97 protein-coding genes and 1 pseudogene are annotated in these 98695 nt (G+C 70.8%); 50 read left to right on the top strand and 48 right to left on the bottom strand.

Features of this window, described 5'->3' with window-relative positions; genetic code table 11:
- Together ACTOWL_RS13280 and ACTOWL_RS13285 are read left to right on the top strand one after the other, a co-directional pair.
- Positions 1–243 (top strand): annotated as a pseudogene (locus ACTOWL_RS13280) (thermonuclease family protein); the annotation flags it as partial.
- A gap of 146 nt (positions 244–389) precedes the next feature.
- The gene (locus tag ACTOWL_RS13285; RefSeq protein WP_441321710.1) at positions 390–1718 is read left to right on the top strand and encodes a M48 family metalloprotease; all 1329 of its coding nucleotides are present in this window, start codon (positions 390–392) and stop codon (positions 1716–1718) included.
- A gap of 14 nt (positions 1719–1732) precedes the next feature.
- Here the strand turns inward: ACTOWL_RS13285 and ACTOWL_RS13290 are convergent, their stop codons facing one another.
- The 7 genes from ACTOWL_RS13290 to ACTOWL_RS13320 form a co-directional block, all read right to left on the bottom strand.
- On the bottom strand, positions 1733–2620 hold the full coding sequence (locus ACTOWL_RS13290; RefSeq protein WP_441321711.1) for an RNA polymerase factor sigma-32: 888 nt from the start codon (positions 2618–2620) through the stop codon (positions 1733–1735).
- Positions 2621–2781: 161 nt separating this feature from the next.
- Entirely contained in the window at positions 2782–3600 is an 819-nt protein-coding gene (locus tag ACTOWL_RS13295; protein WP_441321712.1) for a hypothetical protein, read from the bottom strand.
- Between the two features lie 175 nt (positions 3601–3775).
- Positions 3776–4276: a CarD family transcriptional regulator gene (locus tag ACTOWL_RS13300; protein WP_441321713.1), complete on the bottom strand. Its 501-nt coding sequence runs from the start codon at positions 4274–4276 to the stop codon at positions 3776–3778.
- Positions 4277–4552: 276 nt separating this feature from the next.
- Entirely contained in the window at positions 4553–4894 is a 342-nt protein-coding gene (gene fdxA, locus ACTOWL_RS13305) for a ferredoxin FdxA (protein ID WP_441321714.1), read from the bottom strand.
- 7 nt (positions 4895–4901) lie between these two features.
- On the bottom strand, positions 4902–5378 hold the full coding sequence (locus ACTOWL_RS13310; RefSeq protein ID WP_441321715.1) for a TerB family tellurite resistance protein: 477 nt from the start codon (positions 5376–5378) through the stop codon (positions 4902–4904).
- A gap of 9 nt (positions 5379–5387) precedes the next feature.
- Positions 5388–5756 carry an RNA-binding S4 domain-containing protein gene (locus ACTOWL_RS13315; protein ID WP_441321716.1) on the bottom strand — a complete coding sequence of 123 codons (369 nt, stop codon included), beginning with the start codon at positions 5754–5756 and terminating at the stop codon, positions 5388–5390.
- On the bottom strand, positions 5749–8256 hold the full coding sequence (locus tag ACTOWL_RS13320; RefSeq protein WP_441321803.1) for a helicase-related protein: 2508 nt from the start codon (positions 8254–8256) through the stop codon (positions 5749–5751). Before ACTOWL_RS13320 ends, ACTOWL_RS13315 begins: the two co-directional genes overlap by 8 nt.
- A gap of 121 nt (positions 8257–8377) precedes the next feature.
- On the opposite strand from ACTOWL_RS13320, the gene ACTOWL_RS13325 reads away from it, so the two are divergent.
- The 5 genes from ACTOWL_RS13325 to htpG all read left to right on the top strand — a co-directional run bounded on the left by ACTOWL_RS13325 (position 8378) and on the right by htpG (position 17079).
- Complete coding sequence (locus tag ACTOWL_RS13325) at positions 8378–9877, top strand: hypothetical protein (protein WP_441321717.1); 1500 nt, start codon at positions 8378–8380, stop codon at positions 9875–9877.
- 36 nt (positions 9878–9913) lie between these two features.
- Positions 9914–11458: a hypothetical protein gene (locus ACTOWL_RS13330; RefSeq protein ID WP_441321718.1), complete on the top strand. Its 1545-nt coding sequence runs from the start codon at positions 9914–9916 to the stop codon at positions 11456–11458.
- A gap of 25 nt (positions 11459–11483) precedes the next feature.
- Positions 11484–13028: a hypothetical protein gene (locus tag ACTOWL_RS13335; RefSeq protein ID WP_441321719.1), complete on the top strand. Its 1545-nt coding sequence runs from the start codon at positions 11484–11486 to the stop codon at positions 13026–13028.
- Between the two features lie 28 nt (positions 13029–13056).
- Positions 13057–15114, top strand: coding sequence for a hypothetical protein (locus ACTOWL_RS13340; protein WP_441321720.1), 2058 nt, complete (start codon positions 13057–13059; stop codon positions 15112–15114).
- A 99-nt stretch (positions 15115–15213) separates the two neighbouring features.
- On the top strand, positions 15214–17079 hold the full coding sequence (gene htpG, locus ACTOWL_RS13345; RefSeq protein ID WP_441321721.1) for a molecular chaperone HtpG: 1866 nt from the start codon (positions 15214–15216) through the stop codon (positions 17077–17079).
- Here the strand turns inward: htpG and ACTOWL_RS13350 are convergent, their stop codons facing one another.
- The 5 genes from ACTOWL_RS13350 to ACTOWL_RS13370 form a co-directional block, all read right to left on the bottom strand.
- Positions 17080–18228: an adenylate/guanylate cyclase domain-containing protein gene (locus ACTOWL_RS13350; protein ID WP_441321722.1), complete on the bottom strand. Its 1149-nt coding sequence runs from the start codon at positions 18226–18228 to the stop codon at positions 17080–17082.
- A gap of 32 nt (positions 18229–18260) precedes the next feature.
- Positions 18261–18875, bottom strand: coding sequence for an MlaC/ttg2D family ABC transporter substrate-binding protein (locus ACTOWL_RS13355; RefSeq protein ID WP_441321723.1), 615 nt, complete (start codon positions 18873–18875; stop codon positions 18261–18263).
- 144 nt (positions 18876–19019) lie between these two features.
- A complete protein-coding gene (locus ACTOWL_RS13360; protein WP_441321724.1) occupies positions 19020–19469 on the bottom strand; it encodes a hypothetical protein in 450 nt (149 codons plus the stop codon).
- Between the two features lie 7 nt (positions 19470–19476).
- A complete protein-coding gene (locus tag ACTOWL_RS13365; protein WP_441321725.1) occupies positions 19477–19788 on the bottom strand; it encodes a DUF883 family protein in 312 nt (103 codons plus the stop codon).
- 159 nt (positions 19789–19947) lie between these two features.
- A complete protein-coding gene (locus ACTOWL_RS13370; protein WP_429224101.1) occupies positions 19948–20196 on the bottom strand; it encodes a hypothetical protein in 249 nt (82 codons plus the stop codon).
- Positions 20197–20463: 267 nt separating this feature from the next.
- Between ACTOWL_RS13370 and ACTOWL_RS13375 the strand changes: the two genes are divergently transcribed.
- Positions 20464–22140: a sensor histidine kinase gene (locus tag ACTOWL_RS13375; protein WP_441321726.1), complete on the top strand. Its 1677-nt coding sequence runs from the start codon at positions 20464–20466 to the stop codon at positions 22138–22140.
- Positions 22141–22143: 3 nt separating this feature from the next.
- Here the strand turns inward: ACTOWL_RS13375 and ACTOWL_RS13380 are convergent, their stop codons facing one another.
- From ACTOWL_RS13380 to ACTOWL_RS13395, 4 genes are all read right to left on the bottom strand, one after another.
- Positions 22144–23175, bottom strand: a complete 1032-nt coding sequence (locus tag ACTOWL_RS13380; protein WP_441321727.1) for a histone deacetylase family protein — start codon at positions 23173–23175, stop codon at positions 22144–22146.
- Between the two features lie 60 nt (positions 23176–23235).
- Positions 23236–25149: a calcium-binding protein gene (locus ACTOWL_RS13385; RefSeq protein WP_441321728.1), complete on the bottom strand. Its 1914-nt coding sequence runs from the start codon at positions 25147–25149 to the stop codon at positions 23236–23238.
- Between the two features lie 171 nt (positions 25150–25320).
- The gene (locus tag ACTOWL_RS13390) at positions 25321–27216 is read right to left on the bottom strand and encodes a potassium/proton antiporter (protein WP_441321729.1); all 1896 of its coding nucleotides are present in this window, start codon (positions 27214–27216) and stop codon (positions 25321–25323) included.
- A gap of 195 nt (positions 27217–27411) precedes the next feature.
- Positions 27412–27792 carry a hypothetical protein gene (locus ACTOWL_RS13395; protein WP_441321730.1) on the bottom strand — a complete coding sequence of 127 codons (381 nt, stop codon included), beginning with the start codon at positions 27790–27792 and terminating at the stop codon, positions 27412–27414.
- 250 nt (positions 27793–28042) lie between these two features.
- Between ACTOWL_RS13395 and ACTOWL_RS13400 the strand changes: the two genes are divergently transcribed.
- The gene (locus tag ACTOWL_RS13400) at positions 28043–29056 is read left to right on the top strand and encodes an AraC family transcriptional regulator (protein WP_441321731.1); all 1014 of its coding nucleotides are present in this window, start codon (positions 28043–28045) and stop codon (positions 29054–29056) included.
- Positions 29057–29079: 23 nt separating this feature from the next.
- Here the strand turns inward: ACTOWL_RS13400 and ACTOWL_RS13405 are convergent, their stop codons facing one another.
- The 6 genes from ACTOWL_RS13405 to ACTOWL_RS13430 form a co-directional block, all read right to left on the bottom strand.
- Positions 29080–29529 carry a hypothetical protein gene (locus tag ACTOWL_RS13405; RefSeq protein ID WP_441321732.1) on the bottom strand — a complete coding sequence of 150 codons (450 nt, stop codon included), beginning with the start codon at positions 29527–29529 and terminating at the stop codon, positions 29080–29082.
- Positions 29530–29531: 2 nt separating this feature from the next.
- A complete protein-coding gene (locus tag ACTOWL_RS13410; protein WP_441321733.1) occupies positions 29532–30803 on the bottom strand; it encodes a hypothetical protein in 1272 nt (423 codons plus the stop codon).
- 3 nt (positions 30804–30806) lie between these two features.
- Positions 30807–33272 (bottom strand): TonB-dependent siderophore receptor, encoded by a 2466-nt coding sequence (locus ACTOWL_RS13415; RefSeq protein WP_441321734.1) that lies wholly within the window; start codon positions 33270–33272, stop codon positions 30807–30809.
- 127 nt (positions 33273–33399) lie between these two features.
- Positions 33400–34359, bottom strand: coding sequence for a FecR family protein (locus ACTOWL_RS13420; protein WP_441321735.1), 960 nt, complete (start codon positions 34357–34359; stop codon positions 33400–33402).
- Between the two features lie 118 nt (positions 34360–34477).
- Positions 34478–34975: an RNA polymerase sigma factor gene (locus ACTOWL_RS13425; protein WP_441321736.1), complete on the bottom strand. Its 498-nt coding sequence runs from the start codon at positions 34973–34975 to the stop codon at positions 34478–34480.
- Between the two features lie 296 nt (positions 34976–35271).
- Positions 35272–35862, bottom strand: coding sequence for a TetR/AcrR family transcriptional regulator (locus ACTOWL_RS13430; protein ID WP_441321737.1), 591 nt, complete (start codon positions 35860–35862; stop codon positions 35272–35274).
- Positions 35863–35965: 103 nt separating this feature from the next.
- On the opposite strand from ACTOWL_RS13430, the gene ACTOWL_RS13435 reads away from it, so the two are divergent.
- Positions 35966–36820 (top strand): nuclear transport factor 2 family protein, encoded by an 855-nt coding sequence (locus tag ACTOWL_RS13435; RefSeq protein ID WP_441321738.1) that lies wholly within the window; start codon positions 35966–35968, stop codon positions 36818–36820.
- Here the strand turns inward: ACTOWL_RS13435 and ACTOWL_RS13440 are convergent, their stop codons facing one another.
- Positions 36821–38008: a M20 metallopeptidase family protein gene (locus ACTOWL_RS13440; RefSeq protein WP_441321739.1), complete on the bottom strand. Its 1188-nt coding sequence runs from the start codon at positions 38006–38008 to the stop codon at positions 36821–36823.
- A 255-nt stretch (positions 38009–38263) separates the two neighbouring features.
- Here ACTOWL_RS13440 and panE point away from each other — a divergent pair, with 255 nt between their 5' ends.
- Positions 38264–39187, top strand: a complete 924-nt coding sequence (gene panE, locus ACTOWL_RS13445; protein ID WP_441321740.1) for a 2-dehydropantoate 2-reductase — start codon at positions 38264–38266, stop codon at positions 39185–39187.
- A 4-nt stretch (positions 39188–39191) separates the two neighbouring features.
- Here panE and ACTOWL_RS13450 read toward each other — a convergent pair whose 3' ends face one another.
- Entirely contained in the window at positions 39192–40016 is an 825-nt protein-coding gene (locus ACTOWL_RS13450; RefSeq protein ID WP_441321741.1) for an SDR family NAD(P)-dependent oxidoreductase, read from the bottom strand.
- Between the two features lie 135 nt (positions 40017–40151).
- Between ACTOWL_RS13450 and ACTOWL_RS13455 the strand changes: the two genes are divergently transcribed.
- Positions 40152–40757, top strand: a complete 606-nt coding sequence (locus tag ACTOWL_RS13455) for a TetR/AcrR family transcriptional regulator (protein WP_441321742.1) — start codon at positions 40152–40154, stop codon at positions 40755–40757.
- Here ACTOWL_RS13455 and ACTOWL_RS13460 read toward each other — a convergent pair.
- Positions 40754–41821 (bottom strand): quinone-dependent dihydroorotate dehydrogenase, encoded by a 1068-nt coding sequence (locus ACTOWL_RS13460; protein ID WP_441321743.1) that lies wholly within the window; start codon positions 41819–41821, stop codon positions 40754–40756. The two genes, ACTOWL_RS13455 and ACTOWL_RS13460, sit on opposite strands and share 4 nt — an antisense overlap.
- Positions 41818–42174 carry a DUF952 domain-containing protein gene (locus ACTOWL_RS13465; protein ID WP_441321744.1) on the bottom strand — a complete coding sequence of 119 codons (357 nt, stop codon included), beginning with the start codon at positions 42172–42174 and terminating at the stop codon, positions 41818–41820. The genes ACTOWL_RS13460 and ACTOWL_RS13465 overlap by 4 nt, the downstream gene beginning before the upstream one ends.
- 302 nt (positions 42175–42476) lie before the next feature.
- On the opposite strand from ACTOWL_RS13465, the gene ACTOWL_RS13470 reads away from it, so the two are divergent.
- The gene (locus ACTOWL_RS13470) at positions 42477–42695 is read left to right on the top strand and encodes a hypothetical protein (protein ID WP_441321745.1); all 219 of its coding nucleotides are present in this window, start codon (positions 42477–42479) and stop codon (positions 42693–42695) included.
- Here ACTOWL_RS13470 and ACTOWL_RS13475 read toward each other — a convergent pair.
- From ACTOWL_RS13475 to ACTOWL_RS13485, 3 genes are all read right to left on the bottom strand, one after another.
- A complete protein-coding gene (locus ACTOWL_RS13475; protein ID WP_441321746.1) occupies positions 42679–44667 on the bottom strand; it encodes a sensor histidine kinase in 1989 nt (662 codons plus the stop codon). The genes ACTOWL_RS13470 and ACTOWL_RS13475 overlap by 17 nt on opposite strands.
- Positions 44668–44743: 76 nt before the next feature.
- Positions 44744–46228, bottom strand: a complete 1485-nt coding sequence (locus tag ACTOWL_RS13480; protein ID WP_441321747.1) for an ATP-binding protein — start codon at positions 46226–46228, stop codon at positions 44744–44746.
- Positions 46215–46904, bottom strand: a complete 690-nt coding sequence (locus ACTOWL_RS13485; RefSeq protein ID WP_441321748.1) for a response regulator transcription factor — start codon at positions 46902–46904, stop codon at positions 46215–46217. Before ACTOWL_RS13485 ends, ACTOWL_RS13480 begins: the two co-directional genes overlap by 14 nt.
- A gap of 243 nt (positions 46905–47147) precedes the next feature.
- Between ACTOWL_RS13485 and ACTOWL_RS13490 the strand changes: the two genes are divergently transcribed.
- On the top strand, positions 47148–48044 hold the full coding sequence (locus tag ACTOWL_RS13490) for a LysR substrate-binding domain-containing protein (RefSeq protein WP_441321749.1): 897 nt from the start codon (positions 47148–47150) through the stop codon (positions 48042–48044).
- A 134-nt stretch (positions 48045–48178) separates the two neighbouring features.
- Complete coding sequence (locus tag ACTOWL_RS13495) at positions 48179–49258, top strand: NAD(P)H-dependent flavin oxidoreductase (protein WP_441321750.1); 1080 nt, start codon at positions 48179–48181, stop codon at positions 49256–49258.
- Here ACTOWL_RS13495 and choX read toward each other — a convergent pair.
- From choX to ACTOWL_RS13510, 3 genes are all read right to left on the bottom strand, one after another.
- Positions 49255–50199 carry a choline ABC transporter substrate-binding protein gene (gene choX, locus ACTOWL_RS13500; protein WP_441321751.1) on the bottom strand — a complete coding sequence of 315 codons (945 nt, stop codon included), beginning with the start codon at positions 50197–50199 and terminating at the stop codon, positions 49255–49257. The genes ACTOWL_RS13495 and choX overlap by 4 nt on opposite strands.
- Before the next feature lie 39 nt (positions 50200–50238).
- Positions 50239–50733, bottom strand: a complete 495-nt coding sequence (locus ACTOWL_RS13505; RefSeq protein ID WP_441321752.1) for a thioesterase family protein — start codon at positions 50731–50733, stop codon at positions 50239–50241.
- 151 nt (positions 50734–50884) lie between these two features.
- Positions 50885–52012 carry a D-alanyl-D-alanine carboxypeptidase family protein gene (locus ACTOWL_RS13510; protein ID WP_441321753.1) on the bottom strand — a complete coding sequence of 376 codons (1128 nt, stop codon included), beginning with the start codon at positions 52010–52012 and terminating at the stop codon, positions 50885–50887.
- 370 nt (positions 52013–52382) lie between these two features.
- Between ACTOWL_RS13510 and ACTOWL_RS13515 the strand changes: the two genes are divergently transcribed.
- The 6 genes from ACTOWL_RS13515 (at position 52383) to ACTOWL_RS13540 (ending at position 56998) form a co-directional block, all read left to right on the top strand.
- A complete protein-coding gene (locus ACTOWL_RS13515) occupies positions 52383–53012 on the top strand; it encodes a S24 family peptidase (RefSeq protein WP_441321754.1) in 630 nt (209 codons plus the stop codon).
- A 124-nt stretch (positions 53013–53136) separates the two neighbouring features.
- The gene (locus ACTOWL_RS13520) at positions 53137–53979 is read left to right on the top strand and encodes a branched-chain amino acid aminotransferase (RefSeq protein ID WP_441321755.1); all 843 of its coding nucleotides are present in this window, start codon (positions 53137–53139) and stop codon (positions 53977–53979) included.
- Between the two features lie 15 nt (positions 53980–53994).
- The gene (locus ACTOWL_RS13525) at positions 53995–54678 is read left to right on the top strand and encodes an FkbM family methyltransferase (protein ID WP_441321756.1); all 684 of its coding nucleotides are present in this window, start codon (positions 53995–53997) and stop codon (positions 54676–54678) included.
- A gap of 10 nt (positions 54679–54688) precedes the next feature.
- The gene (locus ACTOWL_RS13530) at positions 54689–55642 is read left to right on the top strand and encodes a DUF1624 domain-containing protein (protein ID WP_441321757.1); all 954 of its coding nucleotides are present in this window, start codon (positions 54689–54691) and stop codon (positions 55640–55642) included.
- A 94-nt stretch (positions 55643–55736) separates the two neighbouring features.
- Positions 55737–56315, top strand: coding sequence for a sigma-70 family RNA polymerase sigma factor (locus ACTOWL_RS13535; RefSeq protein ID WP_441321758.1), 579 nt, complete (start codon positions 55737–55739; stop codon positions 56313–56315).
- Positions 56312–56998 (top strand): NrsF family protein, encoded by a 687-nt coding sequence (locus ACTOWL_RS13540; protein ID WP_441321759.1) that lies wholly within the window; start codon positions 56312–56314, stop codon positions 56996–56998. The genes ACTOWL_RS13535 and ACTOWL_RS13540 overlap by 4 nt, the downstream gene beginning before the upstream one ends.
- Positions 56999–57027: 29 nt before the next feature.
- On the opposite strand, the gene ACTOWL_RS13545 is transcribed toward ACTOWL_RS13540, so the two are convergent.
- Positions 57028–57708, bottom strand: a complete 681-nt coding sequence (locus ACTOWL_RS13545) for a DUF1223 domain-containing protein (protein WP_441321760.1) — start codon at positions 57706–57708, stop codon at positions 57028–57030.
- A 160-nt stretch (positions 57709–57868) separates the two neighbouring features.
- Between ACTOWL_RS13545 and ACTOWL_RS13550 the strand changes: the two genes are divergently transcribed.
- The 4 genes from ACTOWL_RS13550 (at position 57869) to ACTOWL_RS13565 (ending at position 60409) form a co-directional block, all read left to right on the top strand.
- Entirely contained in the window at positions 57869–58366 is a 498-nt protein-coding gene (locus tag ACTOWL_RS13550; protein WP_342235435.1) for a hypothetical protein, read from the top strand.
- Positions 58363–58860, top strand: a complete 498-nt coding sequence (locus tag ACTOWL_RS13555) for a hypothetical protein (RefSeq protein WP_441321761.1) — start codon at positions 58363–58365, stop codon at positions 58858–58860. The genes ACTOWL_RS13550 and ACTOWL_RS13555 overlap by 4 nt, the downstream gene beginning before the upstream one ends.
- Before the next feature lie 83 nt (positions 58861–58943).
- Entirely contained in the window at positions 58944–59300 is a 357-nt protein-coding gene (locus ACTOWL_RS13560) for a response regulator (protein ID WP_441321762.1), read from the top strand.
- 254 nt (positions 59301–59554) lie between these two features.
- Positions 59555–60409: a CPBP family intramembrane glutamic endopeptidase gene (locus tag ACTOWL_RS13565; protein ID WP_441321763.1), complete on the top strand. Its 855-nt coding sequence runs from the start codon at positions 59555–59557 to the stop codon at positions 60407–60409.
- A gap of 14 nt (positions 60410–60423) precedes the next feature.
- On the opposite strand, the gene ACTOWL_RS13570 is transcribed toward ACTOWL_RS13565, so the two are convergent.
- Complete coding sequence (locus tag ACTOWL_RS13570) at positions 60424–60951, bottom strand: RNA methyltransferase (protein WP_441321764.1); 528 nt, start codon at positions 60949–60951, stop codon at positions 60424–60426.
- A gap of 102 nt (positions 60952–61053) precedes the next feature.
- Between ACTOWL_RS13570 and ACTOWL_RS13575 the strand changes: the two genes are divergently transcribed.
- Entirely contained in the window at positions 61054–62133 is a 1080-nt protein-coding gene (locus tag ACTOWL_RS13575) for an asparaginase (RefSeq protein WP_441321765.1), read from the top strand.
- On the opposite strand, the gene ACTOWL_RS13580 is transcribed toward ACTOWL_RS13575, so the two are convergent.
- The 6 genes from ACTOWL_RS13580 to ACTOWL_RS13605 form a co-directional block, all read right to left on the bottom strand.
- On the bottom strand, positions 62130–62756 hold the full coding sequence (locus tag ACTOWL_RS13580) for a LysE family translocator (RefSeq protein WP_441321766.1): 627 nt from the start codon (positions 62754–62756) through the stop codon (positions 62130–62132). The genes ACTOWL_RS13575 and ACTOWL_RS13580 overlap by 4 nt on opposite strands.
- 106 nt (positions 62757–62862) lie before the next feature.
- Entirely contained in the window at positions 62863–63903 is a 1041-nt protein-coding gene (locus ACTOWL_RS13585; protein ID WP_441321767.1) for a hypothetical protein, read from the bottom strand.
- Positions 63904–64064: 161 nt separating this feature from the next.
- Positions 64065–64844 (bottom strand): GNAT family N-acetyltransferase, encoded by a 780-nt coding sequence (locus ACTOWL_RS13590; protein WP_441321768.1) that lies wholly within the window; start codon positions 64842–64844, stop codon positions 64065–64067.
- 325 nt (positions 64845–65169) lie between these two features.
- A complete protein-coding gene (locus ACTOWL_RS13595) occupies positions 65170–66363 on the bottom strand; it encodes a pyridoxal phosphate-dependent aminotransferase (RefSeq protein WP_441321769.1) in 1194 nt (397 codons plus the stop codon).
- A gap of 324 nt (positions 66364–66687) precedes the next feature.
- Positions 66688–66951, bottom strand: coding sequence for an usg protein (locus ACTOWL_RS13600; protein WP_441321770.1), 264 nt, complete (start codon positions 66949–66951; stop codon positions 66688–66690).
- Positions 66952–67100: 149 nt separating this feature from the next.
- Positions 67101–67781 (bottom strand): GntR family transcriptional regulator, encoded by a 681-nt coding sequence (locus tag ACTOWL_RS13605; protein WP_441321771.1) that lies wholly within the window; start codon positions 67779–67781, stop codon positions 67101–67103.
- Positions 67782–67895: 114 nt separating this feature from the next.
- Here ACTOWL_RS13605 and ACTOWL_RS13610 point away from each other — a divergent pair, with 114 nt between their 5' ends.
- The 6 genes from ACTOWL_RS13610 to ACTOWL_RS13635 all read left to right on the top strand — a co-directional run bounded on the left by ACTOWL_RS13610 (position 67896) and on the right by ACTOWL_RS13635 (position 74392).
- Complete coding sequence (locus ACTOWL_RS13610; RefSeq protein WP_441321772.1) at positions 67896–68864, top strand: TRAP transporter substrate-binding protein; 969 nt, start codon at positions 67896–67898, stop codon at positions 68862–68864.
- A 67-nt stretch (positions 68865–68931) separates the two neighbouring features.
- Positions 68932–69456 (top strand): TRAP transporter small permease, encoded by a 525-nt coding sequence (locus ACTOWL_RS13615; RefSeq protein ID WP_441321773.1) that lies wholly within the window; start codon positions 68932–68934, stop codon positions 69454–69456.
- On the top strand, positions 69456–70736 hold the full coding sequence (locus ACTOWL_RS13620; RefSeq protein WP_441321774.1) for a TRAP transporter large permease: 1281 nt from the start codon (positions 69456–69458) through the stop codon (positions 70734–70736). The genes ACTOWL_RS13615 and ACTOWL_RS13620 overlap by 1 nt, the downstream gene beginning before the upstream one ends.
- A gap of 151 nt (positions 70737–70887) precedes the next feature.
- A complete protein-coding gene (gene groES / locus ACTOWL_RS13625; protein ID WP_034840379.1) occupies positions 70888–71199 on the top strand; it encodes a co-chaperone GroES in 312 nt (103 codons plus the stop codon).
- Positions 71200–71247: 48 nt separating this feature from the next.
- A complete protein-coding gene (groL, locus tag ACTOWL_RS13630; protein ID WP_441321775.1) occupies positions 71248–72900 on the top strand; it encodes a chaperonin GroEL in 1653 nt (550 codons plus the stop codon).
- Positions 72901–73189: 289 nt separating this feature from the next.
- A complete protein-coding gene (locus tag ACTOWL_RS13635; RefSeq protein ID WP_441321776.1) occupies positions 73190–74392 on the top strand; it encodes a L,D-transpeptidase family protein in 1203 nt (400 codons plus the stop codon).
- Between the two features lie 19 nt (positions 74393–74411).
- Here the strand turns inward: ACTOWL_RS13635 and ACTOWL_RS13640 are convergent, their stop codons facing one another.
- The gene (locus ACTOWL_RS13640; protein ID WP_441321777.1) at positions 74412–75062 is read right to left on the bottom strand and encodes a class I SAM-dependent methyltransferase; all 651 of its coding nucleotides are present in this window, start codon (positions 75060–75062) and stop codon (positions 74412–74414) included.
- Positions 75063–75187: 125 nt separating this feature from the next.
- Between ACTOWL_RS13640 and ACTOWL_RS13645 the strand changes: the two genes are divergently transcribed.
- Positions 75188–75355: a hypothetical protein gene (locus ACTOWL_RS13645; protein WP_441321778.1), complete on the top strand. Its 168-nt coding sequence runs from the start codon at positions 75188–75190 to the stop codon at positions 75353–75355.
- Positions 75352–75693 carry a DUF488 domain-containing protein gene (locus ACTOWL_RS13650; RefSeq protein WP_441321779.1) on the top strand — a complete coding sequence of 114 codons (342 nt, stop codon included), beginning with the start codon at positions 75352–75354 and terminating at the stop codon, positions 75691–75693. The genes ACTOWL_RS13645 and ACTOWL_RS13650 overlap by 4 nt, the downstream gene beginning before the upstream one ends.
- Here the strand turns inward: ACTOWL_RS13650 and ubiA are convergent, their stop codons facing one another.
- Both ubiA and ACTOWL_RS13660 read right to left on the bottom strand, forming a co-directional pair.
- Complete coding sequence (gene ubiA / locus ACTOWL_RS13655) at positions 75694–76617, bottom strand: 4-hydroxybenzoate octaprenyltransferase (protein WP_441321780.1); 924 nt, start codon at positions 76615–76617, stop codon at positions 75694–75696.
- A gap of 81 nt (positions 76618–76698) precedes the next feature.
- Positions 76699–77661 (bottom strand): GlxA family transcriptional regulator, encoded by a 963-nt coding sequence (locus tag ACTOWL_RS13660; RefSeq protein WP_441321781.1) that lies wholly within the window; start codon positions 77659–77661, stop codon positions 76699–76701.
- 84 nt (positions 77662–77745) lie between these two features.
- Here ACTOWL_RS13660 and ACTOWL_RS13665 point away from each other — a divergent pair, with 84 nt between their 5' ends.
- The gene (locus ACTOWL_RS13665) at positions 77746–78432 is read left to right on the top strand and encodes a DJ-1/PfpI family protein (RefSeq protein ID WP_441321782.1); all 687 of its coding nucleotides are present in this window, start codon (positions 77746–77748) and stop codon (positions 78430–78432) included.
- Here the strand turns inward: ACTOWL_RS13665 and ACTOWL_RS13670 are convergent.
- On the bottom strand, positions 78429–78770 hold the full coding sequence (locus ACTOWL_RS13670; RefSeq protein ID WP_441321783.1) for a hypothetical protein: 342 nt from the start codon (positions 78768–78770) through the stop codon (positions 78429–78431). The genes ACTOWL_RS13665 and ACTOWL_RS13670 overlap by 4 nt on opposite strands.
- Positions 78771–78918: 148 nt before the next feature.
- On the opposite strand from ACTOWL_RS13670, the gene ACTOWL_RS13675 reads away from it, so the two are divergent.
- The 10 genes from ACTOWL_RS13675 to ACTOWL_RS13720 all read left to right on the top strand — a co-directional run bounded on the left by ACTOWL_RS13675 (position 78919) and on the right by ACTOWL_RS13720 (position 88429).
- Positions 78919–79677 carry a 16S rRNA (uracil(1498)-N(3))-methyltransferase gene (locus ACTOWL_RS13675; RefSeq protein WP_441321784.1) on the top strand — a complete coding sequence of 253 codons (759 nt, stop codon included), beginning with the start codon at positions 78919–78921 and terminating at the stop codon, positions 79675–79677.
- A 33-nt stretch (positions 79678–79710) separates the two neighbouring features.
- On the top strand, positions 79711–81075 hold the full coding sequence (locus tag ACTOWL_RS13680; RefSeq protein ID WP_441321785.1) for a glutamate--cysteine ligase: 1365 nt from the start codon (positions 79711–79713) through the stop codon (positions 81073–81075).
- Positions 81076–81192: 117 nt separating this feature from the next.
- Positions 81193–82605 (top strand): circularly permuted type 2 ATP-grasp protein, encoded by a 1413-nt coding sequence (locus ACTOWL_RS13685; RefSeq protein WP_441321786.1) that lies wholly within the window; start codon positions 81193–81195, stop codon positions 82603–82605.
- Between the two features lie 31 nt (positions 82606–82636).
- Entirely contained in the window at positions 82637–83575 is a 939-nt protein-coding gene (locus ACTOWL_RS13690) for an alpha-E domain-containing protein (RefSeq protein ID WP_441321787.1), read from the top strand.
- 12 nt (positions 83576–83587) lie between these two features.
- Positions 83588–84412: a transglutaminase family protein gene (locus ACTOWL_RS13695; RefSeq protein ID WP_441321788.1), complete on the top strand. Its 825-nt coding sequence runs from the start codon at positions 83588–83590 to the stop codon at positions 84410–84412.
- A gap of 33 nt (positions 84413–84445) precedes the next feature.
- Complete coding sequence (locus ACTOWL_RS13700; protein WP_441321789.1) at positions 84446–85177, top strand: peptidase; 732 nt, start codon at positions 84446–84448, stop codon at positions 85175–85177.
- Positions 85178–85315: 138 nt separating this feature from the next.
- A complete protein-coding gene (locus ACTOWL_RS13705) occupies positions 85316–85588 on the top strand; it encodes a hypothetical protein (protein WP_441321790.1) in 273 nt (90 codons plus the stop codon).
- Positions 85589–85749: 161 nt separating this feature from the next.
- Positions 85750–87357, top strand: coding sequence for a carboxyl transferase domain-containing protein (locus tag ACTOWL_RS13710; protein WP_441321791.1), 1608 nt, complete (start codon positions 85750–85752; stop codon positions 87355–87357).
- A gap of 5 nt (positions 87358–87362) precedes the next feature.
- Positions 87363–87656 (top strand): hypothetical protein, encoded by a 294-nt coding sequence (locus tag ACTOWL_RS13715; RefSeq protein ID WP_441321792.1) that lies wholly within the window; start codon positions 87363–87365, stop codon positions 87654–87656.
- The gene (locus ACTOWL_RS13720; protein ID WP_441321793.1) at positions 87653–88429 is read left to right on the top strand and encodes an enoyl-CoA hydratase-related protein; all 777 of its coding nucleotides are present in this window, start codon (positions 87653–87655) and stop codon (positions 88427–88429) included. Before ACTOWL_RS13715 ends, ACTOWL_RS13720 begins: the two co-directional genes overlap by 4 nt.
- Here ACTOWL_RS13720 and ACTOWL_RS13725 read toward each other — a convergent pair whose 3' ends face one another.
- The 3 genes from ACTOWL_RS13725 to ACTOWL_RS13735 form a co-directional block, all read right to left on the bottom strand.
- Positions 88430–88804 (bottom strand): hypothetical protein, encoded by a 375-nt coding sequence (locus tag ACTOWL_RS13725; protein ID WP_441321794.1) that lies wholly within the window; start codon positions 88802–88804, stop codon positions 88430–88432.
- Between the two features lie 208 nt (positions 88805–89012).
- Positions 89013–89756, bottom strand: a complete 744-nt coding sequence (locus tag ACTOWL_RS13730) for a hypothetical protein (RefSeq protein ID WP_441321795.1) — start codon at positions 89754–89756, stop codon at positions 89013–89015.
- A gap of 73 nt (positions 89757–89829) precedes the next feature.
- The gene (locus tag ACTOWL_RS13735; RefSeq protein ID WP_441321796.1) at positions 89830–91839 is read right to left on the bottom strand and encodes a beta-N-acetylhexosaminidase; all 2010 of its coding nucleotides are present in this window, start codon (positions 91837–91839) and stop codon (positions 89830–89832) included.
- A gap of 147 nt (positions 91840–91986) precedes the next feature.
- Here ACTOWL_RS13735 and ACTOWL_RS13740 point away from each other — a divergent pair, with 147 nt between their 5' ends.
- Positions 91987–93252 carry an NAD(P)/FAD-dependent oxidoreductase gene (locus tag ACTOWL_RS13740; RefSeq protein WP_441321797.1) on the top strand — a complete coding sequence of 422 codons (1266 nt, stop codon included), beginning with the start codon at positions 91987–91989 and terminating at the stop codon, positions 93250–93252.
- On the opposite strand, the gene ACTOWL_RS13745 is transcribed toward ACTOWL_RS13740, so the two are convergent.
- Complete coding sequence (locus ACTOWL_RS13745) at positions 93242–94114, bottom strand: calcium-binding protein (protein ID WP_441321798.1); 873 nt, start codon at positions 94112–94114, stop codon at positions 93242–93244. The genes ACTOWL_RS13740 and ACTOWL_RS13745 overlap by 11 nt on opposite strands.
- A 226-nt stretch (positions 94115–94340) precedes the next feature.
- Between ACTOWL_RS13745 and ACTOWL_RS13750 the strand changes: the two genes are divergently transcribed.
- The 4 genes from ACTOWL_RS13750 to ACTOWL_RS13765 all read left to right on the top strand — a co-directional run bounded on the left by ACTOWL_RS13750 (position 94341) and on the right by ACTOWL_RS13765 (position 98393).
- Positions 94341–94976: a LysE family translocator gene (locus ACTOWL_RS13750; RefSeq protein ID WP_441321799.1), complete on the top strand. Its 636-nt coding sequence runs from the start codon at positions 94341–94343 to the stop codon at positions 94974–94976.
- A gap of 78 nt (positions 94977–95054) precedes the next feature.
- On the top strand, positions 95055–97022 hold the full coding sequence (locus ACTOWL_RS13755) for an acetyl/propionyl/methylcrotonyl-CoA carboxylase subunit alpha (RefSeq protein WP_441321800.1): 1968 nt from the start codon (positions 95055–95057) through the stop codon (positions 97020–97022).
- Between the two features lies 1 nt (position 97023).
- Positions 97024–97926 carry a hydroxymethylglutaryl-CoA lyase gene (locus ACTOWL_RS13760; protein ID WP_441321801.1) on the top strand — a complete coding sequence of 301 codons (903 nt, stop codon included), beginning with the start codon at positions 97024–97026 and terminating at the stop codon, positions 97924–97926.
- Positions 97927–97970: 44 nt separating this feature from the next.
- On the top strand, positions 97971–98393 hold the full coding sequence (locus ACTOWL_RS13765) for a DUF1489 family protein (protein ID WP_441321802.1): 423 nt from the start codon (positions 97971–97973) through the stop codon (positions 98391–98393).
- The last annotated feature ends 302 nt before the right edge of the window (positions 98394–98695 follow it).

Raw genomic sequence — 98695 nt, forward strand, 5'->3', positions numbered from 1 at the left:
GGCGCCGATCCCGCGGCGGCGCTGGCCTCGCTGCTGGCGGTGGAGGCCGAGGCCCGCGCCGCCGGCCGCGGCCTGTGGGGCGATCCCGGCCTCGCCGTGCGGCCGGCTGAGACGCTCGGCCGCGGCGACCTCGACCGGTTCCAGATCGTCGAGGGCCAGGTGCAGCGGGCGGCGCTGGTGCGCGGCCGCGCCTACCTCAATTTCGGCACGGATCCGCGGCAGGACTTCACCGTGACGGCGTAGCCGGAGCTGGTCCGCCGGCTGGAGGCGGCCGGGCAGGACCTGACGGCGCTGCAGGGCCGGCGCATCCGGGTGCGCGGCTGGCTCGACTGGTCGGGCGGGCCGCGCATCGCCCTGGTCCGGATCGAGCAGATCGAGAGGCTGGATTGATGATTCGCCGCGACCTTCTCCTGGGCCTGATGGCGACGCCGTTGCTGCCCCGTCCGGCGCATGCCGACACACCCGAGGCGCAGGAGATCCGGGCGGCCTTCGGCGGTCCCTACGCCGCGCCGGCTTTGCGCGACAATGTCGCCCGCATCGCCCGGCGGGTCGCGGATGCCGAGACCGGCGGGCGCCTGAAGGTGACGGTCGAGCTGCTCGATTCCGACCAGGTCAACGCCGCGGCGCTGCCGGATGGCCGTCTGCTGGTCAATCGCGGCCTCTTGGCCCTGGCGCGCAGCGAGGCCGAGCTGGCCTCGGTGCTGGCGCATGAGATCGGGCATGTCGTCGCCGGCCACGCCAGGTCGCGCGAAGCGCGGCCGCCGGTCGACCCGGCCATCGCCGGGCTGGCCGAGATCCAGGCCGAGGCCGCGTTCGACCGGGCGCAGGAGCAGGAGGCCGACCGGATCGGCATCGAGGCCCTGGCCCGGGCCGGCTACGACCCCGCGGCGGCGCCCGCCTTTCTGGCCCGGCTCGGCGCCGCCCAGCGCCTGGCCGCGACCCTGTCCGGCCGGCCGGAGCTGGCGACGGCGGCGATCGGCGGCGGCGACCATCCGGAGACGGCGGAGCGGATCGCCGCGGCCCGGGCGCGGGCGGCGGCGCTGCCGCGCGGCGAGACCGGAGAGGCGGCGTGGCTGGACGCCGTCGACGGCCTGCCCTGGGGCGAGGGGCCGGGCCAGATCGCGTTCCGCGGCCGGGCGGTGATCGACCCGGCCGCCCGGTTCCGCTGGGAGGCGCCGCCGGGCGTTCTGCTGAGCCGGCGGCGGCACAGCGTCCTGGGCTCGGGCCCGGACGATTCGGTCATCGTCTTCGACCATCTGATGCGGCCGGAGGCGCCGCCGGCCCGGCCCGCTCTCGAGCAGTGGGGCGAGGCGATGGGCGGCGTCCGGGGCGTCGAGGCTGGCGACCTCGGGGGCTTCGCGGCGGCCTGGGGCCTGGCCCGGCCACCCGGTGCTTCGGGACGCTGGGAGGCGGTCCTGGCGGTGATCGAGACCTCGGCCGAGCGGCGCGACCGGTTCATGGTGCTGACCCGGTCCGGCAGCCCGGTTGCGGCCCCGATGCGCCGCGCCATCGGCAGCTTCCGCCGGATCGGCGCGGCCGAGGCCGCCGCGGTTCGGCCCCGCCGGCTGGCGGTCGCGCCCGTGCGGCGCCGGGATAAAGTCGCCACGCTGGTCGGGCGGATGCGGGTGGAGGCGGCGGAGGCCTGGTTCCGGCTGCTGAACGACGTGCCGGGCGATGCGCTGCCGCCGGGGACAAGGGTCAAGCTGATCGTGGAGTGACCGCGGGCGGCCGCCTACTCCTCCAGGAACAGCTCCTCCGGCTGGGCGACGCGGCGGGAGATCGAGGCGCGGAGCTTGGTCAGCGCCCGGTGCTCGAGCTGGCGCACCCGCTCCTTGCTGACGCCGAGCTGGCGGCCCAGCTCCTCCAGCGTGGCGCCGCTGTCGCGCAGCCGGCGCTGGCGGATGATGGTCTGCTCGCGCGGGCTCAGGGCGCCGATCGCCTCGGCCAGCCAGCGCGAGCGGGTGACGTTGTCGCGCAGGCCGATCACCACCTCCTCGGGTGAGGGGCGGGTGTCGGCCAGGAGGCCCTGCCAGTCATCCTCGCCATCCTCGGAGATCGGGGCGTTGAGCGACTGGTCGGAGGCCGAGAGGCGCATCTCCATCGCCTCGACTTCGGCGACGTCGACCCGCAGCTCGCCGGCGATCCAGGCGCGGCCGGCCTGGGTCAGCCCGGACTGGCCGCCGGCATTCTCGATCTTGGCGCGCAGCCGGCGCAGGTTGAAGAACAGCGACTTCTGCGCAGCAGTGGTGCCGGTGCGGACGATCGACCAGTTGCGCAGCACATAGTCCTGCATCGCCGAGCGGATCCACCAGGCGGCGTAGGTCGAGAAGCGGACCTCGCGGTCGTGCTCGAACCGGGCGGCGGCCTGCATCAGCCCGACATTGCCCTCCTGCACCAGGTCGCCGATCGGCAAGCCGTAGTTGCGGAAGCGCGAGGCGGTGGCGATGACCAGGCGGGTATAGGCCCGGACCAGGGCGTGCAGCGACGGCTCGTCGTGATCCTGGCGCCAGCGCCGGGCGAGCTCGAACTCGGTCTCGCGCGACAGCAGCGGCTCGCTCATCGACGCCTTGATGAACTTCAGGTTGGCGCGCTGGGTCTCGGGATCGTCGAGATGCGGCATGGACGCCCCCTCTTCGGCCGGACGACGCCGCGGATCCGTCCCGCGACCTCGATAGACGAACACCCTCCCACATGGCGTCGTTCCCTCGCCGGGCGGGAGCTTGTCCCTTCGTCTAGGAATTCGCTGGAGAGGGGCAGTTTGTTACGGGGGAAGGTAGGCTCTCAAGCCTCGACGATCTCGGCCAGCGTCCCGTCCGGATCGAACAGGCCGCAGGCCAGGCGGCCGCCGCGGCCGCAGCCGGAATCGAGCGTCACCGCCATGCCCTCGAGCCGCAGCCCGCCGCCCGCCGGGTCGTGGCCGCGGATCAGGCGGCGGAAGCCGGCATAGGGCTCGCTGAGGCCGGCGAAGCCGGCGGCAGACCACCAGAAGGCATCGCCCTGGGCCGCGAGCGGCCGGCTCGGGTCGATGCCGGCGCTGACGAACAGGATGCCGTCGTCCTCGGTGAAGCGGGGCTCGGTGAAGGCGGCCCGGCGCAGCGCGGCGTAGAGCGCGTTGTGGCCGGGGGCGGCGCGGATCGATTCGCGCAGCCCGTTGGTCCAGCGGGTCAGCCGGACGGCGCCTTCGCGCGCCGCGGCCATGCCCTCCTCGGGCCGGCCGCCATAGGCGCGCAGCGACCCTTCGACGCCCTGCGCCAGCATCCAGCGCAGCACGTCCTGCGGGTTCGGCGCGAATTGCAGCTGCAGCATCTTCTGCCACATCTCTTCCTGCGCCCCGCGCAGGAAGACGACGTCCTCGGCCAGCACGAAGGGGCGGGCGATCAGGGCCCGCCGCATCGACAGCACCTCGTCGACCAGCGCGTGCAGCCGGTCGGACCGGCCGATCAGGTTGCCGAGATAGACCAGCCGGTCGCCGGGCTGGAACCGGGCGGCGACATGGTCGTGCAGCACGGACAGGCGGTCGACCTCGCCATGCACGGCGCCGACGGCCCAGATCCGCTTCGGGCGGCCCAGCCGGGCGAATTTCTCGGTGTCGCGGGTCACGCGGAGACGGAGAGTTCGGTCATCTGCACCGCAGTCTAACGGGTCGCCCCGGTGAAACCAGCCCCTTCGGCCGGCTCCGGACCCCGGACATGGAAAAGGCGGCCCGAAGGCCGCCTGTTTCATACTTTGGCCTATCGCGCTTCGCGCTACTTGAGGCCATGTGTGAAGAAGGCGCTCAGGCCGCCTTCTTCAGCACCTGTTCCAGCTTCTGGGTCGCCCTGACCTCGTCGATCTTCTCGACCGCGGCCAGCTCGCGCGCCAGGCGCTCCAGCGCCGCCTGGTAGATCTGGCGCTCGCTGTAGGACTGCTCCGGCTGGTCGGTGGCGCGGTGCAGGTCGCGCACCACCTCGGCGATCGACACCGGGTCGCCGGAATTGATCTTGGCCTCGTATTCCTGGGCCCGGCGGCTCCACATCGTCCGGCGCACGCGGCTGCGGCCGGTCAGGGTCTCCAGCGCGGTCTTGATCCGGTCCTTCGACGACAGCTTGCGCAGGCCCGACTTCTTGGCCTTGCCGACAGGAACCTTGAGCGTCATCCGCTCCTTCTCGAAGCTGATGGCATACAGCTGCACGGTCATGCCGCTGATGCTGTGCGTCTCGAGCGCCTCGATGCGGCCGACGCCGTGCGCCGGGTACACAACGTAGTCGCCGACGTCGTACTCAAGTTCCTGAGCCATGTCTGCCAATGGAGTCACCCTCTGTGGTCGGACCCAGTGGGCGGAGACCGCTACGGCCACCGCCCCGCGCGCTTCGCCGCGCCGCAACCACGTCAATATCCGCACCGAAACAGAGACGCAGAAATCGATTCCGGCCCGCATGTGGTGGGTCGGAAGTGGTCGTCAGCACCGGGAATGTGAGGCGTACTATAATACGTTGCGCTTCCGATATGAAGGCCGAGCCCGCCCTGACATGACGCTTTTTTTGCAATGCAGGCCGGCGGACTCGGCGAATCGTCAATTGCCTTCGCCCGGAGTCGCGCTGAAATGCTCGGCGAATTTGTTCTCGACCTCCTTCCAGGAGTCGGCGTCGGCGGGGGCGTCCTTCTTGCGCGTGATGTTCGGCCAGATCGTGGAGTATTCGCGGTTCAGCTCGCCCCACTTCTCCGCGGCATCGGCCTCGGTGTCCGGCTTGATCGCCTCGGCCGGGCACTCCGGCTCACACACGCCGCAGTCGATACATTCGTCCGGGTGGATGACCAGCATGTTTTCGCCCTCGTAGAAGCAATCCACGGGGCAGACTTCGACGCAATCCGTGTACTTGCACTTGATGCAAGCTTCACCCACCACATAGGCCATACTTAGTTTACTCCGGGTCTCCATTGGCGGCCGCCGCGGCGCCGTTGCGGGCAAGCACACGGCGGCGGGCAGCGCCGCTATCCGCATCCGAGACGAATAGCAGCGCTGCGACTCGCCGCATCAGATTGGCTTCAAGGTCGTCGACTTTACCATCCGCGAGGATCACATCCCACAGCATTTCCACAATGCGGATGCGCGCCGGCTCGTCGCAATGCTGGCGGATGGTGTGGGTCAGGGCGTGCCAGGACACGGCGCCGTCGCTGGTCCGCTCGGCATCGGTGCCGAGCTGCGCCGCCTCGAACGGGCCCAGCCGGAAGCGCCAGGCCAGCAGCGTCTGGATGCGCTCGCGCTCCGGCTCGTCCAGCGAATCATCGACCCGGGCGGCTTCCATCAGCAGCGCGGCGACGGCACGGCGCAGCGTGGCGTCGTCGAGGATCGGCCGGGCAGCGCCGCCGCGGGCCCAGTCGAGAATGTGGTCCAGCATCGCCAAGATCTAGTCGCTGCCGCCCTTCGGCGGAAGGGCCCGGCGGTCGCGGCCGGTCGGACGCGGGCCGCCGGACGCGGGCAGCGCCGCCTCCGGCGTCGGCGGCTGCAGGTCGCGGTACAGCGTCTGCGCCTCGCTGGCCGGGCCGCGGCGCTCGGCCAGGGACACGATCTCGATCACCCGGATGTGCCGGCCCTGGACGAAGGCCAGCACCTGGCCGGGGCGGATTGCCGCATGCGCCTTCTGGGTCGGCACGCCGTCGATGCGGATGCCGCCGCCGGCGCAGACCTTGGCCGCCAGGCTGCGGGTCTTGAAGAAGCGCGCCTGCCACAGCCACTTGTCGAGGCGCGGCCGCTCGGTCTCCTCCCGGTCAGCCATTGCGGCGGAGAAGGGCGAGCTTGGCGAAGGGGCTGTCGGCGCTGGCGGCGGCCGTGCGCGGCGCCTGCGGCCGCCGGGCCTTCACCGGAACATAGGTCACGCGTCCCTCGTCGTCCTGGGTCGGCCGATACCCGGCCGCCAGCAGGATAGCCGGGATTTCGGCGACGGTGCAGCCGACGATCGGCGCCAGCGCCGGGTCGGCGGTCAGCCCGCCCTGGCGGCGGCGTGATTCGGCGGCGTCGCGCTGCGCGTCGATGCGGTCGAGGCGGATCCGCCGCGGGCCGCAGGGCACGAAGCCGGCCAGGTCCAGCGCCGCGGCGTCCTGGCCCTCTTCGACGAGCACCGAGATCCGGGCCGGGGCGGGCAGGGCGGCCGGCAGCGGCCGTCCGGCGGCGACCGCGCCCAGCAGCACGCGCAAGCCGGTCGGCCGCGGCTTGAGCATCGACGCCAGATAGATATGGCTCGGCCCGAATCGCACGCCGAAGCCGGACAGCTGCCTGCGGTCGGCCGCGGTCAAGGCGTGGATCAGCCCGTCCAGCGCCCGCCGGGGCAGCAGCCCCAGCCCCTCGACCAGCTGGAAGGCGATGCCGCGGCCCGCTCCCTGCAGCTCACCGCCGGTCAGCGCTGCCTCGCGCAGCCGCAGCAGCGGCTGCAGCTCGCGCGCCACATGGTCGGCCAGGAACCGCGTCAGCCGGGCCGCCACCCGGTCGCGGCCGGCGCCGTCCAGGAGGTCGGTGTCGCGCACCCGGGCCGCGGGGGCCAGCGGCGACGGGCCGGCGGCGATCCGGCCGATGCCAATGCCGCGCCAGGACAGGACGCCGTCGGCGGCCAGGGCCAGGTCGTCGTCCGGCGCCGCCTCCAGCTTGCCGACGCGGCCGGCGACCTCGTCCTTCAGCGCCCGCCGCGCGGCGCTGCGGATCGCCTTCAGGTCGTCATCCTCGATGGTGGCGTCGGGATAGAAGGCGAAGCCCTCGATGCTGCCGACATGCTCGCCCTCGACCAGCACCTCGCCCTTCGCATTGACCGCGGCCAAGAGCTCGCCGCCCGCCTGCATCGACCGCACCAGCAGGGCGGTGCGGCGGTCGACGAAGCGCTGGGTCAGGCGCTCGTGCAGCGCGTCCGACAACCGGTCTTCGACCGCGCGGGTGCGCTCCTGCCAATGGCCCGGATCGGCCATCCAGGCGCCGCGATGGGCGATGTAGGTCCAGGTCCGGATATGGGAGATGCGGGCGACCAGCGCGTCGATGTCGCCCTCGGTCCGGTCCAGCCGGTCCACCTGCTCGGCCACCCAGTCGGTGTCCAGCCGCCCGGCCAGGCCGGTGGTGAGCTGGCGGAAGATCTGGCCCTGCATGCGGATATGGGCGTCGGACAGCACCTTGCGGAAGTCCGGGATCTGGCACACCTCCCACAGCAGGCGCACCGCCGCCGGGTTGCGGGCGCGGGCGATCAGCTCGGCGTCGCGCATCAAGAGGCCCAGCGACAGGTGGTCGTCGGCCTCGGACGCGCGCCGCAGCTCCGGCCGCGGCGGCCGCCGCTCCAGGCTGCGCAGCAGGCCCAAGGGGCTGCGGAAGTCGAGCTCGGCGTTGCGCCACATCAGCGTCTGCAGCGGGTCGAAGCGGTGGTTCTCGACCCGCTCGACCATCTCCTCGTCCAGCGTGCCGGCCTCGTCGGTGGTGCCGAAGGTGCCGTTGGTCATGTGCCGCCCGGCGCGGCCGGCGATCTGGGCGATCTCGGTGGCGCGCAGCCGGCGCGGGAAGCGGCCGTCGAACTTGGTCAGCCGGGCGAAGGCGACATGGTCGATGTCCAGGTTCAGCCCCATGCCGATGGCGTCGGTCGCCACCAGGTAGTCGACCTCGCCGGACTGGTACAGCCCGACCTGGGCGTTGCGGGTGCGCGGGCTCAGGGCGCCCAGCACCACCGCGGTGCCGCCGCGCTGGCGGCGCATCAGCTCGGCGATCTCGTAGACGTCGTTGGCCGAGAACACGACGATGGCGCTGCGCGGCGGCAGGCGTGTCAATTTGCGCATGCCGGTGTGGGTCAGCTCGGAGAAGCGGGGGCGGGACACGAACTCCGCCTCCGGCACCAGCTTGCGGATCAGCGGGCGGATCGTCTCCGCCCCCATCACCATGGTCTCGGCATGGCCGCGGGCATGCAGCAGCCGGTCGGTGAAGACGTGGCCGCGCTCCGGGTCGGCGCAGAGCTGGATCTCGTCGATGCCGAGGAAGGCGACCGGCCGGTCCAGCGGCATGCTCTCGACCGTGCACAGGAACCAGCGCGCGCCGGGCGGCACGATCTTTTCCTCGCCGGTCACCAAAGCGACATGCGCCCGTCCCTTGATCGCCACGATCCGGTCGTAGTTCTCGCGGGCGAGCAGCCGGAGCGGGAAGCCGATCATGCCGCTCGCATGGCCGAGCATGCGTTCGATGGCGAGATGGGTCTTTCCGGTGTTGGTCGGGCCGAGCACGGCCGTGAGGCGCGGGCGATCACCAGCGAGATACATAAGCGACAATTGAACGCTGCCGGGCGCTAATGCAAGACTGCCGCCCCGCCTGCGGTGCGGGCGGCCATTGGTCGCAACGATATTTGCCAGAGGCTCCGGTCGGATAGACGGAGGACATACGATGCGCACGCTTTCCCTGTTTGCCGCCGGCATCGCCGCCTGGGTCCTCCTGCCGGCCGCCGCCCAGGCGCAGGCGACGGCGGAGGGGGCCGACAAGATCCGCCTCGGCCTCAAGGACTGGATCGCCACCCATCTGGTCACGGCCGACAAGTCGGTGGTGTTCAACTTCCAGGGGCCGATCACGGTCGAGCCCCAGGGCAAGTTCTACAAGGCGGTGATCCCGCGGTCGGAGGTCCTGTTCACCGCCGAGGGCGACACCGCCCGCATGGCCCTCGACCCGGTCGAGCTGGTGCTGACGCCGCTGGAGAACGGCTGGCTGGACACGGTCGCGACCATCCCCTCGACCTACCGGGTGGTCCCGGACAAGGAAGACCAGGGGGTCGAGGTGACGATCGGCACGCAGGCGCTGCGCGGCGTTTTCGCCCCGCAGTACCATGCCTTCATGTCGCTGGACGGCAAGCTGGGCCAGATCACCGCCCATTCGCTGAACCCGGCCGAGGCCAAGGGCGCGCTCAGGATCGACGAGCTGGCGCTGGCCGGCGACAGCAAGGCGGTCGGCCCGGACACCTATGACAGCACCGGCAGCGTGACCCTGTCCGGCGTCTCCTTCCTCGACGAGACCGGGGCGCAGGTCCTCCGCCTCGACGGCGCCACGCTCGAAGGCAAGGCGGCGGCGGCCGACATGGCGGCGCTGCGCGTCTTCAGCGACAAGCTGACGGACCTGCAGAAGCGCTACCCGCCGCAGGCCGACGGCGAGATGCCGAAGGAGTTCCTGACCGATCTCGGCCGCGTGTTCCAGGGCACTCCGAAGCTGTTCGACGATCTGGACTTCAGCTACGGGCTGACCGGGGTGGAGGTCACGCCCGGCGAGGCCGATGTCGAGAAGGTGACGCTGGCCTCCGGCGGCTTCGGCGTCGGCCTCGCCGGCCTGGCCAAGGACGCCTCGACCTTCCGCATCACCTTCGACCTGGCCCAGCTCGGCATCGAACCGCTGCCGGAATTCGGCCAGTTCGTGCCGCACAGCGCGACCGTCGACTTGGCGCTGACCAACCTGCCGAATCAGGCGCTGCTGCAGGCGCTGACCGGCATGCTCGACAGCTCGGCCACGCTCGGCCCCGATCAGGCGGCGGAGATCGCGCTCGGGCAACTGCAGCAGGCGGTGCTGAACGGCAACGGCGCGCTAGAGATCCGGTCGTTCAAGGCCGCGTCGCCGCTGACCACCATCGACCTGACCGGCACGCTGCGGCCGAACGCGAGGGCGCCGCTGATGATGACCGGCGACGCCATGCTGGTGGTCACCGGGCTGGACGCCGCGCTGGAGGTCGCCAAGGCCACGCCGGACGGGCAGGAGATGGTGCAGGGGCTGACCGTGCTGCAGACCATGGGCGCGCAGGACACGGTCGACGGCAAGCCGGCCCGCACCTACAAGCTGGTGGTCGGCGAGAATGGCGACATCCTGCTGAACGGCACCGATCTAAAGCCGCTGCTCGGCATGCGCTGAGGCACTGGGCCACGAATTCGCATTGGGGAGCGAAGCATGACACGGTCGATCTCATTCCTGCTGGGCGCCGTCCCGCTCTGGCTCGCCGGTGGGGCCCTGGCCCAGACGACGCCGGATGCGGTGGCGCTGCGCGACGGGCTGAACGAGATGCTGAAGCCGATCCTGGCCATCCAGGTGCAGCAGCAGCCGCTGTTCACCGGCCCGGTCAGGGTCGAATCGGGCTGGGACGGCGCCACCGTGGTGTTCCCGGGCATCGACCTGACGCTGAAGGGCTCGCAGGAGCCGGGCGCGAAATCGGTGACGCTGCGCTGCGACGCCCAGACCTACCGCGCGGCCTCGACCGGCGCCGCCACCTGGCGGCTGGAGAGCAGCCAGCCGCTGAGCTGCGTCGCCGAGCCGGAGGGCGAGGCCAAGGTCACGCTGACCAGCCGGGCCCTGCGGGCGCATTTCGTCGTCGACCTCGACCAGAAGCTGTTCACCGAGAGCGAATGGCGGGCCGATGCCACCGTCATCGCCCAGGACGGCCAGCCCGGCAAGGTCACGATCGACACCCTGTCCGGCACCAGCCAGATCCGGCCGGCCGTCGACCCGGCCCGGCACGACGCCGTCCTCAAGATGGAGGCCAGCGGCCTCAGCGCCTTCGACGAGAAGGGGGTCGAGCGCTTCAGCCTCGGCCACGCCGGCTACGACATGACCATGGACGGCATGAATGTGCGGGAGATCATCGCCGCCTATGGCGACTATTTCGACGCCTATGCCGTGATGATGGAGGGGATGGTCGCAGACCTCTCGGATCCGAAGGCCGATCCGAAGCCGGCCGGGCAGATCCCCGCCGACGTCATGAAGAAGATGATGGACGTCACCAAGCGGGTCGCGACGGCGTCCGGCGACGGCGGCGCGTTCGCCGGGACGATGACCGATCTGCGGATCAAGGCGCCGGACGTCCAGGTGACGATCGACCGGGTGCGCTTCACCGAGGGCTATGACGGCGCGTTCACCCCGAACGGCACCGGCGTGCTGGAGGTGGAGATGGGCGGGCTGGCGCTGGCGCCGAAGCCGCCCTTCGCCGAGTGGATTCCGACCGACGCGATCATCCGGATGAACGCCAGCGGCATCCCCTGGGCCGATGTCGGCACGGCCTATCTGGCGATGATGGAGGCCTCGGTCGACCAGGTGGCGGACCCGGCCAAGGCGCAGCAGCAGATGGCGCAGGCGATGATGGAGATCGGCGGCATCCTGCGCCGGGCCGGCAGCCGGCTCGACCTCACCAGCTTCACCATCACCGCCCCCGAGGCGGCGATCAACCTCGGCGGCGTGGTGCAGGGCAAGGATGCGGCCGCGCATGGCGTGACCGCCGATCTCGACCTGCGCATCGTCAATCTCGACGGGCTGATCAAGTTCCTGCAGGGCATGCCGGACAGCGCCGAGGCGGCGGCCGGCCTGTCGATGGCGCAGGTGATGGGTCGCCAAGCCACCACCGATGACGGCCGCCCGGCGCGCGACTACGACATCGTCGTTGACGATGCCGGCAAGATCCTGGTCAACGGCACCGACCTGGCCGCGCTGATCCCGAAGCAGTAGCCGCCGATCCGGAGGGGGAGCCATCATGCGTCGTCTCGGGCCGATCCTGCTCGGCACCATCCCCCTCTGGCTCGCCGGCGCGGCCCTCGCCCAGGCGACGCCGGAGGGGGCGGCTGAACTGCGCGACGGGCTGAACCAGATGCTGCAACCGATCCTGGGCCTCCAGGTGCAGCGGCAGCCGCTGTTCACCGGCCCGATCACGGTCGAGCCCGCCGGCGCCGGCTACACGGTTGTGTTTCCTGGCGTCCACCTGATGCTCGACACGTCGACGAAGACCGAGTCGAGGACGCTGACCCTGCGTTGCGAGGCCCAGACCTACCGCGCGGCATCGGCCGGCGCCGCCACCTGGCGGCTGGAGAGCGACCAGCCGATCAACTGCGCCGCCGAGCCGTCCGGTGCACCCAGGGCCACAATGATCAGCCGGGCGCTGCAGGCGCATTTGATGGTCGATCTCGACCAGAAGCTGTTCACCGAGAGCGAGGTGCGGGCCGACTCCCTCGCCATCGGCCAGGACGGGCAACCGGGCAAGGTCACGATCGACCGCGTCTCCTGGTCCAGCCGGGTCGATCCGGCCGCCGATCCGGGTCGGCACGACGCCGCCTTCAGGATGGAGACCAGAGGCCTCAGCGCTCTCGATGAGAAAGGGATCGAGCGCTTCGCCGTTGGCCACTCCGTTTATGACGCGACCATGGGCGGCATGGATGTGCGGCTGGTCCTCGCCGCCTATGGCGAGATACTGGGCGCCTATGGCGGAATGATGGAGGAGACGGCAGCAGCTCTGTCCGATCAGAAGGCTGATCCGAAGCAGGTCGAGCGGCTGCCTCTCGAAACCGTAAAGAAGATGATGAGCATCACCAAGCGCATGGTGGCGGGGTTTGGCGATGCCGGCGAGTTCAGTGGCACGGTCACCGACCTTCGGGTGAAGGCGCCGGATGTGCAGGTGACGGTCGACCGGCTGCGCTTTGCCGAGGGCTATGGCGGCGCGTCCACCCCGCAGGGCACCGGCGTGCTGGAGCTCGAGATGGCCGGGCTGGGGCTGGCCCCTAAGCTGCCTTTCGCCCAGTGGATCCCGGCGGATGCGACCGTCCGGCTGAATGCCGGCGGCATTCCCTGGGTTGAGGTCGCAACGGCTTATATGGCGTTCCTCGATGCCTCGGCGAGCCAGTGGGACGTGCCGAACGAGGCGGAGCAGCGCATGGCCCAGGCCATGACGGAGCTGGGGGGCATCCTGCGTCAGGCCGGCAGCCGGCTCGCCGTCACCAGCTTCCAGATCACCGCGCCCGAGGCGGCGGTCGACCTCAGCGGCGCGGTGCAGGGCAAGGATTCAGCCGCGCATGGCGTGACCGCCGATCTCGACCTGCGCGTCACCAATCTCGACGGGCTGATCAAGTTCCTGCAGGGACTGCCGGACGGCGCCCAGGCGGCCGCCGGCCTGTCCATGGCGGAGGTGATGGGTCGCCAGGCCACGGCCGATGACGGCCGGTCGGCCCGGGACTACGACATCGTCGTCGACGAGGCCGGCAAGATCCTGGTCAACGGCACCGATCTGGCCGTGTTCGCGCCGAAGTAGCCGCGGCCGATCCTTGGGGAGAGCCATCATGCACCGCCTCGCCGCAGTCCTGCTGGGGGCCGCTCCGCTCTGGCTGGCCGGGGCCGCCCTCGCCCAGGCGACGCCCGAGGGCGCGGCCGCCCTGCAGCAGGGCTTGACCGCGATCCTGACCCCGACCCTGGCGACGGCCGGGCTTGGCGAGCCGATCTTCGAGGGCGGCTGGACGGTCGAGCCGGCCGGGGCGGGCTACCGCGTCACCGGCCCCGCCTTGTCGCTGGCGCTGCGCGACGATGCCGACGGCCGCAAGCGGGTGATCCGGATCCGCTGCGACGGCGACCGCTACACCGCCACGGCCGGGGCGGGGGCGGTCTATCGCCTCAGCGGCGAGACCCCGGTCCGCTGCGAGATCCGGCCGGGCGGCGGCGAGCCGCCGGTGCTGTTCACCAGCCGCAGCCGCCGCGCCGAGCTGACCGTCGATCTCGCCGCGTCGCTGCTGACCGCCTCGACCGACGAGTCCGAAGGCGTGACGGTGACCGAGGACGGCGAGACCCAGCTGGCCGTGCATCGGCTCAGCCTGACCAGCGCCACCACGCCGCATCCCGGACGGCCCGGCTCGGCGCGCCAGGACATCGCCCTGCAGCTCGAGGCGGAGGGCCTGTCCGCCGGCGATCCCGCGGCCGGTGAAGGCCTGACCCTCGGCCGGCTGCGCTATGGCGGGCGGCTCGAGGATGTCGACGCCGCGGCGCTGCGCGACCGGGTGTGGCGGCTGATCGCCTTCACCCTCGACGCCGCCCGGCGCGACCCCCAGGCGCCGCAGCCGCCGAATGCCGGGCGCAAGCTGGACGCGCTGCTGCGGCAGGTGCAGGGCCTGATCGGCAGCGCCTCGCAGAGCGAACTGGTCCTGACCGATCTGCGCGGCAGCGGCGACGACACCACGACCGGCTTCGAGTCGCTGACCGTCGCCGGCGGCTATCGTGGGCTCGACCGCGCCGTCCCCGGCCGCGGCCTGGGCGGCGACGTGACCCTGGACCTGCGGGGGCTCACCGTCGCGGATGGGCCGGGCAAGACCGATCCGGGGACCCTCTCGATCGACCGGGTGCGGCTGTCGGGCACGCTCGATCCCGTCGCCGGCAAGCCGACCGCCGGCTCGGCCCTGGCCCTCGATGTCGACGGGGTGTCCTTCGCCCTGACCGAGACCACCGGCGACGGCCGGTCGGAGATGCGCTTCGACCTGGTCAAGGCCCGGTACGGCGTGTCGGCCGACGGCCTCGACGTCGCCGGCCTGATCGCCGTGATCGGCGGGTTCCAGTCGCTGGTGGCGAAGCATGGCGACGACGAGCCGCCGCCGGCGGAGCTGTCGCCCTGGTTCGCCCGGGTCCGGACCACGATCGCCGCGCTGTCGCAGTACAAGGCCGAGATCGGGCTGAGCGGCCTGCGCGTGCGGTCGCCCTACGCCAATGTCGCGATCGGCGGCATCGCCTACAGCGAGACCTATGCCGGGCTGGATGGCGACCGGGCCGGCTACGGCCTGCATCTGGGCATGGACGAGCTGACGCTCGATCCCGGCCTGCCCTTCGGCGACTGGGTGCCGCGCCGGGCCAGGATCGACATCGCGCTGAAGGACGTCCCCAGCCGCTCGGTCCAGGCGCTGTTCTGGGACGGCGTCGAGGCGGCGATGCAGGCCGAGATCCGGTACGACGGCGACTCGTCGCTGCCGGACGGCGACCAGGCCTTCGGCGAGGCGATGCAGCGGATCGCCGACCGTCTGCTCGCCTCCGACGCCCGGCTGTCGATCGACAGCTTCCGCATCACCGCCCCGAAGGGCGCGATCGACCTCGGCGGCGGCGGCACGGTGAACCCGCAGGCGGCCTTCGGGGTGACCGCGCAGGCGACGCTCCGGATCGCGGGGCTCGACGAGTTCGTCAAATACCTGCAAGGCCATTCCGACGGTGCCGCGGCCGCGGCCGGCGTCACCATGTTCCAGATGCTGGGGCGTGAGGCGAAGACGGCGGACGGCAAGCCTGCGCGCGACTACGACTTCGTGGTCGACCCCGGCGGCCGCATGCTGATCAACGGCACCGACCTCGCCGCGCTGATGCCGAAGTAACCGCGGCCGCAGGCGAGGGCTGCCCCGTCAGGGGTTGCGGCTTGCCGCGGCTTTGCCCATATCGGGCGGCGACAACCAAGACGCACCGCGGGACCCGAGATGGACCAGCAGAAGACCGACGAAACCCTGACCTTCCAGGCCGAAGTCAGCCGCCTTCTCGATATCGTGGCGCATTCGCTGTACAGCCAGAAGGAGGTGTTCCTCCGCGAGCTGATCTCGAACGCGTCCGATGCCTGCGACCGGCTGCGCTACGCCGCGATCACGGCGCCCGAGCTCTCGGCCGGCGACGCCGACTACCGCATCACCCTGGCGGTCGACCCGGCGGCGCGCACCCTGACCGTCGCCGACAACGGCATCGGCATGGGGCGCGAGGAGCTGGTCGGCAATCTCGGCACCATCGCCCGGTCCGGCACCCGCGCCTTCATCGAGACGCTGTCGGGCGACGCCAAGAAGGATGTCGGGCTGATCGGCCAGTTCGGCGTCGGCTTCTACTCCGCCTTCATGGTGTCGCGCGAGGTCGAGGTGTTCTCGCGCAAGGCCGGCGAGGAGCAGGGCTGGCGCTGGGTCTCCGACGGCAAGGGCGCCTTCACCGTCGGCGCGGCCGAGGACGTGGCCCGCGGCACCCGCATCGTCATGCATCTGTCGGACGGCGAGGACGAGTTCCTGTCGCCGCTGCGGCTGCGCGAGATCGTCAAGACCCACTCCGACCACATCGCCATCCCGATCGTGCTGACGGGCGAGGACGGCAAGGCCGAGACGCTGAACCGCGCCTCGGCGCTGTGGACCCGGCCGAAATCCGAGATCACGGCGGAGGAGTACAAGGAGTTCTACCACCACGTCGCCCACGCCTTCGACGAGCCGTGGCTGACCGCGCATTGGAAGGCGGAAGGGGCGATCGAGTACAGCTCGCTGCTGTTCGTGCCGTCGAGCCAGCCCTTCGACCTGTGGGAGCCGGAGCGCAAGCACCGGGTCAAGCTCTATGTCCGCCGGGTGTTCGTGACCGAGGCGGCGGAAGGGCTGATCCCGCCCTATCTGCGCTTCCTGCGCGGCGTGATCGACAGCGAGGATCTGCCGCTCAACGTCAGCCGCGAGATGCTGCAGTCGAATCCGACGGTGCACAAGATCCGCCAGGGCGTCACCAAGAAGGTGCTGGCCGAGCTCGGCCGCAAGGCCAAGGACGATGCCGAGGCCTATGCCGGCTTCTGGACCGCCTTCGGCGCGGTGCTGAAGGAAGGGATCTACGAGGATCGCGAGCAGCGCGACGCGCTCCTGCCGCTGCTTCGTTTCCGCTCGACCAAAGGCGACGGCCTGGTCAGCCTGGAGGAGTATGTCGGCCGGATGCGGCCGGGCCAGGACGAGATCTGGTACATCACCGGCGACGATGCGGCGGCGCTGGCCCGCTCGCCCCAGCTCGAGGGGTTTCGCGCCCGCGATGTCGAGGTGTTGCTGCTGACCGACCCGGTCGACGAGTTCGCCGTGCCCTCGCTCGGCGAATTCCAGGGCAAGCCGTTCAAATCGGCCACCCGCGGCGGCGCCGACCTGTCGAAGATCGAGGCCCCGGCCGAGGCGCCGAAGCCCGAAGCCGGCGAGGGCATCGACGCGCTGGTCGCGGCGCTGAAGCTGGCGCTGGCCGACCAGGTCAAGGACGTCCGCGCCTCGCAGCGCCTGACCGACAGCGCCGTCTGCCTGGTCGCCGACGAGGGCGACACCGATCTGCATCTGGAGCGGCTGCTGAAGCAACACCGGCGGGTCGACGCCAGCTCGAAGCGCATCCTCGAGGTCAATCCCGGCCACCCGCTGATCCGCCGGCTGGCGGAGCGCGCCGCGGCCCAGGATCCGGCGCTGGAGGATTGCGCCTTCCTGCTGCTGGACCAGGCCCGGATCATCGAGGGCGAGCCGCTGCCCGACCCGGCCGCCTTCTCCCGCCGCCTGGCCGACGCTTTGGTCCGCGGCCTCGCAGCCTGATCACGCCTCGATCGCGAACACCGGCTGCGGGTCGGCCAAGCCGCGGATCGGATGGGCGCCGAGCGGCTCGGCGGCCCCGGCCCAGGCCTGCCGGAACGGCTCGGAGCACACGGTCGGCCGGTCGAGCTGCTTGGCCAGGCCTTCCAGCCGGCTGGTCAGGTTGACCGCCGGACCCAGCACGGTGAAATCCAGCCGGTCGGGGCTGCCGATGTTGCCGTACAGCACCGGGCCGAGATGCAGCGCCGCGACGAAGGCCGCAGGCTCGGGCCCGGCGGCCAGACCCTGGCGGATCACCCGCACCGCGCCGACGGCGGCGTCGCAGGCGGCCGCGGCGCCGCCGGCCTGCTCGACCGGGAAGATCGCCAGCACGCCGTCGCCGAGGAACTTCAGCACGTCGCCGCCGCGGTCGACGATGGCCTGGGCGACGGTCTCGAAATAGCGGTCCAGCACCGCCAGCACCGCGGCCGAGGTCAGGCGCTCGGACAGGGCGGTGAAGCCGCGCATGTCGACGAACAGGATCGCCGCCTCGACCGCGACGACGTCGCCGCGGCGGCTCGCCCCCTCCGCCACCCGGTCGGCCGGGCCGATGCCGAGATAGGTGCGCAGCAGGCTGGCGGCGGAGCGGCGCATGGCGGTCGGCTCCATCGCCGCCGCCAGCGCGTGGCGCAGCCGCTCCAGCAGCGCCGCCTCGTCCGCGGTAAAGCCGCCGGGCCGGTCGGCGACGAAGCTCGCCACCTGCACCGTCTCGTTGCCGTAGACGATCGGCACGGCGACATAGTCGGTGCCGCCGGCCGCGGCCAGCTCATGGAACACCGCATGATCGTCCGGGCCCAGCCCGTCCAGGCGGCGGCGCAGCGGCTCACGGCTGCGGATCACCGCCTCGAACGGGCTGCCGACGAAGCTGGTGGTCGCCAGCACCTTGCGGTCGATGACGTATTCCTCGCCGCCCTTGGCGGCGGTCCACACCACGCCCCAGGCGCTCAGCAGCGGATGGGTGATGCTCTGGCCGATCCGCACCCGCTGCAGCGGCAGGCCGGCCGCGATCAGGCGGCGGCAGAACACGTCGACCAGCGCCACCGGGTCGGCCAGCAGCCGGCCCTCGGCCACCAGCCAGTCCGCGACGTCCCTGCCGCCATCCGCCACCGCCATCGCGTCGATCCCCGGTCAGGGGTTCCGGCGGATCAGCCGCCGGCCCGCTGGCGCATCGCCTGCAGCAGCCCGTCGATGCTGCCGCCGTTCTGGGCGATCACCGAGGCGAACTCGTCGCGCTGGGTCACGCTCATGCTGATCCGGGCGACGATGACGTCGACCACCTTGTAGCCGCCGCCGGCCTGGCGCACCCGCCAGTCGACCTGGATCGGCGGGCCGTCCTTCTGCCGGATCTCGGTCGCGACCAGGGTGTCGCTGCCGCCGACGGCGCGGGTGCCCTTCACCACCAGGGTCTCGCCCTGGTAGTTCTGGAACCGCCGGGAATAGGTCTCGACGATCATCCGCTCGAACAGGTCCATGTATTCCTGCTGCTGCGGCGGCGTGGCGCTGTTCCAGTAGCGGCCCAGCACGAAGCGGCCGATCGTCGGCAGGTCGAAGCCCTGGTTCAGGATCCGGGTGAACTCGGCCTTGCCCTGCGCCGTCGCGGCGCCGCCGGCCTGGAGGATGCCGATCGCCCGCTTGGCCATGTCGTCGATGAAGGCCGCGGCCCCGTCGGCCTGGGCCGAGGCCGGTCGCGTCAGCCCCGCCAGCAGCAGCGAAGCCGTCGCCATGGCGCCCGCGGTCAGCACCGTCCGTCTGTTAATCATCTCTGGACTCTTTGTTGTTCTGGGATACTCGACCCTGCTGCCTCCCCGGCCGGGACCGAGGCCCCCACGGCGGCAGGACGCGGGATTATAGACGAAACGCAGCGGCGGTCATGGGACAAGCTGTCCGATCCCCCAAAACAGCCCTCAATCGCGCTTGCGTCCCCCCAGAAGGGGCAGGGCTCCGACCGCGATGCCGATCACCAGCGCCGCCAGCGCCACCTTCGGCGCCGCCTTGGCGGCGGACAGGCCGAGGCCGGCGGCGACGCCCTCCAGCCCGGCTCCGGCGGCCGAGGCCGGGGCGGCGGCGGGCCGGCGGCGCGGCCGGCGGCCGGCCAGGACTCCGATCAGGGCGACGATGGCGGCGAGGCCGAGCACGACCAGCCCGACCACCAGCGCCGCGCCGGCGGGGCCGAGCTTCGGCAGCAGCAGGTAGAAGCCGGACCAGGCCAGCAGCACCAGGGCGATCACCGCCAGCACCAGGGCGACCAGGAACAGTGCCGCGGCGATGCAGGCCCGGCGCAGCGCCTGGCCGAGCCGGAGGCGCTGCCGGGCGGCGAGGGCGCCCAGCAGGGCGGCGCCGAGGTCGGTCTTCACGCCGGCCTCAGCGGTCCAGCAGCTTGCCGATGACGAGGCCGACGCCGAAGGCGATGAGGATGCTGGTGAAGGGGTTCTGCTCGATCCGCTGCTCCAGCGCGGCGATGCCCTCCTCGCCCTGCGCCCGCGCGCTGTCGGCGAAGTGCTGCGCCCGCTCCTTTGCGGCATGGGCGGCTTCGTTCAGCCTGGCGCCGCCGGCCTTGGCCTCGGCGGCGGCGGTGTCGCCCAGGGTGCGGGTCAGCGCCGCGATGTCGTCGCGGATCTTGCCGAGATCGGTGCGCAGCGTGTCGAGCTCCTGGTCCAGGTTCCGCGTGGCCATGTCTGTTCCTCGCTCCATTGGTTGCGCGGGCCGATGATGGCGCGGATGAGGGGCGCCACAAAAGCAAACGGGGACAGAGGCGACTCTGTCCCCGAGCGATATAATCTCAAACCAGGCGCCGGGAACCGCGGCGCCTGGTATCGTCCGTCAGCCCGGAGCTCAGCAACGGCCGCCGAGATTGATGGTCCGGCAACTGGTCGCCGCGCCGCCGACCGCGCCCACGGCGCCACCGATCAGCGCGCCCGTGGCGGCGTTGCCGCCGGTGAGGGCCGAGATGCCGGCGCCGGCGCCGGCGCCGATCAGGCCGCCCGACAGGGCCCGGCCGCCCGTATCGCGACCGCACGCCGCAAGCGCCAGCGTGGCCGCGAGCACGATCATGGTGGGTTTCAACATCGTCTTCGTCTCCATCTCAAGCGCCGGTTACAGCCGGGCACTTCACCGCAGAAAAACGGGCCGTGCGACACTTTGTTCCCGTGTCCGCCAGTGACCAATTTGCGGCCCGGTGATGGCTTTTCCAAGGCCTGTGTCGTAGAACGCGCCGGCGGCCTGCCGTGCCGGCTCGGCTCGCAGGTCGGGGGTTGGAATCGCGGGAGGCTCGCTTCAGGATGGGGCCGATGACGTCGGGGCAGGAAGCATGAGGCCGAGGATCCACGCCCCCCGCCGGCTGCCGTTGCGATGAACCTGCTGTCGCGCCTGTTCCTGCTGGTCGCCCTGGCCGTCGCGCCGGGCATCGCGCTGCAGGGCTACAACGAATACGCGCTGCGCATCGCCCGCACCAACGAGATCCAGGACGATGCGATCCGCCTGGCCAATGTCGCCGCTGGGGCGCAGTTCCGCATCGTCGACGGCATCCGCCAGCTGCTGGCCGCGATGGCCCGGGTGCCGGCGATCCGCGAGGGCCAGGGCGGCCGCTGCACCGAGGTGGTGGACGAGTTGCGGTCGGAGGTGGAGAGCCTGAACGCCATCGCCGTGGTCGACGCCGACGGCAACCTGCTGTGCGGCGCCAACCTCACCGCGGCGATCTCGGTCTCGGTCGGCCATCAGGGCTTCTTCCAGCGGGCGCGCGAGATCCGCGGCTTCGCCGTCGGCGGCTTCGCCACCACCGACGCGGTCGGCGTGAAGGTGCTGCATGTCGCCTATCCGATCTTCGACGGCGACACCTTCCAGGGCGCCGTGGTGGCGGCGCTCAGCGTCGACGCGATGGCCAAGGCGATCACCATCGACACCGAATCGCGCAACGCGGTGATCATGATCACCGACCGCGCCGGGGTGGTGATGACGCGCCTGCCCGGGCCGGACGGGTCCTGGGTCGGCAAGCAGCTGCCGAACAAGTTCCTCGACCTCCTGGCCTCGCAGCAGGCCGGCTCGACCACCAGCGGCGCGATCGACAGCACCATGCGGATCTACGGCTATGTGCCGATGCGGTCGGAGGAGCTGGACCTGTTCGTCCTGGTCGGCATTGACCGGGCGGCGGCCTTCGCCACCATCGACGCCGCGACCCAGCGCGGCATCGCGCTGATCGTCGCCGGCCTGCTGGTCTCGCTCGCCGCCGCGGGCATCGGCGGCCGGCTGTTCCTGCTGCGGCCGATCGACCGGCTGCTGGCGGCCGCGCGCGACTGGCAGCGCGGCCGCTTCGACGCCCGCGTCCGGCTGCGCCATGGCCGCGACGAGTTCGGCCACCTCGCCACCGCCTTCGACGCGATGGCCGGCAAGATCGAGGAGAACCTGAAGCAGAAGGACCTGCTGCTGCGCGAGATCAACCACCGGGTGATGAACAGCTTCCAACTCCTGTCCAGCCTGTTCGGGCTGCAGGCGCGCCGGGCGCAGAGCCCGGAGGCGAAGCACGCCCTGGCCGAGGCGAACGACCGGATCCAGGCGCTGGCCATCGTCCACCGCCGGCTCTACGCCAATGCCGCGGTCGACCGGGTCGAGGTGAAGGAGTACCTGACCGGGCTGTGCGAGGACCTGTCGCGGGCCCTACTGCCGGAGAATGGCGGCATCTCGATCGCGGTCGAGGCGGTGCCGGCCGAGCTGCCGCCGTCGCGGATCGTGCCGCTCGGGCTGATCGTCAACGAGCTGGTCACCAACGCGGTGAAATACGCCTTCCCCGACCGCCGCGAGGGCAGGGTGGCGATCCGGTTCCAGCCGCGGGACGACGGCTGGCGCCTGGAGGTGGCCGACAACGGCGTCGGCCTGCCGGAGGGCAAGATGCCGGCGAATGGCAGCGGCCTCGGCATGATGGTGCTGCAGGCCCAGGTGCGCCAACTCGACGCCGCCATCGAGATCGACAGCGGCCCCGGCGGCACCCGCTTCACCATCGACATCCCGGCCCAGCGCGACCCGGAGGCGTGACGATCAGCCCCCCTCCAGCGCCTGCAGCAGGTTCGAGACGTTGACGCCCAGCGCGTCGACGGCGTAGCCGCCCTCCATCACCGTCAGGGTCGGCACGCCCAGGCCGCGGCCCAGGATCTCGCCCATGCGGCTGAAATCGTCGCTGTTCAGCTTGAACTGCGAGATCGGGTCCTCCTGGAAGGTGTCGGCGCCGAACGACAGCACCACCGAATCCGCGCCATAGTCGCGGATCCGCGCCAGGGCGGCGTCCAGCGCCTCGCGATAGCGGTCCCAACTGGTGCCGAAGGGCATCGGCAGATTGAGGTTGAAGCCCTCGCCGGCGCCCTCGCCACGCTCCTCGGCATAGCCGAGATAGTAGGGGTATTCGACATTCGGGTCGGCGTGCAGCGACACGAACAGCACGTCGTCGCGGCCGTAGAAGATCTCCTGCGTGCCGTTGCCGTGATGGTAGTCGATGTCCAGCACCGCCACCCGGGCGGCGCCGTTGTCGCGGAACCACTGCGCCGCCACCGCGGCGTTGTTGAAGAAGCAGTAGCCGCAATAGATGTCGGTCGAGGCATGGTGCCCGGGCGGCCGGCACAGCGAGAACACCGGCCTGCCGTCGGCCGCCACCAGCTTCGCCCCGGTCAGGGCGACGTCGACCGAGCTCAGCGCCGCGCGCCAGGTGCCGGCGGTGATCGGCGTGCCGCAGTCGCTGGCGTAGTAGCCGAGCCTGCCCTCGATCGAGCTGGGGATGATCTGACGCATGTTGCGCACCGCCCAGTTGGTCGGCAGCGCGTCGATCTCGCCATGCTCGGCCACCCACTCGTCCCAGGCGGTCTCCAGGAAGCGGATGAAGCCGCGGTCGTGCACCCGGGCGATCGGGTCGGTGCCGAAGCGCTCCGGCGCCCGCACCTCGCCCAGGCCGACGGCCTTGATCCGGGCCAGGATGGTCTCCGCCCGCTCCGGCTTCTCCACCACCGGGATGAAATGGCCGCCCGTCAGCTCGACCTTGCCGTGCTGCAGCCGGTGGTCCTCGGAATAGATCGTCAGCATCGCGTCCCCGCATTCCTGTCGCCGGCGACAGTAGCGGATGCGGTGCGGCGCCGGAACGGGTCAGAGCAGGAAATCGCCAGCCGTCAGGGCGTGGTCGGAGGTGACGTTGATGGCGAAGTCCGAGACCTTGTCGCCATTGACGTCGACATAGACCACCTGGACCGACCCGGACGTCACCACCCGCAGCTCGCCTGGATGACGGGTGTAGTCGCCGGTGCCGAAGGTGAAGGCGGTGTCGCCATTGGCCGCGTTGCCGTCGGCGTCGATGCCGGACAGGTCGATCTTGTCCCCGGTCGAGAAGTCCCGGATCGAATCCTTGCCGAGGCCGGAGGCGGCGCTGTCGGACAGGGCGGTGTAGACGAAGCGGTCGTTGCCGGCGCCGCCCTTCATCGCGTCGCCACCCCCGCCGCCGGTGAGCACGTCGTCGCCGGCCATGCCCCACAGGGTGTTGGCATCGGTGTCGCCGGTCAGCACATCTGCCTGGGCGGAGCCCAGCACCTGTTCGATGCCGCTGAGCGTGTCGCCCTGGGCATCCCCGCCCGAGCTCGCGCCGGTGGCCAGGTTCAGCGTGATCCCGGTGGCGGAGGCGGCATAGTTCGCCGTGTCGATGCCGGCGCCGCCGGCCAGCACATCGGCGCCGGACCCGCCATCGAGGGTGTCGTTGCCCTCGCCGCCGTCGAGCCGGTCGTCGCCGGCGCCGCCCAGAATGGTGTCGATGCCGGCCTCGCCGAAGACCTGATCGTTGCCGGTGCCGGCGTCGACCGAATCATTGCCGGTGCCGCCATGGATGGTGTCGACACCGTCGTCTCCGACCAGGCGGTCGGCGCCATCGCCGCCGTCGAGGCCGTCGTCGCCCGCCCCACCGGCCAGCAGATCATCGCCGCCGTTGCCGGCCAGCGTGTCGGCGCCGTTGTCGCCGCTGACGACGTTGCGGCCGCCATCGCCGGCCAGCTGGTCGGCGAAGCTCGATCCGGTCAGGTTCTCGATGGCGGTCAGCGTGTCGCCGGCCGCATCCCCACCCGAGGCGGTGTGGTTCAGCAGGTCCACGGCGACCGCGACCGATCCCCGGTAGCTCGCGGTGTCGATGCCGTCGCCGCCGTCCAGGCCATCCGCCCCGGCGCCACCACGCAGCGTATCGTCGCCGTTCATGCCGGCCAGGGCGTTGGCGTTGCCGTCGCCATACAGCGCATCGGCCAGGGCCGAGCCGGTGAGGTTCTCGATCGTCGCCAGCGTGTCGCCCTGGGCGTCGCCGCCCAGCCCGGTTCCGGCCGCGAGGTTCACGGTCACACCGGCGGCGGAGGCGGAGTAGTCCGCGGTGTCGATGCCGGCCTCGCCGACCAGCTGGTCCGCCCCGGCGCCCCCGGCCAGCCGGTTGGCGCCGGCGTCGCCGTGCAGAGTGTCCGCCGCGACCGACCCGATCAGGTTCTCGATCCCGGTCAGGGTGTCGCCGCCCGCCGCGCCGGCCGAGACCTGGGCGCCGGCCAGGCGCAGATCGACGGTCACCCCGGCCGAGGAGTTGGTGTAGCTGACGGTGTCGGTGTCGGCGCCGCCGTCCAGCAGCTCGATCGTGGCGCTGGCGATCAGGGTGTCGTCGCCGGCATTGCCGTGCAGGGTCGCGGCGTCGCCGCCGGCGACCGTGGCCAGCACGTCGTTGAACGCCGAGCCGTCGAACTCCTCGATCCCGGCGCTGGCGGAGATGGTGCCGATCACGGTGCCGTCGAGGAAGCGGATGCCGCCGTCGATCTCGGAGATCACGACGCCCTGGCCGAAGGCGGAGTAGTCGAGGATGTCGTAGCCGTCATAGCCGCCATAGCGGATGCCGGCGCTGGTCCCGATCATGATGTCGTCGCCGCTCAGCGCGGCCACCAGATCGCCCGGGTTGAAGACGATGTCGGTGTAGCCCGCCGGGGCGACCAGGCCATCCCCGGCGAGATGGATGAAATCCTTGCCGTCGGTGCCCCAGACAACCGCCATGAACAGCTCCCCTCGCTCCAATGCGCCGCCGCCGGCATCCGGGAACCCTTCCCGATCGGCAGGTTTTGACCCTCGGCCGCTGCTGCTGGCGTCGACGATGTTGATCCGTTTCGGCGAGCGATGGATAGATGGATTCAACCGAGACCGGAATTACCCGGAAGGGTAAGCCATCTAGTCCGGCCGGCCGGCGGCTTCGGCCGGGGGCGGGGCGGGCGGTTCGGGCGTGATGTCGGAAGCCGGTGCGGATGGCGGCGGCGTCCGCCGGGCGCGGCGCTGGCGCAGCCAGCCGCGGATCCAGGCGGCGATCTCCGACAGGTTCTGGAACACCGGCAGCTTCGGCTGGGCGCCGCGGCTCGGCTCCAGCGCCAGGCCGACCTCGGTGACCTCGTTCTCGTCGTCGACGGCGCGGACGATCAGCTCGACCCCGCCGACCGGCAGCCGGTCGCCGACCTCGACCCGGCCGCCGAACGCGTCCTGCAGGAAGTCGCCGACGGTGCGGGTCTCGCCCGGCTCGGGCAGGGCGAAGCCGTAGCTCTCCGCCACCTCGGCCAGCGGCGCCTCGGCGTGCAGGGTGAAGTCGCCGAAGAAGTCGCGGTCGTCCTCGGCCAGCCGGGTCGGGGTGGCGAACAGCCGGTCCAGCAGGCGCACCTGCTGCGGCGGGGTGAAGATGTAGACTTGGTCGCCCGTCTGCAGCCGCCAGGCATGGTGGATGTCGATCGACTGGCCGTCGCGCACGATCAGGGCCGGCCGGGCCCAGCGCGGGATGCGCTCGCCGCGCGCCACCGGGCTCTGGGCGGCGATGCGGTAGACCACCAGCTCGTGGTTGGCGCGGCCCGGCAGCTCCAGCTCGACGCGGTCGACCGGGCCGATCCGCGGCGGCACGATCAGGCCCAGCCACTTGGCCAGCGGCCGGATCGTCCAGCCCTGCAGCAGCAGCGAGACGACGACCACCAGGAAGACGCCGTTGAAGATCGTCCGCCCGTCCGGCAACTGCGCGATCAGCGGCAGGATGGCCAGCAGGATCGACACCGCGCCGCGCAGCCCGACCCAGGCGACGAAGGTGGTCTCGTTGCGCGAGAAGCCGTAGGGCAGCAGGCACAGCCAGACCGCGATCGGCCGGGCCACGAAGGTCAGCGTCAGCGCCACGGCCAGGGCCGGCAGGGCCACGGCGGGGAATTGCGACGGCGTCGCCAGCAGGCCGAGGGTCAGGAACATGCAGATCTGGGCCAGCCAGGTCATGCCGCTCTGGAACCGGCGGATCAGGGCGGCGGCCCGCAGCGTGGCATTGCCGGCGACCAGGCCGGCGACATAGACGGCAATGAAGCCCGACCCCTCCAGCATCCCGGTGGCGGCAAAGATCAGCAGGGCGAGGCTCAGCACGATCACCGGGTACAGGCCCGGGTCGAGGCTGACCCGGTTGATCACGCGCACGATCACGAAGCCGCCGGCTAGGCCGAGGGCGATGCCGATGCCGGCCTGCAGCGCGAAGGTGGTGAGCAGGGACCAGCTCAGGGTCTCCGCCCCGGTGCCCAGGCGCGCCGCCTCGACCAGGGCCAGCGTCAGGAAGATCGCGATCGGGTCGTTGCTGCCGGATTCGATCTCGAGGGTCGACCGCATGCGGTCGCGCAGGGTGATGCCGCCGACCCGCAGCAGGAGGAACACGGCGGCGGCGTCGGTCGGGCTGACGATGGCGCCGGTCAGCAGCGATTCGTACCAGCCGAAGCCGAAGGCGTAGCGGGCGGCCACGGCGACGATGCCGGTGGTCAGCAGCACGCCGGCCGTGGCCAGGGTCAGGGCCGGGGCGGCGGCGGTGCGGAAGCTGTGCAGACGGGTCTCGAAGCCGCTGTCGAACAGGATCAGCGCCAGGGCCACGCTGCCGATGAAATAGGCGGCTGGGGCGTCGTCGAAATGGATCTGGCCGATGCCGTCCTCGCCGGCGCCGAGGCCGACCGCGAGGAACACCAGCAGCAGCGGGGCGCCGACCCTGAACGAGATCAGGCTGGTGAAGACGCTGAGCGCGATGAGGCCCGCCGCGACGAGAATGGCGAGGTTCATCGCCTCGATCATCGTGCCTGTTCCTCACTCCGGGGTCGCGGCCGCAGCCGCGCGACTCGCCTCCTGCAATCCACCCCAGAAAGGTGACGGAAATCGGGCCCGTTGGCGAGGTTTCCGTCCCGCCGCAGGCGCAGGTCTTCCGCGCGTCGGGCGTGCCGGGCCGCCGGTGTCGCTCTGGCGCCGGTCGGGTCAGGAGGGCACCAAAGGTCATTCCGCTGTCTGCGCCGCGGCCATGTTCCTGGCAGCGACGTCGATCGTCTCCTGGTATTCCTTCTTGGGACTGAACTCGAGAATCTCGGTCTCCTCCTCGAACACGGGCACATGCCCAGGCTCGAGGTAGTAGACGTCCCCGGTCTTCAGCACGAAATCGCCATCCTTGCGCTTGATGCGTACCCGGCCCCTGAGGATATAGCCCCAGTGCGGCGATTGGCACATGTCGTCCGGCAGTCCCTTGAACAAGGGCGTCGCGTCCACGCCCTTGGGGAAGGTTTCATAGGAGACGATCATCCCACCCCATTCGGTCAGGCGGCTGCGGAAGCCATCTCCGTAGTCCTCCACCAGCGGCAACTCTTTCATCGCACAATGCATTTCCTTCTCCTCGTGACCTCGATGCGGGTCCGTTCCGCGGGCTGCCGATGCTGCGGGATCTGGCGTTCGGGATTACCCTGCCTGTAATGTCGCGGGGCGCGCTGCCCGACGGCTCGCCGATCGACGCTTCGGCCTCCGTATTGACGGGACCGCCGCAGTGTAGGGGCGGTGGGTGTTCAGGACTTTGCCGGAATGCTCTTTCTCTTTGCAGCGATGGCGGAGGTCTGCGCGACGGATCCGGGAGCGATGAATGGACGCTCTTTCCGAGGCTCTCAACGCGGTCCGCATGACCGGCGCCATCTTCTTCCATGCGGAATGCGCGGCACCCTGGGGCTTTGCGGTGCCTTCGGTCGCCCAGGTCCAGCATGTGCTGTCTCCCGGCACCGAGCGTCTGGTGAATTACAACCTGGTCACCGAGGGCAGGGCGTTTGCCCGATTCAGCGACGGCAACGAGATCACGCTTCGGCCGGGCGACCTCGTCATGCTGCCCCATGGCGATGCCCACACGGTGTCGAACGGATCGCCGCGGACCTTCATCGACAGCGCCGCCAGCCTTGCCGGCATCCTGCAGGGAAACGGCAGCATGATGCGCTTCGGCGAGAGCGGCGAGATCACGCGGTTCATCTGCGGCTTCTTCGGTTGCGAACGCTCCGCCGACCGCCTGTTCCTGGCCGGCCTGCCGCAGTTCATCCGCGTCAACCTCCGGGACAATCCCGGAAGCGCATGGCTGGAGGCCGCGATCCGGCATCTGGTGTCGGAAGCCGAATCCGATCGGCCCGGGCGCTCCGTACTGCTCTCGAGGATGGCGGAATCGCTCTTCATCGAAGCGCTGCGCTGCCACATGGAGCAATTGCCGGGCGACCAGACCGGCTGGCTGGCCGGTGCGCGCGACCCGGTCGTCGGCGGCGTCCTGGCGCTGCTGCACCGCGATCCTGCCGGCGACTGGACCCTGGGGGACCTGGCCAGCGCCGTCGGCGCCTCGCGGTCGGTCATCGCCAAGCGGTTCAATCGGTTCATCGGCGACTCACCCATCGCATATCTGGCGCGCTGGCGCCTGGAGCTGGGGGCAAGGCAGTTGCGGACCTCGGCAAAGCCGATCGCCCAGGTCGCCGCGGAGGTCGGCTACGAATCCGAAGCCGCCTTCAGCCGCGCCTTCAAGCGGGCGTTCGGGCTGCCGCCGGCGCAGTATCGGCGACGGCAGGCCAACGGCGCGCCGATGCCGGACGCGGGGTCGTCCAGGCCATCACCCGGGGCCGGCCGATAGTCGCGCCGGCCGCGGATCGCGCGTCAGGATGCGGCGAGCAGCTCGGCGGCCAGCCTCTCCCCCTCCGCCCTGTCGCCGACCACATGCAGGGCCTTGACCGGATTGGCCTTGGCCACCTGGGCGATGCGCTGGCGCATCGCCTCCTGCACGGCCGCGTCGCCGGTGACGTAGATCATCGCCTTGCAGAACCGTCCCAGCGGGTCCCGGCGGGCCTTCAGCCAGATGTTGGTCAGCCGCTCGGCCTCGTGCGGCTCGGCCTCGTGATCATGGGTGGCGAGCCGGATCACCAGGGCGAAGGGGATTTCCCGTCCGATCAGCGCGTCGAAGCCGGCCAGGACGCGTTCGACGCGCCGGGGCTCGTCGAGCTCGGGGAAGCGCAGGAACACTGCCGGCCATGCGGCGAGGTCGAACAGGATCCGGTCCGGCGCCGCCGCGGCGACATCGTCGGGATAGAAGATCGTCTCGTCGGCCATGGTCAATCCCTCGTCCCGGGAAATGCGGATGGCGCCCGGCGCTGCCCGTCCCTCGGCAGACAGCGAAGCAGCAGCCCGGCCGCCAGCAGGATTCCGGCCGCTCCGAACGCGTAGAACGCGGTCCAGCCGATGCCGGCGATCAGCTTGCCCGCCGCGATCGTCGCGACGATGCCGGCCAGGCGGCAGCCGCCGAACAGCACGGCGTAGTCGGTGGCGACCTGGTCGCCCTCGGCCCAGGTCAGGATCAGCGACGCCATCACGACGAAGATCCCGGCGACGCCGGCGGCCATCACCAGCGCCCCGGCGATGGCCGCCGCCGTCGTGTCGCCGCGATAGCCGAAGCCCATCGCCGCCAGCGCCGCGAGGCACGCCAGGGCGAAGGCCGCCACGGTCGCCGCATGGCCGAATCTCCGGATCAGCGGTGCCGCCGCCAGCGACACGCCGAGCAGGCCGACCGGCTGGATCGTGCCCACGACCCAGGCGATGCGGTCGAGGGATACGCCGAGATCCACCAGCATCACCCGGTTCAGCGCGCTCAGCGGGAAGATGATGCAGGACGCGAAGACCAGGACACCGAGCCGCCGGACCATCTGCGGCCGGGCCTGGAAGGCCAGCAGGGCATGGCCCGGAGGCTGCCGCCGGCGCGGGATCCGCCGGTCGGCATCGGTCAGGGCGAGGACCGGCAGCAGCGTGATCGCCATGAGCAGCGCGACCAGGGCGAAGGTCGCCGCCCAGCCGATGGCGGACAGCAGGCCGACGAAGACACCGCCCCCGATCATCGCGCCGATCGCGAGACCCGCCAGCTTGACCGCGGCGGCGAACGGCTTCGCTGCCGCCCCGGTCAGCTCCACGGTCAGCGCATCGAGCGCCAGGTCCATGGTGGCGACCGCCAGGGCGACGGCCAGGCCGATGGCGAACAGCGCCGGCAGCGGCAGCGCCTCCGACAGGGCCACCGCGATCAGGCCCGCCACCGCGACCGCCAGCATGGCGACGATCCAGCCCACCCGCGGCGTCAGGAACGGCAGGCGCCGGCGGTCGACGACCGGCGCCCACAGGAACGACAGACCGAACGGCAGATACAGGGCGAAGGTCCAGGCGACGCCGTCGATCGCCATCCCGCGGGCCCGCAGGATCGGCGGCAGCCCGCCTTGCAGCAGCGCAGTGATCAATCCGAACGAAACATAGAACGCACCGACCGCGAGCAGGACTTTGCGGCGGTCCGGCATCGTCGTCCCGTCGATGCTCGGGTCGGCGGCGTGGAGATCAGCGGCCATCGCCTACCACCGGTACTTCAGGGTGCCGAGGATCGTCCGGCCCTGGCCGTAGTTGCAGAAATCCGCGGCGTTGCAGGTGTAGGTGACGCGATCGAACAGGTTGGTGACGGTCAGCAGGGCGCTGGTCCCGTCCAGCCGGGAATCGAGCCGGCTCAGGTCATAGCGCAGCGAGGCGTCGAACACGACGTAGTCGGGAATCTCCTGCGTGTTCGCCGCATCGGCATAGGCCGAACCGACATAGCGCAGCCCGGCGCCCAGGGTCAGGCCCCCCAGGGTGCCGTCCCGCAGCGTGTAGTCGCCCCAGGCCGATGCGGTGGTGCGCGGCACCGAGACCGGCCTCTTGTGCAGATCGGGACCGTTGCTCCTGGTCACCTCGGGATCGAGCCAGGTGAAGCTGCCGATCAGGTTGAGGCCCTCGATCGGGCTGACCTTGGCCTCGACCTCGATGCCGCGCGAGCGGATCTCGCCGGTCTGGACATAGGCGTTGATCGGCGCTCCCGGGGTCGGATCGCGGGTCAGGACGTTCTGCTGCCTCAGATCGAACGCCGCGACGGTGAACAGGCCGTCGAAGCCGGGCGGCTGGTACTTGATGCCGATCTCGTACTGCTCGCCGGTGGTCGGCTGGAACGGCGGGCCGTAGGCGTTGGCCGTGACCGACGGGTCGAACGAGGTCGAATAGCTGGCGTACGGGGCCAGGCCGTTGTCGAAATTGTAGATGGCGGCGGCGCGCCAGGTGAACTTGGTGAAGACCTGGTCCGTGCTGGTGCCGGCCAGGTCGTTCTCGTTGCTGATGGCGGCCCGGTCGAACCGTCCGCCCAGCAGCAGGCTCAGTTGGTCCAGCCTGATCTGGTCCTGGGCATAGAGGCCGAGCAGGTTCTCGGTCCGGTCGGGGCTGGTGTAGGCCGCGGGCCGGGTGATGGGCTGGCTGTAGTCGGGATCGAGGTAGTCGAGGCCGGGCGCCGGCCCGAAGCCCTGGGTCTGCTGCCAGTTGTCCCATTGGTAGTCGATGCCGAAGACGGCCGTATGCCGCAGCGGCCCGGTCTGCAGGTCGCCCTGCAGCCGGGTGTCGAGATTCACCGCATCCAGGCTCTCGTCGGACCACAGCGCGACCCGGTTCAGCGTGTGGCCGTCCGCCCGCAGGCCGGTCGAATAGACCACGCTCTGGTCGAGGTCCATGTGCCAGTAGCGGACGTTCTGATGCAGGCTCCAGCGCTCGTCGAGACGGTGGTCGAGCTGATAGCCGATCGCCGCCTGCGTCCGGTTGAACGTGTTGAAGTCCGGCGATCCGTCGAAGAAGTCGCGCGGGATCTTGCCGTTGGGATTCGGCAGGATGGTGCCGCGCGACGGCAGCACGCCGTAGTAGCCGCCCTTCGGGTCGCGCTGGTAGAGGCCGAGAATGGTCAGCGACGTGTCCGCGTTCGGGGTCCAGGTCACGGCCGGGGCGATCGAAAAGCGCTGTTCCTCGGTCAGCCTGACCGAGGTGTCGGCATCGCGCGCGATGCCGGTCAGCCGGTACAGCAGGCTCCCATCCTCGGTCAGCGGCCCGCCCAGGTCGAAGCCGCCCTGGAACCGGTCATGGCTGCCGGCCTGGAATTCGACCTCGCCGAACGGGGTCTCGGTCGGGCGCTTGCTGACCAGGTTGACGAGGCCGCCGAGCGGCGCCTGGCCATAGAGGACCGAGGCCGGTCCCTTCAGCACCTCGACCCGCTCGAGGTCATACGGGTCGATCTGCGGGATCAGGTATGACGTGCCCCGCGGCAGCCGCAGGCCGTCGAGATACTGGAAGCTGTCGGTGACGGCGCCGATGCCGCGGATATAGATCTGATCGAAGCGGGAGATGTCGCCCCGGATGTCGGTCGCGAGGCCCGGCGTGTAGCGCAGGGCCTGCTTGACCTGCTGGGCGCCCTGGATGTCGATCTGGTCGCGGCCGACGATGCTGATCGACTGGGGCGTCTCGATCACGGGCGTATCGGTCTTGGTCGCCGTGGCGCTTTGCCGGGCGATGTAGCCGTCGACCGGCCCCCAGGCGCTTTCGCTCGCCCCGGTGACGATGATCGGTTCGAGCATCGGTGCGCCGTCCGGCCCGGTCTGGCCGGTCCCGCCCGGGATCTCCGAGACCGCGACCGTCGTCGGATTGGTGAACCGGTAGGTCAGGTCGGAGCCTTGCAGGATCCGGTCCAGCGCCTCCGCCGGGGCCAGCACGCCGGTGACGCCCGGGGACATCTTGTCCGCAGCGATCTCGGGCCGATAGGTGACCTGCAGGCCCGAGGTGCGGCCGAAGGCAGCCAGCGCGCTCGCGAGCGGCCCGGACGGAATGCTGAACGACAGCCGCTGCGCGCCGGCCTGAGCCTGGGCGGAGGGCGGTGCCAGAACCGGCACCATCCCGATCGCCACGGTCGCCAGCAGGGCTGCCGCCAGTGCCCTCCGTCTGGTGCTTGTGCTGCCTTCGATACCCTTCCGCCGCCGCATGGCCGACCCCTCCCGGTTGATCGCGAGGGCCTGCGTATGGCAGCGGCTAACGACAACGCCCTATGACATGGAACGACCGGGGCCGCGGGATTTTCTCTCTCCTCGACAACTTTCTCCGGCGATGCTCTCAGGCGGAGGAGATGACGATCAGCCAGGGGGAGAATTCTCGGACCCGGCCGCCATATGGCTGCACGACGGCTTCCAGTGCCGTCACCGGATCCGTGAGATCGAAGACGCCGCTGATGCGGCGCGATCCCAGGGATGCGTCGGCCAGCACGATGCGGCCCGGTTGCCAGCGTCCGATTCGGGCAATGACGGCGGATATCGTCTCGCGCTCGGCGACGATCATGCCGTCGCGCCACGCCGCGATCTGGCCCGTGTCCCGCTGGCCGCGCTCGACTGCCAGCGAGGCCGGATCGAACGTCATCCAGTCGCCGGCCGCGAGCCGGATGCCCGGGGCGGCGGATCCCGGCGGCCGCGCCTCGACCAGGCCGCGATCGACGGCCACGGTCAGATAGCCGGCGTCCCGGCTGACGTCGTATGCCGTCCCCAGCGCAGTCGCCGTCAGCCCGTCAACGGCCGCCTGGAACGGTCGGGCCGGGTCCTCGGCCACTTCGAAGAACGCCATGCCGGCGAGAAGCTCGACGCGCCGCGCCGTCGCCGCGAAGTCGAGCCGGATGGCGCTTTCCGGGCCCAGCGTGGCCGTGCTGCCATCCGCGAGGGGAATGCGGCGGATCTCGCCGGTCGCGGTGATGAAATCCGCTTTCGCCCTCAGGATCAGCACGGGCACGTAGAAGGCGCCGGCCGTCGCCGCGGCTAGGCCCGCGGCCCCGCCGGCCAGCAGGCCGCGCCGCGAGACGCCCCGCCGGCCCCGCCGCCCGGCCTCGCGACGGTCGGAGATCGCCTTTCCGGCCAGGCCGTGGATCTCCGCGACCTCCGCCCAGGCCGCCTCGTGCCTCGGGCTGCGCGCGCGCCAGTTCCGCAGCAGATCCCGCGCCACAGGATTGCCGGGATCGTTCTGCAGGCGGATGACCAGATCGAGCGCCTGCTCGAAGAGCATGTCGTCTTCCGGCGCGGCTTGCTTCATTCGGTCCCGGTCCGCTGGCGTCACCGGATCCGCCTGGCGTGGCGAATCTCGGCCCACACTATCTGGCCCACACTATCTAGAACGACCGGGAGGCGGGATTTTTCTCCCGGCGCCGGACTCAGCCATCGATGGTGCCGAGGCGATCGCGCAGGTGGCGGTAGGCCTCGCGGATCAGCGTCCAGGTCCGTGTCGTCGACAGGCCCAGCTCCTCGCCGATCTCGCTCAACGTCTTCTCCCCCAGGCGATGCGCCTCGAACGCCCGGCGCGTCCGCGCCGGCAGTTCGGCCAGGGCCCGGTCGACGATCGCCAGCTTCTGCCGGTCATGGACGATCGTTTCCGGCCAGGGCGCCGGATCGGCGATGGTGGCGGCCTGTTCGTCCGAAATCGCAGCGCATCCCATCCGCCGCTCACGCCGGTCGAAGTCGATGGAGAGGTTGCGGGCCACCTGATGCAGATAGGCTCTGGGATTGTCTCCCTTCGGCGTCGCCGTCAGCAGCCGCGCGAAGGTGTCCTGGGTCAGGTCGGCGGCCGTCTCGGCCGTGTGCCCGCGGCGCCGCAGGAACCGCTGGATCTCCCGTGCATGTCGGTCGAACAGCCCGTGCAGGTCCCACGTCATCGCCGTACGGCTCCGCCCCCGCATGCTGTCGGGATCGTCCGGCCGGTCCCGCCGGCCGAAAGGACAAGCTTCTCCCGCTTAAGGCCTTTGCCTGGGCTCCGCAATCGTGGAACCGGGGCCGATTCCGGATCGCTTCCGTGGGAATCGGTAAAGAAAGATCAATATTCTCTGGACTTTGTCCCTTGCCGCCGTTCCGATCTGACGTCCTTGCGGTTGCGAAGCGTTCGCGCTTTTTCGCGATCTGTTGCGGAGCAGCCACAGGACATCCACAGACCCTGCCGTGTCGGGCCCCGCCATCAGCCCAGCACCGTCACCGCGGCGATGGCGGCGGCCAGCAGCTCCTCGCGGGACGCGCCGTCGCGCGCGTGCAGCGACAGCCCCTGCATCACCGTGCCGAAGAAGGTGGCGAGGCCGCCGATATCGGTGCCGGCCGGCAGGTCGCCGTCCTCGACCCCGCGCCGCAGCCGCCGGCGGATCCGCTCGGTGGTCTCGCGCCGGAGGTCGGCAAGATGGCGCCGCAGGCCGTCATTCTCCGGCAGGCCGTTGACCAGACCAAGGATCAGCATGCAGCCGCCGACCCCGGGCGAGGCGAGGGCAATCTCGGCGCTCGCCGTCAGCATGCCGAGGATCGACTTGCGGGCGGTCGCGCCGGTTTCCAGCGCCCGCATGCTGCCGGCGCCGTCGGTGGCCAAATAGAGGTCGAGCGCCTCGCGGAACAGCGTCTCCTTGGAGCCAAAGGCGGCATAGAAGCTGGGCGGGTTGATGCCCATCGCCGCGGTCAGGTCGACCAGCTGTGCCCCTTCATAGCCCTTGGCCCAGAACACCTCGATCGCGCGTCGTAGCGCCGTGTCGCGATCGAAGCTGCGCGGCCGGCCTCGCGTCGCCATCCGTGTTCCTTTCTGTAGCTGCATTTACATAATTCTCTTGACGCCCGCTGCGCAAGCCGACAATCTTTCTGTAGTCAGAATTACTGAATTCCGGAGATCCGAGATGAAGAGCGGCCCTGCGCCCGATCCGAGCCTGACCGCGGCCCGTCTGGAGGTGATCACCGCCTATTTCCACGGCACGGACAGCCGCGACCCGGCCTTCCTCGACCTGTTCACCGAGGATGTGGAGCTGTTCTTCCCGAAATTCGGCCTGACCCGCGGCAAGGCGGCGGTGGCGGCGTTCGGCGCCCGGCTGGCGGCCGAGCTGGAGAGCCTGGAGCACGACATCCCCGGGCTGCACCGCATTGTCGCCGGCGACACCATCGTGGTCGAGGGCACCGAGGCCGGCGTCACCCGCAGCGGGCTGCGCTGGCCGGACGGGGTGGTGTCGCAGGGCCGGTTCTGCGACGTGTTCACGTTCGCGGGCACGCTGATCCGCAGCATCCACATCTATGTCGACCCCGACTTCACCAGCGCCGACCGCGACCGCATCCGCATCCTGCGCGGCGAGGCGGCGGCCGGCGGCGGGGCCCGGGCGGCGCTCGAGCGCTATCTGGCGGCGATGCGGTCGCGGGCGACGCCGGAGGCGGTGGCCTCGCTGTTCACCGCGGATGCCGACTGGGACATCCCCGGCGCGGTCGACCGCGTGCCCTGGATCGGGCGCCGCAGCGGCCGTGCCGGCGTCGCCGATTTCGTCCGCGCCCTGTGGGACGGGATCGAGCCGATCCGCTTCGACATCACCGCCATCGCCGCCGAGGGCGACCGCGCCTTCGCCGCCGGCGAGCTGGAAGCGCGGGCCCGGCGCACCGGCCGGATCATGCGCAGCGAGTTCGTCATCGACGTCACCGCGCGCGACGGGCTGATCTCCCGCTGCCGCCTGCTCGAGGACAGCTTCGCGATCGCCCAGGCCGCCGCCTGATCAGGACAAGAGCTCGACCGCGCTGCGCACCAGGGCGGCGGCGCCCAGGCCGATGCAGCGCTCGTCCGGCTGGTAGTCGGAATTGTGCAGGTGGTCGTTACGGCCGGGCTGGGCGGCGCCGACGCGGAGATGGAAGGACGGCACCCGCTCGGAGAAGAAGGCGAAGTCCTCGGCGCCGAAGCCGGGCGTGGTCTCGTGCACCACGTCGCCGAACTGCGCCCGCACCGCGGCCACCGAGGCGTCCAGGATGCGGCCGTCATTCATCAGCGGCGGCACGCCCAGCTGGTAGTCGAGATCGCAGGTCACGCCCTGGGTCGCCGCGATGCCCTGCACGATCCGGCGGATCGCCGCCTCCGCCGCCGCCCGTGACTCGGGCGACCGGGCCCGCACCGTGCCGCGCAGGGTGCAGGTGTCGGGGATGATGTTGTGGGTGGCGCCGCCGGCGATGCTGCCGACCGTCACCACCGCGCCCTGGGCCGGGTCGATGGTGCGCGACACCACGGTCTGCAGCTGGGTCACCAGATAGGCGGCGGCGACGATCGGGTCGGCCGCGTCCTGCGGCCGCGCGGCATGGCCGGACCGGCCGCGCACGATGATGTCGAAGGTGTCGGCCGAGGCGGTGCTGGCGCCGCGGAGGTAGCCGAACTGCCCGGTCGGCATGGTCGGGCTGTTGTGGAAGGCCAGCGCCATGTCGACGCCGTCCGCCGCGCCGTCCTCGATCATCGCCGCGGCCCCGCTCTCCGGCGTCTCCTCGGCCGGCTGGAACACCAGCCGCACGGTCCCGCGCAGCCGCGGCGCCAGGTCCTTCAGCACGGCGCCGACGCCGATCAGCGTCGCGGTGTGGATGTCATGGCCGCAGGCATGCATCTTGCCCGGCACGGTGCTGGCGAAGGGCAGGCCGGTCATCTCCTGGATCGGCAGCGCGTCCATGTCGGCGCGGATCAGCAGGCAGGGGCCGGGGGCGCCGCCCTCGATCTCGGCGACGATGCCGGTGCGGCCGATCCCGGTGCGATAGGGGATGCCGAGCTTGTCGAGCTCTGCCGCGACCACGCCGGCGGTGCGCTCGACCTCGAAGCCGATCTCCGGATGGGCATGGATGTCGCGCCGCACCTCGACCAGGCCGGGGGCGACGGCCGCGACCGCCGTGTCGATCGAGGCGCCGATGTCGTTGATGCCGCGCGTATCCATGGACCGGTGGGCTCCCCTTGGGCCGAATGAATGGCGTCGGGCCGAGGGCAGGGCCGGGGCCGGTCGGGCCGACGAGGATCGAGTCATTGCACCCGAAGGGGACGGCGTCCACCCCCGCGATTCGCAGCCCAGGCACCGGCCCGCGGCCCGGCGCGACGTTGCCGCGCGTCCTTTACATCCGGCGGGGCGGTTCCCAGCTTGGCCGGAAGGGGCGCGATCGCCCGGGCTCGGGCCATGGACAGAACGGAGCAAGCGATGCGGTTGTTGGTTGTCGGCGCCGGCGCCACCGGCGGGTATTTCGGCGGCCGGCTGGCCCAGGCCGGCCGCGACGTGACCTTCCTGGTGCGGCCCGGCCGCGCCGCCGCGCTGCGGGCGGACGGGCTGCGCATCGTCAGCCCGCATGGCGACGCCACCTTGGCGCCGCGGCTGGTCACCGCCGACGCGGTCGACGGCCCCTATGACGCGGTGCTGCTGGCGGTGAAGGCCTATGGCCTGGCCGGGGCGATGGCCGACCTCGCCCCCGCTGTCGGGCCGGAGACCATGATCCTGCCGCTGCTGAACGGCATGCGGCACATGGACCTGCTGTCGGCGCGCTTCGGCTCCGCGGCGGTGCTCGGCGGCGTCTGCAAGATCGCCGGCACGGTCGATGCCGAAGGCCGGATCGTGCAGCTCGCCGGCTTCCACGAGCTGGCCTATGGCGAGCGGGACGGCACGCCGTCGGCCCGCACCGACCGGCTCGATTCGGTGCTGCGCGGCGCCGGCTTCGACGCCCGGCTGACGCCCGGGATCGAGCTCGAGATGTGGCAGAAATGGGTGACGCTGGCGGCGCTGGGCGGCATCACCTGCCTGATGCGCGGCAGCACCGGCGAGGTCGTGGCCGCGCCCGGCGGGGCCGATTTCGCCGGCCGCTTCCTGGACGAGGTGGTGGCGGTGGTCAACGCGGTCGGGACGCCGCCCGGCAGTGCCTTCCTGGCCAGCACCCGGGCGTTCCTGACCGAGCCGGGCGCCGCCCGCACCTCGTCGATGTATCGCGACCTGCAGCAGGGCGGGCCGATCGAGGCCGACCAGATCATTGGCGACCTGCTGGTCCGCGGCCGGGCCGCCGGGATCGACACCCCGCTGCTGGCCCTGGCCGCGACCCATCTCGTCGTCTATCAGCGCCGCCTTGCCGGCGGCTAGGCGGTCAGCGGCCGACCGCCAGGCGGGCGACGTCCTGCCACTGCTCCCAGCCGGCAAGCCGGCTCTCATATTCGGCCCGCGTCACCTCCAGATTGTGCGGGCCGAAGAACACCCGCAGCGGCGGCTCGGCGGCGTCGACGATGCGCAGGATGGCCGGGCCGCTGGCGCCTGGATCGGCGAATTCGGCGTCGCGCCAGCGCAGGAGCCGCCCGGCGCGGATCTCGTCATAGGCGGGGTTCGCCTCGGCATGGATCATCGAATCGCCTTTCCATTCGGTGGCGTAGCCGCCGGGCTCGACCAGCGTGACCTTGACGCCGGTGCCGGCCAGCTCGCCCTGCAGCGCCTGGCTCAGTCCCTCCAGCGCCCATTTCGAGGCGTGGTACAGGCCCAGCATCGGGAAGGCGTTGACGCCGCCGACCGAGGACACCTGGATGATGTGGCCCGACCCCTGGGCCCCCTGGGCCCGCAGGATCGGCAGCGCCGCCTGGGTCACCCACAGCGCGCCGAACAGGTTGGTCTCGATCTGCGCCCGGGCCTGCGCCTCGCTGACCTCCTCGACCGCGCCGAGCAGGCCGTAGCCGGCGTTGTTGACCACCACGTCCAGCCGGCCGAACCGCTCCTGCGCCGTCGCCACCGCCGCGAACACCGCCGCCCGGTCGGTCACGTCCAGCCGGATCGGCGCGACCTGGGCGCCGTACTCATGCACCAGATTGCAGAGGCTGGAGAGGTCGCGGGCCGTCGCCGCGACCTGGTCGCCGCGGGCCAGCGCCGCCTCTGCCCAGGCCCGGCCGAGCCCCTTGGATGTGCCGGTGATGAACCACACCTTCATGCTGTCCTCGTCGGGAGCGATGTCGGGATTGAAACGGAGGATCCTCCGTTTCACCTATCTAAGTGGAGGATCCTCCGTTTTCAACCGGCGCTACGAATGGTGCATGATGGCAGTCGCTGAACGGAGACTGGTGGCGTGACGGCGTTGGACGGAATGGACGAGCAGGAGACGGGCGGGGCGCCGGCGCGCGCCGACGCCCGGCGCAACCGCGAGCGGCTTCTGGCGGCGTCGGCGGAGCTGTTCGGCGCGGTCGAGGGCGAGGTCACGCTGTCGGCGGTGGCGGCCCGGGCCGGGGTCGGCATCGGCACTCTCTATCGCCACTTCCCGACCCGCGAGGCGCTGGTCGAGGCGGTGTACCGCAACGAGGTCGACCGGCTGTGCGACGCCGCCGGGACGCTGCTGCGCCAACTGCCGCCGGAGGCCGCGCTGGCCGACTGGATGGACCGCTACGCCGCCATGGTCGCCGCCAAGCGCGGCATGGCCGAGGTGCTGACGCGGGTGCGGGATACCGATTCCGGCGCCATGGCCCAGACCAAGACACGGATCAGGCAGGCGATGACCCTGCTGCTCGACGCCGCCGCGAAGGCCGGGGTGATCCGGGCCGACGCCGATGCCGATGACGTGCTGCTGGCGGCGGCCGCCAGCATCTGGGCGATCGCCGGCCAGCCCGACTGGCGCCAGCGTGCCGGCCGGCTGCTGCGGCTGCTGCTCGACGGCCTGCGCTACCGGCCGGGCGGCTAGCGCAGGTCGGCGCCGACCGCCTCGGCGACCGAACGGAAGCCGTCGGCGCGCAGCCGGCCGGCCAGGTCGCGCTTGATCTCGCCGACCAGGCCGGGGCCGCGATAGGCCAGGGCGGTGTAGAGCTGCACCAGGCTGGCGCCGGCGCGGATCTTGGCATAGGCGTCGGCGCCGCTGGCCACGCCGCCGACCCCGACCAGCGGCAGCCGGCCGGCCACCAGCTTCGCCATCCGCCGCAGCACCGCGGTCGAAGGCTGCATCAGCGGCTTGCCGCTCAGCCCCCCGGGCTCGCCGGCCAGGTCCGGCGGCAGCCCGGCCGGGCGGGCGATGGTGGTGTTGGACACGAGCAGCCCGTCGATGCCGGCGGCCAGCGCCACCTCGGCGACATCCTCGAGATCCTCGGGCGTCAGGTCGGGGGCGATCTTGACCAGGATCGGCGGCCGCGCCGTGCCGTCGGCCCGCGCCGCGGTGACGGCGGCCAGCAGGCGCTGCAGCGGCTCGCGGCTCTGCATCGCCCGCAGCCCGGGGGTGTTCGGCGAGGAGATGTTGACGACGAGATAGTCGGCCAGCCGGGCGAAGGCGCGGATGCCGGCGGCGTAGTCCGCCTCCGGGTCGCGGCTGTCCTTGTTGCGGCCGACATTGATGCCCAAGAGACCAGGGGCGGCGGCGCCGTTGACCTGCCGCGCCTCCAGCCGGGCCACGGCGGCGGCATGGCCACGGTTGTTGAAGCCGTAGCGGTTGATCAGCGCCTGCTGGTCCGGCAGCCGGAACGCCCGCGGCCGCGGGTTGCCGGGCTGGGCCCGCGGCGTGACGCTGCCGATCTCGACGAAGCCGAAGCCGAGCCGCAGCATCGGGTCCATCACCTCGGCATCCTTGTCGAAGCCGGCGGCGAGGCCGATCGGGTTGGCGAAGGCGCGGCCCCACAGCGTCACCGCCAGGACCGGGTCGTCGGGCGCGCTGACGACGGGCCCGAGGCCGAGCTTCAGCGCGGTGATGGTGGCCCGGTGCGCCGTCTCGGGCGGCAGCGCCTTCAGCACCGGCGCGGCCAGGGCGAACAGGCGGCTCACGGGGCGGCGACGGTCGGGAACAACTGCGGCGGGAAGACATGGCGGCCGTCGACCAGCGGCAGCGGCGCCACGCCCTGCACCGCGGCCAGCGGCAGCTCGGCATGGAGATGCGGGAACAGGGCTCCGCCGCGCGACGGCTCCCAGCGCAGCGCGTCGCCCAGTGCCGCCGGGTCCACCGCCACCAGCACCAGCCCGTCCCGGCCGGCGAAGTGGCGGGACGCGGTCTCCTCGGCCTGCTCGGCGGTCGAGAAGTGGATGAAGCCGTCCTGGTGGTCGACGGCGGAGCCGCGATAGGTGCCGGCGGCCTCGGCGGCCGCCCATTCCGCGGCGCTGCAGATCTTGTAGATGGTCATGGCGGGCGAACCCTAGGGAAGCGGTCCCCGCCCGTCAATCGCGGGGTCCGATCGGTGGATCGTGAGCGTTGCAGAATGCGAATCGTATGTGGCTGCGCGTTGCAAATTGCGAGTTCAAGTTCGGGATCAAAAGTCGGCCGGACTTTAAATTTCCCTACAATAGGCAGATTTTGGAATTAAATGCCTGTTTTGCTCATAAGACCGAGATCTTATCCGTTCTGCCCATGTCGGACGGCCCCATCGCGCTTCTGGCACGGCCCTTGCGTCGTTGGTTGGCATTGAACCCTTGGGAGGGGCCCAAAATGGGCGACATTGCGATGACGGATAATCTGGCGGTGGTCGAGCTGAAGACCCCGATGAGCTACGCCCTCGACATGGTGACGGCGATGGGCGACCCCGGCATTTCCACGGTCCCGACCAAGCCGACCGCCGGCATGCTGGCGGCGGGCGCGCGGGCGGGCGGTGTCACGGTCGAGGTCGCCTGGCGGGTGTTCCAGGCGATGGTCAACGTCGCCGACTGACCGGACGGCCGATGCTCAGCGGCGGGGGCTCGATCATGGCCCCGCTGCCGGCCTCCTCGCTCACCGCTTCCGTGCCGGTCGGCAGCAGGATGGTGATGCGGGTGCCGACCTCGGGCTTGCTGTCGATCATCAGCATGCCGCCATGGCTCTGGACCAGGGCCTTGGCCAGAGGCAAGCCGAGGCCTGACCCTTCGCGCGGCCGGCGCGACAGCTTGCGCGCCTGGCGGAACGGCTCCAACGCCAGGGCGATCTCCTGCTCGGTCATGCCGATGCCGGTGTCGGCTACGGTGATGCGGACCGACCGGGCCACGGTGACGGCGTCGATGGTGACGCGGCCGCCATCGGGCGTGAACTTCACGGCGTTGGTCAGCAGGTTGATCAGGATCTGGCGCAGCCGCAGCGGGTCGGCGCTCAACAGCGGCAGGTCGCGCGCCACGTGCTGCTCGATGGTGATGCCATGGGCCTCGGCGCGCTGCGCCACCAGGCTGACCGCGTCCTGGATGTCGCTGCCCAGGTCGACGGGCTCCGGCTGCAGCTCGATCCGGCCGGATTCGACCCGCGACAGGTCGAGCACGTCGTTGACCAGGGCCAGCAGGTGCTGGCCCGAGCGGTGGATGTCCTCGGCATAGCCGCGATAGCGCTCCGGCAGCGGACCGAGATGCGCGTCCCGGATCAGCTCCGAGAAGCCGAGGATGGCGTTCAGCGGCGTGCGCAGCTCATGGCTCATATGGGCCAGGAAGGTGGTCTTGGCATTGTCCGCCGCCTCGACCGTCCGCATCGCCTCCCGCATGCGGTGCTCGGCCACCCGCTCGGCGGTGATGTCGAGATGTGCCACCACGGCGCCGACCGCGCGGCCTTCGGCGATCGGGGCCGCCAGCAGGCGGATGGTCCGGCCGGCCGCCCCGGCGCCGATCATGTATTCCACCGCGGCCGCCGGCCGGATGCCCAGGACCACGCCGGCGAGATGCACCCGCACCTCGGCGCCGGCCGCGCCGGCGCCGCCGCACAGCGCGAAATAGTCCTCGCCGGGGCGCGAGCCGCCGCCGACGAAGCGCTCGCGCTCGCCCGGCCACTGCCAGGGCGGATTCGCGGTCAGGATGGTGCCGCGCCCGTCGATCAGCGCCAGCGGCATCGGCAGCGCGTTCAGGGTGGCGGCGTGGCGCTCGTCGAGCACGTCGAGCTGGCGCTGGGCCTGCAGCTCCGAGATCCGGCGGTCCAGCCGGGTGGCGATCACGGCCAGGGCGAAGACGATGATGGCGGCCGCGGCGATCAGCCCGGCCAGGATCGTGGGCGGCACCGGGATGCCGGCGGCGCCGGCCTGGGCGGCGGGATCGGGGACGAACCGCGCCGCCGCCATGCCGATGAAGTGCATGCCGCTGATGGCGGCCCCCATCACCAGGGCGGCCAGGATCCGCCGGACGCGCCCGATCTCGGACAGGGCCAGATGCAGCGCGGCGGTGGCGGTGACCAGGGCGACCAGCACCGACAGGGCCAGGACGACCGGGTCGTAGACGATGCGGCCGGGGGCCAGGATCGCGGCCATGCCGACATAATGCATGCCGGCGATGCCGAGCCCGAGGCACAGGCCGCCGGCCAGCAGCGGCGCCTGGCCCGGGCGCGCGGTCGCGCCCGGCGCCGCCTGGCCGAGCGTGGCCACGGTGAAGCCGGCGCCGGTCGCCACCGCGGCGATCAGCAGCGACAGCAGGGTCAGCGGCAGGTCGTAGGCGAAGCCGACCGGCAGGTGCAGGGCCAGCATGGCGATGAAATGCATCGACCAGATGCCGCCGCCCATGGCCACGGCGCCGCCGGCCAGCCACAGCAGCCGCGCCGCGCCGCGGGCGACACGGATGCGCTGGCCGAGATCGAAGGCGACGAAGGAGGCGAGCACCGCGACCAGGATGGCGAGGGCCACCAGCCAGGGGTCGTGGCCGGGCAGCAGGGACTGGGACAAAGTCTCGCTGGTGAAATGCATCGCCGTTCCGGTCGGGCGGCCGGAAAAACCCGGCCATCCAGCGCGTTAGGAGCATATCGCCGGTGCGGCGGCGTGGCTATGGGCGACGAATCGGCACCGGCGTGGAGTCGATCGCGGACGGCCGATCGGCCACCGGGTGCGGGCGCCGGCCGTCCATCCCGGGCTTCACCGCCGGCACGGGCCTGGCCGCTTCGCCGAAATCCAGGACCACCGCCAAGCCGGGGCAGTTGTCCGACAGCGCCAGCCGGATCTCGTGCAGCTGGGCCACCGCCGCCACCAGGCTGAGGCCGAGGCCGCTGCCGGGGGTCATCCGGCTGGCGTCGAGCCGGAAGAAGCGCTGGAACACCTTCTGCTGCGCCGCCTCCGGGATGCCGGGGCCGGTGTCGCGCACCTGCCCGAGCGGGCCGCCGGGCCCCGGCGCCAGCGACACCGTGATCCCGGTCCCGGGCGGGGTGTGGCGGATCGTGTTCTCGACCAGATTGGCCAGCATCTGGGTCAGGAGTTGGCGGTCGCCGCGGATCCGCTGGCCGGGCGCGACCGTGCCGGTCAGGCGGTGCCCGGAATCGTCCGCGACCGGGCCGTAGGTGTCGATGATGGTTTCGAACACCCCCGACAGGTCGATCGGGGCGAAGCCCTCGCGCCGCGCGCCGGCCTCGATCTGGGCGATCCGCAGCAGCGCTGCGAAGACGCCGAGGATGCCGTCGATATCGGCCACGGCCCGCTCCACCGCGGCATCGTACTCGGCGGCCGAGGCGGCCTTCAGCCGTGCCAGCTCCAGCCGCTGGCGCATATGCGACAGCGGCGTGCGCAGGTCGTGCGCGATGTCGCTGGAGACCTGGTGCAGCCCCTGCATCAGCTGCTGGATGCGGTCCAGCATGGCGTTCAGGTTGGCGGCCAGGCGGTCGAACTCGTCGGCCTTGCCGCGGCTCGGCACGCGCTCGTCGAGATGGCCGTCCATGATGTGGCGGGCGGCGATGTTCACCGCCTCCACCCGGCGCAGGAAGCGGGCGCTGAGCACCAGGCCGCTGGCCAGCGCCAGCAGCACCGTCGCGGCCGCGCCGGCCAGGAAGAAGCGGGTGATGCCCTCCTGCAGATCGTCCAGATCGTGGGTGTCGCGGCCGATGAACAGGTGCAGCCCGGGCGTCAGGTCGACGCCGAGGCCGCGGATGGTGTGGCGCTCGCGGTAGCCGTCGCCGTCGATCGTCTTCAGCGGGATGTCGGCCCAGCCGGTGATGGCCGGCAGCGGCCGCAGGTTGCCGGCCAGCACGCCGCCGTCGGAATCCTGCAGCGCGTAGTAGAAATAATCCGGGTCGATGTCGGTGAGGCGGTCGTTGATCGCCTTGACGATCTCGGGGGCGGAGGCGCCGGCCAGCGAATCCCGGATGGTCTTCACCTCCGCGCTGATCGAGAGATCGATCTGCTGGTCGGAATACCGCGTCATCGCCACGTAGACGATGCTGGACACCGCGATGATCGAGACGCTGAACAGCGCGGCGAAGCCGGCCGCCAGCCGGAACGTCGCGGTTCTGACGAGCCTGGCCCATGAGCTAACCAGGTTCACGGAGGCAGTATCCGACGCCGCGGACGGTGTCGAGCAGGGGCGCGTCGAAGCCGCGGTCGATCTTGCCGCGCAGCCGGCTGATATGGGTCTCCACCACCGTCGTCTGCGGCTCGAAATGGAACTCCCACACATGCTCCAGCAGCATGGTCCGGGTGACGATCTGGCCGGAGTGCCGCATCAGGTATTCCAGCAGCTTGAATTCGCGGGGCTGCAGGTCGATCGCCTGGCCGGCGCGGGTGGCGGTGCGCTTCAGGAGGTCGATCTCGAGATCGGCGACGCGCAGCGCGGTCTCGACCGTGGCGGTGCCGGCGCGGCGGGTCAGGGCCTCGATCCGGGCCAGCAGCTCGGCCAGGGCGAAGGGCTTGACCAGATAGTCGTCGCCGCCGGCGTTCAGCCCTTCGACCCGGTCGCTGACGCCGCCCAGCGTGGTCAGGAACAGGATCGGCACCGTGCTGCCTTCGCCGCGCAGCCGGCGGGCCAGGGTGATGCCGTCGATGTCCGGCAGCATGCGGTCGACGATCAGCAGCCGGGGGCCGCAGCCCGGGCGCGCGGCCGCGGCGCGGGCCAGCCCGTCGGCCCCGGTCAGGCTGTGCTCGACCGTGTGGTCGGCCTCCCGCAGCGAGCCGATGATGTGCTGGGCCGTCTCGGTGTCGTCTTCGATCAGAAGGATCTGCATGGGCAGGCTCTCGGACAGCGGATCGCTGGCGTGACGGACCGGACCACGCCGAGAGAGCTGTGCTCCCGCCGGACCGTTGCACGCCGAGACGGTGCCGCGGGCGTTTGACCCGGCCGGGAGAGTAGGAGCAAGGCCGATGGCGGCGTACTTACGTTTTGGTAATCAGGCGTCCATGTCGCCGGACGGGCCTATCCTCCGCTACAATCCGGGCGTCCACCCCGGACGGAACGCGCGGGGCGCATCGTGAACGACAGGGATCTCAGGGTGTTCGAGGCGGTGGCCCGCACCGGCGGCATCGGCCGGGCGGCGGCCGAGCTGCACACCGTCCAGTCCAACGTCACCGCCCGGATCCGGGCGCTGGAGGAGGAGCTGGGCCTGGCGCTGTTCGAGCGGCACAGCCGCGGTCAGGACGACGCCGCGGCCGGGCGGCGCCTGCTGCCCCATGCCGGGCGGGTGCGGCAGCTCCTGGCGGATGCGGCACGGGCCGCCCGCGACGACGGCACGCCGGGCGGGCCGCTGACCCTCGGCGCGCTCGAAACCACGGCGGCGCTGCGGCTGTCGCCCGCTTTGGCGACCTATGCCGCGGCCCATCCGGCGGTCGACCTGGCGCTGCGCACCGGCACCACCGCCGAGCTGGTGGCCGAGACGCTGGCGCGGCGGGTCGACGGCGCCTTCGTCTGCGGCCCGGTGCACCACCCCGATCTCATCGCCGAGGTGGTGTTCGAGGAGGAGCTGGTGCTGCTGACCGCGCCCGGCGCCGGCGGGCTCGACCGGATCCTGGCCGATGGCGCTGCGTCCGGCGGCCTGCGCCTCGTCGTGCTGCGGGCCGGCTGCTCCTACCGCCAGCGGCTGGAGGAGGTGCTGGCGCGGCGCGGGGCGGTCGGTCTGCGCCTGCTCGAATTCGGCACGCTCGAGGCGATCTTCGGCTGCGTCGCCGCCGGGCTCGGCGTCACCCTGCTGCCGCGCGCCCTGATCGGCCCGGTCTGGTCCGCCGGGCGGGTGGCGGTGCACGGCCTGCCGCCGGCCGAGGCGCGGGTCGAGACGCTGTTCATCCGCCATCGCGACGCCCCGGCGACCAGCGCGCTGACTGCCTTCCTCGATCTGTTCCGCGGCGCCGGCGCGGTCCGGGCGGCGGAATAGGTATCTCCATCACAGATGGCGGCATTCAGAAGCATTCATTATACATGAATGGACCGGGCCGTTACCCTGACATCGTCCGGGCAGCCGGGACCAGGTTTCTCGTGCTCTCCGCCCGTCCGCACGAGGATTCGACCATGCCCGTCGTCACCCCGCTGATGCAGCGCTTCGGCCTGCGCCACCCGATCCTGCAGGCGCCGATGGCCGGCGGCGGCGACACGCCGGCCCTGGTCGCCGCGGTGTCCGAGGCCGGCGGCCTGGGTTCGATCGGTGCCGCCTATCTGACGCCCGACCAGATCCTGGAGACGGCGCGGGCGGTGCGGGCGCGGACCGCGCGGCCCTTCGGCCTCAACCTGTTCAGCCCGACCCCGGTGCCGGAGCTGCCGGCCGATGCCGACCGGGCGGTGGCGCGGGTGGCGCCGTTCTATGCCGAGCTCGGCCTGCCGGTGCCGTCCTTTCCGCTGCCGCAAGGCCCCGATTTCGACGCCCAGCTCACGGCCGCGCTCGACAGCGGCGCGGCGGTGATCAGCTTCACCTTCGGCCTGCCGCCGGCCGCGGCGCTGGCGGCGATCAAGGCGCGCGGCCCGGCGCTGTTCGGCACCGCGACGACGGTGGAGGAGGCGGTGGCCTGGCATCGCGCCGGCGCCGATGCGATCGTCGCCCAGGGCAGCGAGGCCGGCGGCCATCGCGGCAGCTTCGCGGTCGATTTCGCGGACGCCATGATCGGCACCATGGCGCTGGTGCCGCAGATCGCCGACGCCGTGCCGTTGCCGGTGGTCGCCTCCGGCGGCATCATGGACGGGCGCGGCATCGCTGCGGCCCTGGCGCTGGGCGCCGAGGCGGTGCAGATGGGCACCGCCTTCCTGACCTGCGACGAGGCCGGCGTGTCCGATTCCTACAAGGCCGCGATCCTGGCGGCGCGGGAGCATGAGACCCGGCTGACCCGTGCCTTCAGCGGCCGGCCGGCCCGCGGCATCGTCAACCGCTTCATGACCGCGGTCGAGCCGCCGGGCGAGACGTCGGCGGCGCTGCCCTTCCCGCTGCAGAACGCGCTGACCCGGCCGCTGCGGGGCGCGGCCGGGAAGGCGGGGCGGGCGGAATTCCTGTCGCTCTGGGCCGGGCAGGGACTGCGCCTGGCCCGGCGCCAGCCGGCGGCCGATCTGGTGGCCCGGCTGGCGGCGGAGACCGAGGCGGCGATCGGCCGGCTGCGCGGTTAGCTGCTCTTCAGCGAGGCCTTCACCGCCTCCAGCCCCGGCTTGCCGTCGATGGTGGTGACGCCGTCGAGCCATTTGGTCAGCAGCTCGGGGTTCTCGGTCAGCCATTTCCGGGCCGCGGCGTTCTGCTCCAGGCCGCCGTCCAGGATCATCGACATCATCTGGTTCTCGGTGTTCAGGTCGAACACCAGCTGCTTGGCGAATTTCTGCAGGTTCGGGCAGCCCGACAGCCATTTCTGGTTGGCCAGGGTGCGCACCGTGGCGCCGCCGTAGTTCGGGCCGAAATAGGCGTCGCCGCCGGTCAGGTAGTCGATCTTGTACTTGATGTTCATCGGGTGCGGCGCCCAGCCCAGGAACACCACCCACTCGCCGCGCCGCGTGGCCCGGTCGACCTGCGCCAGCATCGCCTGCTCGCTGGCCTCGACCAGGTTCCAGCCGCCGAGGCCGAACTCGTTCTTCTCGATGATGGTCGACAGGTTCTTGTTGGCGGAGGATCCGGGCTCGATCGAGTAGATCGACTTGCCGAACTTGTCGGCGAACTTCTGCAGGTCGGCGAAGTCCTTGACCCCGGCCTCATAGGCCTCGCGGTTGACCGCCAGCGTCACCTTGGCGTCGTCGAGATTGGTGCCGACCAGTTCGACGCCCTGCTTCAGATAGGGGTCGACCATCTCGGTCTGCGACGGCATCCAGTTGCCGAGGAACAGGTTCACCTGGTTGTTCTTGAGCGATTCGAAGGTGACCGCGACCGACAGCATGTTGACGTTGGGCTCGTAGCCCAACCCGGTCAGCACGGTGCTGGCCAGCGCCGTGGTCGAGGTGATGTCGGTCCAGCCGACATCCGACAGCTTGACGGTCTTGCAGGCCGCGTCGTCGGCCAGGGCGCCGCCGGCCGGGGCCAGTACGGCGATCGCCGCTGCGGCGAAAAGGAAACGTCTCGCGTTCATCATTGCCTCCTGTCTGTCCTGTGGGAACGGGGGGCGTTGTCAGCCCTTCTCGTCCTCCGAGGTCGCCTCGTGGGCGGCGCGGATCTCGCTCAAACGGTCATGGATCTCGGCCTCGAACGGCGCGACCTTCGGGACGGTCGCGTCGATCGACAGGTTCAGCACCTCGCTCTCGGCCAGCACGGTGCCGGACGCGACGTGGCGCATGGTGTGGTGCAGGGTGAAGCGCTTGGCATCCATCGCGCCCAGCCGGGTCTCGACCGCCACCTCGTCGCCGGCACGGGCCTCGTGCCGGTAGCGGATCTTCATCTCGCCGGTGAAGACGGTGCGTTGGCTGCGCGCCCGATAGGCGGCGTCGATGCCGGCGAATTCCAGGAAGGCGTCGGTGGCGTGGCTGAAGATGACGGCGTAGTAGCCGTCGTTCAGATGGCCGTTGTAGTCGGTCCAGTCCGCCCGCACCGCCTCGCGGTGCAGCCGCAGCGGCGCCGCGATCGTCCGGTCGGACGGGGATGTCGGGTTGGCCGCGGTCGCTGGCATCCGCCGGTTGGTCCTCACCTGCGGCCCGTCTCTCGTCGGACGGGCTCGGATGCAGGCGATGCTACGCGGCAGAGGCGCGACTCATTGACCGAAGGCGACGCCGACCTGATCGAAAGCGCCGCCCTCCCCCGGGCGGAAAAGGGCCGGCGGCTCAGAGGCCCAGCAGCAGGCCGAGCTTCATGCCGAAGGCGCGGAAGATCGAGGCCTCCGGCATGTCCTGGGCGGCGACCAGCGGCACCTTGCGCACCGGCCCGTCCGGCGGGGCGATGTCGATCTCGCCCAGCACCTGGCCCTTGGCGATCGGCGCCTCGATCGGCTCCTGGAACCGGGCGGTGACCGTCATCTTGTCGAAATCGGCGGGCTGCAGGGTCATGGCCAGGTCCTGCGCCACCGTCACCGGCACCTTGTCCTCGGTGCCGAGCCAGACCGTCGCCTCGTCGACCGTGGCGCCGGCCTTGAACAGCGGGTACAGGCGGAACTGGCTCCAGCCCCATTCCAGCAGGCGGGCGCCTTCGTCGGCGCGGGACTGCATGCTGGGCAGGCCGTTGACCACCAGCACCAGCCGGCGGTCGTCGCGCACGCCGGAGGCGGTCAGGCCGTAGCCCCCGGCATCGGTGTGGCCGGTCTTGATCCCGTCCACCCCCATGTCGCGGTACAGCAGCGGGTTGCGGTTGCCCTGCTTGATCTTGTTCCAGGTGAACTCCCGCTCGCCGTCGTAGCGGTAGTATTGCGGGAAGTCCGAGATCATCCGCTCGGCCAGGGTCGCCAGGTCGCGCGCGGTCGAATAATGCTCCGGGTCGGGCAGGCCGTTGGAGGTGACGAAGTGGCTGGCGTTCATGCCCAGCGTCTTCGCCATCTCGTTCATGCGGTCGGCGAAGGCGCTTTCCGACCCCGCCAGGCCCTCGGCCAGCACCACCGCGGCATCGTTGCCGGACTGGATCAGCAGGCCGCGCAGCAGATCTTCGACCCGGATGCTGTCGTTGATCTGGACGAACATCTTCGACCCGCCGGTCTGCCAGGCCTTCTTGCTGACCGGGAACTTGGTGTCGAGCGTGATCCGGCCGTCCCGCAGCGCGTCGTAGACCAGGTAGGCCGTCATCATCTTGCTCATCGACGATGTCGGCATGCGTTCGTCCGCGGCCTTCTCCATCAGCACCGTGTCGGTGGTGGTGTCGATCAGAATCGCCTGCCTGGCGATGGTGTCGACGGTGGCCGCGTGGGCGGGCAGCGCGGCAAGGCTGAGGAGAAGAACGGTGGCACGGAGGAGGGGGGCCGGCATCGCGATCTTGATCATGGGACGGGGCATGGACCGCAGGGATAGCGTCAACTGAGGCCGCTGCCAACCAAAGCCTGTCACAACCGCCCCGCGGCGAAGCGCGCAGACGTGTGGACGCGCGGATGAGAGGACATGCATAGGAAACCTGAACCTATCTCCTTACTCGATCTCCTATCCCTTTCGGGTCATAGCGCAAAGGTCGCGCCGCTTGTACAATGCCAGGCGTGGTGGGGGCCACGTCTGTCGAATATGCGAGATGCAACATGGGGGAGCTCAGGTCTCTAGGAAAACATACATATTCATTTTTAGGTAAGTTTTATGAATGAATACGCTCTTACAAATGGCGCAACGCCCCCGGGGAGATAGTGTTCCCATGCTGAAGCACGCCGACATCTGGGCGGCGATCGATCGTCTCGCCAAGCTCAACGGGTTGTCCGCCTCCGGCCTCGCTCGCCGCTCAGGACTCGACCCCACGACCTTCAATCCCAGCAAGCGCCAGTCCAGCGACGGCAAGCTGCGCTGGCCATCCACCGAGAGCATCTCCAAGATCCTGGACGCAACCGGCAGCTCGATGGCCGCCTTCGTGCGGCTGATCGACGACGGTTCGGGCCTGCCGGCCCGCCGCATCCCCGTCGTCAGCCGGGCCCAGGCCGCCGCCGACGGGCTGTTCGACGATGCGGGCCGTCCGGCCGGCAAGGGCTGGGACGAGGTGGACTTCCCCAACCTGTCCGACCCCACCGCCTATGCGCTGGAGATCGCCGGCAACGACATGGCGCCGATCTACCGGGACGGCGACGTCGTCGTCGTCTCGCCGGCCGCCGGGCTGCGGCGCGGCGACCGGGTGGTGGCCCGGACGGTCGGCGGGGATCTCCTGGTCGGCGAGCTGGTGCGGATCAGTGCCAATCGGATCGATCTGAAGCTGCTGTCGGGCGATCAGGCGCCGCAGTCGCTGAGGCTGTCCGATGTGGCCTGGAAGGCCCGCATCGTCTGGTCGAGCCAGTAGGCTGCGGCGCGCTGGACCCTGCGTCCGGCGCAGGGCTGGACCACCGGCCGCTGGGCGGTGTTGGCGCCGCCCGGCCGCTCGCCTATGCTCCGCCGGTGATGCGATGCGGGATCGGACGGACGACATGGCGAGACAAGCGTGGACCTTCCTCGACGGCTCCTGGCAGGAGGGCAATCCGCCGATCATGGGGCCGCTGACGCATGCCGCCTGGATGGCCTCGATCATCTTTGACGGCGCCCGCGGCTTCGAAGGCGTGGCGCCGGACCTCGACCGCCATTGCGTCCGGGCCGTCGCCTCGGCGCGGGCGATGGGGTTGGAGGCGACCTTGCCGGCCGAGGAGATCGAGGCGCTGGCCCGCGCGGGGCTGCGCCGCTTCCCGGCCGACGCCGCGGTCTACATCCGGCCGATGTTCTGGGCCGAGGATGGCTGGATCGAGCCCGACCCGGCGGCGACGCGGTTCTGCCTGTCGATCTATGATTCGCCGCTGCCGCAGCCGGGCGAGGACAGCGCCTGCTTCGCCCAGGGGCTGCGCCGGCCGTCGCCGGAGATGGCGCCGACCCTGGCCAAGGCCGCCTGCCTGTACCCGCAATCCGGCTTCGCCATGCGCCAGGCCAAGCAGCGCGGCTTCACCAATGCGGTGATGCTGGACCCGATCGGCCATGTCGCCGAATTCGCCACCGCCAACATCTTCATGGCCAAGGACGGCGCCGTGCACACCCCGGCGGCGAACGGCACCTTCCTGGCCGGCATCACCCGCCGCCGGGTGATCGAGCTGCTGCGCCACGACGGGGTCGAGGTGGTCGAGCGCGCGATCCGGCCCGACGAACTGGCGGACGCCGACGAGATCTTCCAGACCGGCAACTTCGCCAAGGTGCTGCCCTGCACCCGGCTGGAGGACCGGCACCTGCAGCCGGGGTCGCTCTACGCCAAGGCCCGCAAACTGTATTGGGAGTGGGCTCACTCCTGAGCCCGGGCAGGCCCGATGAGCGACGCCGTTCCGCCCGAGCCGGTCTCCAAGGACACGCGCAACCTGGTCCGGGTGCTCGAGCACCAGGGCATCACCCTGGTGTTCGACGTCGGCGCCAATGTCGGCCAATACGCGCAGCGGCTGCGGCGCGGCGGCTATGCCGGGCGAATCGTCTCGGTCGAGCCGCTGTCCGCCGCCCATGCCGCGCTGACCGCGGCGGCGGCCGGCGATCCAGACTGGGCGGTCGAGTCGCGGCTGGCGCTGGGCGATAGCGACGCGCCGGTGACGCTGCAGGTCTCAGGCGAGAGCGACATGAGCTCGGTGCTCGACTTCACCGCCGAAATGGCCGACCTGCTCGACGGCTCGGCCTATGTCGGCACCGAGGTGGCGTCGCAGGCGCGGCTGGAGCGGATCTTCCCCCGCCACGCCCGGCCGGACGACCGGGTGCTGCTGAAGATCGACACCCAGGGCACCGAGCGCCGGGTGCTGGACGGCGCGCGCGGCGTGCTGCCGCGCATCGCCGCGGTGCAGATGGAGCTGTCGATCGTGCCGGTCTATGACGGCGAGCCGTCCTATCGCGACAGCATCCAGCACATGGCCGAGCTCGGCTTCGTGCCGGCGCTGTTCATCCCCGGCTACTTCAACCGCCGCACCGCCCGGCTGATCGGCATGGACGGCGTGTTCGTGCGGCCGAGCTAGCCAGACCTCCATGACCACCTCCGAGCGCCCCGGCCGCCTGCCGGCCGTCGACCTGCTCCGCGGCCTGGCGCTGCTGGCGATGGCACTCTACCACCTGTCCTGGGACCTGAGGTTCTTCGGCTTCGTCGACTGGGACCTGGCGGGCGGCACCGGCTGGATCGCGGCGCGGTACCTGATCGCCGGCAGCTTCCTGGCCCTGGTCGGCGTCGGGCTGATGCTGTGGCATGTGCAGGGGCGCGACTGGCGGCGCTGGGCCATCCGGCTGAACAAAGTGGTGGCCGGTGCCATCGCGGTCACGGTCGCGACCTGGTACGTGATCCCGGACCAGTTCATTTTCTTCGGCATCCTGCACTGCATCGCCGTCGCCAGCATCCTCGGCCTGCTGTTCCTGCGGCTGCGGCCGGCCGTGAATTTCATCCTCGGCCTCGCCGTGATCGCGCTGCCGATCCTGTGGCGTTCGACCCTGTTCGATCAGTCCTGGCTGCTGTGGACCGGGCTCGGCACCCTGCCGCCGCGCAGCAACGACTACGAGCCGCTGTTCCCCTGGTTCGGGCCGGTGCTGCTGGGCATCGCCGCGGCCCGCTGGTGGCTGCGGGCCCGCACCCCCGGCGGCACCGTCGATGGCGGCGCCCCGGGCCGGCCGCTGCGCTGGGTGGGGCGGCACAGCCTGGCCGTCTATCTGATCCATCAGCCGGCGCTGATCGGCCTCCTGCTGCTGGTCGGCATGGCGCTCGGCCGCGATCCGCAGGCGATGCTGTCGCCGCCGCCGGACCCGGCGCCGCTGCTGATCGACTGCCAGGTGCAATGCGAGCAGCGGGGCGGGAGCGCCGAGGGGTGCCACGCCTATTGCGGCTGCATGGTCGATGGGGTCCAGGCCCAGACTCTGTGGCCGGCGCTGCGGCCGGATGCGACGCCCGAGCTCAAGGATCGCCTGCTCGACCTGGCCGCATCCTGCAGCCGCTGACCGGCACGCCGGCCGGCGGAAAATTCGCTCGCCTGCCGCCAACCACGGCCCTAGTCTCGGCGCCCATGTCCGGATTGCCTCGCCGACCGCTGCCATGAGCCCACCCCACGAGGACAGCCGGTCCGGCGCGGTGCGGGATGTCGGCTGGTCGGCGCTGATGGTCTCGGCGCAGGCCGGCGACCGGGCGGCCTATCACCGGCTGCTGATCGAGATCACCCCCTATCTGCGGGCGCTGGCCCGCCGGTCGCTGCACCGCCCGGCCGATGCCGAGGACGCGGTGCAGGACGTGCTGCTGACCCTGCACAGCATCCGCCGGACCTATGATCCGGCCCGGCCGTTCCAGCCCTGGCTGGTGGCGATCGCCCGGCGGCGGATCGTCGACCGGGTGCGCATCCAGATCCGCACCACCGGCCGCGAGACGACGATCGAACCGTTCCAGGAAACCTTTGCCGCCCCCGAAACGAATGAGTTGGGCATGGAGGCCGATTCGGTCGTGCTGCGGCGCGCGATCGCGGAGCTGCCGCCGGGCCAGCGCCAGGCGGTCGAGCTTCTGAAGCTGAAAGACATGTCGCTGAAGGAGGCATCGGCGGCCAGCGGCGCGTCGGTGCCGGCGCTGAAGGTCGCGATGCATCGCGCGCTGAAGGCGCTGAAGGGGGCGTTGGGACCGAAATGACGGAGACGGAGCGGACTCGCACCGAAGATCTGATCGCGCAGCTCGCCGCCGAGGCCCGGCCGGTCCGCCCGTTGCGGCCGCCGATGCTGCGCGCGCTCCTGTGGCTACTGATCGCCGCCGCCGTGATCGCCGCCGTGGTCGCGATGAAAGGCGTCCGGCACGCGCGGATGGTGGAGATGGCGGAGACCTCCTACCAGCTCGAATGGGCCGGCGCGATGCTGACCGGCATCCTCGCCGCCATCGCCGCCTTCCATGTCAGCCTGCCCGACCGGTCGCGGCGCTGGGCCCTGCTGCCCGTCCCGGGGCTGGTCTTCTGGCTGGCCTCGATGGGCTATGGCTGCCTGACCGACTGGATCCGCTTCGGCCCGGACGGCTTCGTGCTCGGCACCAGCTTCCGCTGCTTCACGAACATCGTGATGGTGAGCATTCCGCTCTGGGCGCTGCTGGTGGCGATGCTGCGCTTCGCCGGGCCGGTGCGGCCGACCGCCACCATCGTCACCGGCATGCTGGCCGCATCGGCCCTCGTCTCCTGCGGCGTGGCGCTGTTCCATCCGCTCGACACCACGATCATGGTGCTGATCTGGCATGGCGGCTCGATCGCGCTGCTGGTCGGGCTGGCCAAGCTGTTCAACCGGCCGCTGTTCGCGCTGTTTGCGCCGCGCCTGGCCGGCCAGGCCGGCTGAGCGCCTGGCTGGCTGAGCGAAGGACCCGGCTACAGCCGGGCCGCCCCCAGGATCCGGCCGTCCGCGGCCTGCAGCAGCACGGCCGTCCGGTCGCCCGCGGGCCGGGCCGCGGCGATGGTGCCGCCGGGCGACCAGCCGTCCAGCCGGGTCAGGCTGCGCACGACGTTGCGGTTGACCAGGGTGTGGCCGGCATTCTCGCCCCGCCGCACCGGTGTCTCGTGCCGGTCGTCGAAGCCGACCAGCCACAGCACCGCATCCGCCGGGGCGGCGGGGTCCACCGCCACCTGCAGCGCCGCATCCGACGCGGTCAGCGTCAGCGGCACCGACGGGTCGGAGCGGGCCTCGGCGATCGCCGAGTCCAGCGCCGCGCGGTCGGAGCCGACGACGTCGCGGCCGCCATCGACCACCGCCTGCGGCGTGTAGATCTGGCTCGACCCCATCAGCGTGGCATAGGCGCTCTGCCGCGCCGTGGCCCAGGCGCTCGAGAACGGGTCCACCCAGCCCAGCCGGTTCCAGTAGTCGACATGGAAGGCCAGCGGCAGCACCTCCGGCCGGTCGGCCAGCGTCGCCAGCAGCGCGTCGGCGGGCGGGCAGGAGGAGCAGCCCTGGGAGGTGAACAGCTCCACCACCACCAGCCGCTCGGCGGCGACGGCAGGGGCAGCGGACAGCGCGGCCAGGGCGAGCAGGCCGGCGAGAAGCGGTCGGGTCATGTCCTGTCCCTGAGACGGAAACCTGTTCCCGGTTCGACCCGCTCCGGCGCCGGGTTACGGCCGGATATCCGGAAACACGGGGGCCGGAAACACGAGAGGGCTTGATTCGCGATTGATAATCGTTCTCAAATAGGCCGACCGTTCACACGGAGAGTCCAGAATGGACGAGGACCAGATCACCGAGCCGAGCGACCGCCGTGCCCTGCCTTTCGCCGAGCAGCTGGTGCTGTGGGCGTTGCGGCTCAGCGTCGTCGGGCTGAAGACCGGGGCGCCGACCGACCATCCGGTGCTGCTGGCCTTCCGCAAGGTCGGTGCCGAGGCGGCGGCGGAGCGGGTCGGCCTGCTGACCCGCATCATCGGCTTCGGCGCCGAGCGGCGGGTGCAGATCGGCGTGCCCTGCGCCTTCACCGTCACCGAGGACGAGCGCCGGATCCTGGACCTGGTCGCGATCGGACAGTCCGGCGTGTCGGGCACGCTGATGCTGCGCGGCATGCTGTCGCCGGCCGCCTGTCGCGCCGCCGCCGGCCTGTGCGCCGAGCTCGGCGGCCTCCTGGCCGAGGCCGGGGTGACGCTGCAGCGGCCGGCCGCGCCGCCGCGGCCGCTGCGGATACCGGCCAATCTCCCCTCCTTCGGCCTGGTCCGGGCGGCGCTGCCATGAGCGACGAGGCGCATGACTGCGACGATGCCGGCGCACCGCCGCTGACCCGGGCCGAGACGCTGGTGCTGTGGGCGATCCGCGCCTGGGTCGCCGGCCATCGCCACGGCATCCCCGTGCTCGCCAACCTGCGCACCGCCTTCCGCAACGAGGGTGCACCGGCGGCGGCCGAGGCGGTGGACGACCTGATGGGCTTCATCGCCAACGGCGCCGGCCGCACCATCCAGGTGAACTGCCCGCGCTGCCGCCAGGTGACGGAGGATGAGCGGCTGCTGCTCGACGTCGTGGCGCTGCACCAGCAGGGCGAGACGCTGTGGGTGCCGTTCCTGGCCCGTGCCATCCTGACGCCGGCCGCCACCCGGCTGTGCGGGCCGATCTTCGCCGCTGTCGCCGACGCCCTGCAGGACGGCGGTATCGCGCTGCCGCCGGTCGCCGGCCAGGTGCCGCCGCCGGAGGCCGCTGCCCGCACGGTCCCGGCCGGAACCACGATCCACTGACGAGCCCGGTCAAGGAGGGTTGCCCCCAGCCCGGTTTGCCGCCATGAATCAGGCCGGGATTGCAGGAAGCGAACAATCATCCGATGCGTGGCGGACGTGTGTTGCTGGTCGAGGACGACGTGCTGGTGCGTCTCCTCGCCGTGGAGGCCCTGGTCGATGACGGCTTCGACGTCGCCGAGGCAGCGGACGGGCCTGAGGCGCTGCGCCTGCTCGACGGCAGCGAGTTCGACCTGATGATCACCGATGTCGGCCTGCCGGGCATGTCGGGCGCCGAGCTGGCCGTCCAGGTGCGGCGCGAGCGGCCGGCGCTCAAGGTGCTGTTCACCACCGGCTACGGCGTCGAGGACGGGGTGCCGGCCGACCTGCCCACCCTGCGCAAGCCCTACGCCGCCGCCGCCCTGGCCTCGACCGTGCGGTCGCTGCTGGCGACCGGCGGATAATCCCCGGGCGCGCAATCGAAGCCTTCGGCGATGCCCCCGGCTGAGAGGGAGGCGCCGCGGCTGGACGGCGCCGTGCCGGCCAGCTACGCTTCGCTGCATTCTCCGACTGCCGCCGTGTTTTCATGACGTCTTTCTCAGGCGACGCCTTCCGGGCCTATGTCGAGCAGGCCCGCACCGGGCGACTGTCCCTCTGGCGGGTCTGTCTCGGCGTCGGCCTCGCCCTCATCCTCGCTCCGGCCGTCATCCTGCTGGTCATGCTCGCCGTCGGCATCGTCATCGGGCTGGGGCTGCACAATCGCGTGCCGAGGCCGACCGAAGCCCAGATCGGGGATATCATCCAGCAGTTCGTGGTCTCGCCGTCCGGGGCCGCGGTGCAACTGGCGGCGGTCGCCACCGGCTGGGGATGCATCTGGCTGATCGTGCGTCTGCTGCATCGGCGCACGATCCCGAGCGTGCTCGGGGCCGAGCGTCGCGTGGCGTGGGACGATTTCGCCAAGGCCACGGCTGCGGTCCTGATCGTCAGTGTTCTCGGCGGATGGGCGATGTCGTTCTTCGACCCGGCGCCGCCGCGCAGAGATGTCGAGATCGGCACATGGCTGCTGGCGTCGCTGCCGTTCGTGGCCTTGATCCTGGCCCAGACCTCGGCGGAGGAGCTGGTATTCCGGGGCTATGTGATGCAGACCCTGGCGGCCAGGTTCCGCAGCCCCCTGGTATGGGCCGGGCTGCCGACCATCATCTTCGCGCTGCTGCATTGGGATCCCGCCGCGACCGGTGGGGCGAACGCCATCATCCTGGGGTCGATCACCATCTTCGCCCTCGGTGCGACGCTGCTGGTCTGTACGACCGGGAATCTCGGCGCATCGATGGGGCTGCACTTCGGCAACAACCTGGTGGCCATGCTGCTTGTTTCGTCGGAGGGCCGGTATGCCGATCTCAGCCTGTTCGTTGGCGAGCCGCTGTCGGCGCGGGCCTGGAGCCTCCACGAGATCGTCGTCAGCATTCTGCTCAGCATCGTGGCGATGGCCGTGACCCTCTTGCTGCTGCTGCATCCACGATCGCCGCTGCGGATGGCCGTCCGCATCCGACCGCTCGCCGATGCGGGCGGCTGACGGTCCGCCCCGCCTCAGTCGTCTCCCACGATCGGGCCGCCATGGACATGCGGCGGCAGCTCCTCGGTCGGGCCGCCGGGCATGAGCGGCCGCGGCGCGAAGCGGCCGAGCGAGACCAGCCGGTCATACATCACCAGCGCCCCGGCCAGGGACAGGTTCAGCGAGAAGCGGGTCGGGATCTGCACGATGTGGTCGCAGCGCGCCACCATCTCCGGCGACAGGCCGCCGCGCTCCGACCCCAGCACATAGACCGCCCGGCGCGGGTGGCGGAAGCTCGGCAGGGCGACCGACTCGGCCATCAGCTCGATCCCGACCAGCGCGCAGCCCTGCGGCAGGGTCAGGGAGGCGACGTCGGGATAGGTGTAGAGCGGCACGGTGCCGGCGGCGCTCGATGTGTCGCTCCACCCGAAATCGACCGTCTCGGCCACCGGCGCCACGGTGAAGCAGAAGGCTGCGCCGAAGGCATGGCCGGTGCGCAGCAGGGCGCCGATATTCATCGGCTTGCTGATGCCCTCGCAGCCGATCGCGAAATAGCCTTTCATCCGATCCCGTCCGTGTCGTCCGGCCCCGACCTTGCCCCGAGGCAGTCACGAGGGCAAGGTGCGGGCCAGAACGGCCCTTGCCGCCATCCCGCCGAGACGATCATGACCGACCACCAGCATCACGATCATGGCCACGACCACAGCCATGCCGCCGGCACCGCCGACCTCGCCGGCGGCGGCGGGCCGATCCTGGTCGAGGTCACCCGCGGCTCGGTGGTGGAGAGCCGCCATCGCGGCAGCGCCCTGATCGTCGACCGCAGCGGCGGGATGCACGGCCATTGGGGCGATATCGGCCGGCCGGTCTATGCCCGCTCGGCGATCAAGTCGCTGCAGGCGATCCCGCTGGTCGAGAGTGGCGCCGCCGACGCCTTCGGCCTGGGCGACGAGGAGCTGGCCCTGGCCTGCGCCTCGCATGGCGGCGAGCCCGGCCATGTCGAGCGGGTGGCGGCGTGGCTGGTGAAGATCGGCCTGTCCGAATCCGACCTGGAATGCGGCACCCATCTGCCGTTCCATGAGGGCTCGGCCCATGCCCTGGTGTGCCGCCACGAGCACCCCTCGGCCCTGCACAACAACTGCTCCGGCAAGCACACCGGCTTCCTGACCACCTCGGTCCATCTCGGCGAGAAGACCAAGGGCTACATCCGCTACGACCACCCAGTGCAGCAGCGCATCCTCGGCGTGCTCGAGCAGATGACCGGCTGCGGCCTCGGCGATGCGGCCTGGGCGGCCGACGGCTGCTCGATCCCGACCATCGCCGTCCCGCTGGAAGGCCTGGCCTTCGCCATGGCCCGGATCGCCGATCCCGCCGACCTGCCGGAGCAGCGCCGCGACGCGGTGCTGCGGATCCGCAAGGCCTGGGCGGCGCAGCCCTTCCTGGTGGCCGGCACCGGCCGCTTCGACACCGAGATCATGCAGGCCTGCCGCGGCCGGGTGATGACCAAGGTCGGGGCCGAGGGCGTGTTCTGCGCCGCCCTGCCGGAATACGGGCTCGGCGTCGCGCTGAAGATCGAGGACGGGGCGGAGCGGGCGGCGAATGTCGCCATGGCCGCGATCCTGAAGCGGATCGGCGCGCTGGACGACGCCGACCCGGAGATCGCCGGCCGCTGGCTGGCGCCCGAGATCAAGACCCGCCGCGGCGTGACCGTCGGCGCGGTGCGCGGCGCCGACGGCTTGGCCGGCTAGTTCGCCCGGTTCCAGGCGGCGGTGGCGAAGCCGGCGGCGACCAGCACGCCGGCGCCGGTCCGGTTGATCAGGCGCAGCACCGAGGGCTTGCCGATGGTGTCGCGCAGCCGGGCGCCGATCCAGGCATAGGCCGCGGCGTTCAGCGCGGCGAGGGTGACGAAGGTGCCCTCCAGCACCGCCATCTGCGGCAGCAGCGGCGCCTCCGGATGCACGAACTGCGGCAGGAAGGCGACGAAGAAGACGAGGCTCTTCGGGTTCAGCGCAGTCACGGCGAAAGCGTGCAGCAGCATCGCGCGGGGCGAGCGCCCGGCGTCCGGCGCCACCAGGCCGTCCGCTTTCGGCGCGGCGCGCCACAGCTTGACGCCGAGATAGACCAGATAGGCGGCGCCGATCCATTTCAGCACGGTGAAGGCGCCGGCCGAGGCCGCCAGCAGGGCGCCCAGCCCCAGCATCGACAGGGTCATCGCCGTCAGGTCGCCGAGCGCCACGCCGGCGACGATCCACCAGGCATGCGACCGGCCGCGGCCGAGCGCATAGGACAGCACCAGGGTGACGGTCGGGCCGGGGATGATCAGGACGACGAAGGCGGCGAGCAGGAAGGCGAACCACAGGTCGAGCGACATGGCGGCGGCTCCTCTTTACAGGCGGCCAGCAATCCATGGCGCCAAAGATTTGTCCAGCGGCGCGGCGACCGCGCCGCTGGACCCATGCTTCAGTCGTGCCAGCCCCTCAATCGTGCCAGAACGAGTCGCGGGTCACCTTCACCTTGCCGGATTCGATGTCCGAGACCTTGATCGCCGGATAGCCGACGGTCCAGTCGCCGCTGGATTTCCAGGCGTCGATCACCATGTCGCGCATCTCGGCCGCCCCGGCCGCGACGCGCTGGGTGACGAAGCCGACCGCCGCCGGGGTCGGGGTGGTGTAGTTGTTGGTCGAAGGCGCCAGTTGATAGGCCCGCTCGACCGTGCCCAGCGTGGTCAGCAGGTAGTCGTGCACGCGCTGCTCGATCTGGCAGCCGCAGTCGCGATAGCGCGGCAGGGCGGCGCGGATCGCCCGCTCGCCGACGAAGCTCTTGACGAAGCTGCCCTCGAACGGCGCGTGGATCGGGGCGTTGGTGTAGTTGTTCGGGTTCGGATAGTTGCCCCAGCCGTTGAAATGCACCGAGACATGCATCGGCTGGCTGCCGTCGGCCACGTAGTGGCCCCAGACGCCGATGTCGCGCAGCAGCAACTGGCGCCGCAGCTGCAACTGCTCCTGGAAGAACTCGCGGTCGGCGCGGTTCGAGGCGATGCGCAGGCCCACGGTCAGCGCCCGCATCCAGGCGAAATCCATGCGGATCTGCTGCCAGCCATCGATCAGGCTGTAATACAGGTACCCGGCGCCGTACTGGGTCTGGCCGCCGGCGCGCAGCGCGGTGTCGTAGTCGCGGCGCGACACCGGCATGGCATTGAAGTCGACGCCGCCCAGCACCTTGCCGGCATCGTCGATGTCGATGTAGTGGCCCGGGTCCCGCTCGAAGTCGTGGGTCTGGCCGGCGCCCTTGGAGACGTCGAGCTCAGCGTTCCATTCGGCGATGGCCGAATCCGCCGACCGCCAGTCCAGCATGGCCTTGATCTGCCAGGGCAGGCTGTCCGCGACCACGGCGCCGATCTCGACATGGCCGGTGTGGCCCCAGGCCCAGGCCCGGTTCTCGGTGGCGACCGCGGCGAGAACCAGGGCCGAGACCAGACCGAGGGCGCGCAGCGCGCGCCGCTTCCCTGCACGATTCATCCTGTCCCCCAATGTCGGTTTCCGATGGGTTTCGCCGAGCGAAGCGGCGAAATCAGGATGCTCGTAGCAGTCTTCGCGAGACGTTCCTATGAAGGTTCGGTGACGAATGCGTCGCCGAGATCTTTCAGCTATTTTCGGAATATGGACGTCGGGCTGGAAATCTATTTGGAGTGGCTGCCGGTTCCGGCGGAGCCGAAGTTCAGCTGGGTGCCGACCGGGCGGAACCCGAGCTTGGCGTAGAGCGGCTCCGCCCCCGCCGCGGCGGACAGCCAGGCCAGGTCGCCGCCGGCGAAATAGGCATCGAGCAGCCGGCGGCACACCGCCTGGGCCAGGCCGCGGCGGCGGAAGGCCGGCCGGGTGCCCACCGCCGCCAGCTCCGCCGTGTCGCCGCCGATCAGCAGCAGCCCGCTGGCGGCCGGGGCGCCGTCGAGCCGGGCGAGGGCGGCCCGCCGGCTGCCGCGGGCCAGGCCCTGGCGCAGCCGGGCGCGGAAATCCGCCTCGCCGGCGGCGTCCAGCGGCTGGTCGAAGGCCTCGTGCTGGACCAGCATCAGCCCGTCGAGCGCCGCTTCGTCCTCCGCCGCCAGCAGCCGCACCGGGCCGTCCGGGGCGGGCCGATAGGCGTCGCGATGCAGGATCATCAGCGGCGCCTCCATCTCGCGCTCATAGCCCATGGCGTAGAGCGTCGGGGACAAGGCGGGATGCAACTCGCGGAAGAACTCGATGCGGAAGCGCCGGCCGGCGGCCTCGAAGGCCCGCTGCAGCTCGATCACCGCCGGCCGCCAGTCCGGCGCCGGGGCGACCGGCACAGCGAAGCTCTGGATCGGATCGTCGCTGGCGCTGGAGACGAACAGCGCGAAGGGGCCGACATCGGCGCGCTGCCGGCCCTCGGTCGCAGCCGTGAGGGTGTTGGGGACCAGGCGCTGCAGCAGCGCCCGGTTCACGGCCTCCCCCCGGCCACGACAGCGACGACATTCACAAGTCGATCGGCGAGACCGGCGGCGGGTTTGTGAGACCATTGCCTCTCCCGCTTGCGGGAGAGGTCGGACATCCGAAGGATGTCCGGGTGAGGGGATAGCAGCCTCGCCGAAAGTGCAGCATCGCCGCGAGCGAGTGCATGATCCGCCCAATCCTGACGCGATGATCCCGGGATCGCGGCCGGCAAGCCCTCACCCGGAGCCGCTTCGCGTCTCCGACCTCTCCCGCAAGCGGGAGAGGCAACGAACAGTGGCCAACGAGTATGCGGACGAAACGTGTGAATGCCGTGGCTCACGACAGTGCGGGCAGCAGGCGGTCCATCGCGGTCTGCAGCCGCTCGACCGAGCCGGCGAAGCACAGCCGCAGATGGCCTTCGCCGCCGGGCCCGAAGGCCGAGCCGGGGGCGAGGCCGACATTGGTCTCGTGCAGCAGGCGCAGCGCCAGGGCCCGGCTGTCCGGCTCGCCCTCGACCCGGAAGAACAGGTAGAAGGCGCCGTCCGGGCGGGTCAGCCGCACCCGCGGCGATTCGGACAGCCGGCCGATCACCAGGTCGCGCGCGGTGCGGCAGCGGTCGACCTGGCTCTGGATGAAGGTCTCGCCCTGCTCGATGGCGGCGACCGCGCCGTGCTGCAGGAAGGTCGGCACGCCCGAGGTGTTGAACTGCTGCAGGTTCTCATAGACCTGCCCCAGCTCCTCCGACGCCACCACCCAGCCGATGCGCCAGCCGGTCATCGCCCAGTTCTTGGAGAAGGTGTTGACCACCACCAGCCGGTCCTCCGGCGCGGCGATCGACAGGAAGGACGGCGCCACCGGGCCCATTTCGTTTAGCGGGGCGTAGACGAAGCGGGCATAGACCTCGTCGGCGACGATCCAGATGCCGCGGGCGCGGCAGAAGTCGAGGATCGCCTTCTGCTCCTCGGCCGTCAGCGTCCAGCCGGTCGGGTTGCCCGGGCTGTTCAGGAACAGGGCGCGGGTGCGCGGCCCGCAGGCGGCGAACAGCCGGTCCAGGTCCAGCCGCCAATGGCCGTTCTCGACCCCGATCGGCACCGGCACGGTGCGGCCGCCGGCGATCTTGACGGCGCTGAAGATGTTCGGCCAGACCGGGGCGGGCAGGACCACCTCGTCGCCCGGCCCGACCAGCGCCTGCATGGTCATCATGATCGCCTGCATGCCGCCGATGGTGACGTAGATCCGGCCCGGCGGCACCGTGGCCCCGGCGATCCGGCCGACATAGCCGGCCAGGGCCTCGCGCAGCGGCGGGATGCCGCGCTGCCAGGTGTAGAAGGTCTGGCCTTCGAGCAGGGCGCGGTTCGCCGCCTCGGCGATGAAGGACGGCGTCGGCTGGTCGCCCTCGCCGACCCACAGCGGGATCAGGTCGGGCTTGCCGCGCCCGGCATTGACCACCTCGACGATGCCGCTTTCCGGCAGCCGTGCGATGTCGGGTCGGATGCCGCCCAGAAGACCCGCCGCCATATGTCCGTCCACGCTGACCTCTCCCTGACTTTGCGGCAGAGGGTAGCAAGCCGGGGCGGCGGGCGTCATCCGCGGCCGGCGCATGGGCGTCGCGCGGCCGATGCGTTTCTCCGGGAACCGATCGGAGACCGCATTGTTAGAAAGGGTGAGGCCCCAACGGCGTTGGTTCGCGAGCGGCTTCGGTCGCCCGACAGCGGCGGGCCTCGGCGGCCCGGCGGAGTCCCTCCCCGCCGCAGCCGTGTGATGCAGGACCCCGTGACCGGATCCCCCCTCCAGGTCACGGGCGGCGGCGGGGCATTTAATGGTCCCGCCGCCGGCCTGCCTCTGATCCCGATCTCAGTGCAGCCGGAATTCGGCGGCGCAGTTCCGCAGATCGGCCGGCTTGACCACACTGGTCGAGGCGACCCGGACCGAATGCAGCCTGCCCTCGATGCTGTGGCTCCAGAAGTCCAGGAAGCGCTGCAGCTCAGGGAAGCGCGGTGCCAGGTCCAGCTTCTGCCACACGAAGCTCTGCAGCAGCCCCGGATGGTCGGGCAGGTGGTAGAGGATCTCCGCCGTGGTCAGGCGGTAGCCCTGCAGCTGACGTTCCAGATCGGTCATTCCCTTCGCCCATCCCTTTCCGCATGGCCGGCCTCGCGCGTCCGGTCCATGAAGGAAATGTGATGTGGATTTCCGATCTGCACAAGGGTATATCTAGTAAAATCAATGTGTTAGCAGCGCTCTGGCAGGAGTGCTGCCAGACCTTCCGCTCACGCGAACAGGTCGCGGTGCTCCCGCTGCACCGTCGGCAGGGCCCGCAGGATCTCCGACAGATGCGCCCGCAGCGCCGCCTCGGCGCCGTCCGGGTCGCGCCGGTCGATCGCCGCCAGGATGGTGCGGTGCTGCTCGATCAGCCCCGGCAGGGACGAGGCCAAGGGCAGCGTCAGGTGGCAGACGCGGTCCATATGCGCCTTCAGATCCTCGATCACGGTCCAGGCCGACGGGCAGCCGGCGCCCTCGGCGATCGCCGCGTGAAAGGCCTCGTCGGCGCGCTGGAACTCATAGTGCTCGCCGTCGGCCGCCGCCAGCTCCTGGGCCTCGAGATGGAAGTCGATGCGGGTGCGCACCCGGGCGTCGAACCGCTCGCAGGCGCGCCGCACCACCGCGGTCTCCAGCGATTCGCGGACGAAGCGCGCCTCCAGCATGCGTTCGACCGAGATCTTGACCACGAAGGTGCCGCGCCGCGGCAGAATCTCGACCAGGCCGGAGCGGGCGAGGGCGATGAAGGCCTCGCGCACCGGCTGCCGCGACACGCCGTAGCGCAGCGCGATCTCCTGCTCCGACAGCGGCGCACCGGGCTTCATGGCCAGGGTGACGATGGCCTTGCGGATCTCCAGCTCGATCAGCCGGGCGATGCTGGTGGTCGGGTCGAGCAGATCGAGTGGCGCCATGCGGTCAAGCTCGCAAGGGATATTGCATCAGGTCAAGTACCATACTAGGCTCATTCTTACCATACCAGACGGCGGCCTGATCATACCAGGCCGAGCAAAAGGGGGAGGCGTTCCGTGAAATCCATTGCGGCATTGGTCCTGGGGGCGGCGCTGTCGCTGGCCGCCCTTCCGGCTTCGGCGCAGACGCTGCGCTCGGCCGACATCCATCCCGACGGCTATCCGACGGTCGACGCCGTCAAGTATCTCGGCGAGCTGATGGAGCAGCGCACCGGCGGCCGGATCAAGATCCAGGTCTTCAACAACGCCCAGCTCGGCGCCGAGAAGGACACGATCGAGCAGACCCGGTTCGGCGTGATCGACATGAACCGGGTGAACACGGCGCCGTTCAACAACCTGGTGCCGGAGACGCAGGTGCTGGGCCTGCCCTTCCTGTTCCGCTCGGTCGACCACATGCACAAGGTCGTCGACGGCCCGATCGGCGATGAGATCCTGAACGCGTTCGAGCCGCACGGGCTGATCGGCCTCGCCTTCTACGATTCCGGCGCGCGGTCCTTCTACACCACCAAGACCGCGATCCGGTCGATCGAGGACATGAAGGGGCTGAAGCTGCGGGTCCAGCAGTCCGACCTGTGGATCGCGATGATGCAGGCCTTCGGCGCCAACCCGACGCCGATGTCCTTCGGCGAGGTCTATTCGGCGCTGGAGACCGGCGTCGTCGACGGCGCCGAGAACAACTGGCCCTCTTACGAATCCTCGCGCCATTTCGAGGTGGCGAAGCACTACACCCTGACCGAGCACTCGCTGACGCCCGAGGTGCTGGTGATCTCGAAGATCGCCTGGGACAAGCTGTCGCCCGACGACCAGGCGACGCTGCGCCAGGCGGCCAAGGAATCGGTGGTCAAGATGCGCGAGCTGTGGACCGCGCGCGAAAAGCAGTCGGAGGAGAAGGTGCGGGCCGGCGGCGCCGAGATCATCACCGTCGACAAGGCCTCCTTCTCGGCCGCGATGGGGCCGGTCTACGACAAGTTCGTCACCAGCGACGCGATGAAGTCGCTGGTGGAGCGCATCCGCGCGGTCCAGTGAGGCTGCACCACCCGGCCGGCCCTGCGATGCGTGGGGCCGGCCCGTTTTTTATGGGAGATCGGCCGGAATGGCTTCCGTCCTGGCTCTGACCCGCCGGACCCTCGGCGTCCTGTCCACCGGCGCCCTGTGGCTGGCCGGTTTCGGCATGCTGGCGATGACCGTCACCGTGGGCTGGCAGGTCTTCGCCCGCTATGTGCTGAACGACACGCCGAGCTGGGCCGAGCCGGTGACGCTGCAGCTGATGGGCTGGTTCATCCTGCTCGGCGCCGCGGTCGGGGTGCGCGAGAGCTTCCATCTCGGGCTCGATTTCCTGCAGCAGGTGCTGCCGGCGGGGCTCAACCGGGTGCTGGAGGCGGTCAACCTGCTGCTGATCCTCGGCTTCGGCGTCGCCATGGTCTGGTATTCGGTCGAGCTGGCGATCGGCACCTGGACCGCGACCATCCCGGTGCTCGACCTGCCGGGCGGCTTCGACTTCATCCCGTTGATCATCGGCGGCGCGCTGATCGCGCTGTTCGCCGCCGAGCGGTTGTTCGAACAGATTGCCGGCGTCGAGCACGAGGCGGCGGTCGAAGGCGTGCAGGAGCTGGCGTGATGGAGCTGTGGGTGCTGTTCGGCGGCTTCACGCTGCTGATGTTCATGGGCATGCCGATCGCCTTCTGCCTCGGCATCTCCTCGCTGGCGACGGTGCTCTATATGGGCCTGCCGCCGGTGGTGGTGTTCCAGCAGATCAATTCCGGCATGAACGCCTTCGCCATGATGGCGATCCCGTTCTTCATCTTCGCCGGCGACCTGATGATCCGCGGCGGCATCGCGGCGCGGCTGATCCGCTTCGCCGCCAGCCTGGTCGGCCACATGCGCGGGGGGCTGGGCCAGGTCAACGTCGTCGCCTCGACCCTGTTCGGCGGCATCTCCGGCTCGGCGGTGGCCGACGCCTCGGCGATCGGCGGGCTGATGATCCCGCAGATGGCCGCGCGGGGTTACGCCCGGGACTACGCCGTCAACGTCACCGCCAACTCCGCGATCATCGCGCTGCTGATCCCGCCGTCCAACAACATGATCCTCTATTCGATCGCGGCGGGCGGCAACGTCTCGATCGCCGACCTGTTCACCGCCGGCATCATCCCCGGCATCCTGCTGGCGGCCGCGCTGATGGTCGCCGCCTATGTCGTCGCCCGCCGGCGCGGCTATCCCGCCGATCCGTTCCCGGGCCTGCGCGCCGTCGGCCGCTACCTGGTCCTGGCGCTGCCCGGCATCCTCCTGATCGGCATCATCTTCGGCGGCGTCCGCTCCGGCGTCTTCACCGCGACCGAAAGCTCCTGCATCGCGGTGATCTACGCCTTCCTGGTGGCGCTGCTGGTCTATCGCGAGCTCGACTGGCACGGCTTCGTCGAGGCGGTGCAGGGGGCGGTGCGCACCACCGCCATGGTGCTGCTGGTGATCGGCACGGCCGGCGCCTTCGGCTGGCTGATGGCGCTCTTGCAGGTGCAGACCGCGACGGTCGCGGCGATCAACGCCATCTCCAGCGATCCGCTGACGGTGCTGCTGCTGATCAATGTCGCGCTGCTGATCCTCGGTACCTTCATGGACATGGCGCCGATGATCATCATCTGCACCCCGGTGCTGCTGCCGGTGGTCAAGGCCTTCGGCATCGACCCGGTCCATTTCGGCGTGATCCTGATCCTCAACGCCGGCATCGGCCTGAACACGCCGCCGGTCGGCTCGGTGCTGTTCGTCAGCTGCGCCGTCGGCAAGATCACGATCCGCGAGGCGATGCGCACGATCTGGCCGTTCTTCGGCGCCTCGATCGCGGTGCTGCTGGCCGTGACCTACATTCCCGCGCTCTCGCTGTGGCTGCCCGCGGTCTTTCGCTGAAGGAAGCCTTTCGTTGAGAGAATCTGCGCACGGGCCTTGACCGGTTCCAGCCATCCCCTTAAATGCGTAGCACTCACCGGCCGAGAGTGCTAACGACCGGCCGGGGCAGGCCCTGAACGCAAATCTCTGAACGAGAGAGTGGGAGAACACGATGCAATTCCGTCCCCTGCACGACCGAGTGCTGGTGCGTCGCATCGAGCAGAACGAGAAGACCGCTGGCGGGATCATCATCCCGGACACCGCCAAGGAAAAGCCCCAGGAGGGCGAGGTCATCTCGGTCGGCGCCGGCATCCGCGACGAAGCCGGCAAGCTGCAGCCGCTGGACGTCAAGGCCGGTGACCGCATTCTGTTCGGCAAGTGGTCCGGCACCGAGGTCAAGCTCGACGGTCAGGATCTCCTGATCATGAAGGAGAGCGACATCCTCGGCATCATCACCGTGAAGAAGTCGGCCAAGGCGGCCTGATCCGCCCCGTCGCCTTCACCGGAATCCCGATAGACAAGGAATAAATATATGGCTGCGAAGGACGTTAAGTTCTCGCTCGACGCCCGCTCCCGCATGCTGCGCGGCGTCGACATCCTGGCCGATGCGGTCAAGGTCACCCTGGGCCCGAAGGGCCGCAACGTCGTGCTCGACAAGTCGTTCGGCGCGCCGCGGATCACCAAGGACGGCGTCACCGTCGCCAAGGAGATCGAGCTCGCCGACAAGTTCGAGAACATGGGCGCGCAGATGGTGCGCGAGGTCGCGTCGAAGACCAACGACCTGGCCGGTGACGGCACCACCACGGCGACCGTGCTGGCCCAGTCGATCGTCCGCGAGGGCGTCAAGGCCGTCGCCGCCGGCCTGAACCCGATGGACCTGAAGCGCGGCATCGACAAGGCGGTCGAGGCCGTCGTCGCCGACCTCAAGACCCGCTCCAAGGCGATCAAGACCAACGCCGAAGTGGCGCAGGTCGGCACCATCTCCGCCAATGGCGAGCGCGACATCGGCGAGATGATCGCCAAGGCCATGGAGCGCGTCGGCAACGAGGGCGTGATCACGGTGGAAGAGGCCAAGAGCCTCGACACCGAGCTCGAAGTCGTCGAGGGCATGCAGTTCGACCGCGGCTACCTGTCGCCGTACTTCATCACCAATGCCGAGAAGATGATCGCGGACCTCGAGGCTCCGTACATCCTCCTGCATGAGAAGAAGCTGTCGAACCTGCAGGCCATGCTGCCGGTGCTCGAGGCGGTGGTGCAGTCGGGCAAGCCGCTGCTGATCATCGCCGAGGACGTCGAGGGCGAGGCCCTGGCCACCCTGGTGGTCAACAAGCTGCGCGGCGGCCTGAAGGTCGCGGCGGTCAAGGCCCCGGGCTTCGGCGATCGCCGCAAGGCGATGCTCGAGGACATGGCCATCCTGACCGGCGGCCAGGTGATCTCCGAGGATCTCGGCATCAAGCTCGAGAGCGTCACGCTCGAGATGCTGGGCCGGGCCAAGAAGGTCCTGATCGCCAAGGAAGAGACCACGATCGTCGACGGCGCCGGCGCCAAGAAGGACATCGAGGGCCGCTGCAACCAGATCCGGGCGCAGGTCGAGGAGACTTCCTCGGACTACGACCGCGAGAAGCTGCAGGAGCGTCTGGCCAAGCTGGCGGGCGGCGTCGCGGTGATCCGCGTCGGCGGCGCCACCGAGATCGAGGTGAAGGAGCGCAAGGATCGCGTCGACGACGCGATGCATGCGACCCGCGCCGCGGTCGAGGAAGGTGTGGTTCCGGGCGGCGGCGTGGCCCTGCTCTACGCCTCCAAGGCGCTGGAGAAGGTCAAGCATGACAACGACGACGAGCGGGTCGGCATCGACATCGTCCGTCGCGCGCTGCAGGCGCCGGTCCGTCAGATCGTCACCAACGCGGGCGGCGACGCCTCGATCGTTGTCGGCAAGCTGCAGGACAAGAACGACAAGAACTGGGGCTACAACGCCCAGACCAGCGAGTATGGCGACCTGATCAAGGCCGGCGTCATCGACCCGACCAAGGTCGTCCGCGCCGCGCTGCAGAACGCCGCGTCGGTGGCCAGCCTGCTGATCACCACCGAGGCGATGGTGGCCGAGCATGTCGAGAAGAAGCCGGCCGCTTCGGCGCCGGGCGGCGGCATGGGCGGCATGGGTGGCATGGGCGATATGGACTTCTGATCCCGTGGGTCAAACCGGGCGCCCCGGGCGCCCGGGTAATTTGATCCACAACTTTGATGGTTTGTGGTTCGCCCCGGTGGGGCGAACCACAGGGATCGGATCATCCAAACGTCGAATTGTGGAGGGGCGCTCTTCGGAGCGCCCCTTTTTTGCCATATCGACCAGCGATGCAAGATCTCGTGGGGCCACTGCAGTCTTTCGATTGCCGGGCCGAGTACCGGCAACTAAATGAATGCAACGGCCCCGGGCACGACCAGCCCGGCCGTCCGCGACGGAAGGGGAATTCGTGATGACCGCCTGTCCCAAGAGCGCGCCGTACCACCGCGGGCCGATCGCCCGCGCCGCCCTGGCGGTCGCCTCGATCCTGGTGCTGGCCGCCTGCGTGCCGGCCGGGACGCAGCAGACCGCCAGCCTGCCGGCACCGGAGCAGCCCGCGCCGCCGCCCGTGTCCCCCTTCGTCCAGGCGATGCGCGCCGCCGGCGTCAACGTCGCCATCCCGACACGCGGCAAGTTCATCCTGGTGAACATCCCGTCCTATGAGCTGATCGCCTTCCAGGACGGCGCCCCGGTGATCCGCAGCAAGGTCGTGGTCGGCACCGCGGGGACCTCGACGCCCGAGCTGATGTCGAACATGTACGCGATCAAGTACAACCCGGACTGGACGCCGACGCCGTCGATCGTCCGCAACGAGGCCAGCGTCTACATTCCGTCGGGGCCGCGCAGCCCGCTCGGCCGGATCAAGCTCGAGCTCGACAACGACCAGTCGATCTATCTGCACGACACGCCGCAGAAGAGCTATTTCGGCCGCGACAAGCGGGCGCTGAGCCATGGCTGCGTCCGGGTCGAGCAGGTCCGGCAGCTGGCGGCCTGGGCCGATGGGGTCAGCGTCGACGAGATCGATCAGAAGATCCGCACCGGCCGCATGTACTCCGAGCGCCTGCCGGAGGAGATCCCGGTCTATATCGGCTACTTCACCCGCTTCCCGGATGAGTTCGGCCAGCCGGTGGACCATCCGGACGTCTACGCCAACAAGGATGCGGCGCGGCAGGCCTATCTGGCCCGCTCCGCCGGCCGCCGCGCAGCCGCGGCGAAGAAGGCGGCCGAGCCGCCGGCTCAACCCCCGGCCGAGATCATCCCGGGCCAGACCGTGCCGGGCCAGGCCGTGCCGGGCCAGACCGTGCCCACGACGCCGGGCGGCGAGACGATCGTGCCGCCGGTGACGGCCCCAGGCGAAATGCCGCCCGCGGCCCCGGCCCAGCCCGCCGCCCCGGCCACCATGGCTCCGGTCGCGCCGGCTGTCCCCGCTGCGCCGGCGGAGATCCCCGCGGTTCCTGCGGCCCCGGCCGTGACCGAGCCTGCCGTTCCGGCGGCCCCGGCCACGACTGCTCCGGCGATGCCGGCCGCACCGGCGGCCCCCGCGGTCACGCCGCCCCCGGCAACCACCCCGGCCGCCCCCGCGACCACGACGCCGGCGGCGCCGACCACCAACTGAGGCGGCCTCGCCTGGAGGCTCAGCCCGGCAGCACCCTCCAGACCACGGCCTCGCGCACGGCGCGGTCCTCGATCTCGATGCTGGTCGGCACCTGGTGGCGGGCGATCTCCTCCAGCCCGTCCTGCGGCCGGTAGGCGCGGCCGGGATCGCCCAGCAGCACGGTCTTGCCGGCCCCGGCCAGGGCGCGCAGCCAGGGCATGACCCGGTCCGACATCGGCTTCTCGTAGCAGACGTCGCCGGCGCAGACGATGTCGATGCCGTCCAGCGCGTCGCCGATCCGGTCGCCGCTGTCGGCCTCGACCAGGCAGCCATTGGCCGCCGCGTTCAGCCGGATCGCCGCCACCGCGATCGGGTCGATCTCCGCCGCCGTCACCGCGGCCGCGCCGGCCCGAGCCGCGGCCAGGGCGACGATGCCGGAGCCGGAGGCGAAGTCGAACACCCGCTTGCCGGCCACGCTGCCCGGATGGTCCAGGATGGTGCGCGCCACCGCCTGGCCGCCGACCCAGGCGAAGGCCCAGTAGGGCGGCGGCAGGCCGGTGCGGCGCAGCGACTCCTCGGTCGCCTGCCACAGCGGCGTCACCTCGGTGGCGAGATGCAGCACCAGCTCGGGCAGCAAGGGCGGTCGGGTCGGCGCCGTGTTGGCGCGGATGAAGGCATCGATGTCGTCCATGGCCGCCCTTCCTATCCTGCAGGGCGGCGTTGAGCCACGGAGTCTTGATGTTGAACGCCGGAATGCGGAAGATTCGAGCAACGGCGACGGCGCGGACCGTCGCTGCAGACGAGGAAACGAACGAGATGGCGAGCCGCCATGCCCCGGCCCGACCGAAGCACGGTCAGGCCGAAGACGAGATCGGGGAATGTAGCTCCCCGCCCTGTTACCTGCACGAGATCGACCCGGCCTATGCCGGGCTGGACCCGAAGCCGAAGGCCAAGGCCCGGAAGCGCGGCGAGGCCGGCTCATGATCCGGGTCAAGCGCGTCTACGACCCGCCCGAGGAGGGCGACGGCTACCGCATCCTGGTCGACCGGCTGTGGCCGCGCGGCCTGACCAAGGAGCAGGCGGCGCTCGACCTCTGGCTCAAGACCGTGGCGCCGAGCGACGAGCTGCGCCAATGGGTGCATCAGGGGCCGGAGAAATGGCCGGAATTCTGCCGCCGCTACCATGCCGAGCTGGACACTCACCCGAACGCGGTGGCCTTCCTGCGGCAGAAGAGCAAGGACGGCTGGGTTACGCTGCTTTATGCCAGCCGCGACGAGCGCCAGAACAACGCCATCGTGCTCGCCAAATATCTCGGCGGCTGATCAGGCGAAGGCGCGTCCGGCGGCGAGCCCGGCCAGGACCATGAGGCCGAACCAGCGGTTCGAGTTGAACTTGGCCAGGCAGTCGGCCGGCCGGTCGGGGGCGAGCGTCGCCACCTGCCAAGCCAGCTGTGCCGCGCCGGCGGCGAGGCACAGCAGGAAGGGCAGGGGCGCCAGCCCGGCCAGGAGGCCGGCGGCGCCGATGCCGAGCACGGTCAGCGCGTAGAAGCCGGCGACCCAGCGCCGCGCGGTGCCGCCGAACAGCCGGGCGGTCGATTTGAGGCCGATGCGGGCGTCGTCCTCGATGTCCTGCAGCGCGTAGACCGTGTCGTAGCCCAGCGTCCAGCAGATGCCGGCGGCGTAGAGGATCAGCGAGGGCAGGGCCAGCTCGCCGGTCACCGCGGTCCAGCCGACCAGCGCGCCCCAGTTGAAGGCGAGGCCCAGGAAGGCCTGCGGCCACCAGGTGATCCGCTTCATCAGCGGATAGGTGAAGACCACCGCCAGCGAGGCGACACCGAGCCCGACGGTGGTGCCGTTGAACTGGATCAGGATCAGGAAGCCCAGCAGCAGCAGGGCGATCAGGAACAGCACGGCCTGGGTCGGGCTGACCGCGCCGCTCGGGATCGGCCGGGTGCGGGTGCGCGCCACCCGGGCATCGAAGTCGCGGTCCAGGATGTCGTTCACGGTGCAGCCGGCGCCGCGCATCACCACCGCGCCGATTCCGAACAGCACGGCGTACCAGAGGTCGGTCCAGCCGAACCCGGCCGGGTGGGGCGCCATCGCCAGCCCCCACCAGCACGGGTAGAGCAGGAGCATGACCGGCTTCGGCCGGTCCAGCCGGCCGAGCATCAGATAGGGCCGGACGCCGGGCGGCGCCCAGCGGATCAGCCAGCTCTCGGCCCGGATGTCGGAGGCGGTGTCGGTCATGGTCCTGTCGCGGATGGCACGCGGTGGCGCATCAGTAGCGCCGTTGCGGGCCGCCGGCAAAGGCCGAGATGCGCACGACGTTCATGGATGTATCGCCGGCGCCGCCGCCCGTCTTCCCCGCCGCATCGCCTGCGGCGGCTGGCCGAAGCAGCGCAGGAAGGCCCGGCGCATCCGCTCCGGATCGGTGAAGCCGACGTCGCGCGCCACCGCCTCGATCGGCTCGGCGCCGTCCTCGATCCGCGGCCGGGCGGCCTCGGCGCGCAGCCGCTCCACCGCCTTGGCCGGGGTCTGCCCGGTCTCGGCCAGGAAGGCGCGGCCGAACTGGCGCGGGCTCAGGCACGCCGCCCCGGCCAGGCGGTCGACCGGCAACGCCTCCCGCAGATTCTCGCGGGCGAAACCGAGGGCGGCTTGGATCCGGTCGGTGGCCGGGGCGAGGTCGAGCAGTGTGGAGAACTGCGATTGCCCGCCCGGGCGGCGATGGTAGACCACCAGGGTCCGGGCCACGGCGCGGGCGGCGTCGACGCTCAGATCCTCCTCGATCAGGGCCAGCGCCAGGTCGATCCCGGCGGTGACCCCGGCCGACGACCAGACCGGGCCGTCCTTGACGAAGATCCGGTCCGCCTCGACCCGCACCCGCGGATACAGGCGCTGCAGCGCCGCCGCCTGCAGCCAATGGGTGGTGGCGCGCCGGCCGTCCAGCAGGCCGGCCGCAGCCAGCAGGAAAGCACCGGTGCAGACGCTGGTCACCCGCCGTGCCGTGGCCGCCTCGCGGATGAAGGTCAGCAGCTGTGCCGATTCCAGCGCTTTTGTGATCCCGCGCCCGCCGGCGACCACCAGCGTGTCCAGCGGTTCGTCGCCGAAGGGTTGGGTCAGCACCGGCAGGCCGGCGGAGCTTTCGACCGCGCCGCCCTGCTCCGAGATCACCTGCAGCCGGTAGGGCGGCGGCACGCAGTCCCGCGACGCGGTGTCGAAGGCGGCCAGCGGCCCCGACAGGTCGAGGATGTTGAAGCCAGGGAAGATCAGGAAGCCGATGCTGCGCGTCATGGCGTTAAACGAGGGAACAATGTCGTTTCAGTCATGACCCTGCGCGGCGATACTGCGACTGTCAATCCCGTCCCGGAGGCCGCCATGGACACAGTCATCGTCTTCCCGATCTATCCCGGCGTCACCCATCTCGACTTCACCGGCCCGCACCAGGTGCTGGCGCGGCTGCCCGGCGCCAAGACCGTTGTCGCCTCGGTCGGCGGGGAGGCGGTCAGTGTCGACGGGCTGACCTTCGCCAACCTCACCCGGCTGGAGGACGTGGAGCGCTGCGACGTGATCTGCGTGCCCGGCGGCTTCGGCTGCGTCGACGCCATGCGCAGCGACGCCTATCTGGGTGAGATCCGCCGCCTCGCCGCCACGGCCCGCTATGTCACCTCGGTCTGCACCGGGTCGCTGATCCTGGCCGCGGCCGGGCTGCTCGAGGGGCGGCGGGCGGCGTGCCATTGGGCCTGGCGCGACCAGCTGGCTTTGTTCGGCGCCATCCCCGATCCCGGCCGCGTGGTCCGCGACGGCAACATCTTCACCGGCGGCGGCGTCACCGCCGGCATCGACTTCGCCCTGACCCTCGCCGCCGAGCTGGCCGACGAGGCGACGGCGCAGGCGATCCAGCTGTCGCTCGAATACGCGCCGGCGCCGCCCTTCGATGCCGGCCGCCCCGAAACCGCGGCGCCGGAGATCCTGGCGCTGGTCCAGGCCCGCAACCGCGCCCGCATGCCGGATCGCGCCGCCATCGTCGAGCAGGTGGCCCGGGAACGCCGCCGGGCTTCCTAGCCGCTCCGGCGTCCAGATGCCTCCTGCGCCAGACCGATCCTGGCCAGGCGCAACAGTTCGGGCAGCGCCGTCCTGACCTCCGCGATCAGGGCGGCGTTCTCGTCCCACTTCTGGTCGGGAGGATCGACGTAGCGGGGCTGCTGCAGCAGGCACGCCGCCACCACAACGTCGAGAGGCCATGTCCCGTCCCGCATGGATCCGTCCTTTCCGTTGTCGGGCCGGGTGGAGACAGCGATCGCGCTCATCGCGTGATCGTCGTCGAGGTGCCGCACAAACCAGGGACCGGGCGACGCTGTCCGATCCAGTTCTACCAGCTTGTCCAGGTCGATGCCGGTCACAGGGCTGCTCCGAAGCGATGCACGGGAGATCAGCCTCCGTGATCGATGGCTCGACTGCAACGATCGTCGGCCACGGCACGTCTGAGCCTTCGTTTGGTTCCTCCCAAGGACGCGTTGCCGGCCGATCGGACAGCGGCTAGCGTCGCGCATGACCTCCGACGCCCTGCCGCGCACCCGCCTGTATGTCGACGCCCCGCTTGAGGAGGAGCAGCCGGTGGCGCTGTCCGAGGCCCAGGTGCATCACCTGCGCGGCGTGCTGCGGCTGGCGCCCGGCGCCGGGTTGCGCCTGTTCAACCCACGCGACGGCGAATGGCTGGCGCGGCTCGACGCCCTCAGCAAGGCCGGCGGCAGCGCCCTGGCCGAGCGGCGGCTCCGTCCGCCCGAGCCCGTCTCCGACCTCTGGCTCTGCTTCGCCCCGGTGAAGAAGGACGCGGTCGACGCGGTGGTGGAGAAGGGGACCGAGCTCGGCGCCGCCGTGCTGCAGCCGGTCTTCACCCGCTACACCGACGTGCAGCGCGTCAATCTCGACCGGCTGCGCGCCCATGCCGTGGCCGCGGCGGAGCAGTGCGAGCGGCTGGACGTGCCGGAGGTGCGCGACCCGGTCGGGCTCGATGCCCTGCTCGCCGCCTGGCCCGCGGGGCGCATCCTGCTGGTCTGCGCCGAGGCCGGAGCAGCCCGCCCCATCGCCGAGGCCGCGGCGGAGGCGACCGGTCCCGCCGCGCTCCTGGTCGGCCCCGAGGGCGGCTTCGCGCCGGCGGAGCTTGCGGCCCTGCAGCGTCACGAATTTGTTCGACCCGTCGGCCTCGGCCCTCGTATTCTGCGCGCCGACACGGCGGCTATCGCCGCGCTCGCGGTCTGGCAGATGCTGGCCGGCGACGGGCGCGGCCGGCCGCCGCATCGCGTTTGACCCCAACCGATCCCGACACCCGAGTACCCGCCCATGTCCGGTCCCCAGAGCGCCAGCGCCGCACCGATCGAAAGCAAGGCGCAGCTCGTCGACTATCTCGCCGCCGGGTCCAAGCCGCCCGAGGATTGGCGGATCGGCACCGAGCACGAGAAGTTCGCCTTCCGTCTGTCGGACCTGAAGCCGCTGCCCTATGACGGGCCGGACGGCATCCGCGCCGTGCTCGAGGGCCTGGCCGGCTGCGGTTGGGAGCGGGTGGAGGAGAACGGGAACCTGATCGCGCTGATCCGCGACAAGGCCTCGGTGACGCTGGAGCCGGGCGGCCAGGTCGAGCTGTCGGGCGCGCCGCTGCGCAGCATCCACGAGACCTGCGCCGAGGTGGCCGACCACCTGTCCCTGGTGAAGCGGGTGGGCGAGCAGCTCGGCATCGGCATGATCGGCCTCGGCTTCCAGCCGAAATGGCGGCGCGAGGACATCGGCTGGATGCCGAAGGGCCGCTACAAGATCATGCGCGACTACATGCCGAAGCGCGGCTCGCTCGGCCTCGACATGATGAGCCGCACCTGCACGGTGCAGGTCAATCTCGACTTCGCTTCCGAAGCCGACATGGTGAAGAAGTTCCGCGCCAGCCTGGCGCTGCAGCCGGTGGCCACGGCGCTGTTCGCCAACTCGCCCTTCACCGAGGGCCGGCCGAACGGGTTCCAGAGCCTGCGCAGCCACATCTGGACCGACACCGACCCGGACCGCACCGGCGACCTGCCCTTCGTGTTCGAGGACGGCTTCGGCTTCGAGCGCTATGTCGACTACCTGCTCGACGTGCCGATGTACTTCGTCTACCGCGACGGCCGCTACATCGACGCCGCCGGCCACAGCTTCCGCGCTTTCCTCAAGGGCGAGCTGCCGGTCTATCCGGGCCATCTGCCGACCCTGAACGACTGGGCCGACCATCTGACCACCGCCTTCCCCGAGGTGCGGCTGAAGAAGTTCCTGGAGATGCGTGGCGCCGATGGCGGGCCGTGGTCGCGCCTGTGCGCCCTGCCGGCGCTGTGGGTCGGGCTGCTCTATGACGGCACGGCGCTCGACGCCGCCTGGGACCTGGTCAAGGACTGGACCACCGAGGAGCGGGCGGCGCTGCGCCGCGACGTGCCGCGCCTCGGCCTGGCCACCCCGTTCCGCGGCGGCACCGTGCGCGACGTGGCGCTGCAGGTGCTGGCGATCGCCCGCAGCGGCCTGGCCGCCCGGGCTGCGACCGACGCCATCGGCGGCACCGAGGAGGGCTTCCTCAACGAGCTGCAGCGCATCGCCGACAGCGGCGAGACCCAGGCCTCGGAGATGCTGCGCCGCTACGAGACCGAATGGGGCGGCTCGGTCGACCCGGTCTTCACCGCCTACGCCTACTGACCCGGCAGGCCTTGCTGGAATTTTAAGCATCCTTCGCCGGCCGCCGCAGAATTTTGCTTGCGGTCGGTGGCACATGCCTTGCTTGATGTTGTGGTCGAGCAGGGACATGCCGGAGGGATGGTGCAGGCATTCGACGAGATGGGCGGGGATCCGGTCCGGTCCCCCTATGCGGCCCTGGCAGATTGGCTGGCGGCGACGCCGGCATCGGTCTTCGATTTCAAGCGCCGGGAGGCGGCGGCGCTGTTCCGCCGCATCGGCATCACCTTCGCGGTCTATGGCGAAGGGGGCGACCCGGAGCGGCTGATCCCCTTCGACATCATGCCCCGCGTGCTCGACGCCGCCGAATGGCGGCATCTCGAGCAGGGGCTGGCGCAGCGGGTGAAGGCGCTCAACGCCTTCCTGCACGACGTCTATCACGATCAGGAGATCCTGCGCGCCGGCCAGGTGCCGGAGCGGCTGGTGCTGCACAATCCCGGCTACCTGCCTGAGATGAAGGGGCTGGACCCGCCCGGCGGCGTGTACACCCACATCGCCGGCATCGACATTGTCCGCGTGGGGCCGAGCGACTTCTACGTGCTGGAGGACAACGCCCGCACGCCGTCCGGCGTCTCCTACATGCTGGAAGGCCGCGAGATGATGATGCGGCTGTTCCCCGACCTGTTCGCCCGGCACAGTGTGGCGCCGGTCGAGCACTACCCGCAGGAGCTGCTGGCGACGCTGACATCGGTGGCGCCGCGCAACTGCGAGGGCGAGCCGACGGTCGCCCTGCTGACCCCCGGCATCTACAACAGCGCCTATTTCGAGCACAGCTTCCTGGCCGACCGCATGGGCATCGAGCTGGTCGAGGGGCCGGACCTGTTCGTGCGCGACGCCGTGGTCTACATGCGCACCACCCGTGGGCCGAAGCGGGTCGACGTGATCTATCGCCGGATCGACGACGACTTCATCGACCCGCTGGTGTTCAACCCGGATTCGGTGCTCGGCGTACCCGGCCTGTACCACGCCTACCGCGCTGGCAACGTGGCCCTGGCCAACGCCATGGGCACCGGCATCGCCGACAACAAGGCGATGTACATCCACGTCCCGGCGATGATCCGCTTCTATCTGGGCGAGGAGCCGATCCTGAAGAACGTGCCGACCTGGGACTGCTCCAAGCCCGATGAATGCGCCCATGTGCTGGGCAAGCTCGACGAGCTGGTGGTCAAGGAGGTGGCGGGATCCGGCGGCTACGGCATGCTGGTCGGGCCGACCGCCAGCCGGGCCGAGCGCGCGGCCTATGCCGAGCGGGTCAAGGCCCAGCCGGACCAGTTCATCGCCCAGCCGACCCTGGCGCTGTCGACCTGCCCGACCTTCGTCGACCAGGGCGTGGCGCCGCGCCATGTCGACCTGCGCCCCTTCGTGCTGACCGGCCAGGACCAGGTCCGGATCGTGCCCGGCGGGCTGACCCGGGTGGCGCTGCGCGAAGGCTCGCTGGTGGTCAATTCCAGCCAGGGCGGCGGCACCAAGGACACCTGGGTGCTGACGACATGACGGTGCAGGACATCAAGACAGGGTCATCGAGATGCTGAGCCGCACCGCCGACAGCCTCTACTGGCTCGGCCGCTACGTCGAGCGGGCCGAGAACCTCGCCCGCATCCTCGAAGTCGCCGACCGCATGGCGCTGACCCCGAACAGCGGCGGCGCGCACCAGGACGAATGGCACTCTGCCGTCGTCATCTCCGGCTGCGAGGAGGGCTTCTACAAGAAGCACGATGCGGCGACCCCGGCCACGGTGGTCGACTACATCGCCCGCGACCCCGACAACCCGACCAGCATCCGCTCCTGCCTGCAGCGGGCGCGGACCAACGGGCGGGCGGTGCGCGCGGCGCTGACCCGGCCGATGTGGGAAACGCTGAACGCCACCTGGCTCGACCTCGACTCCCGGGAGGGGAAGATCGCCGGCGGCGACCTGCGCGACCTGCTGGAATGGGTCAAGGAACGGGCGATGCTGTTCCACGGCGCCGTCGCCGACACCATGCTGCGCGACGACGGCCACATCTTCCTGCAACTCGGCACCATGCTGGAGCGCGCCGACAGCACCGCTCGGCTGCTCGACGTGAAGTACCATGTGCTGCTGCCGGCGGATGAGGAGGTCGGCGGCGGCCTCGACTTCTACCAGTGGGCGGCGGTGCTGCGCGGCGCCTCCGCGCTCGGCAGCTACGCCTATCTCTATCGCGACGGCATCAAGCCCTGGCAGGTCGGCGAACTGCTGATCCTGCGGCCGGAGATGCCGCGCTCGCTCGCCGGCTGCCTCGGCGAGATGGTCGAGCTGCTGGGCGAGCTCGCCGACCTCTACGGCCGCAAGCACGAATGCCAGCGGCTGGCCGGGGAGATGCATTCGCGCTTGCGCTACGGCCGGATCGACACGATCTTCCGCACCGGGTTGCACGAATACCTGACCGCGTTCATCCAGCAGAACAACATCCTCGGCCTCGAGGTCAGCAAGGCCTATCTGATCTGATCCGTTCCGGCCATGCGCCTCCTGATCCGCCACGAGACCCGCTACCGCTACGACAGCCCGGTCACCCGCACCCTGCAGACGCTGCGCCTGACGCCCCGGTCGCATGACGGGCAGGAGGTGCTGCGCTGGCGGGTGGTGCCGCCGGCCGGGGCCAGCCTCGCCGCCGGCGAGGACGGCTTCGGCAACAGCGTCGACATGCTGTCGCTGGAGCGGCCGCACGACGCGCTGACCCTTCTGGTCGAAGGCGAGGTCATGATCCGCGATACCAATGGCGTCGTCACCGGCACCGAGGAGCGGTTCCCGCCCGCCTTCTATCTGCGCCCGTCGCCGCTGGCCGGAGCGGATGCGGCGCTGATTCAGTTGGCGGAAGCGGTCGCCGCTTCCGGGCGCGAGCCGCTGGCCCTGGCCCATGCGCTGATGCTGGCGGTGCACGGCCGCATTGCCTTCCAGCCCGGCCTGACCCACGCCGCCACCACGGCGGCGGAGGCGCTGGCGGCCGGCATCGGCGTGTGCCAGGACCACACCCATGTCTTCCTCGCCTGCGCCCGCCATCTCGGCCTGCCGGCCCGCTATGTCTCGGGCTACCTGCTGATGGCCGACGGCAGCGTCGAGCAGGCGGCGGGCCATGCCTGGGCCGAAGCCTTCGTCGACGGGCTCGGCTGGGTCGGCTTCGATGCCGCCAACGGGATCTGCCCGACCGAGCACTATGTCCGCGTCGCCATCGGCCTCGACTACCGCGACACCGCGCCGGTCCGCGGCCTGCGCCAGGGCGGCGGCGCCGAGGCGCTGGAGGTCGTGGTCCGCGTCGGCCAGTCCCAGACCCAGGCGCAGGCCTGACCGAAACCCCATGATGATCCCGGACCGTCCCGCATGACCTACTGCCTCGGCCTCCTGCTCGAAGACGGGCTGGTGATGATCGCCGACACCCGCACCAATGCCGGGGTCGACAACATCTCGACCTTCCGCAAGATGCACATCTGGGAGCGGCCGGGCGACCGGGTGATGGTGCTGCTGACCGCCGGCAACCTCGCCATCACCCAGTCCGTGGTCGCGCTGCTGTCCGAGGCGGTCGACGCCGGCGACGGGCACGAGAGCCTGACCACCGCGCCGTCGATGTTCCGCTGCGCCGAGCTGGTGGGCGAGGCGGTGCGCGCGGTCTGGAACCGCGATGGCCCGGCGATGGAGCAGCATGCCGGCGGCTTCAACGCCTCCTTCCTGCTCGGCGGCCAGATCACCGGGCGCCGCTGCCGGCTGTTCGAGATCTACCAGGCCGGCAACTTCATCGAGGCGACGGCCGATACGCCCTATCTCCAGATCGGCGAGCACAAATACGGCAAGCCGATTCTCGACCGCGCCGCGCGCTTCGAGACGCCGCTGATCGACGGGCTCAAGCTCGGCCTGGTGTCGATGGATTCGACCCTGCGCAGCAACCTGTCGGTCGGGCTGCCGATCGACATCGCGCTGTACCGCCGCGACGCCCTGAAGCTGGCCCTGCGCAAGCGCGTCGGCGAGGACGATCCCTACTTCTCCGGGCTGCGGCAGCGCTGGTCGGACGCGCTGCGGCAGGCCTATCAGGCCATCCCCAATCCGGATTGGTCATGACCGAACGAATCGAAGCGGGAACTATTTAGCAGGTTTCAAGGTTGAAATTGATGGGAGCCTGAACCACCCTTCCGGTGTTGTATCGGCGTAAGCCGTGTCCACGGCCCGACCGATAATGATAAAAGAGGAGATTGTGCCATGCGCATCGCGCTTCGTAGAACCGTCCTGCTGTCCGGTTTCGCTGCGCTCCTGGCGCTTGGTGCCTGCGCCCAGCCGCAGGAGACCGCGGTCGTCGCTCCAGGGGGGCCCGCCGTGCTGCCCGCCAACGTGCCGCCGGGTTCGACGCTCGAAAGCTCGACCACCGTGGTCGGGCAGGACGGACAAGTCGTGAACCGCTACGTCTACCGGGCGCCGAACCAGCTCATCACCAATGGGCCGCAGTGCACCAAGGGCGACCCGCAGTGCCCGTGATCGGCCCGGCGGTCTAGACGAGAAGGGATCAAAAGGGGGCTTTGGCCCCCTTTCTTGTCGGACATGATCGGTGCTCGACCGGCAACAATCTTTCTGCCCTTGCCCGGACTCCTCCGGCCCGGCATGGTGCGCGGCACCATTGGCTTGAGTTGGAGCCGCCCATGCCCGTGCTGAACAGCGCGGTCGACCCCCGGTCCGCTGCGTTCCGCGACAACGAAGCGGCCATGCGCACGGCCGTCGACGACCTGCAGGCGACCGTCGCCCGGATCAAGCTGGGCGGCGGCCAGGCGGCCCGCGACCGGCATGTCGCCCGGGGCAAGCTGCTGCCGCGCGACCGCATCCGCGGGCTGCTCGATCCCGGCGCCCCGTTCCTCGAGCTGTCGCAGCTTGCCGGCCACGACGTCTATCGGGAGGACGTCCCCGCGGCCGGCATCATCACCGGCATCGGCCCGGTCTCCGGCCAGGAATGCGTCATCGTCGCCAATGACGCGACGGTGAAGGGCGGCACCTACTACCCACTGACGGTGAAGAAGCATCTGCGGGCGCAGGAGATCGCGCGCGAGAACAACCTGCCCTGTCTGTACCTGGTCGATTCCGGCGGCGCCTTCCTGCCGCTGCAGGACCAGGTCTTCCCCGACCGCGACCATTTCGGCCGGATCTTCTACAACCAGGCGACGATGTCGGCCGCCGGCATCCCGCAGATCGCGGCGGTGATGGGCTCCTGCACCGCCGGCGGTGCCTATGTCCCGGCGATGTCGGACGAATCCATCATCGTCAAGGGCCAGGGCACCATCTTCCTCGGCGGCCCGCCGCTGGTGAAAGCGGCGACCGGCGAGGAGGTGTCGGCCGAGGATCTCGGCGGCGCCGACGTCCACAGCCGCATCTCCGGCGTCACCGACCACTACGCCCAGGACGACCACCACGCCCTGGCGATCGCCCGGCGGATCGTCGGCGACCTGAACCGGGTCAAGCGGCCGGCCGTGGCGCTGCGCGACCCGGCGGAGCCGCTGTACCCGGCCACCGACCTCTACGGCATCATCGGCACCGACCTGCGGAAACCCTTCGACGTGCGCGAGGTGATCGCGCGCTTGGTCGACGGGTCGGAGTTCGACGAGTTCAAGGCGCTGTACGGCACCACGCTGGTCTGCGGCTTCGCCCATCTCTGGGGCATCCCGGTCGGCATCGTCGCCAACAACGGCATCCTGTTCTCGGAAAGCGCGCTGAAGGGCGCGCATTTCGTCGAGCTGTGCTGTCAGCGCGGCATCCCGCTCCTGTTCCTGCAGAACATCACCGGCTTCATGGTCGGCTCGAAATACGAGCGCGGCGGCATCGCCAAGGACGGCGCCAAGCTGGTCACCGCCGTTGCCTCGGCCCAGGTGCCGAAGCTGACCCTGCTGATCGGCGGCAGCTTCGGCGCCGGCAATTACGGCATGTGCGGCCGCGCCTATGGGCCGCGCTTTCTGTTCATGTGGCCGAACGCCCGAATCTCGGTGATGGGCGGCGAGCAGGCGGCGAACGTCCTGGCCCAGGTGCGGCGCGACGGCATCGAGGCCAAGGGCGAGACCTGGCCGGAGGCGGAGGAGGAGGCGTTCAAGGCGCCGATCCGCGACCAGTACGAGAAGCAGGGCCATCCCTACTATGCCTCGGCCCGGCTGTGGGACGACGGCGTGATCGACCCGGCCGACAGCCGGCGGGTGCTGGCGCTGGCGCTATCGGCGGCGCTGAACGCGCCGATCGAGCCAACCCGATTCGGCGTGTTCCGGATGTGAGCGGAATGATCCAGAGCAACTTTTTCGAATGGCTCGGCGAGACGCTGGGCGGGGTGATCGGCTTCATCATTCGCGCGATCCGGGCGGTGGTCGACGGCCTCGGCGGCGCCGTCGACAATTTCCTCGACGGCATGGCCCGTGCGATCGGCATGAACAGCTCGATCTTCTCCTTCGCGCTGCTGATCCTCGGCCTGTTCCTGCTGTACTGTTCCGTGCGCGCCTTCATCGCCCGGTCGATCGTGGCCGGCGTGGTCTGGGCGCTGCTGGGGCTTTTGGTGCTGAGCTGGGTGGTACGATGAGCGCGGTCCGGATCGAGATCGAGAACGGAATCGGCACGGTCGTCATGGACCGGCCGGACCGGCACAACGCCTTCGACGAGCATGTCATCGCCGAGCTGACCGAGGGCTTCGTGAAGCTCGGCGCCGACGATGCGGTGCGCGCTGTGGTGCTGCGCGGTGCGGGCAAGAGCTTTTCGGCCGGGGCCGACCTCGACTGGATGCGCCGCATGGCGGCCTATGACGAGGCCGCCAACCTGGCCGACGCCCGGGCGCTGGCGGCGCTGATGCGCACCATCGACACGCTGCCGCAGCCGACGGTCGCCCTGGTCCATGGCCCGGCCTATGGCGGCGGGGTCGGGCTGGTCGCCTGCTGCGACATCGCCATCGCCACCGAGGCGGCGTCCTTCTCGCTGTCCGAGGTCAAGCTCGGCCTGATCCCGGCGGTGATCAGCCCCTATGTCGTCCGCGCCATCGGCGCCCGCGCCGCCCGCCGCTATTTCCTGACCGCCGAGCGTTTCGACGCGGTCGAGGCCCGGCGCCTCGGCCTGGTGCATGAACTGGTGGCCGGCGACGGGCTGGAGGAAGCGGCGCGGCAGGTCCTGGCGGCGCTGCGCGGCAACGGCCCGGCGGCGGTCCGGGCGGCCAAGGATCTGGTCGGCGCGGTGGCCGGCAAGGCGCCGGCCGAGGTCGAGGAGGATTGTGCCCGCCGCATCGCCGCGATCCGCGCCGGCGACGAGGGCAAGGAAGGCGTCGCCGCCTTCCTGGAGAAGCGCAAGCCGTCCTGGCTCGCCTGATCAGCCCGCCGGCGTGTTCCAGGCCCGCACGACATTGACCAGGAACAGCAGCATCGAGGCGAGCACCAGCAGCGAGCCGATGATGACCACGGCCTCCTGCTGCTGGGTTGTCGCCAGGTAGATGCCGAGCGGCAGCAGGATGGCGCCGGCAGCGGCGATCCAGAAATGCACAACGGCCAGCGCGCCGCCCTTGGCGAGCCCGACCCGGTAGCCGATCCCGAACAGGGCGAGCGAGACCCAGCCGACCAGATTGATGTGGGTGTGCACCGGCACCAGCTGGAAGTCATGGGCCATGCCCATCTGGATCCCCAGCACCATGCCGGCCAGCCCCAGCAGCACGGCCAGGGTGAAGAACGCTCTGTCGATGCTGCGCATCATATCCCTCGTTGATCGGCGACGGCCGCCGGAACGCCGGTGCCGGTTCTGCCGCGCCGAAGGATGCGCCGCGCCGCTCGCGCCGGCCTGTTACCGGCGGCACAGGCGGCGTCGGCGCATCCCCGCCCCCCAGGCGTGGCCACAGTGTCTTAGGATCGCGGCGCCTCGGCACTCCCCCATGATTAGGGGATGGCGGCGCGTCCGGGAATCAGCCTGCCAGGCGGTCCAACTGTTCCTGCAGACGGTGCGCGCAATCGTCGGCCAGCGCGTTCAGGGCGGCCGCACCGTCGCCGTGGAAGCATGACCCGTGCATGATGCCGAGCGTGCGCGGCGACAGCCCGGACAGCCGGCGGATCGTCGGCGCCGTCATCGGCGTCAGGGCGCTGGCGCCGAACATGTCCTCCGCCGCCCGGGCCGGACCGACGACATCGCTCTCGGTCAAAGCGGGGCCGTCGCCGACATGGGTGAACAGGTCGCCGCACAGTAGCGTCCCGGTGGTCTCCTCGTACAGCAGCCCGGCGTCCCAGCCATGCGGGATCTGCGGCGTGTCGAGGTGGCGCAGCCGCTTGCCGCCGAGGTCGATCACCTCGTCGTCGGCCAGGGCCCGCGGCGGCCGGTCGGCCATGTCGTTGATCGACACCATGCAGCCGATCCCGCCCTGTACCACCTGGGCCTGCGGCGCCGCCGCCAGCCATTCGTTCATGGCGCCGCATTCATCGGCCTCGACATGGCCGAAGCCGATCCAGCGCAGCCGGTCGACCGGCATGACCCTGGCCATGGCGGCGGCGACGGACGGGAACATCCGCCGCGGCCCGCAATGGAACAGCAGCGGCTGCTCGGCCCTGATCAGGAACTGATTGAAGGTGAAGCCGGCCGGCGGCGCGATCTCCGGCACATAGGTCGACAGCCGATAGATGCCGTCGGCGATCTCATCGATCCTGGTCTCTCCCATCCCTGCTCTCCCTCGGGCTTCGCCTGGCCGATGGGTCGGGTCGAGCTGCCCGCGGAGTCATCTTATCAGGGGATCAGTCCGCCCAGTGCCCGTACAGATTGGGCATCAGCCCGGCCAGGGCGCTGAAGCGCGTCCAGGACTTCGCCTCCTTGCGGGTCCAGCCGGCCTCGGCGATGGCCGACAGCCGGGGGAAGACCAGGCGGTCGAACACCGCGCGGTCGGTCATCGGCTCGGACCAGATGCAGGCCTGGACGCCCATCAGGTGCTTCAGCTGGTCCTCGGTCCAGCCCCGGGTGGCCTCGAACTCGTAGGTCTCCCGCGGGCCCGACCAGCCGGCCCAGCCGGCGCCCGGCTCGGACCAGGCGGTGCCCTGCGACATGTCGAGGTAGTAGCGCTGCCCCGGCGCGACGACGATGTCGTAGCCGCGGCCGGCCAGCTCGGCGCTGACCTCGACCGAGCGCCAGCCGACCAGGTAGCTCTTGTCCTTCTCGATCACGTCGCCATGCGCCGCCTCCTCCCAGCCGCCGGTGACGACGCCGCGCGAGGCCAGGAAGCGCTGGACCCGCCGCAGGAACCCGGCCTGCAGCACGGCGGTCGCCGAGCCTTCGATGGCGTCGGCGCCATGCCGGTTGCCGATGGTGTTGACCAGCTTGGCGTGCTGCTCCGCCAGCGCCTCGTCGCCGGTCTGCTTCAGGCGGTCGAGCGCGAGCGGCGAGCCCGACCAGGCGGCCAGCGGCACCTCGTCGGCGCCGACATGGAGAATCTTCGAGGGGAACAGCGCGATCAGCTCGTCGAACACGGTCTCGAGGAAGCCGTAGACCGGCTCATGCGCCGGGTTCAGGCAGTTGTTGGGGAAGCCCTGCACCGACTGGTATTCGCCATGCTCGGCCGGGTCGCGCAGATGCGGCAGCGCGTGCAGCACGGCGTAGCAATGGCCGGGAATGTCGATCTCCGGCACCACGACGATGCCGAGCCGGTCGGCCAGGGCGACCAGGTCGCGGATCGCCTGCTTGCTGTAATAGCCGCCCTGCGGCTCGGGGCCGGAGCCGAGCAGCGGCGGCAACGCCAGCCCGTGGCCGCGCCAGGCGCCGATCCGGGTCAGCTCGGGATAGGCGTCGATCTCGACGCGCCAGGCCTCGTCGTCCGACAGGTGCCAGTGGAAGCGGTTCATCTTGCTCCAGGCCAGCAGCTGCACGAATCGGGCGACCTCGGCCGAGGCGTAGAACTGCCGGGCGACGTCGAGATGCGATCCGCGCCAGCCATGGGCGGGGGAGTCGTCGATCTCTCCGCCCGCGGGGAACAGGAAGGTCTCGGGGTGGCGCCTGGCGCCGCGCCAGATCTGGCCGAGCGTGATCAGCCCGTACAGCAGGCCGGTGCGGGTCGAGGCCCGCAGGACGATGCCGTCCTCGGCGAAGGCGATGCGATAGGCCTCCGGGCCGAAGCCCGGCTCGGTCGCCAGCGCGACGGCCAGGCCGCCCTCCGCCTCGGGGCGCATGATGCCCTCGGCCGGGACCAGAGCGACCGCCAGCTCGGCGAAGGCGGCGATGGCCTGCCCGGCGTCGACGCCTTCTCCCTTCGGCGCAAAGCCCGCGGGCACCGTGCGGCGGCCGCTGACGCCGACTTTCTCCGGCCAGGGAATGACGGAAATCGGCACCGGGGCCGAGGCCGGGACCGGGAAGCGCTCGGTGCCCCGCTTCAGCGGCGCGTTGTCGGCGGCCGAATGCGTCGACGCGGTCGCGACCGGCGCGGTCGACCCGTCCGCCAGCACGACATAGGCGGTGGTGGCGCCATCGGTCCAATGGCGCAGCGGATAGCTCAGGCCCCGTGCCGTGAGCGTCCAGCTGGCGCCCGGGGCCAGCTCGGTGCCCGGCGGCGGCGTGAACTCGGAATGGTTGGACAGCCGGGCCGTCAACGCGCCGCCCTCGATGGTCGCGGCCGGGTCGATCCTGGCCGGTCCGCTGACGCAGAGCTTGAAGCCGGAGACCGTCCGGTCCGACCGGTTGGTCAGCCGCAGGGCGTAGCTCAGGGAGTCGCCGCCCTCGGCAGGCTTCCAGAAGGTCTCGAGTCGGAACGGGGATGTCATCGGGCAGGCCTTCGCTGTTGACGCTCACGGCGGCAGGGCATGGATGGTCTATACCACGGGCAAAGTGATTCGCGTCGTCCCCGCCTCCAAACTCCGCCCGGATATGCTATGCGGCATGGGCCGGCCTCCAGAGAGGGCAATCGGACCGTGATCAGATGCGATGTCGCCGTGCTCGGGGCCGGAATCGTCGGGGTCTCGACCGCCCTGCATCTGCAGGCGCGCGGCCGGTCGGTGGTGCTGGTCGACCGCCGCGGCCCGGGCGAGGAGACCAGCCACGGCAATGCCGGGCTGATCGAGCGCGCCAGCGTCGTGCCCTACGCCTTCCCGCGGTCGCTGACCGAGCTGCTGCGCTACGCCTCGAACCGGCGGATCGACGCCCGCTACCACTGGGCCTTCCTGCCGCGGATCGCGCCCTGGCTGTTCCAGTACTGGCGCCATTCCTCCCCGGCCCGTTTGGCCGAGGCGGCGCGGGCGATGCTGCCGCTGATCGAGCGCTGCCTGGACGAGCATCGGCCGCTGCTGGAGCAGGCCGGCATCACCCATCTGGCGCGCGACACCGGCTGGCTCTCCGTCTACCGCAGCGCCCGCAGCCTCGAGGCCGGCGTCGCGGGGACGGCGACGGCGGCCGCCCATGGTCTCGCTTTCGGCGTGCTCGACCCGGCGCAGGTCCGGGCGCTGGAGCCGCATCTGGCGGACGGGCTGGCCGGCGGCGTGCACTGGATGGACCCCGTGTCCGTCTCAGACCCCGGCGCCGTCACCAAAGGCTATGCCGAGCTGTTCCTGCGCCGCGGCGGCCGCCTGGTGCAGGCCGACGCCCGGTCGCTGCAGCCGGCGGAAGGCGGCTGGAGCCTGCAGGGGCCGGACGGCCCGGTGTCGGCGCGCGAGGCGGTGGTGGCGCTCGGGCCCTGGTCGCTCGACCTGCTGCGGCCGCTCGGCTACCGCCTGCCGCTCGCGGTCAAGCGCGGCTACCACATGCATTACCGGCCGCGCGGCAACGCCGTGCTGCACCGCCCGGTGCTGGACGACGACCAGGGCTTCCTGCTGACGCCGATGGCGCGCGGCGTGCGCCTGACCACGGGCATCGAGATCGGCGCGCGCGATGCCCCGCCGACGCCGGTGCAGCTCCAGGCGGCCGAGGCCGCGGCACGGATCCTGTTCCCGCTGGACAGCCGGGTCGACGACCAGCCCTGGATGGGCGCACGGCCCTGCCTGCCCGACATGCGGCCGGTGATCGGCCCGGCGCCGTGGCACAAGGGGCTGTGGCTCGCCTTCGGCCACGCCCATCACGGCTTCACCCTGGGGCCGGTCACCGGCCGGCTGCTGGCCGAGATGATCACCGGCGCCGAGACCGTGGTCGACCCGTCGCCCTACCGCGCCGACCGGTTCCAGGCCGGATCCCGCCTCACAGAATGAAATCGGCGGCCGTCATGGCGAGGACATCGCTGTAGAGGTCGATCCGGAAATCGGCATGGCCGTCGCCGTCGACATCGCCCTGGATGTTGTCCGGCCCCTGGATGTGCAGGAACCGGAGCTCGCCGGCCTGGCCGCTGAATGCGGCGGCGCCGATGAAGGTGAAGGCCTGGTTGCCGACCGCCGTGGTGTCGGCGTCGATGGCGGAGAGGTCGACGCGGTCGCCGTCCCCCTGGTTGAAATCGATCCTGTCGGGGTCGCGGAAGACGCTGTCCGCGATGTCGGTGTAGATGTAGCGGTCGGCACCGGGGCCGCCGGAGAGGAAATCGGCGCCGGCGCCCCCAACCAGCCGGTCGTTGCCGGCGTTGCCGGCGAGCAGGTCGTCGCCGGCCCCGCCGATCAGCGTGTTCGCGCCGATATTGCCCTGCAGGTTGTCGTCGTGGCTCGACCCGGTCACGTTCTCGATCTGGATCAGGGTGTCGCCCTCGGCATCGCCCTCGAAGCCCCAGCCGAACAGCAGGAAGACCTCCACCCCGACGGCAGAGTTGACATAGGACGCGGTGTCGACGCCCAACCCGCCATCCAGCACATCGGCTCCCAGGCCGCCGTTCAGCAGGTCCTGGCCCAGGCCACCCGATAGGGTGTCGATGCCGACGCCGCCGGAGAGGGAATCGTCTCCCAGCTCGCCCCGGAGGGTGTCGTTGCCGACCCCGCCGAACAGCAGGTCCCGGCCGGCGCCGGCCACCAGGATGTCGCTGCCGTCGTTGCCGATCAGCAGGTCGTCGCCGGCGAAGCCGAAGATCAGGTCGTTGGAGCTGGTGCCGAAGATGGTGTTGTCGGCGCCGTTGCCGAACAGGATCGCCATGGTTTCCCCCTTCTTGGACTGTTTCCTCTGGGCCGCTGTGCAGGTCGGTCGCGGCCGGAATCGGCGCGGTGCATGCGGACTTGGCCCGGCCTGATTTGCATAGCCGGGAATGCGCGACATTAGGATTGGGCCGGAATTCCAGCATCTCCCAAACGAGAGATGCGCGCCGCCCGCCGAGGGCCTAGGCTGGCGCGCCGCCCACCGCCTCCCTCGCAACGGGACCGTCATGTTCGATCCGGCAACGCTCGCGCTGTACATGGCCGCCGCCCTGGCGTTGAACCTCACGCCCGGGCCCGACATGCTGTTCTGCTTCGCCAACGGTGTTTCCCGCGGCCCGCGCGCAGGCCTGGCTGCGGCACTGGGCATCGGCGGCGGCGCGGCCGTGCACACCGTGGCGGCGGCGCTCGGCCTGGCCGGGCTGTTCGCCGCCTCGCCGACCGCCTTCGAGATCCTGCGCTGGGGCGGCGCCGCCTATCTGCTCTGGCTCGGGGTCAAGGCGCTGCGCTCCACGGCGTCCGGCCTCGGCGCTGCCGGGCCGCTGCCGCCGCGGCCGGCGGGCCGGATCTTCCTCGACGGCATGGTGACCAATGTCCTGAACCCGAAGGTGACGCTGTTCTTCATCGCCTTCCTGCCGCAATTCGTCGAGCCGGCGCACAGCGCGGTGCTGCAGATCCTGGTGCTGGGCACGCTGGGCAACATCTCCGGCACCACCATCAACGCCCTGGTCGGCATGTCCTCGGGCGGCGTCGGCCGGATCCTGTCCCGGCGGCCGATCGTGGCGCGGCTGCTGAACGGCTTCACCGGCATCGTCTTCCTCGGCCTGGCGGCGCGGCTGGTGCTGGCCGACGGGCGTCCGAAATAGCGTTTCGATTTCCCGCGTGCGCCGCGGACCGGCCCTGTTAGATTGTTGCCCGAACCCAGCGGCAGATTCGGGACCCGAATGTTCGACACGCTTCTGATCGCCAATCGCGGGGAGATCGCCTGCCGGGTGATCCGCACCGCGCGGCGCCTCGGCCTGCGCACCGTCGCGGTCCATTCCGACGCCGATGCCGGGGCGCGCCATGTCGCCGAGGCCGATTCCGCGGTCCGCATCGGCCCGGCCCCGGCCCGTGAAAGCTATCTGAAGATCGACGCCATCCTGGCCGCGGCCAAGGCCACCGGCGCCCAGGCGATCCATCCCGGCTACGGCTTCCTGTCGGAGAATGCGGCGTTCGCCGAGGCCTGCGCCGAGGCCGGCATCACCTTCGTCGGCCCGCCGCCGGCCGCGATCCGCGCCATGGGCGGCAAGAGCGAGGCCAAGGCGCTGATGGCGGCGGCCGGCGTGCCGCTGGTGCCGGGCTATCACGAGGCCGACCAGGATCCCGCGCGGCTGGCGGCGGAGGTGGCGAAGATCGGCTTCCCGGTGCTGATCAAGGCCTCGGCCGGCGGCGGCGGCAAGGGCATGCGCGTGGTCGAGCGGGCGGAGGATTTCGCCGCCCAGCTCGCCGGCGCCCAGCGCGAGGCCGCGTCCTCCTTCGGCAACGACCGGGTGCTGGTCGAGCGCTATCTGGCCCGGCCGCGCCATGTCGAGATCCAGGTCTTCGCCGACGGCCACGGCCACTGCCTCTACCTGTTCGAGCGCGACTGCTCGATCCAGCGCCGCCACCAGAAGGTGGTGGAGGAGGCGCCGGCCCCCGGCCTCGACCCGGCCATCCGCAAGGCGATGGGGGAGGCGGCAGTCGCCGCGGCCCAGGCCATCGGCTATGTCGGCGCCGGCACGGTCGAGTTCCTGCTCGACACCGACGGCCGCTTCTACTTCATGGAGATGAACACGCGGCTGCAGGTCGAGCATCCGGTGACCGAGGCGATCACCGGGCTCGACCTGGTCGAATGGCAGCTGCGGGTCGCGGCCGGCGGGGAACTCCCGCTGGGCCAGGACGATCTCGCCATCAACGGCGCGGCGATCGAGGTCCGGCTCTATGCCGAGGACCCGCAGGCCGGGTTCCTGCCGCAGACGGGGCGGCTGGCGCATCTCGCTTTGCCCGAGGAGCCGCCGCATGTCCGGGTCGATTCGGGGGTGCGCCAGGGCGATTCGATCTCGATCCATTACGACCCGATGATCGCCAAGCTGATCGTCTGGGACGTCGACCGGCCGGCGGCGGTGCGGCGGCTGGCCCGGGCGCTGGACCAGGCGCGGATCGCCGGGCTCGCCACCAATCTCGACTTCCTGCGGGCGATCGCGCGCCACCCGGCCTTCGCCGCGGCCGAGCTCGACACCGGCTTCATCGGCCGCCACGCGGCGGAGCTGTTGCCGCCGCCGACCCCGGCCGCCTCGGAGGACATCGCGCTCGCAGCCCTCGGGCTCGTGCTGGGCCGCGCCCGCGACCGCGCCAGCCCCTGGGGCCTGGCCGATGGCTGGCGGATGAACGACGAGGCGGTGGAGGTGCTGCGCCTGGCCGACCGCGACGCCGAGATCCCGGTGGCGGTGCGCTACCGCAGGCATGGAGGGCTGTCGATCGGCACGCCGGACGGGCCGGTCGAGGCCGGCGGCACGCTGGCCGACGGCGTGCTGACCGCCCGGATCGGCGACCGCACAATGCGGGCGACGATCGTGGCGACCGGGGAGAGGGTCGCCGTGCTGCGCGACGGCGCCGACCGGGTGTTCGGCATCATCGACCCGCTGGCCCATGCCGGCGAGGAGGCCGGCGGCGGCAGCCGGCTGACCGCGCCGATGCCGGGCCGGGTGATCGCGGTGCTGGTCGAGGCCGGCGCCAAGGTCACCAAGGGCCAGCCCCTGATCGTGCTGGAGGCGATGAAGATGGAGCACACCGTGGCCGCGCCGGCGGACGGCACCGTCACCAGCCTGCCCTTCGCCGCCGGCGACCAGGTCGACGAAGGCGTGGCCCTGATCGGCTTCGAGGCCGTCTGACATGCTTCCGGCCAAGGTCCGAATCGTCGAGGTCGGCCCGCGCGACGGGCTGCAGAACGAGAAGGCGGTGGTGCCGCTCGAGGCCAAGGTCGGGCTGATCGACCGTCTGTCGGCCACCGGGCTGACGGTGATCGAGGCCGGCGCCTTCGTCAGCCCGAAATGGGTGCCGCAGATGGCCGATTCGGCCGAGGTGATGGCCCGGATCACGCGCGCGCCCGGCATCTCCTACCCGGTGCTGGTGCCGAACGAGACCGGCCTCGACGCCGCGCTGGCCGTGGGGGCGACCGAGATCGCGGTGTTCGGCGCCGCCTCGGAAAGCTTCAGCCGGCGCAACATCAACTGCTCGATCGCCGAGAGCCTGGCGCGATTCGCCCCGGTCGTGGCCCGAGCCCGGGCGGCGGGGCTGAAGGTGCGCGGCTACGTCTCCTGTGTGCTCGGCTGCCCTTATGAGGGCGAGGTGCCGCCGGCCAGGGTGGCCGAGGTGTCAGCCGCTTTGTTCGATCTCGGCTGCTACGAGATCAGCCTGGGCGACACCATCGGCGTCGGCACGCCGGGCAAGGCGGTGGCGATGATCGAGGCCGTGGCGGCACGGATTCCGCGCGAATCGCTGTCGGTCCATTTCCACGACACCTATGGCATGGCCGTCGCCAACATCCACGCGGCGCTGGAGCGCGGCGTCGCCGTGGTCGATTCGGCGGTGGCGGGGCTCGGCGGCTGTCCCTATGCCAAGGGCGCCACGGGCAATGTCGCGACCGAGGATGTGGTCTATCTTCTCGACGGCCTCGGCATCGCCAGCGGCGTCGCCCTGGACCGGCTGCTCGACGCCACCCGATTCATCTCGGGCGTGCTCGACCGACAGCCGGCCTCCAGGGTGGCTCGCGCGCTGATCGCCCGCGACGCCTGATTCATCCCGAAGCGTGGCCGCGATGGCGCGGCCATGGAGGAACTGTGTCTGTCCATCTGTTGAAGGTCGCCGTCGGCATTTCCGAGCCGGCCCAGCTCGCCACGGTCCAGCAGGGCCGGCGTCACATCGTCGAGGGGCGCGAGGTCGTCTACGGCTACACCAAGCGCATGCCGACCCGCCGCGACGATCTGATCGACGGCGGCTCGATCTTCTGGGTGATCCGCCACGTCATCCTGGTGCGGCAGCCGATCCTCGACATGTTCATGGTGACCGACGAGGACGGCGACACCTATTGCCGGCTGCTCTACGACCCGGAGCTGACGGCGGTGGAGGCCCGGCCGCTGCGTGCCTTCCAGGGCTGGCGCTATCTCGATCCGGACGCGGCGCCGCGCGACCTTGGGGCGGCGTCGGAGAGCGATCTGCCGGCCCATCTGCGGCAGGAACTCAGGGCTCTCGGGCTGCTCTGAGCGGGGCGTCCGGGGCCTGGGAAAGAAATTCACGGAAGTGCAAAAAAGCGCTTGCGCGGTCCGGATCACCCCCCTATAAACCGCTCCACCGACGGCGACGCCGCGGCGACGAACTCGAAAGAGAGCGACGCAGCGGAGGGCAGCCAAAAGAGGTTGCAAAAGCCGGGTCGGTAACTTACATCGACGTTTCTGCCCTGGCGGGCCGGCCCTGGAAGGGGGCGGCGCGACGGGGGGATGCGGCTCTGGAGCCAGGAAACTGGTGTGAAGGGCGACGGATCTTGGACAAGTGAGAAGCATTGGAG

Source organism: Inquilinus sp. CA228, from assembly GCF_052078665.1.
Lineage (GTDB): Bacteria > Pseudomonadota > Alphaproteobacteria > DSM-16000 > Inquilinaceae > Inquilinus.

What these genes read in the sequence shown, in the direction of transcription:
- ACTOWL_RS13285 (WP_441321710.1), top strand. Translation starts at nt 390, where the DNA reads ATGATTCGCCGCGACCTTCTCCTGGGCCTGATGGCGACGCCGTTGCTG.
- ACTOWL_RS13290 (WP_441321711.1), bottom strand. Translation starts at nt 2,620, where the DNA reads ATGCCGCATCTCGACGATCCCGAGACCCAGCGCGCCAACCTGAAGTTC.
- ACTOWL_RS13300 (WP_441321713.1), bottom strand. Translation starts at nt 4,276, where the DNA reads ATGGCTCAGGAACTTGAGTACGACGTCGGCGACTACGTTGTGTACCCG.
- fdxA (WP_441321714.1), bottom strand. Translation starts at nt 4,894, where the DNA reads ATGGCCTATGTGGTGGGTGAAGCTTGCATCAAGTGCAAGTACACGGAT.
- ACTOWL_RS13310 (WP_441321715.1), bottom strand. Translation starts at nt 5,378, where the DNA reads ATGCTGGACCACATTCTCGACTGGGCCCGCGGCGGCGCTGCCCGGCCG.
- ACTOWL_RS13315 (WP_441321716.1), bottom strand. Translation starts at nt 5,756, where the DNA reads ATGGCTGACCGGGAGGAGACCGAGCGGCCGCGCCTCGACAAGTGGCTG.
- ACTOWL_RS13320 (WP_441321803.1), bottom strand. Translation starts at nt 8,256, where the DNA reads ATGTATCTCGCTGGTGATCGCCCGCGCCTCACGGCCGTGCTCGGCCCG.
- ACTOWL_RS13325 (WP_441321717.1), top strand. Translation starts at nt 8,378, where the DNA reads ATGCGCACGCTTTCCCTGTTTGCCGCCGGCATCGCCGCCTGGGTCCTC.
- ACTOWL_RS13330 (WP_441321718.1), top strand. Translation starts at nt 9,914, where the DNA reads ATGACACGGTCGATCTCATTCCTGCTGGGCGCCGTCCCGCTCTGGCTC.
- ACTOWL_RS13335 (WP_441321719.1), top strand. Translation starts at nt 11,484, where the DNA reads ATGCGTCGTCTCGGGCCGATCCTGCTCGGCACCATCCCCCTCTGGCTC.
- ACTOWL_RS13340 (WP_441321720.1), top strand. Translation starts at nt 13,057, where the DNA reads ATGCACCGCCTCGCCGCAGTCCTGCTGGGGGCCGCTCCGCTCTGGCTG.
- htpG (WP_441321721.1), top strand. Translation starts at nt 15,214, where the DNA reads ATGGACCAGCAGAAGACCGACGAAACCCTGACCTTCCAGGCCGAAGTC.
- ACTOWL_RS13350 (WP_441321722.1), bottom strand. Translation starts at nt 18,228, where the DNA reads ATGGCGGTGGCGGATGGCGGCAGGGACGTCGCGGACTGGCTGGTGGCC.
- ACTOWL_RS13355 (WP_441321723.1), bottom strand. Translation starts at nt 18,875, where the DNA reads ATGATTAACAGACGGACGGTGCTGACCGCGGGCGCCATGGCGACGGCT.
- ACTOWL_RS13365 (WP_441321725.1), bottom strand. Translation starts at nt 19,788, where the DNA reads ATGGCCACGCGGAACCTGGACCAGGAGCTCGACACGCTGCGCACCGAT.
- ACTOWL_RS13370 (WP_429224101.1), bottom strand. Translation starts at nt 20,196, where the DNA reads ATGGAGACGAAGACGATGTTGAAACCCACCATGATCGTGCTCGCGGCC.
- ACTOWL_RS13375 (WP_441321726.1), top strand. Translation starts at nt 20,464, where the DNA reads ATGAACCTGCTGTCGCGCCTGTTCCTGCTGGTCGCCCTGGCCGTCGCG.
- ACTOWL_RS13380 (WP_441321727.1), bottom strand. Translation starts at nt 23,175, where the DNA reads ATGCTGACGATCTATTCCGAGGACCACCGGCTGCAGCACGGCAAGGTC.
- ACTOWL_RS13385 (WP_441321728.1), bottom strand. Translation starts at nt 25,149, where the DNA reads ATGGCGGTTGTCTGGGGCACCGACGGCAAGGATTTCATCCATCTCGCC.
- ACTOWL_RS13390 (WP_441321729.1), bottom strand. Translation starts at nt 27,216, where the DNA reads ATGATCGAGGCGATGAACCTCGCCATTCTCGTCGCGGCGGGCCTCATC.
- ACTOWL_RS13395 (WP_441321730.1), bottom strand. Translation starts at nt 27,792, where the DNA reads ATGCATTGTGCGATGAAAGAGTTGCCGCTGGTGGAGGACTACGGAGAT.
- ACTOWL_RS13400 (WP_441321731.1), top strand. Translation starts at nt 28,043, where the DNA reads ATGGACGCTCTTTCCGAGGCTCTCAACGCGGTCCGCATGACCGGCGCC.
- ACTOWL_RS13405 (WP_441321732.1), bottom strand. Translation starts at nt 29,529, where the DNA reads ATGGCCGACGAGACGATCTTCTATCCCGACGATGTCGCCGCGGCGGCG.
- ACTOWL_RS13410 (WP_441321733.1), bottom strand. Translation starts at nt 30,803, where the DNA reads ATGGCCGCTGATCTCCACGCCGCCGACCCGAGCATCGACGGGACGACG.
- ACTOWL_RS13415 (WP_441321734.1), bottom strand. Translation starts at nt 33,272, where the DNA reads ATGCGGCGGCGGAAGGGTATCGAAGGCAGCACAAGCACCAGACGGAGG.
- ACTOWL_RS13420 (WP_441321735.1), bottom strand. Translation starts at nt 34,359, where the DNA reads ATGAAGCAAGCCGCGCCGGAAGACGACATGCTCTTCGAGCAGGCGCTC.
- ACTOWL_RS13425 (WP_441321736.1), bottom strand. Translation starts at nt 34,975, where the DNA reads ATGACGTGGGACCTGCACGGGCTGTTCGACCGACATGCACGGGAGATC.
- ACTOWL_RS13430 (WP_441321737.1), bottom strand. Translation starts at nt 35,862, where the DNA reads ATGGCGACGCGAGGCCGGCCGCGCAGCTTCGATCGCGACACGGCGCTA.
- ACTOWL_RS13435 (WP_441321738.1), top strand. Translation starts at nt 35,966, where the DNA reads ATGAAGAGCGGCCCTGCGCCCGATCCGAGCCTGACCGCGGCCCGTCTG.
- ACTOWL_RS13440 (WP_441321739.1), bottom strand. Translation starts at nt 38,008, where the DNA reads ATGGATACGCGCGGCATCAACGACATCGGCGCCTCGATCGACACGGCG.
- panE (WP_441321740.1), top strand. Translation starts at nt 38,264, where the DNA reads ATGCGGTTGTTGGTTGTCGGCGCCGGCGCCACCGGCGGGTATTTCGGC.
- ACTOWL_RS13450 (WP_441321741.1), bottom strand. Translation starts at nt 40,016, where the DNA reads ATGAAGGTGTGGTTCATCACCGGCACATCCAAGGGGCTCGGCCGGGCC.
- ACTOWL_RS13465 (WP_441321744.1), bottom strand. Translation starts at nt 42,174, where the DNA reads ATGACCATCTACAAGATCTGCAGCGCCGCGGAATGGGCGGCCGCCGAG.
- ACTOWL_RS13470 (WP_441321745.1), top strand. Translation starts at nt 42,477, where the DNA reads ATGGGCGACATTGCGATGACGGATAATCTGGCGGTGGTCGAGCTGAAG.
- ACTOWL_RS13475 (WP_441321746.1), bottom strand. Translation starts at nt 44,667, where the DNA reads ATGCATTTCACCAGCGAGACTTTGTCCCAGTCCCTGCTGCCCGGCCAC.
- ACTOWL_RS13485 (WP_441321748.1), bottom strand. Translation starts at nt 46,904, where the DNA reads ATGCAGATCCTTCTGATCGAAGACGACACCGAGACGGCCCAGCACATC.
- ACTOWL_RS13495 (WP_441321750.1), top strand. Translation starts at nt 48,179, where the DNA reads ATGCCCGTCGTCACCCCGCTGATGCAGCGCTTCGGCCTGCGCCACCCG.
- choX (WP_441321751.1), bottom strand. Translation starts at nt 50,199, where the DNA reads ATGAACGCGAGACGTTTCCTTTTCGCCGCAGCGGCGATCGCCGTACTG.
- ACTOWL_RS13505 (WP_441321752.1), bottom strand. Translation starts at nt 50,733, where the DNA reads ATGCCAGCGACCGCGGCCAACCCGACATCCCCGTCCGACCGGACGATC.
- ACTOWL_RS13510 (WP_441321753.1), bottom strand. Translation starts at nt 52,012, where the DNA reads ATGCCGGCCCCCCTCCTCCGTGCCACCGTTCTTCTCCTCAGCCTTGCC.
- ACTOWL_RS13515 (WP_441321754.1), top strand. Translation starts at nt 52,383, where the DNA reads ATGCTGAAGCACGCCGACATCTGGGCGGCGATCGATCGTCTCGCCAAG.
- ACTOWL_RS13520 (WP_441321755.1), top strand. Translation starts at nt 53,137, where the DNA reads ATGGCGAGACAAGCGTGGACCTTCCTCGACGGCTCCTGGCAGGAGGGC.
- ACTOWL_RS13525 (WP_441321756.1), top strand. Translation starts at nt 53,995, where the DNA reads ATGAGCGACGCCGTTCCGCCCGAGCCGGTCTCCAAGGACACGCGCAAC.
- ACTOWL_RS13530 (WP_441321757.1), top strand. Translation starts at nt 54,689, where the DNA reads ATGACCACCTCCGAGCGCCCCGGCCGCCTGCCGGCCGTCGACCTGCTC.
- ACTOWL_RS13535 (WP_441321758.1), top strand. Translation starts at nt 55,737, where the DNA reads ATGAGCCCACCCCACGAGGACAGCCGGTCCGGCGCGGTGCGGGATGTC.
- ACTOWL_RS13540 (WP_441321759.1), top strand. Translation starts at nt 56,312, where the DNA reads ATGACGGAGACGGAGCGGACTCGCACCGAAGATCTGATCGCGCAGCTC.
- ACTOWL_RS13545 (WP_441321760.1), bottom strand. Translation starts at nt 57,708, where the DNA reads ATGACCCGACCGCTTCTCGCCGGCCTGCTCGCCCTGGCCGCGCTGTCC.
- ACTOWL_RS13550 (WP_342235435.1), top strand. Translation starts at nt 57,869, where the DNA reads ATGGACGAGGACCAGATCACCGAGCCGAGCGACCGCCGTGCCCTGCCT.
- ACTOWL_RS13555 (WP_441321761.1), top strand. Translation starts at nt 58,363, where the DNA reads ATGAGCGACGAGGCGCATGACTGCGACGATGCCGGCGCACCGCCGCTG.
- ACTOWL_RS13560 (WP_441321762.1), top strand. Translation starts at nt 58,944, where the DNA reads ATGCGTGGCGGACGTGTGTTGCTGGTCGAGGACGACGTGCTGGTGCGT.
- ACTOWL_RS13565 (WP_441321763.1), top strand. Translation starts at nt 59,555, where the DNA reads ATGCTCGCCGTCGGCATCGTCATCGGGCTGGGGCTGCACAATCGCGTG.
- ACTOWL_RS13570 (WP_441321764.1), bottom strand. Translation starts at nt 60,951, where the DNA reads ATGAAAGGCTATTTCGCGATCGGCTGCGAGGGCATCAGCAAGCCGATG.
- ACTOWL_RS13575 (WP_441321765.1), top strand. Translation starts at nt 61,054, where the DNA reads ATGACCGACCACCAGCATCACGATCATGGCCACGACCACAGCCATGCC.
- ACTOWL_RS13580 (WP_441321766.1), bottom strand. Translation starts at nt 62,756, where the DNA reads ATGTCGCTCGACCTGTGGTTCGCCTTCCTGCTCGCCGCCTTCGTCGTC.
- ACTOWL_RS13585 (WP_441321767.1), bottom strand. Translation starts at nt 63,903, where the DNA reads ATGAATCGTGCAGGGAAGCGGCGCGCGCTGCGCGCCCTCGGTCTGGTC.
- ACTOWL_RS13600 (WP_441321770.1), bottom strand. Translation starts at nt 66,951, where the DNA reads ATGACCGATCTGGAACGTCAGCTGCAGGGCTACCGCCTGACCACGGCG.
- ACTOWL_RS13605 (WP_441321771.1), bottom strand. Translation starts at nt 67,781, where the DNA reads ATGGCGCCACTCGATCTGCTCGACCCGACCACCAGCATCGCCCGGCTG.
- ACTOWL_RS13615 (WP_441321773.1), top strand. Translation starts at nt 68,932, where the DNA reads ATGGCTTCCGTCCTGGCTCTGACCCGCCGGACCCTCGGCGTCCTGTCC.
- ACTOWL_RS13620 (WP_441321774.1), top strand. Translation starts at nt 69,456, where the DNA reads ATGGAGCTGTGGGTGCTGTTCGGCGGCTTCACGCTGCTGATGTTCATG.
- groES (WP_034840379.1), top strand. Translation starts at nt 70,888, where the DNA reads ATGCAATTCCGTCCCCTGCACGACCGAGTGCTGGTGCGTCGCATCGAG.
- groL (WP_441321775.1), top strand. Translation starts at nt 71,248, where the DNA reads ATGGCTGCGAAGGACGTTAAGTTCTCGCTCGACGCCCGCTCCCGCATG.
- ACTOWL_RS13635 (WP_441321776.1), top strand. Translation starts at nt 73,190, where the DNA reads ATGACCGCCTGTCCCAAGAGCGCGCCGTACCACCGCGGGCCGATCGCC.
- ACTOWL_RS13640 (WP_441321777.1), bottom strand. Translation starts at nt 75,062, where the DNA reads ATGGACGACATCGATGCCTTCATCCGCGCCAACACGGCGCCGACCCGA.
- ACTOWL_RS13645 (WP_441321778.1), top strand. Translation starts at nt 75,188, where the DNA reads ATGGCGAGCCGCCATGCCCCGGCCCGACCGAAGCACGGTCAGGCCGAA.
- ACTOWL_RS13650 (WP_441321779.1), top strand. Translation starts at nt 75,352, where the DNA reads ATGATCCGGGTCAAGCGCGTCTACGACCCGCCCGAGGAGGGCGACGGC.
- ubiA (WP_441321780.1), bottom strand. Translation starts at nt 76,617, where the DNA reads ATGACCGACACCGCCTCCGACATCCGGGCCGAGAGCTGGCTGATCCGC.
- ACTOWL_RS13660 (WP_441321781.1), bottom strand. Translation starts at nt 77,661, where the DNA reads ATGACGCGCAGCATCGGCTTCCTGATCTTCCCTGGCTTCAACATCCTC.
- ACTOWL_RS13665 (WP_441321782.1), top strand. Translation starts at nt 77,746, where the DNA reads ATGGACACAGTCATCGTCTTCCCGATCTATCCCGGCGTCACCCATCTC.
- ACTOWL_RS13675 (WP_441321784.1), top strand. Translation starts at nt 78,919, where the DNA reads ATGACCTCCGACGCCCTGCCGCGCACCCGCCTGTATGTCGACGCCCCG.
- ACTOWL_RS13680 (WP_441321785.1), top strand. Translation starts at nt 79,711, where the DNA reads ATGTCCGGTCCCCAGAGCGCCAGCGCCGCACCGATCGAAAGCAAGGCG.
- ACTOWL_RS13685 (WP_441321786.1), top strand. Translation starts at nt 81,193, where the DNA reads ATGGTGCAGGCATTCGACGAGATGGGCGGGGATCCGGTCCGGTCCCCC.
- ACTOWL_RS13690 (WP_441321787.1), top strand. Translation starts at nt 82,637, where the DNA reads ATGCTGAGCCGCACCGCCGACAGCCTCTACTGGCTCGGCCGCTACGTC.
- ACTOWL_RS13695 (WP_441321788.1), top strand. Translation starts at nt 83,588, where the DNA reads ATGCGCCTCCTGATCCGCCACGAGACCCGCTACCGCTACGACAGCCCG.
- ACTOWL_RS13700 (WP_441321789.1), top strand. Translation starts at nt 84,446, where the DNA reads ATGACCTACTGCCTCGGCCTCCTGCTCGAAGACGGGCTGGTGATGATC.
- ACTOWL_RS13705 (WP_441321790.1), top strand. Translation starts at nt 85,316, where the DNA reads ATGCGCATCGCGCTTCGTAGAACCGTCCTGCTGTCCGGTTTCGCTGCG.
- ACTOWL_RS13710 (WP_441321791.1), top strand. Translation starts at nt 85,750, where the DNA reads ATGCCCGTGCTGAACAGCGCGGTCGACCCCCGGTCCGCTGCGTTCCGC.
- ACTOWL_RS13715 (WP_441321792.1), top strand. Translation starts at nt 87,363, where the DNA reads ATGATCCAGAGCAACTTTTTCGAATGGCTCGGCGAGACGCTGGGCGGG.
- ACTOWL_RS13720 (WP_441321793.1), top strand. Translation starts at nt 87,653, where the DNA reads ATGAGCGCGGTCCGGATCGAGATCGAGAACGGAATCGGCACGGTCGTC.
- ACTOWL_RS13725 (WP_441321794.1), bottom strand. Translation starts at nt 88,804, where the DNA reads ATGCGCAGCATCGACAGAGCGTTCTTCACCCTGGCCGTGCTGCTGGGG.
- ACTOWL_RS13730 (WP_441321795.1), bottom strand. Translation starts at nt 89,756, where the DNA reads ATGGGAGAGACCAGGATCGATGAGATCGCCGACGGCATCTATCGGCTG.
- ACTOWL_RS13735 (WP_441321796.1), bottom strand. Translation starts at nt 91,839, where the DNA reads ATGACATCCCCGTTCCGACTCGAGACCTTCTGGAAGCCTGCCGAGGGC.
- ACTOWL_RS13745 (WP_441321798.1), bottom strand. Translation starts at nt 94,114, where the DNA reads ATGGCGATCCTGTTCGGCAACGGCGCCGACAACACCATCTTCGGCACC.
- ACTOWL_RS13750 (WP_441321799.1), top strand. Translation starts at nt 94,341, where the DNA reads ATGTTCGATCCGGCAACGCTCGCGCTGTACATGGCCGCCGCCCTGGCG.
- ACTOWL_RS13755 (WP_441321800.1), top strand. Translation starts at nt 95,055, where the DNA reads ATGTTCGACACGCTTCTGATCGCCAATCGCGGGGAGATCGCCTGCCGG.
- ACTOWL_RS13760 (WP_441321801.1), top strand. Translation starts at nt 97,024, where the DNA reads ATGCTTCCGGCCAAGGTCCGAATCGTCGAGGTCGGCCCGCGCGACGGG.